The organism is Pseudomonas sp. B23(2017), from assembly GCF_002113725.1.
In the GTDB taxonomy this organism is placed as follows: domain Bacteria; phylum Pseudomonadota; class Gammaproteobacteria; order Pseudomonadales; family Pseudomonadaceae; genus Aquipseudomonas; species Aquipseudomonas putida_Z.
The window spans coordinates 57672-155169 of the sequence record NZ_NEJM01000017.1 but is presented as its reverse complement, the minus strand read 5'-3'; the positions used below and the strand labels follow the sequence as shown (position 1 = coordinate 155169).

Below are 97498 nucleotides of genomic sequence, written 5' to 3'. Positions count from 1 at the left end.
TGCCGGGTGGCTCAGGGTGCCGGTGATGGTCGTGGTATTGCCTTCCTGCACGGTATTACCGGTGAGGGTCAGCGTCACTTCATCGCCGCCATTCGGCGTACCCGGGGTGCCAGGGTTGCCTGGGGTGCCTGGTTCGTCGGTGATCTGCAGGGTGACCGGATCGCCTTTGACCAGGTTCTCAAAGACCTGTTTGCCCGTGCCTTGCTCGGTGATTCCGTTGATGGCGATGCTTGGAGCACTGCTGCCGACATAGACGTTGTCCGCCAGGACGCCCGACTGCGAGCCACTGATCTGGCCCGCAGGGATGTTGATCACCTCGCCGTTGCTCAGTGTGATGGACAGGCCACCGTGCTGACTCAGGTCGGCACCGGCCGGGCCGGTCAGGGTGATGGTGTAAGTCACCGCCTGGCCTTCCACCGCCGGATTCGGCGAGATGCTCAACTCGGCCTTCACGGTGTCGACGGTGTCGCTCACGGTGACGGTCGTGGTGCCGCTGGTGTTCAGGTTTTCGAAGTTGTGGTTGCCCGCATTCGTCACGCTGATGGTCTGGGTTTCACCGTCACGGTACACGTCATCGCTCTGTGCCACGAACGGTGCGGTGGTCGCGGTGGTGGCGTCCTTGGCAAAGGTCAGGGTCTGGCCGTTGCTCAGAGTAACGGTGAAGGTCTGGCCTGCGGGATGACTCAGGGTGCCGGTGATGGTCGTGGTATTGCCTTCCTGCACGGTATTACCGGTGAGGGTCAGCGTCACTTCATCGCCGCCATTCGGCGTGCCTGGAGTGCCAGGGTTGCCTGGGGTGCCTGGTTCGTCGGTGATCTGCAGGGTGACCGGGTCGCCTTTGATCAGGTTCTCAAAGACCTGTTTGCCCGTGCCTTGCTCGGTGATTCCGTTGATGGCGATGCTCGGAGCACTGCTGCCGACATAGACGTCGTCCGCCAGGTTAGCGGTTTGCGAAGCGCTGATCTGGCCCGCAGGGATGTTGATCACCTCGCCGTTGCTCAGCGCGATGGACAGACCACCGTGCTGACTCAGGTCGGCGCCGGCAGGACCGGTCAGGGTGATGGTGTAAGTCACCGCCTGGCCTTCCACTGCCGGGTTCGGCGAAATGCTCAGCTCGGCCTTCACGGTGTCGACGGTATCGCTCACGGTGACGGTCGTGGTCGCGCTGGTGTTCAGGTTTTCGAAGTTGTGGTTGCCCGCATTTGTCACGCTGATGGTCTGGATTTCACCGTCACGGTACACGTCATCGCTCTGTGCCACGAACGGTGCGGTGGTCGCGGTGGTGGCGTCCTTGGCAAAGGTCAGGGTCTGGCCGTTGCTCAGAGTAACGGTGAAGGTCTGGCCTGCGGGATGACTCAGGGTGCCGGTGATGGTCGTGGTATTGCCTTCCTGCACGGTATTACCGGTGAGGGTCAGCGTCACTTCATCGCCGCCATTCGGCGTGCCTGGAGTGCCAGGGTTGCCTGGGGTGCCTGGTTCGTCGGTGATCTGCAGGGTGACCGGGTCGCCTTTGACCAGGTTCTCAAAGACCTGTTTGCCGGTGCCTTGCTCGGTGATTCCGGAGATGGCGATGCTCGGAGCACTGCCGCCGACATAGACGTTGTCCGCCAGGTTAGCGGTTTGCGAAGCGCTGATCTGGCCCGCAGGGATGTTGATCACCTCGCCGTTGCTCAGCGCGATGGACAGACCACCGTGCTGACTCAGGTCGGCACCGGCAGGACCGGTCAGTGTGATGGTGTAAGTCACCGCCTGGCCTTCCACTGCCGGGTTCGGCGAAATGCTCAGCACGGCCTTCACGGTGTCGACGGTGTCGCTCACGGTGACGGTCGTGGTCGCGCTGGTGTTCAGGTTCTCGAAGTTGTGGTTGCCCGCATTCGTCACGCTGATGGTCTGGGTTTCGCCGTCACGGAATACGTCATCGCTCTGGGCCACGAACGGTGCGGTGGTCGCGGTGGTGGCGTCCTTGGCGAAAGTCAGGGTCTGGCCGTTGCTCAAGGTGACGGTAAAGGCCTGGCCTGCCGGATGGCTCAGGGTGCCGGTGATGGTCGTGGTGTGGCCTTCCTGCACGGTATTACCGGTGAGGGTCAGCGTCACTTCATCGCCGCCATTCGGTGTGCCCGGGGTGCCAGGGTTACCTGGGGTACCCGGTTCGTCGGTGATCTGCAGGGTCACCGGGTCGCCTTTGACCAGGTTCTCAAAGACCTGTTTGCCCGTGCCTTGCTCGGTGATTCCGTTGATGGCGATGCTTGGAGCACTGCTGCCGACATAGACGTTGTCCGCCAGGACGCCCGACTGCGAGCCACTGATCTGCCCGGCGGCGATGTGCACCACTTTGCCGTTGCTCAGCTCGATATCCAGGCCGCCATGCTGGGTCAGGTCGGCACCGACAGGACCAGTCAGGGTGATGGTGTAGGTCACCGCCTGGCCTTCGACGGTCGGGTTCGGCGAGATGCTCAGCTCGGCCTTCACAGTGTCGACGGTGTCGCTCACAGTGATCGTCGTCGTGGCGCTGGTGTTCAAGTTCTCGAAGTTATGGCTGCCGGCATCGATCACGCTGACGGTCTGGGTTTCGCCATCCTTGAACACATCATCGCTCTGTGCCACGAACGGCGCGGTGGTCGCGGTGGTGGCGTCCTTGGCGAAGGTCAGGGTCTGGCCGTTGCTCAGGGTGACGGTGAACGCTTGGCCCGCTGGGTGGCTCAGGGTACCGGTAATAGTGGTCTGCCCCCCTTCCTGCACAGCATTGCCCGTCAGGGTCAGCGTCACTTCATCGCCGCCATTCGGTGTGCCCGGGGTGCCAGGGTTACCTGGGGTACCCGGTTCGTCGGTGATCTGCAGGGTCACCGGGTCGCCTTTGACCAGGTTCTCAAAGACCTGTTTGCCCGTGCCTTGCTCGATGATTCCGTTGATGCCGATGCTTGGAGCACTGCTGCCGACATAGACGTTGTCCGCCAGAACACCCGACTGCGAGCCACTGATCTGCCCGGCGGCGATATGCACCACTTTGCCGTTGCTCAGCTCGATATCCAGGCCGCCATGCTGGGTCAGGTCGGCACCGGCAGGACCGGTCAGGGTGATGGTGTAGGTCACCGCCTGGCCTTCGACGGTCGGGTTCGGCGAAATGCTCAGCTCGGCCTTCACGGTGTCGACGGTGTCGCTCACAGTGACGGTCGTGGTGGCACTGGTGTTCAGGTTCTCGAAGTTGTGGTTGCCCGCATTTGTCACGCTGATGGTCTGGGTTTCACCGTCACGGAATACGTCATCGCTCTGGGCCACGAACGGTGCAGTGGTCGCGGTGGTGGCGTCCTTGGCGAAGGTCAGGGTCTGGCCGTTGCTCAGGGTGACGGTGAACGCTTGGCCTGCCGGGTGGCTCAGGGTGCCGGTGATGGTCGTGGTGTTGCCTTCCTGCACGGTATTACCGGTGAGGGTCAACGTTACTGCATCGCCGCCATTCGGCGTGCCCGGAGTGCCAGGGTTGCCTGGGGTACCCGGCTCGTCGGTGATCTGCAGGGTGACCGGATCGCCTTTGACGAGGTTCTCAAAGACCTGTTTGCCCGTGCCTTGCTCAGTGATTCCGTTGATGGCGATGCTTGGAGCACTGCTGCCGACATAGACGTTGTCCGCCAGAACACCCGACTGCGAACCACTGATCTGCCCGGCGGCGATGTGGACCACCTTACCGTTGCTCAGCGCGATATCGAGACCACCGTGCTGACTCAGGTCGGCACCGGCAGGACCGGTCAGGGTGATGGTGTAGGTCACCGCCTGGCCTTCCACCGCCGGGTTCGGCGAGATGCTCAGCTCGGCCTTCACGGTGTCGATGGTGTCGCTCACGGTGACGGTCGTGGTCGCGCTGGTGTTCAGGTTCTCAAAGTTGTGGCTACCGGTATCAATCACGCTGACAGTCAGGGTTTCGCCGTCACGGTACACATCATCGCTCTGCGCCACGAACGGATTGGTAGTCGCGGTAAGCGCGCCCTCGGCGAAGGTCAGGGTCTGGCCGTTGCTCAGGGTGACGGTGAACGCTTGGCCTGCCGGGTGGCTCAGGGTGCCGGTGATGGTCGTGGCATTGCCTTCCTGCACGGCATTGCCGGAGAGGGTCAGCGTCACTTCATCGCCACCATTCGGCGTGCCTGGAGTGCCAGGGTTGCCTGGAGTACCCGGTTCGTCGGTGATCTGCAGGGTCACCGGATCACCTTTGACCAGGTTCTCAAAGACCTGTTTGCCGGTGCCTTGCTCGGTGATCCCAGAGATAGCGATGCTCGGAGCACTGCTGCCCACATAGACGTCGTTCGCCAGGTTAGCGGTTTGCGAAGCGCTGATCTGGCCCGCAGGGATGTTGATCACCTCGCCGTTGCTCAGGGCGATGGACAGACCACCGTGTTGAGTCAAATCGGCACCGGCCGGCCCGGTCAGGGTAATGGTGTAAGTCACCGCCTGGCCTTCCACGGCCGGGTTCGGCGAAATGCTCAGCTCGGCCCTCACGGTATCGACGGTGTCGGTCACAGTGAGGGTAGAGATTGCACCGGTATTGAGGCTGCCAAAGCCATGGTCGCCCGCATTGGTGACGGTGATGTTCTGGATTTCACCGTCCTGGAACACATCATCGCTCTGGGCAGCGAACTCACCGGTCGTTGCAACTGTTTCACCGGCTTTGAACGACAAAGTCTGGCCATTGCTCAGGGTCACCGTGAAATCCCTGCCTGCCGGCTGGCTCAGGGTACCGGTGATGCTGATCAGCCCCCCTTCCTGCACATTGGTGCTGCTCAGGGTCAGCGTGGCCGCAAGCGGCTGAGGCTCGGGTGGTAATTCAGGTACTAGCACCGCTGCCTGCTGTGCCGGTGTTGCATTGCCCACGAACTCTCGCGCTTGCTCAACAGCAACGCCAAGTGGCCCGGTGGGGAAACCAATGGTGGGGGCGACCGACCCGCCCACTGCTTCAAGCATCACAAACGAATGGCCGCCCCCGATGCCACCAGGGTTCGCACCTGCCCCGGTTGGGCCTGCCGCGGTCGCTTCGAGTGCGGTTGTCGGGTCAGCACCGGCGGCGATGGCTTGTTGCAGTTCGTCAACGGATGGTGCGGCCTGCGCAGTGGCGGCGCTCAGGTCGGCCACGCTATCTGGGGCATCGGCGCTCCACTGGGTGTCGCGCCCCAGGTCGAGGATGCGCCCATCGGCCAGCTCCAGGCTCACCGCACCACCAGGGCCGGTCTGGATCTGTTCACCCGCGAACACTCGATCCCCTTCCACAAGCACACGCTGGGTGCCCTCTGGGGAAATAGCGATTACCTGGCCAACAATACTTTTGACTATGGCGATGCTCAAGGCGGCTCTCCCGGGCAACGTTTGCGATTGGCTTCCATGTTCGGCCATGCTTCGAGTGTTGTCGGCTGGCTACAAGGATGGTCTATTTTTATAAGTGTTTATTTTTTGACGCCAACTATCAGGCTTCGTGATTCAACCTTTATATAACACCGCTATTGATATCAGTTACCCAATAATAAACAACAAAACAAATAATGGCCTAATGACATTTCGATATTAAAGAAGATATTTTCTGCTTCTTCCTGCAAGCTACAGCCACCCTACTCGCAATCTGGAACATTGGTACCAGCGGCTATAGAGAAAGATTAATGCGAGCGTCACTCGTTTCCTCTATTCCGTTTGTCCTCGCTCCGACCGGGGCGGCCCGAAGCCTGCCCAAAGTGTCAGGTTTTGAAACAGCTTCATGCCTTTTCAGGTAAGCCGACAGACCTGCAACTTTTTACATCGGGTGCTTGTTCCCCAGCATCTTGCGAGCGCGCTGCATCCAGAGGAGATATTTAACATTCGCGGTCCGACAAGATATTGGCTTGCTCCGAGCACAAAATATTGTCGCGCGTAGAACTGCTCGCCGTCGTTTACGAAACCCCCTAACGATCCAGCGGGAACTGGCGCGCGTAGTTAACGTAAATGGGTCAACGACTGGTCACCCGAATAGATTATCAACCGTCTACAGATCGATTTTCCGGACGATAAGTCTATGCGGCTCTGTGAGAGAGCAATTTGTCAGGCTCTCTACATTCAGGCACGAGAGGCCCTCAAACGTGAACAAGCGGCAAGCTCATAGACCTGATCCGTTCTGCAATTGGAACGCTGATCGAGCGCTCAACCCGATTCACAGTGCTCGTCCATCTGTCTCGCGAGGGAGGCCAGGGGCTTGCTCCCGGGTGAAGGGGCAAGGCCCAAAAACAAAAAAGCCCTGAATAATCAGGGCTTTAATGAGGAATGATGGCGGAAGCGTAGAGATTCGAACTCTAGGATAGTTGCCCATCGACGGTTTTCAAGACCGTGGCACATATCCCCAATCCATGCTGGCTAAGAGGCGAAATCGATTCCAAAACAAAGACGAAACGGCGCGGCTACAGGCCGCATCCTGCAAGGGTCTCCATTTCAGTTTTGGAACCGATTTTTGTGGTTTCAGCGCTCGCTTGACCTTACTCTTGCGTTTAATGCCAAAGCGCCATGAGTCCAGCCCCCCCCGTCCTATAAGGATTCGAGATGAACGATCCGTTGAAGCACTCGAAAGCCAACATCCGCGCAGCCCAGCAAGCGATAGAGGCAATGATCAATGCCTCGTCGTTCGACAACTATGAAAATGAGTGGCGAGAATACCTCGGCCACTTGGAGAAAGCGTGGGTCAAGGTCGAACGGGCCTGTGTACCAATCCAGGCGAAATTCCAGCCATGGCAAGGCAAGTTCCAATCCCTGCGCCGAAAGGACATGCTGCTGCGTTACCTAAAAGCAGCCCGAGATGCGGACACCCACTCCATTCAGGATCTGACCAGACTAAATCCCGGCTACAGGACGATGAATTTTGCCAACCCGCGAGGTGGATATATAGAGAGACTGGAAATTGGAGCCAACGGCCAGATTGTCGAGTACCGGGGGGACCCAATGATAGTCACTGATATCCCCCCTCAACCTGTTGCCCTACCTGTCAAAAACAACGGTCAATGGTACAACCCACCAACCTCGCATCTTGGAAACCAGGTAGTGGATCAGCACCCCACAAACCTGGCCAAAATGGGGCTCCACTTCTACACAGAATTTATCGCGGACGTTGAACGGACCTTTTTCTAGGCTAAGCAATGACACCGGTACTGCAGCAGTAGCGGAAAAAATCGACCTCAGGCTGCACCCCCTGCGGCCTGCGAATCGAGCCTGTCTAATATGGTTCGGCCAGTTTCGGCCACTTTCGCCAGTAAAACCGAGATCCTTTTGAGCGGTTTTAGACACCTAGAACCACCCTCCTCCGGCGTTCTGCCGACCTACTCCAAATCCCTCTAAGACTCATCCAGCGCCCACAGCCTGGCTGCCTCGGCAAGCTCGAGCCTGTCGACTAGATCCCCGTCATCGACCACCTTTCGGCGATGCCCGGCGTAGGCCATCTCGCTGAGGACGGCTGCGCGCCCATCAAGATCAGCCACCAAGGCAACTTAGTCATTCAATTCGGCCAGACAGGCCATGACATGATTCCTTCTGCACCGTCCGCTTTCGACCCAGAGCTGCCTTTGAATGCAGCAGCAATCCTGTGGCAGCGGTGATATCACCGAGCCCCTATTCGCCGTCATTCAACCTCTGGGGTAAGCTTCGCAATAGACTTCAGTGACCAAGGGTGATAAACGGCGATGGGCTTGTTCGATCGATTGTTCGGCGGTCGCTTCACACAACCTCCACCCGATGAACCACGGATGAGCGACGCCGCGATAATGCGAGAGCTTTACCCGCTGCGTGCACAGTTGAAAGTATTTACTCAAGTTTTGTTGGCGCGCCTACCTGAAAAAGAACGCATGCGTCTCGTCAGAAGGGTATTGCGCTATTACAACCAGGGAGAGGATCCAGCCACCGCGCTCGTCAGCGGTCTTTTGAACGCAGAGAAAGGCCAGTCACTCAGTCATCTGATACTCATGGCCGTGGATGTGCGTGGCTTCGATGATTTCGAGTACCTGGCACCGAAGCTGGTTGAAGCCAGCGGTATTGACCAGGTCTATGCCTGCAAGCATGAAGGGACACAATCACTGATGCAGGTTCTAATCGATTTCGATCGATGGCTGATCGGGTTCGGAAAGCGCTTTCTGCATGTGGATACAGGCGGCGCCGATTACGTAGGTTGCATAATTGAACATGATGGCGTTGAAAACCTAATTGCGCTGGCCAAGGAGGCTGGCATCAACGCACGGCTCGATCCCTTTTGAGGCACGTTGGCAGGCTGCTTTTGAACCCTGGCAGGTGCTGAAATTAACTGACTTCGCGGGTGCACCACGTACTCTGAGGGAGCAGGTTCATCGAGGCGTCGAACCGCCGCGAAGCAGGCGCCGCGTTAGATGGCACCGCCTGTGCGGGTGTTCGCGGGTAAACCTGCTCCTACAAAGTTTCCTATCGGGGCCTACGGCAGCTTCGCGTCGAAAGCGGCCGTTCTCGACAGACCGCTTTCGACCCATTGCGGACACTGAGGCTCTACGCTGAAGTCTAGACCCCTTGTCTTCCTCTAAACGCTCAACCTAGTTATCAGCGTCCACTGTCGAGCCGAGGAATTTCTCGGCAAGTCAGCTATCTATCGTCGCACTCACTTGCCCCCAAGGTTCGCCCGAGCCCATTGCTCAGCGGTGGTTACTGGAATCGACTGCTGTTCGTTGAAGGTTCCCGATTTAGGCCATGCCACACCTCTGCCCTGTGCGAACACAGCACGGTACTTTTTGATGTGATGGGTAGGGTCTTTTCTCAGCTCATCCATCAGGAACGGAACAGTCCACACGTTAGTTTTGAACGGACGACCCAGCGCATGTTCGAGGATGTTCGCGACTTGTCCATACGACACCGTGTCGCCTGAGAGATAGACAATCTCGTTGCGGAAGCGAGGTTCGAAGAAGACGATTTCCGCCGTGAGAGCGCCGATGTCGTCTGGTGTAGTGAGCGTCACGCTGTTCTCAAGACTGCCGAGAGCGTTAACGGTGTCATTGTCGAAGTCGACGACCTCAAATACGGGCTCGAAAAGGAAGCTGGTGAACATGCCCGTCGAGATAATGACCCATTCAGTTTTGTCTTGCGCACGAAGCGCCTCGCGTACATCGAGTTGAGAATCGAAAAGATCTTGGGGGCTGCCCCGACCGATCACTTCGAAATCCACGCCAAACTGCCACGGGAAGTAGCGCTTCACCCCCGACCTTAGCGCTGCGGTTGCCAGTTTCATGGGGGTTTCTCGACCCGCGACCATGCCGGCACAGCCTATGACGGTATCGAACCGGGCGAACACTTCAGCTAACTGTTCAATTGAATCGTTCACCAGGTCCGCTGCGACCATCTGAATGCCCAGCCCGCGAAGCTCATCGATTTCGGCCTTTTTCTCCGGTATCTGGGAGTTGATGGTCGACTCTCGGAGAAGAACGCTGATTTGGGAACCGGGTGCGCGTTTTGCCACTCGCACGAGATTGCGCAAAACTGGGAAACCAAGTTCCCCGGCGCCGAGAACAAGAATGGATTGAGGGGCAAGTGGGGTTGCTTCGGTCATGATTCCTCCTGAGGCGTGATGCCTATAACATGAGCAAATGCTGGCATGATCAGGCAGTACTCGTAAGAAGGCACACGCGTGATACCTAGGAGGAATAAATGACCAATCAGGACGCTCTGAGCCAGGCAGAAGCCATCTGCCAAACGCTCCGAGAAGATGATGATGGCGTCAGGCGGGAAGTCCTCGCTCACGCAGGTAGCCGATGGTCATTGGGCATCCTGCATGCCTTGGGCGTGTACGGCACGATGCGCCACGCCGAGATAAAAAGGCAGATGACTGGGGTTACCCAGCGAATGCTCACCAAGACGCTACGCGCCATGGAGCGGGATGGATTACTGCTTCGACGGGAGTTCGGGGAAATTCCGCCGCGCGTCGAATACGAGCTGACGCCGCTGGGTATGGAGCTGTTGGTTCGGATGTCCCCCGTTTGGATGTGGGTGGTCGAAAACGCTGAGGAATTCCGCGAGGCTCGTCGCGCTTTCGACAGTCAAGATGAAAAGAAGCCCGCCTGGCAAATCCCCACCCCGGCACTTTTTGATCCAGAGTAATCGATAGCGTGCACCCTCATTAAGATAAGTAGCACTCGATCTGACCTGGCAAAAATTGAACGCATGCCTTTGGCCTACAGCCGCCCTTCGCGAAGGGCAGCTAACGGCCAGAAGCGGACTCTTGGAGCGCCCCCCGATTGGGGATTAGCCATGCTTTACCAGGTTAAGTGCCGGTAATGGCCCTCCAGGGAACTGCGCCAGGCGCCCTTCGCTTAGACCGCCCAAGTCGATACCGGCGAAGCCCAGTCGCTCGATTAACTGCGCCACTTCGGCTTTGGCCGCGGCATCCTCACCTGAGTAGAAAAGCACCCGTCGGCCACCCTCGACCGTAGGCTCGCCACTTAGCAGCGCTGGTTGCAGGTGGTTGAACGCCTTGACCAAACGCGCCCCTGGCAGCATCCGCGCCACCACTTCGCTCGAGCTCTCGCCGCCCAGATCGAAGGGGCGGAAAGTCGGCGCCTCGATGGGGTTGTTGGTATCGACCACGATGCGTCCATTCCATGGAGACAGGTTTTCTAGCGTGGCGGGAATTTTCGACCAGTTCACCGCGAGAAAGACGATGTCAGCCTGGGCGGCTTGCTCCCGGCTTACCGGTATGACTTTCGGCCCCAATTCGTCAGCCAAGCCCTGCAAGCTGTCCGGCCCACGGCTATTGGCGATGGAGACTTCGATCCCCGCCCTGCTCAGGGCGCGTGCGACGGCGCTGCCTATGGCGCCGGCGCCGATGATTCCAATCTTCATGTCATCTCTCCTCAGGCGGTGAAGCCGCCATCTACCAGCAGCTCAGCACCACTGACGAAGGCCGCATCGGGGCTGGCCAACCAGGCCACGGCAGCAGCGATATCGCGACCCTCGCCGTAACGGCCGACGGCAATGTTGGGGCGGACGAAATCGGCCACAGGGCCATCCGCCGGGTTCATGTCACTGTCGGTCGGGCCAGGATGCACGGTATTGACCGTGATGCCGCGCGGGCCGAGATCGCGCACCAGCCCGCGACTGAAACCGGCCAAGGCGCCCTTGGTCAGGGTGTAGGCGGAGGCCGTGGCAAAGGCGGCGTACTGCACCATGGAGCTGCCGATATGAATGATGCGCCCGCCACGCCCCATGTGCTTGAGCGCCTCCTGGGTGGCGACGAACACGCCGGTCACATTCACCGCGAGAATGCGCTGGAAATCCTCGAAGGCGATCTCCTCCGGGGCGCCGAGTACGCTGATGCCGGCGTTGTTGACCAGAATGTCCAGCCGACCGAAAGTGCCGACGACCTTCTGTACCGCATTGCGCACCGCCTGCGGGTCGCCCGCATCGGCGGCAATAGCCATTGCCCTGCCACCGGCGGCAACTATCTCGCTGACCAGTGCCTCGGCATTGGCCGGCGAGGCGTTGTAGGTGATGGCGACACTGGCTCCGTCGGCGGCCAGGCGTTTGGCGATGGCGGCACCGATGCTGCGCGATCCGCCGGTCACCAAGGCGACCTGGCCGTTCAGGGGAAGAGTGATGTTGTTCATGATGCAGACCTCGTGTGGATGGTTGGTGTGCTCATGAAACGCTTTTCGCTTTCCACGCAGTAGCAGGTAATGACTAGAATTACCTTCAATCAATGATTGAAGGTGTGGTTATGGAGACCTTGGCTAATTTGGAGTCCTTCGTGCGTAGCGCCGAGTGCGGTAGCTTCTCCGCAGCCGCACGTCGCCTGGGTCTGACGCCGGCGGGCATCAGCCGCAACGTGGCTCAGCTGGAAAGCAACCTCGGCGTGCGCCTTTTTCAGCGCAGCACCCGACGCCTGACTCTGACTGAAGCCGGCGAACGCTTTCTCGGCAATGTGGGCGGCGGGCTTGAAAGTATCCAGGCGGCGATTGCCGATCTCACCAGTAGCGCCGGTGCCCCAGCCGGGATGCTGCGCCTGTCGGCGGCACCTGCCTTTGGGCGCGACTATCTGCTCCCCCTGATGCCTGAGTTCCTGGCTCGCTACCCGGCAGTCACTCCTGAATGGCATTTCGACAACCGCCAGGTAGAGCTGATCACCGATGGCTTTGATGCAGCAATTGGCGGCGGCATCGAATTGACGCCCGGCGTGGTGGCGCGCGAACTGGCGCCAGCGCATCTGGTAATGGTTGCTTCGCCAGCCTACTTAGCCGGAAGGCCAGCACCACATCAGCCAGGGCAGCTCGCCGAAATCGACCACTTGGGCATGAGATCGGCTCAGAGCGGCAAGGTACGCAGCTGGATGCTGCAGAACCCCAAGGGCGAGCGAGCACCGCTGGAGTTACGACCAAGGATGCTAGTAAACGACCCTCAAGCACTGTGTCAGAGCGCCTTGCTCGGGCTGGGCGTAGCCCTGCTTGCCGTACCGGATGTGCTGGCGCATCTGCGAAGCGGTGCACTGCAGCGTGTCTTGCCGGACTGGTATGTCGATGCCGGCCCCATCTCGCTCTACTTTGCCAGCCAGAAGCTGTTACCGGCCAAGACAAGGGCGTTCATCGATCACCTGATTGAGCAGTCCCGTGATCAGAAGTGGGGAAGACGGTTCGATGCGAGGCTTTTGGCGAGTAACTAATGTCTGCTTTTGGCCGAAAGCAGCCGCTGGCGGAGGTCCGCAATGGGTCGATAGCAGCCATTCACGACCGGCGACAAGCGTCCCCCTAGCCGCCGGGCGCATCGAGCGGCTCAAGCTGCCTCTTCATCCTCAATCAACGCCCACAGCCTAGCCGCCTCGGCAAACTCCAGCATGTCGGCCAACTGGCCCGCATCAACATCCCCGCGTCGGTGCGCAGAAATCGCGAGCTCGGCAAGCACCCCGGCTCGGCCATCCGGATCGGCTATCAGGGCGGGCTGATCATTGAGTTCGGCCAGCCAGGCTGGTGGCAGGCTCAACATTTGACCGTCCATAGTTGATCGATCCGCGTTGTATAGGATTGGCTCATCATCTCCCTCCTCATCCCCCAATCCGGTGTCGCCGGCACGCTGGCAGCCCGCATTGTCCCCCTCCCCCAGCGCTCGTTGATGCTATCCATCACCTGCATCAGCCGGTCACATGCCACCGACTGCTTGAGAGCGAACAAGTCCTCTGAAAACTCACCTGGTTGCCGCAGGTCCATCAGCAGCACCTCAGCCTTGCTGTAGCGGAACCCGGGCCTAAAGATCCGCGCGACCGCATCCGTGGCCAGTCGAGTCATCAGCAACGTGTCGCAAGTTGGGTATGGCAGTTCCACCAAAGCGCCCTGGGCGTGGTGCGCCTCGTCCGGATTGAACATGCCGGTACGGATGCTGATCCGCATACGCTTGCAAACTGACCCTTGGGCCCGCAGTTTCTCCGCAGCGCGGCCAACGTAAGTGGCCACGGCCTGTTTGATAGGAGCCAACTCAGTCAGTCGCTTTCCGAACATCCGACTGCAGCAGATCTCCTGCTTCGGAGGTTCGGCCTCGTCCAGTTCAAGGCATGGCGTGCCAGCGAGCTCTCGGGCCGTCTTTTCAACCACAACGCTGAACTTCTGGCGGAGTGTCCAGGCGTCAGCTTTGGCAAGGTCCATAGCTGTGCGGATGCCCATCGCCTCGAGGTGAGCGGTCATACGCCGGCCGATGCCCCATACTTCCTTCACCTCGGTATTGCGCAACACCCAATCGCGCTTGAACGGATCGGTGATGTCGACGACGCCACCTGTCTGCGCCAGCAGGCGCTTGGCGGTGTGATTGGCCAGTTTCGCAAGCGTCTTGGTTCCGGCGATCCCGACCCCCACAGGAATCCCCGTGCACTGGAAGATCCTCGAGCGCAGCGTTCGCCCGAACTGGGTCAGATTTTCCTGAATGCCGGAAAGGTCAGCGAAACACTCGTCGATGCTGTAGACCTCTGTTGCCGGCACCATTGACTCGATCAGCGTCATGACCCGCTCGCTCATATCGCCGTACAGCGCATAATTGCTACTGAAGGCCACGATGCCGTGTCGGCGCAGCTTGTCCTTTGCCTGGAAGAAAGGCTCGCCCATCTTCACAAAAGGCTTGGCGTCGTACGACCTGGCGATCACGCACCCGTCGTTGTTGCTCAACACGACGATCGGGGTCTTGGCCAGGTCGGGCCGAAACACCCGCTCGCAGCTCGCGTAGAACGAGTTGCAGTCGATCAGGGCAAACACCTGGTCACTGTGCATGGTCACGAACGCTGTAACGCACAACGCCCCATACCACGAGCTCGTCGCCTTCCATGATGTACCGCGGCGGATACGCCGGGTTCTCGGACTTCAGGATGACCACGCCGTCACGGCGGTGCAGCCGCTTGCATACCGGCTCACTGTTGACTGCGGCAATGACCACATCGCCGTGTTCAGCCTCTCGACCGCGATCGACGATGACGAAATCCCCGGAATAGATGCCTGCCCCTTGCATGCTGTCGCCTTCGACTCTCACTAGATACACATGGGGCGCGCGGAGGTCGAATAACTCATCAAGGGAAATATGGCCTTCCAAATGGTCCGCAGCAGGCGACGGGAACCCGGCCGGCACGCGAAACGAATACAGCGGAAGCGGTTCGGTACCGCCAGTTGGCGTACCCAAGAAAGTGATGGTCATGGTGGAAGGTCCGAGACAAACTGTATGCATATACAGTAAATCCGGCATCGGCTGCCCGGTCAATCCTGGACGGTGAAAATTCTGACGGGCGAGAGGGGGAAATATGTGCGGACGGTACTCAATCTATGAGTCGATGGATCACTACCTGCGCCAGCTATCGCTGGACCTTGTGGTAATCAATGGCTACGACCACGAACCTATCAGTCGTTTCAATGTGGCGCCCTCGACCCGCGTCGAGATCATCCGCAGAGTAGACGAGGGGCTGAGTGTGGATAGGGTTAAGTGGGGATGGTCGCCTTTCTGGGCGAAGGGGAAACGCCCTGACCCGATCAATGCTCGGGCCGAGACGGTGGTGATGGGAAAGTTCTTCAAGGCTCTGTGGCCGAACGGGAGAGCTTTGGCACCGGCAAATGGCTGGTTCGAATGGGTTCCAGATCCTGCAGACCCGAAGCGAAAGCAGCCGTACTACATCACGAGCGCCGATGGCGGACCGCTATTTTTTGCCGCGCTCGCCGAAGTACATCAGGGACTGGAGCCAGATGAGCGGGATGGATTTGTCGTCATCACAGCCGCTGCTGATCAAGGCCTGGTCGACATCCACGACAGAAAGCCCCTGGTGCTCTCGCCTGAAACCGCAAGAGAATGGCTGGATCCAGCCACATCAGGCGAACGCTTGGAGGCCATCGTCGAGTTTGGATGCCGGCCGGCACGGGACTTCCGATGGTTTCCAGTTGGCAAGGCAGTGGGGAATGTGCGCAACCAGGGCGCCGAGCTGATCGAACCAATTAGTGAACCGGACCAGCAGGGCCGCCTAACGCTTTGAGCTGGTAGTCGGTGACAGCCTGGCTCTGAGACTCGGCAATCATTCGCAGACGCTCCACCTCTTCCGCTGGGGCACCCGAGGCCTTCGCTTCATGATGACGCCTCCATGCCGCTACAGCGTCGGTGTACATGGGATGGTCCGGATAAAGGAACGGTGGTTTAGTCTCCATCTCAACTCCATTCTGAGGCCGTCATCATTGGATGGTAGCCGGTGCCCGTCCTGCTTGGATTAACTGGTAATCGAGAACCGCTTCGTAGAGCGAATCCGCCAATAGCCGTAGCCGCTCAACCTCATCCGCAGGCCGCCCCGCATCTACAGCCGCCTGGTGGGCCCGAATAGCCTCAAGCGCTTCCCGCAGCAGCGGCTCGCCTGCCTCCGTCATCCCAATGAAAGTACGCTTCGCCACAGGCCATGCTCCGCCCCAATAGACGGCTCATTATAGACAGGCGAATGGGGGACGCGGCTCCGCACGACCGGTGCCAGCAGGATAAGAGCAGTCGCCTGCGAGAAAGTTAAACGCATATATTTTTCGAAATATTCGCCTCTAACGAATAGATCTTTCGAAAGAACCCCGCTACGTGGCCATTTACGAAAGCACTTTTCGCTGAAATCGCGCCATGATTATGCCCTCCCTGCGGCCCTACCCGGGCCTTGGCTTCCCGAGGTGTAACTCACTTCCTGCATCACCCTTTCCCAAAAGGAACCCACCCCATGAACCAGGTGATTTACGACCTGTACGAGGCACAATCGAGCCTCGAATTCATCCTTGAACAAGTGATCTACGGAACGGTGGTTATCATCGTTCGCGAGGGCATCGAGATCGCACGAGTCACCGCTATGGAAGGTTTGCGTCACCACGCCACTACGCTGATGGAGACGCCGTATGAACTGTGATATCCACGCTCCCTACCCACGCCACAGCGCACTTGATGATGCATACGGCCTGTTCACTGGCATCGCCTTGGCAGCGACCGGAATTGCCATCCTAGGCAAAAGCGGGCTGATCACCGGCGGTATTGCTGGAATGGCTTTGCTCGCGTCCTTTGTGACCCCATACCCCCCGTCGGCTCTGGTACCGGCCATCAACGTCCCATTCCTATTGTTTGCCCTGTTCACCATGGGGCGGAACTTCACCCTGAAAAGCATTCTGGTAAGCTTCGCCTTGGGCTTGGGCGTCAAGCTTGTTACTCCGGCCCTTAACAATGCCGGCATTGACCCTGCCGTCGGCTGGGCGCTCGGCGGCACGCTGCTGGGAATGGGCATCCTCTGCTTGGCCAGGCACAACGCATCCATGGGCGGCACCGGCTCGATGGTCCTCTGGTTTCAGAAGAAATTCGGAATCAACGCCGGGGTCTGCCAGATCATTTGTGACGCGGTTCTGTTTATGGTCGCCGCTTTCTACCTGTCAGCCGACAAGATGGCCTGGTCAGCGGTGGGCACCGTCGCAATGAACCTGGTTCTAATCCGCTGGCACAAGCCGGGACGGTACCGGGGTTGAACCGGTTCCTCTATCGGGACGGACCCGAGACCCTACCTAAACAAGCCCGGTGATTCTGCCGGGCCTTGTAGTATCTAAGCTCCCACCTAGTCATACGCTGCTTCGCAGGCCAGGCCTGCTATTCGACCTCGCTCAAGCGCTGCTGCGCAGGATCAGCGACAAACGCTGGCCGACGCCTCAAGCTCTTTTTCATACCCGATGCGCTGTCGCCGCTCGGCAAGGAGCACCCTCACCTTCACCTCGAGGCTGTCGGTCTTGCGCAATCCCGCAGTAGCCCAGGTCGGCACTGCTACCTCGGGCGCTCGACACGGCACCTGCACCGGTACCTCGACGCGCACGTATTGGATCTGCGGCGGCGGCTTTGTCGCGCACCCTGCCAGCAGCATGCCGGCCATCAGGAATAATTTCCGGAATATTTTGTAATCGATCTTGTCGTTCAAAGACCCAGCTCCTTGTCAATGATCGAGGTGGCTGCAGCGCACTGGTCGCCGCCGGATCGCTCCTGCTGCAGACGGTTTGCCGCAGCGTAGTCGACTTCCGCGCTGGCCTTCGCCTTGCCAACCGCCTGCTCAGCCCCGGCCTGACGAGCCTTCGCCGCCAGAGTCAAGTCGCCCAAGGCCTTGCCCTGCTCCGCCGCCAGCCCGCTGAGGTTGTCCCGCGCCGCCTTGCAGTTGGTGACCTGGTCGTGCTCGGCGTCGAGCAGCGGGCGGAAGTGCCGTGTGGAAGCCCAGGTCCCCACCAGCACGCCGATCGAGATCAGCAGACATGCGCCAGCGACTTGGTGCACCAACGACTTCATGCCAGCGCCCGCCGGACACCCTCATCGATCACCTGATCCTTATATGGGTTACCGCCGTTCTCGTGGACGATGATGCCGACCACGGCTTCGCGCAGCACCTGCGGCTTGGAGATGTCGATGGAGTCGCGTACGCCCACGCCCAAGCGCTTGGCGATTGCCTGGGCATAGGCCTGGGTGTTGTTCTCGCTGGAGGGTGCCCAGCGGCTGATGAATTCCAGCGGGGTATCGATGCCGGGCCGGCCGACGCCAGGCATGCCGTCCTTGCCCCGATAGTTCAGCAGCAGCTTGCCCAGAGCTCGGATGCCATTCTCCGCTTGGTCGAACCTGGCGAAGCGCGGCTTGGCTACGCCCACCTCCACTCCGAGTTGCCCCTGCCAGGCGTTCCGGGGATTGAAATCGATGTTACCGGGATTGTTGTTGCGCACACCGCGGGGAGTAGTCATTCAGTGACCTCCTGTACTGGTTGACCTGCAGCTTCTTCCACGGACACGGTCACCTGCGCCCAGTAGCGCTTGAGCACTTTGGCAGTACGGACGATTGCAGCTGGCTGCTCCTCCAGTAGTTTGCGGGCCGCGGCATCCGCTTCCTGTTCCGTGGCGTATTCGTTCTGGTGGATGGGATCGAAGCTGTTACTGGTGTTGATGACGATGAACGGCATGGGTTTTCTCCAGGCAAAAAAATACCGCCGGGCGGCGGTTGGGTTTGGGTGTGGTCGAATCAGGCCGGCAGTTGAGGCCAGTCAATGGTTTCCGGGAAGCCGGGCTGTTCAGGCAAACGGTTGAGCGCAATGCGATAGCGCTTCCAGACCTTCAGCGCGTCGGTCTCCCCGAGAGTGGCCTCTTCCAGGTCTACCGCATCCTGCAACGGAGCGATCGCCAGATCCGCGGCTGCTCGGCGCTGGGCAATTTCCGCCGTGGCGGTCGCACGCAGTTGCTCGGACGCTGCCAGGGCCTTCGCCTCGGCAGTCACCACCTGGCTCCAGTCGATCGCAGCAAATCCCAGCGCCGGCGCTGGCTGTTCGGCGGCAGGAATCGGCAGTGCGACCAGGCCATCAGCCGGCGACACGATGTCACGCGGAAAACAAGCCTCCTGGCTGGCATCGATCGGAATGGGCAGCAGCAGCACTACCACCAACTGGCCCTCCACGCGCTCGACGGGTGCAACCACCCAAGGGCAACCGGTGGCCTCGGCCGGCAATGTGGCGCCTTCCATTAGCGCGGAAAAGTCCAAGGTCAGACCGTTGATTGTCAGGCTGTCGCCTTGCTTGTAGACGGTCAGCGATTGCCCCGTGAAGAACACGGGCGAGAGCTTAATTTTCATCAGTACCACCTTCCGGTTGCGGTCCAGCCGATATAGCAAGTTTGCCCAGGCGTCCAGGCACCCTCGATCAGCATCCCTGCGTTGCTGGTCGCGCAGCCGCTGAGCCGGTTGATCTGAAAGTTGTTGTTGGAATTTGGATACGCCAAGGTGAGCTGGGTCGAAATTTTCGGGTTCGCGGTACTGACAAACCCGGTGAATGCGGCTGGGAACGTGATGGTGACGCCGGTAGGCGTGAGCGACGCTCCATTGTGGGCCATGCCGTACATGCCCCAGCAAATCTGCGTGCCGTCTGCGAAGCGAATGAACTCACCATTGGAATTACTGCCCCGCTGCATCACCGCCCCCGTCGGCACACCTGAGGCTTGCCCCACCGAACCGACAATGTTGGCTCTGTTGAATGCAGTTGCGATGAAGGTGTAGAGCTCATCGAAGTTTGCGATCGCCTTCACCCAGGCGCTCCGACGGTCATCCCCGCCAGCACCGCTGGGTGCGGTGCCGAGGTTGATAGTTTGCTTGGCCATATCATTCCTTGCTAAAGAGTAGGTCGTGCTGCGAACAACGTTCGCCCGTTTGGATCAACTGGGTTGATTGCGCCGTAGTTCTCGGTATAGGCCTGTAACATATCGCGTCGGCCGTTCAAGAAGCCCGCAATAGTGGCTAGCCATGGACTTGTAGTTCCTGCAGGAACGTACGTTGGCGAAAGTAATGCATTAGCCAGAAAGTAGTCACCCACATTGTTAGTCCAGGGCATCTGACAACTAGCCGCATAATATCCGGCACCAACAATTGGGCTTCCCGCCACTATGAAAGAGGTGGTTGTCGGCTGGCTGTTTAAGCGAACGATGTTGTTTGTGGATGTGAATATGTCCACCCCCGATGCATCACTCACTGTGGCGCCATACGCTCCGACAGACACCGGACTGGCTGAATAGCTGCCCACAAACCAGTCCACCTGCATGGCTTCAAGCCATACAGGCCCGAAGTCAGGATGCATGTACTTGGCGACACGCCAGCCTGTCCAGTTCCCTGGCGATCCTTGCACATAGAAGTCTCTAAGCATCAGGTGCCCCGGGCCGTTTACGAAAACAAGTGGACGTTCATATGTCGTTATCGGCGTCGGAAAATCATATCCATTGAGGAACGGTTGATCCCTGTTCGCCCACGATGGAAAAGTAAACGAGCCCTGATACATCACATTCAAGACCCGGTTGACCGAGTCAATTTGTGATTGGATGTTATTGTTTACCGACCGCACGCCATACTGCCCGACAGCAGTAAACGGAGCACCACCACTCGACAAGACTAGAACCTGCCACGTCTCGTTGAACCCTCGTCGGATTGTGAGCAGCCCAGGCGAGTACCAGGCCTGTGGAGACCAGTTAGTCGTCGGGCTCGATGCCGGCGCCAACCGGTCCACCACCACAAAAGAGTCACTTTTGATTTCTGGTATCGAAAAGTTCTGCTCAAAGCTACCGTCACAAGTTACCTGTAACATCTTTAGGGAGCGGATTGGCGTGCTTGCGGTGTCAAGAGTCACCCTTGAGGACGCATCCTTCGTCCTCAGCCCATAAAGAGTAGCCATCAGGTCAGCCTCCCCACTGCAACACGCTCGACGCCGTTCACGTCGTATACATACAACCCTCCATTGTTCAGCAGCGTAGAGCCCTGGGCATCTTGGCCCCGCAGCGTGAATGTGCCCGCAGCGAAGTTGATCTCAAGCAGCGGTAGGCCCTGGGCGTTCAGCGCAGCAGATCGAATGGTCATACCGGCCACAATTTGCTGGATGAACGCGGTATTGATCACCGCCTGGTTGATGAAGACCTGTCCGCCTTCGACCACGAACGGAAGGATCGTCTGGCCATTCAGGCTGTCGATGATCGCCAGCCGCTGGGCCATCAGCAGGATCTCGCCCTCCTCCCCATTGCTGCCGATCGCGATGCCCGAGACGACCTTGCGGCCGCCCTGGTTTGTCTCGACCTTCAGCGTGGTTTGAGCCGACACCCTGCCGTTGATGTCAGCCATGACCTCGCTGACCTGCTGGACCGACGCATTGGTCTGGCCCATCTGCGCTTGGACCGTTTCAACCTGCCGCCCCATAGCGATACCGTCCTCGATCCGGGCCGATTGCTCAGTCCAGACACCCACCAGGCCACCCGCGGCGCCAGCCAGGCCGGAGCTGTCCCCTTCCATTTCCGGATTCACCTGGACGTACAGCCCGTCCAGGCGGCTGGCCTGCGCAGTGATTGCCGTGCCCTGCTGCTTCACAACCGTGTCCATCTGGCTGATCGCAGTAGCCTGAGCGGTGGCCGCCCGGGCGCTAGGCCCAGCGACAAACGGTGACGGGGTGTTGCTCTCTCCGACCCGCTTTTCGACCATGATCGAGTCCACCACCATCGAGGCGCTTGGCGCTGCATGCCGGTTCGGGTAGATCAGTAGACCGACCTTGCCGCTTTCCGTGATGGTGATTGGGAACGTGATGCGCGTACGCTCGGTGGTATACGGCTGGGTCGCCGATCGAGAGGTCACTCCGTTGTACAGGTTGACCATCATTGAGCCGGCCGTGCCGCCTTTCACATACATCGACACAAGGTAAACACCAGGTTCAACCCGGATGTTGAAGGCCGCCGGATTGTTGGTCGGAGCTAGCACGATGTACGAAAACAGGCTGTCGGTGTCTGCCTCCAGGGAGTAGCCGAACCCGGAGTCAGCCTCGGGCACCGCCACCCCAGTCTTGGTCAACAACGCGCCCCCAGTGACAGGCAACGCGGCCGAAGTCAGCCAGCTGTAGGCACTGTCGAGCAGATTGGCGCCGTTCCCCCCAATTCCTCCCACACTGCTTTGCAGTTGCGTCAGAGCCTGGCCCTGGCTGGTCAGCGTGTTGCCTTGCTGGTTGACACTCGCGCCGAGGGTGCTGATGGCATCCGCGTTCGCTGTATCGGCAGCGGTGACGCGGCGCGCGACGATGTTGCACCACAGCGATCGACCTGTGCCGTCCGCCGGTTCAGTACGGGTTAAAAACCGCGCCGATACGGCTCCCGCCGGCGCAGTAATGCGCCCGGCGTGAGACTTGAATCCTGTCGCCGCAGCCACTACCGAGAATGCGTTGAAATAGCCCAGGTTGGTCCCGGCCTTGTCAAAGAACTGCATCTGCAGCCGGGCAGTTTGGCCAGCGGTCATGTAGCCCGGCCAGATATCTGCCGACAGGTCGAACTGCTCGCCGCCAGCAGTCACTACGTTTGCTGCCGCCCCGCAGAAGCTGTTCGTATAGAACGACACGCCTTTTCCGGCGGAGGGATGCGCCGAGACGTTGGTTATCCGGGCATCACCGGTCCAAGGGTCAGTCAGGCCATCCTCGAAACTGCCACGCAGGATCAGGTTGTCAGGTTGCTGGCCGATGGACGCCTTGATTTGAGTAATCGAGGTGCCTTGAGAGGTCAGCGTATTGCCTTGGTTGGTGACTGCAGTTTGCAACGTCTGCAGCGCAGAGGCATCAGCCTTGGCCGCCATTTGAGCAAGTGCGCTGGCCGCAGCAGCCGCTGCATCGGCGGCCACCTTGTCGGTAACCGCCACCCAGGCGGCCCCGGTCCAGCGCTTCGGCGTGTTTGCCGCCCCCGTGGTATCGATCCACAGATTCTGCGCCAGGCGCTTGTCCGTTGCCGGTTCGGTGCTGCTGTAGATCACCTCCCCTTTGCCGCCGGCCTTGTCAGATGCCGCCTGGGCAGCCTGCTGCGCAGCCGTCACGTTGCCGTTGGTGGTTTGCAGGCTGCTGCTTACGCCCATGATGGCCGAAGCGTTCGCCTCATCACCGCTGATGCGGGCGGTGCGCTCATCCACAACCGAGGCCACGGACGCCGACGGCGCGACCTGACCCACGGCGATCCAGTCGATCTCGAACACATCATCCGCCACCGAGCTGAGCCACAGGTAAAACCTGGTGATCGTGCTGTCCGACCAGTCGGACCCGCCAGCAGTCAGCTGCGACATGTCCCACTCCAACACCATGCTCTGGCCGACCGCTAGGCCCGGGTCCGGAATGACTTTCCGGTACGACGTGCTCGAGGCGTGGTTTGCTGTCACGTAAGTGATCTGCCCGTTCCAGCCGGTACCGGCTCGGCGAGTGATCCTGCAGCGAACGCGGTCATGATCGCGCCCGTTGATCGACACAACCGGGCTGTTGAGGTAGGCGCTGATGTCAGTGTTGGTGACGATCAGACGCCCATTCTCCACTGCCAGGCTGCAGCGGATGCCCGACCAGCCTTCTACGGTCGAAGCGAAGCTGTAGTTCAGGGCAGTATCGAACCCTCCAGACTCGGCCCGAATCGTTGCAATCTGCGAAGCCAGGGCCGCGTCCGCGTTGGTTCGCGCCGTGGTCTCATTGCTGATTGCCGACGAGTTGGCCGCGCTGCTGGTCGCCACAGTGTCGATCCGTTGCCCCAGAGCCGTGTCCGCATTAGTGCGTGCGGTGATCTCCGACTGAATGGCTGCAGCATTATCGCCTGTCGAGGCAGTGACAGTGTCAATGCGCTGGCCCAAGGCGGCATCGGCCGATTGGCGAGTCTGCGCCTCGCTGGTGATGGCGGTGCCGCGCGCCTGGGCCTCGGACAACAAGCCCAGGGCGCGGGCCGCAGCTTCATCGCTGATTGCCTGGGTCCGTGCCTGAGTTTCAACCGCGATCGCCTGGGCGCGCGCAACTGCCTCAGCAGCAACCCGCTGAGCGACCGAGCCTTCCAGTGTTGGCGGACCGGAGATCAGTTCGATCTCTTCCCGCAGCGCGGGCGCCAACTGACCACCCTCGATCTTGTCCTTCAACGCATCGAGCATGTTCTCGACATCAGTCGATGTAGAGGCAACCACTTTCAGGAAGGCGCTCACCCCGTAGGCATTCTTCGAACGAACGAAATAGGCATAGTTGGTGGCAAACGCCAGACCGGTGTGGGTCAGGGACAAGCCTTGGCCCAGGTATTCACCCTCGGTTGCCTGTGGGTTGGTCGAGAAGAAGTACTCGTAGGTGCCGCCATTCAATCCATGCAGTGTGTTGCCCGGGATCAGCGTGATGGTGTCGATAGTCGCCTGCACTACGCACGATTCTGGGATTGGCGGGCCGTCGATGCTCACGGTGATACTGGCTTCGCCAGAGCGGGTCAGCGGACCGAGAGCGGCCACACTCATGGTGTAACTACCAGACGGCAGGCCCGACAGTGGCAGCTTGAGCGCCGTAGCCGGTACCTGCTGGGCCTGCACGGCGGCCGCGCCTTGGCGAATCGTGATGGCGTAGCCCGTGACCACGCCGTAGGGCGCCGCCCACGACAGGGTACCCTGTACCGATTCGGCATTGTCCTCGGTCGACCAGGCGAGTCCAGTAGGACTACCCAGACCGCCGGCCGGCAGTTTGATGAAGCCGATCGGATTGTACGGCTGGCCCACAGCGTCGTCGAAGATTGCCGGTTCGTTCTGAGCAACCGAGACGTTGCAGCCACTGTCGGCGCTCATCGACCAGTCGGTGACGATGAACTCGCCCACGATATTCAGGGATGGCAGGTTGACCTTCACCGAGCGGCCAGGGCGGCAGTTGTAGCCCATGAAGTTCATGGGGATCGACAAGTTTCCGCCTGCACGCCGGCGGCGCAGTTCGATGTTGGCCAGGCGCTGGGCCTGGTAGGGGTTGCTCACGTAGGAGAACGACAGTGTTTCTGCCGCCTCACCGCCGTCGGCCACCACCCACTCACTCACCGATACCTCCGGATAGTCCGTCTCGGCCCAGGCCTGCGCCGGGTCCACGAAAGTACCACGCACGGTATTGATCGCCGAGTCGTTGGTCGGCTCGGTGCTGCCGGTGACGGTGCCGATCACCATGTCCTCAGTGATCTCGAAGTCATACGGGCCGTAGTAGGCCCCGACCTGCAGCATCCAGCGGCCGCCGACACGGATCAGCTTGCCACCGCACGCCGCCTCCAGCTTCTGCATCACCTGGGTGCGCGACTCATCGGCGCCGATGACACAGCCTGAGCGGTATCGGGCCGAGGTACTGCCATCTGCGTTGGCCAGCATCTCATCGCACACGCTGGCACTGTTGGCGAAACTCGCGAACACGATCTCATCATCCGGCACGCCGCACCGGTTGCGCAGGAACCAGAGGATGTGAAGTGCGGTGTTTTCGCTGTAACCGGAGGTCCCGATCCGAGGATCGTAGATATCCCGGCGCCCGCGAAGTACGAAGCGCACATCCGGAATGCCAGAGGGATACTTCTCGGCGCTGTACTTGAACGACAGCCGGACGAAAGACAGGCCTCGGCCAATCTGGGTGTCGCGCCAGTCCGGGCTGTTGGCTTTCAGGAAGGCATTCACCTGGGTCGGGTTGGTGACCAGCTCATAACTCGCGTGCTCCCCATAGGATTGAACGCGCTCCTCGCCGAGGAAGATGTCCTCCAGCCCGTCAATCTCTCCTTCCGACAGCACATACACCATGTGTAGCCATTCGCCGTCGGTCTGGTCGCCAGCCTGTTCCTGCCCCCAGGCTAGAACGCCGCCAGTGCTCACCCGGCCCAGTACGTACCGGGCAGCCGCCTTGGACGAGCGTAGGGTCTGGCTGGACGGTTCACTGGTGCGCAGCGAGCCGGTATCGAGCTTGTCCTGCTGCGAAGCGACGTAGAACGCCATCGCTGCGCCCGCCAGCGCGCCCCAAGGCCCTCCCTGGATAAAGCCGATGGCCGCGCCGACCGCGATCTGGGCCACCTTCTTGACTGCTGAACTCATTCAACTCTCCACACCGTCAACGGTTCACACTCGATACGCCCGACCCCATCGGGGGACACCGACCAGAACTCATCCGCCCAGAACACCGCCACGCCTCGCCCGTTGGGGCCGTCGTACAAGGCGATGTCGCCCCGCTGGATCAAGCCAGGCTGGATGCGGGCAAAGCAGGCATCCCAGGCGCCCTCCAGGGAGCCGTGCATTTTCTTCAGCAAGCGCTTGGCGCCAGCCTCGGATGAGTACCGGCCGCGGTAGGCTTCGGCAGGATCGACACCACACACCGCCAGGGCGCAGTCGGCTGCAAACAGGCAGCAGTCAAATTCGCCCCATGAAAAAGGCCGCTCGGTGGCGGCCTTGATCGTGTTGGCAAGCTGTGTCGTCCAATCGCGCTTTCGCATGGCTAGGTCTCGTAGGTGAACTTCGGTGCGTCCTTGGAGGCGCCCCAGTAGATGGGCCAGTCGGCGATTTGGGCGATGGCGAAGAAGAAGCGGTCGTCCTGCCGGCGCGCCCTGTGGTTCTCGTCGGTCCAGCGCTCGGTACCGGTCCGATTCCACTCGGCCATGCGGTCGATGAGGGGAACCGTGATGCTGTTGCCCTCCTCGCCGTTGCCCGCATAGGAGAACTTGGCGGCGTCCATGCGTCCGCTGAACAAGATATCGGCGGCATAGCTGCCGTCCTGGTCGAACACCACGAACATCAGCTTGCCGTTGCGCCCCCGGCACCCCTTCAGCGAGGTTTCAGTGATGATCTGGGCGTCCAGGCCGTTGAGCGTCAGGTCCACCGACATGGGCGAACCCGAGTTGCTGCTCTCCTGCGACTGGCCGACCTCCCCGAAGCTGCCGACGCCCTGATAGGTGATGCCACCGATCACCAGGTCGCCGGTACCGGTATGCGCGAAGACCATCCCATCGGGGAAATCCAGCTGGCAGGCGTATACCGCCATGAAGTTGCCCTTGGCGATGATGTCGACGACTGTCTGGCTGAACGGAAAAACACCGGTGGCCATCAGAATGCCTCTCGAAATTGCAGAGTCGAGTTCGAAACCACCGGCTGGGTGGTCCATTCGTTGGTGTCATCCATGCGGCGCATCTCGCAGTAGGGATTCTTGTACTCCACCGCACTGCCGACCGGGATCAGCTTGCGGATGCGCTTGTTCACCGCAATCACGGCTTTGCCAGCGGCGTCGGACGAGGCGTGCTCCACCACCTCGAACATCTCCCCGCTGATGGTGATGAGATCGCCGCGGCTGAATACCGGCCGGCTGGCCAGCATGCCTTGCAGCTGCATGACGCTGGCCTGGGCATTGGCGACTGCCACCGTCGGCGTGCCGATGTCGTCCACCCGCCCTCGGGTGAGGTACGGGATGTTTACCGTGCCGAACATCCCGTGCAGGCGACCCAGCAGCGAGGTCAGTTCGCGTTCGTCCTCCTCATACAGAACGCCGAAATTCATGGTGCATTTCCAGTAGGAGCCAGGCTGAGCCACGATCTGCTGCGAATTTGACAGCGAAGAACTGAAGCCCCGGTTGTTGTAGACGACACCCCAGGTGACCTCAGTGGGCTCCAGGTCTTCGGGCCATTCCTCCGCCATTGGTTCACTCCAAAAAGAAAGCCCGCCGAAGCAGGCCGAGCATAGTTACCGCCGCTGCAGCATCTGCCGCCCGGCACCGTTGGTCTTGAAGTCTCGCAGCATGAGCTCGTAGCCATCCCGCGCCCCCTGCTCGGCGGCACGCCGAACATCGGCCAAGGTGGCAGCGTTGGCTTGCCCTGACACCTGGATATGCTGGGTGATGCCGCCAAACGTGATCGAGGATTCTCCGCCGCCTCCTCCGGCGCCAGAAGCCATGACGCCAAGGGAGCCATCCGGCCCCCGGTGAAGCGGTAGAATTGCTTCGGGACCGGCCTCGGCGAAGACCCCCGCGCCTTTGGCAAAGGCGAACATCTGAGGGCTGTCGTACACCCCGCCGGAATAGGCCGACAAGCTTGGCGAATCGTAGACCCCGCCCTTTGCGTTCGCGACGAACGAGCCTTCGCTGAATCCGGTCATGGTGCCCTGCCCCAGCGCCGCCCCACCGCCGCCCAGGAAGCCGAACGCCGAACTGAGGAAACCAGCGGCCGCCTGGCGCACCTGGATGCGAATCAGGTCCTCAATGATCGCGTCCGCGAAGTCCTTGAACGACGCCTTGCCCGTCTTGATGAACTGGCCGATGCCGTCTTCGAGGTTGCTGAACGCATTGGTGAACAGCTCCTGCGTCTGGCCGGCTACATCGGCGGCGCTGTCGAGATAATTTTCCAGGGCTGCTGACGCGCCATTACTCCAGTCGGCCTGGGCCGCGTCGATCTTGACGAAGGTGTCCTCTTGGACCTGCACCAGCTTGGCGCCGTACTCTTGCCTCAAGGCAATCTGCTTCTCAAGCTCCTGACGCTGTTTTTCAGTGCTGGCTGTAGCCAACTCGTCTCGCAGCGCCAGGATCTTGTTGTTGTTCTCTTGCTCAAGCGCCAGCCGAGACTGAGCACGACTTGCCCGCTTGTCTCCCATTCCAACCGCAGCAGCGGCAGCGTCGCCCTGCTGCTGGGCGATCGCCAACTGACGCTCAAGATCGGCCTGGTACTTCATCGCCCGCGACAGGCCGGTCGAGGCCTGCACCGCACTATTGAATTGCTCGGCGAGCGCACCAACAGCTTTGCCGTACTCTTCGGTGGTGATTTTCTTCTGCGCCAGCAGTAGATCAAGGTTGTTGGTCTGCTTCTGAAACTCATCGGACGCAGCGCCTACGGGGTCGTAAGCCTTTTTCAACTGCTGATAAGCGGTCTCTGCTTCCTTCAGTTGCTGATTCAGCTTCGTCTGCGCAGAGGTGGCGTCTTTCGTTTCCTGCTTGGCGCCCTGATTGGCCTTCTTCTGTGCCTCGATCGCGCTGGCCGCCGAAAGGATCGCCTGTCGGTCAGTCTCGGTGAGATCGGCGTTTTCGGCGATGTAGCGGTTGGCGATCTTCATCGCGTCGCCATTGTCCTGCAGGCCGGCCAACTGCTTCTGCAGCGTTTCCAGGTAGGTCTGACCGGCCGAACTCATACCGACCTTGGCGGCATTGTTTGCCTGCGTCGACGCTGTATTCTGGTCCGTCACTCCGGTAAGGACGCGCAGCGTCTCGGCGATCAACCCCGAGCGCTGATCCGCATCACTGACCACTCCAGCCTGGGTAATCCACCCTTGGACGGTTCCGGTCGGAACATGAAGGCGCTCCCCTACCTCCTTGAGGATGGGCGCCAAATCCGAACCTGAAGCACGAGCCTCGTTTAGCCGATCAATAACCGACTGGAATTCGCGCAGTTGCTGGCCATATTGTCCACCCGAGTCACGGGCGGGTGCCGTCACAGTGGCGCTACGAATCGATTGGGTAAGTTCGCCGTATGCATCTCTGACCTTGTCCGTTGCGCTGATTTGTTCCTGCTGCCACTTGATCAGCGACGCCTCACGCTGATCCTTGTTCAGCTTGGCAAACTCTTCGCGCAACTGTGAAACAGGCTTATGCAGTTCGTCCAAGCTAACGCTAGCGTGATCGGCGTTGTGCCTCAGCAACAAAAGACTGGCCGCCGCAGTGCCGGCGAGCAACGCCAAACCCATGGGCCCGCCGAGCGCGGCCAGAAGTCCACCTGTGGTAGTCGCCCGCGCCAGGTTCGCCTGGGCGATCGTCAGCGCCTCAGTTGAGGCGGTGAGTGCGGCCTGCTTCGGAATGAGTTGGTTTTGAACCAGTGCCAGCCGCTGCAGTCCCGTCGCCGCAGCCACGGACGCCTGAGCCTCTTGTAGTTGAGCCTGCGCGAAAACCCTCTGAGCATCTGCTGCCACGATTGCAGCATTGGCGGCATGGAGTGTTGCACTACGCTGGGCAAGCAACGCTCCAACCGCTGTGTATGCTTTCGCGGCATAGGTGGTCAGGGCCGCAGCACCAGCTCCAGCCATCGCCACGGCCACTAGGTCAACGTTATCGGCCAACACCACAAGGAACTTGGATAATCCCGCGACAGCGCCGGTCTGTTCTTCCAGTTTCCCTAGGAATGTTCCTGTGGCATTGCCGATATTGTTCAAGGCATCTTGAACACTGGTGGACATGTCCGCTGCTGCTTTTCGGTTCACTTCAACCGTGCGCAGAAGACCAGTGTTGATGTCTTCCAGAGACAGCTTGCCCTCGTTGCCGAGCTTGCGAACCTCGTCCGCGCCCTTGCCCGTCGCGGAGGCTATCGCGTCAACAATAGTGGGCATGGCTGTCTGAATTGACTGCCAGCCGTCAACCTCGACTTTGCCTGTCTGCAATGCCTTGGAGTATGCATCCAGTGCGGAACCAGCCTTGTCAGCCGCCGCGGCATTGGTCACCAGCAGGAAACTGAAGCTGTCCGTGATGTCCAGTGTTTGCTTGGTGTTAAATCCCAGGCTGCGCATTACATCGGCAGTGCGGATGTACAGCTCCTGGGCCTCGGCCAATGGGCGATAAGTTTCCTGAGCAGTTTGCATCAGGTGCTCTTGCACCATCTGATACTCACCGGCGCTTCCGGCTGCCGCCTTCATCCGGTCGGACATCTGACCGTAGGCATCAACCTGCTTGATGATGCCTCCAATAAGCCCCGCGCCGGCTACCGCGGCAAACGCACCGCGCATGAGTGCTCCGGCGCCCTGAGCAGCTGCACCAGCTCGATCAAAAGCAGAATCAACTGAGGCCAGATTACGATCAATCGCCTGACTGGTCTTGGATACCAACTGATCCGCATTGGCTAGCTCGCGTCGTAACTGCGCGGTGGTTGCCTCGATCTGGACCAGCATCCCCTGGACTTGTTGGTCAGCCATTTGAATCCCCAAAAACAAAAAACCCGCCGAGGCGGGTTTATGATCATCGTTCATCCTGGTTAACAGGCAGGAACCGACTACTTTGCATACTTGTACGGTGGCGGAGCAGTCAACATCGGTGATGGCTTGTCCCACATATCGCGATAACCACGCACCTGATACGAATATCCAGGCTTCAGGTCCAACAGAAGGCCTGCTTGTCCGCCACCTGCACACATGGCGTTGTTCTTGATACTCAACTGTGTAGGCCCCGGCGCATGGTAAAGCTTAACGCTTCGCCCCTGGCTGGTTTCCGCAGCAAGCATCCCGTCGAGGTAGATTGACATCCCGGCACCAAAACAACTTATCGCACCGGCATCTTGAGTAAATACGATCCTCGCGTCTTCAGCGCCCCGTTGCTGCCCGAATGCATGGACGTCTGACAGCGGCACTTGTTTCGCATGATCTGGGTGCACCGGCGTGGTTTCACAGCCGGCGATCATAAGTGCCAATACTCCTATGCAAACAGCTTTCCGCATGCGTACCCCTCCCTGAAATAAGAGGGCAATCTACCATTGCGATCGATCTGCAAAAAGGTTGTGAACATCGTATGCCGCGGGGATCGCTTCAACTTTTACGACCTGTCAAAGCCCGCCGCAGTTTGTCAGCGACACTCGATGCACTTGGGTTCTCCTTCGCCCGCTGATTCTTCCCGGTACCGAAAGGGTTAGTCATCTGCGCCCACTCGATCCTGGCATCCATGGCCATGAACAGCTCAGGGAGCGGCGTAGACCAGGCCACATCCGGCGCCCAGCCCAGCCAGCCGGTGGCGATCCCATACAGCCGGTCGACGTAGCTGCCGTGTTCGACAGCGCTTACGCCGTCCCGGCTTGGTCGTTTCCCGGGTCACCGCCTCGCGGATTGTAGAGAGCGCCAAGGTACCTGGTGACTGGCGGTGTCAGCCCAGCCACGCCTTCCTGCCAGACCTTCTCGGGCAGCGCTTCGGCAGCCTTCCCTTCCAGGCCAGCACCGGCGGCAATGATGAAGGCCACCGCATCCACGCCTACTGCATGCAGGGCTCCAGATGCGCCGCGCAGACCGCCGAAACGGCTCTCGATCGCCCTCACCGCCTTGAGGGTGGGTCGAAGTGTGAACTCCTCATCACCCACATTCACGGTCACAGTGCCGTGCAAGGTATTGTTCATGGATCAGGTCCTATGTTGCCGGGGCCTAAGCCCCGGGTGTTATGGGGTGACCGGTGCTGGCAGCAGCTCGAGGATTTCCGAGTTGATGCCGATGGTGACATTGCGGCGGACCACGTTGTCAGCAGCACCAGGTGCCACGGTGTTGTTCATTACCTTCCCACGGAAGTAGAACGTGGTCGGACTGATCACCGGCGAGGCATCCGGGTCACCGTCGTTGAGGGTGATTTTGATGTTGTAGTCACCCTTGCTGCGGTCCTTGTGAGCGGTCTTCACCGCGTTCTGCCCAGCATCGCCGTTATCAAGACCCACGGTCAGGGTCAGGTCACCGGCGTCAGCGGTGCCCTTGTACTTGCGCACGCGACCGTCTTTCAGCGAGGTGAAGTTCACGCTACTGAAGGTGTCACCGAACTCGCCCAGGTCCTCGATCTCGCCAACTTCGACGTAGGTGTCGGCCTTGTACTCGGTTTCGGTGTCTGCGCCGGTCTTGCCGCCGATGAAGAAGCGGCAGCCGGCGGCTGTGTTGAGGTTGTCGTCGGCCATGAGTGTTCCTCCAAAGGCACATTGGGTAAAAGCCGCGCCGCGGCCGGTGGGTGATTCAGTGGGTGGTGATCACGCGGACGGTAATCGAGCCCTGGTAAGTAATACCGTCGGCATCGCGCTGGGCGTCAGCCTGCTCGACCCGAACGGAAACGGCACGCCCCACCTCCAGCGGTAGGCGGCGCTCGTCCAGGGCGGCGATGACCTCGCCGTTGATGCGCTTCACCTCAGCCTGACCTAAGGCATCAGACCAGACCGACAGGTACAGCAGGCGCGTTTCGCGCTTTCGGCCGGAGATGGGGCTGCTGTTGACCGAGACCTCCCGGTCGATCGACACGTAGGGCATGTCCGCATTCAACGGCGCACCGTCGTAGATCGGGCAGCTGACCTCGGCCTGAAGTCTGGCGAAGATGGCCTCCTGCAGGGCCAGCGATGGATCAGCCATTGCCTATCCCCTGGCTCGCCTTGCGCAGCGTGCGCCGGACAGCTTCGTGAAGGTCGGCCATCACGTATTCGCGGTTGACGTCCAGCGACGGCCGCAGCCAAGGATGAGCCGGCCTGGCGGGTATGTCCGGATACTTGCCGAAGAAGTGCTGCCCATCCGACTTGTTCTTGGTGTCGCGCTGACGGAGCGCATTGCGGCGCCCTTTCAGCTTCGACTTGTCGCGGTTGTTGGTGTGCACACCGCCCACCGCGTTGCGGTCGGCTCGCTGGTACATGCTGCCGGAATAGCCCTTCGTGCCGTACTCGAGGAACCGCAGGTAGAAGAATCGCCGGTTGTCCCGCTTGCCCCTGATACCGACCTGGGCATCCAGGCCGCTGGGGGCGACGTAGACCCGCAGGGCCGCCGACGCAGCGCCAGTGTCCTTCGGGATCAGCTGCTGCTGGGTGGCCAGCACGCGTGCCGCCGCCTTGGCCATGGCCGGCTGCAGTTCGTTGTCCATCGTCTTGTGTATGTTGCGCAGCGTCCGGCGCAGCCGGATATCGCCGCGGATACTGGACCGGCGCGCCATGACCTACTCCTTGGCCTGAGCGGCTTTCGCTGGCTTTTCGGCCTTCTCGATGATTTCGACGGCATAGCCGCGCGCAATCAGGCCCTTGCCATATTCATCCTCAACTTCGAAGATTTCGCCCTTCTCGCGCTCGCCAGAAGCGCCGGTCAGCGGTCCCAGTGCTTGAATTTTCATAGCTTCACCTCATGGATTCGGTACCGATGAGCAAAGGAGCCTCATCAGGGAATTCTCGTTGTCCGGTAAAACTGCCTCGACCTGGTAGGTGACCCCACGTCGCGTTAGGCGCGTTCCGGCGACAATGTCTGGGCGCGGTCTGCCGATGATCTCGGCCGTGACGACAGCATTCAGCTTTTCAGCTACGGCTGTTATCCGACCAGTAGGGGTCCGCACCTCGCCCCACATGTCAGGTCGAGCAGCAGGAAGCCAGGTCACTACAGCCCCCCCGGACTTATTCCTCTCTTCATGTCGGAAGGTCACTTTGAATAGGTGACGCAGCGGCCCGGCTCTCATACGCCCCACCCAATACGGTGTGGAGTCAGGAGAGCCAACGATCCCTTTGGAAGCTCGGTGGCAATGGTCCCGATCACAACGTCCTCACGGTTTGCGTAAAGGTGCCCAAGGATCAGCAAGCAGGCCGCGTTGATTTGCTTGTTGCTGACCATGGGGAATTCGCCGGCATCCCCAGCGGCGACAGCCTCATCCAGAGCTTGTTGATCGGCGTAAAAGCGACGATTCAGATAGTCCATCGCCTGCCCTTCGGCTGCCTCGATAAGGAGCTCCAGGTACTCGTCAGCATCGTCCGGGTCTCGAAGGTGATGACGGGCGATGGCCAAGCTGATGACCGGCATACTGTCACTCCTTCAGCGGCTCGAACGATGCCAGCTTCCGCTGCACCAGCTCTTCGGCATGCCGACGAGGTACCGAATAAGCCTGACCGCCACGACGGCGGAGCTCACCTTCATCCATGTAGGAGCGCAGCGGATAGACCTGAACAGTGACAGGGTTGCGAATGGTCGCAGGATCGACCTTGCCCACTGACTGGCCGGAATAATTACCGCCATCGCTTGCTGCTGGGACAACTTGATCGGCAGCTTCAGAGTTGTCGGTGCCTGGAACTGGCGCGCTGGGTTCAGGCGCTGGGATGATGGCAGACTCACCAACCTCTAGGCCTGAGCCTTCCTGCCCCGTCACCGGCTCCTGGCTCTCTACCTGAACCAGGCCTGGATCAATCGCCGGAGCACCGCCCCCGTCGTCGGTCAGCAGTGCCGGGGTTTCAGTTGGGGTGGACAAGCTGCCAACTTCAGGCTGAAGACCATTGCCCTCAGCGGACGAAGCGGCGTCATTCACCTCAGCAGTAGATGCTGGTGTTTGCTGTTTACGTGCCATAGAAGTACTCCAGTCAGGCGTCATTCCTGACGCCCCAAGGCAAATGAATCAGGGAGTGATCAGCGGACCGGTGACGAATGCCTCATCGCGGTAGATGGCAAAGGCAAGGCGTTCTTCAGCACGGATCGTTGCCATATTCTTCTCGAAGTCATCACTGTTCTCGGTCGAGATCAGCACTTCGATTTCCATGCGGTCGAAAATTTGGGCGCCAAGCTTGAACGCACCGACGAGGAAGTCGTTCTGTGTCATGGCCTGGGTAGAAACCACAGGGCGATTCCAGAGCTTCGCGTTGGTGCCTTCCTGAGGCTGCCCGATGATGTAACGGCCCTCCCCATCCTTGGTCAGTTCAATGGCAGCCCAGTCAATCGGATTGAGCACGATGCCGTCGGATGGAAACTCGGCCAGTTCGGCCTGCAGCAGCGCCAGGCGCAGGCGGTCAATGCGCTGCTCGCCCACTACAGCTACGCCAGCCGGGGCGGCGTACAGTTGAGCGACAGTCATGAGGCCCTGCAGGTTCACACCGGTGCCGTTGCCGTAAAGCAACTGAGCCTCTTCAGCCATGTTGAGGCCGTAGCGTGCACGACCGTCGATGTAGCTCTGCAGGGCCTTGGCATCGTCCAGCATCTGACGACTGGCTTTGAACAAATGGGCGATGGTCCGCACGTTCGCAGTGGTCAGGCCGAAGGTCAGATCGGAGTACGGCTTGGCAGTGGTCTCCGCCACGGTGCGGGCGTTGTTGGTGAAGCCGGTCTCACGCACGTACTCGATGGAGTTCGATTCGGTGGTGCCCGGTGCAACCAGGTCGCGTACGGTCAGTCGGCGTTGAGGCGGGGCAATGATCCCCGGCAAGCGCTGAGTCTGCACCAGGTCACCGCCGGTTGCGGTGGTGATCGCCGCGCGCGGCACGGAGACACGACGAGAGCCGCGGAAGGACGAGTTCATGTCCTTGATTTCTTCGCTTTCGATTACGAGAGCGCCTACCGATTTCTGCGGCTCTTCCTGATGATTGCGATCCCGGCTTGCATTCACAAGCTTTTGCTCGGCCTCCCCCAGGCGGGCCTGCAGCTCGCCCTGCTTGGTCAGCAGTTCATCGACCTTAGCGCGGGTTTCGGTATTCATTTCACCGGAAGCCTTGATTTGCTTCTCGGTCGCCTCGGCCTGGCTTTTGATCTGATCGCCAATGCCCTTCAGGCTGGCATTGAGTTCCTTGACTTGGGCTTCAAAGTCCATGGTCACTTTCCTTTCAGAGAATTGAGGAGATTGGTTGCCGCGCTCAGAGAGGCGGAGAGGTCTGGCGCGACAGCGCGGGGCTTGTCGGGCGGGGCAGCGTTATGCGTACCCCCGCCGGCAGCGCGAGACATGCCGGACTTGAAATTGGCGAACAGTTCGCGGCGCTCAGAACGAGGCATTCCAGCCTTCGCCAATGCGACGTCCATGGCCTTGAGCGCATTGCTCTGCGTCGACTCGTCAGTCTCGCGCTCGGTGATCTCGGTTGACGACAGGACGCCGGTGGCCAGGCCCAGCTCCACAGCACGCTTGCCACGGATGAAGGTCTCGTCATCCATCAGTTCGGCAATGTCATCGGCACCTTGGCCACTGGTTTCGGCATAGAGGTCGGCCATCGCGGCATCGAACTCCTGCATGTCATCAGCCACATCGCGCAGGTAATGACGGTTGCCCGCGAGGAAGGTCCAGCAGTTGTGGATCATCAGGAAGGCGCTGCTGGCCACCTGCCGGTCGCTTCCGGCCAGGTAGATGATCGACGCGGCGCTGGCAGCCATGCCAAGCACCTTGGTGGTGACCTTATGGCTGTGTTCTTTCAGACGGTTGTAGATGGCGATGCCTTCGAACATGTCACCGCCAGGCGAGTTGATGTATACGGTTACATCCCGCTCGCCAATGGCCCGCAGAGCGGCATCGATTCGTTTAAGCGTGACACCCTCGCCATACCAGTCTTCGCCGATCACGCCGTACACCGTGATAGTGTCCGAGGTGTTCTCTACGGCCGCCTGAATCGCGGGATTCCATTTGTCGAGCGCGCGCGGGCTCATCTCGCTGCGCAGGCCGCGAGACTGGATCTTGTGCTTCATGGATTGCTCCCGTGATTTACTCTTCTGGCTGTTGGAGCCAGTTCATCAATGCGGCCCGTGCGGCCTGGCTATCGTTTTGCTTACCCAGCTGGTCCAGCGGCACCAGGTTCGATTGCACGGTCAGTACATCGCCACCCGGCATGCTCGGAAGGTTCTCTTTCCGCCGCCCCTCGTTTCGGGTCAGGTAGCCGTTCTGCCCCATCGTGCTGAGATAGGCAGCCCGACCAGCGCTGTCCGCTCGCAGGAACGCTTCAAGTGAGTACTCGGCGTAGAACTTGATCCGATCAACCGCCGTCATGCACCACTTGTTCACGCATTGCTCGATCGGCGCCGTGAAGGACATGATGCAGTACGTGAGAAACGCGATCTGCTGTTGCTCCAGGCCGGTCCCCCAGTTACTGCCCTTGTCGGTCTTCATCACCATCCAGGGCGGAACGCCGAACCATCGACAAATTTCCTCGATGCTGTGCCCTCTCGACTCCAGCAACTGTGCGTCGGCCGGGTTGATGCCGATCATCTCCGGCTTGACGCCCTGCTCGAGCACCGGGCTCTTGCCGGCATTCAAGGCTCCGGAGATCGTCTTCACATACTCACGAAACTCGACGCGCTGAGCCGGGTTCAGCGTCTTGTCCACCGAAAACGCGACCGTGGGCATCATGCCGTTGCGGAAAGTGCTGTTGGCCGCTTCATCGGCGGACATCGCCGAACCGAAAACATCTGCGCCGTACCGAATGGCCGAAAGGCCTACCCGGCCGTCCAGGGTAAACGCCGGGATGTGCAACATGTTCTGCCGAACAATCTCCCGGCGCGCCCCCTTTCTCGGCCTGAAGAAGTACCTCAGCCGGCCATCATTATCGAACTCAAGGTCGACCCGGGACGGCATCAAGAAGTCCAGCGCAATAACGCGGCCTGCAGATCGATGGATCTCGCAGTAGGCATTACCCCACAGCAGCATCGAGGCAACGACTGCCTGCCAGAAATGGAAGGCAGCCATGTCCTCGTTGGGGCTGGTGTGCACCACGTCGTACAGCGGAAAGTCCCGGGCGCTCTCTCGGCTGCCATCGGGCATCCGCCGGTAAATGCTCAGGGGCAAGCCAGCCACCGAGGTAGAGATGATACGGACGCATGCCCACACCGTGGAAAGGCGCATCGCTTTGTCAACGCTGACCGACTTTCCGCTACTGGACTGAGCCCCGAGAAAAGCGCCCCAGAAGCCGCCATCCGATAGCTTGATGCTCTTGCCCAACCATTCGCTCATGCTTGCGGAGGGCTTGGCGGCCGCAGCCCCCAATGCCTGGGATAGGGTTTTAATCACTGGTCAGTCCTCGGCGAAGGAAACCGGCGATACAGAAGAAACTCAGCGCGCCCGCGAGCAAAGCCCAACCAGTGCCGGCCAGCACCCAGACGCCAGCACATGCCAGACAAAAGGCAACCAATGCGCAGGCGATGAAAATGTGAAGTGCGTTCATGCGATCAATGGGTCCCGAATGCCAGCCATGAAGTTATCCATTCCTCCGCGCCCCTCAGGATTGAGGCTAATCAGAGAAACGGCGTTGAATGTAGCCATCAGCGGGTCGATCTTCGCTGTGCCTGATGCTTGCTTAGTGATCAAGAAGGCGTTGGCTGACGGCACCCCTTTGGCGTTTCCGCATGACCAAGCCATGAGCGGCTGGCCGCAATGCAAAAGCGTGCCCTCAGCGAGCTTGCGCTCGGTCGTCTTGATCGCACCGGTGAGTTTCCAGCCCTGGGAGATGCCAACGATCTTGTCTTCTTCAACACCAGCGTCGGCAAGGGCGTCTAGAACTGAGCCGATCCCTGCCGGGTCGAGCCCGACCTTGTCTAGCAGACCCGACTCGTTGATCCGGGCGACGATTGCGGCGAACTGCTCCACATCCTCACCAATGCGCTTGACGATGGTCAGGTCGCCCACTGCCTCAAGGTCCTTTAACCGAGGGGCTTCAGACTTGCGGCGCTCAAGGACCGAGGGGTGGGCCCAGGCGTGAGCCCAGTGGAACCACCTGCGGGTGCTCGCTTCCCGGCCGATCACGGCAAGGCCAAGCAAGTCGTCGAGCCCTCCTCCGTCGCCACCAACATCGATGACTTCACATCGCTCCAGGATTTCATCCAAGTTGAGCCAAGTGGCCGCCTGCGGCTCCCAGAATTCGGCACCGACCCATGCGTCAGACATGAGGGCCAGGCCGATCTCAATATTGAGGTGCTTGGCCAGGAAGCCTCGCAGCTCGGCCTCTCCGTCGATCTCCGCCTGCATGAACAATCGTTCAAGCGTCGAGCGGTCGACCGAGAACCCCATGTTGGGATTCACCAGGTGAAAGTTTTCCGGCTTGCGAGCATCGCCGCTGTCGATCATCTCCTTAGAGAATTCGTAGATAACCGGCAGGAATCGATTGTCGTTAATCCGGCCATCACGCACGCCGCGCGCATAGTTCAGCTTCGACCGGAACACTCCAGCCGGAGGCTCGTTCGATTGCGTGGTCAGCCAGATGACGAAGCCTTCAGGCCTGGACAGCAGACCGCCAGTGGCCTCTCGAATCATGTCAGCGGCTTTCGGGTTTTTGCCGAACAGCCAGGCCTCATCGATCAGCACGCCAACGGCCTTCTTGCCACCCACCACGTCACTGTCGGCGGCGACCACCTTCAGCGTGGCGCCAGTCTCACGGTGAGTGATCAACCGAAGATGGGGCTGCACATGCAGCAGGTCCTTCAGCTCGTCGTCGTTATTGACCATGTCCTTGGCCGGCACAAAGGCGTTGTCGGCAATTTCTTTAGTCGGAGCGAGGATGATGAACTCGGCTGACATGCGCCAATTGCGGACCAGGGCAGTCAGCATGATCGCGGCGGCGATAGTCGACTTGCTGTTCTTCTTCGGAATGCAAAGCATAAACTCCCGAATGAGGCGCTCACCGGTCTCGCTGTTGTAACTGCCGAACACAGCCCCTGCGAAAGCCAGTACCCATGGGGCACATGCGCTTTCAATGGTTGGGCTGCCTGGGGCATCGACAATGCGAAGCCCCTTGAAAACCTCAAGACTTTCTTCTGCTTCCTGGGGGAAAAGCGGTTCAGGGATGATTGATTCGCTGGCAGCCAGGCGCCGCCACCAGTCTGGGCAGGCCGTAGTCCAAAGCATGCGTCACCCCTTGACGACAGAGAGCGGCGGCTTGCTTTGGGAGTACTTGCCCTTGCTGGCCTCTTTCGCGGCCTCCGCCTTCTGCTCTTTCTTGCCCGCCTCGGCCTTCTTCCCATGGATATACGGCACGGCAGTCTGTGCAGCGTTGCGCCGGTCGAAGACTTTCGCCCGGGGTTCGTTCATCAGCGCGAGCAGCCAGACCAATGGATCATTGGTTGAAGGCAGGCAGCTAAGGAACTCGCCGTCGGCCTCATTCATCTCCACGGGGTCTTCATTGGTTTCATTGGCCTTCGCTTTGCTGCGCCGCTTTTTCGGCTCAGGGTTAACACTGAGCTCTGCTCTACGGGCCAGAATTGCGGATGCGATCTTCGGATCATTGGCCCAGCGGGAACCAGCTGCCGCAGCCGTCGAGGGCTTGCTGCCTGCGGCTTCCGCCGCTTCTTTGTTGGACGCGCCCCGGGCCTTAGCGTCAACAAACTGTCGTTGTTTGTCTGTTAACACCATTAACGAAAACCTTTAGGGGGGAGAAAAATGTCTACGTGGGGTCGGTGGCGGTCTAGCTAGACGAGAATCCCTAACTTTTGACCCCCCTACCCTTTTCGCGGCACGTTACTGGCGTGCCTCTATGGCGCCGCGCTGGGTATCGGCGATCCATTGACGTGTCAACCACCCAGCCCCGCCGCCTCCTCGGCCTGCTTGACGGAGTCGTGGCAAGGCTTGCAGAGACTCTGCCAGTTGGTCTGATCCCAGAAGAGGACCATGTCTCCACGGTGAGCAACAATGTGGTCGACAACCCTGGCCGCAGTAGTGCGGCCGTTCCGTTCGCAGTAGACGCACAACGGGTTGTCGCGCAGGTACCGCTCTCGGGCTTGCTGCCACTTGTAGCCATAGCCGCGCTGGGAGCTGGTCATGCCGCTTCGCCAACTGCCAGGGCTCACCGCCTTGACCCGAGAGCCTGCGCTCTCCTTTATACGAGAGCCGAGCGTCTTGAGCCTGGCCATCAGTCTTTCGACTCGGTGATCAGGCGCACGAGGTCATCAGCCCGCTGCTTAACCTCCAGTACCTGACCGTCGAACGTGCGAACGATGGCGCAGATGCCGTGCCACTGACTGCTGGTGCAGGCTTCGTCCACACGTGCGATGGCGGCGGGAGCGAGGTAGCGCTTGAGGCCGTTGCTGTCGGTCAATGTGATCATCTACTTACCCCTGAGCCTTGCGAGATAGGAACAGGTCGGAGTAGCCGCGAAGCTTCTCCACACCCATGAAACCGACCATGCCGCCTGCGAAGGTGGCCATGCCCTGAGGCAGACCCATCCATTCGAGCAGCGGCACCAAGGCCAGGGTGATGAGGCCGCACAAGGCGCCCTCCAAGAACATCTGTCGTCGAGTGCCGCCGCCATACACCACTCGGAGGACGGCGATCGCGACTGACAAGCCAGCGGCATACAGCTGAGGCTGATGGGCCAGCACCCAGGTGAGCACAGCGGCCCACAGGCCAGGATCCTTCTCGGGCATGTTTGGCATCTCGATTCCTCCCTTTTGGGGAGCGGAGTAGGTTCGGCCCCAACAGCACTCCCAGCTCGGGGCGATGGGTGTGGTGGAGCCGAAAACGAAAAAGCCCCAGCGGGTGCTGAGGCTTGGTATTGGTGCGGAGGGCCGGAGCTTCCCGGCTTGTTGGTCTGGCTCGCTGGGTCACGTACCCCAGACTCTCATCGCGTAGCCGATCAGGGAGCGCACGGCTTTGATCGACGCCACTACCGACTTAGCCCAGCTGCCTGGGCGGGTCATCCGCAAAAGCGAAAAACCCCGACACAATGGCCGGGGTTCGTCTGTGTCGCGTTGCTTGCAAGCTGGACACGCTGCTATGAAAACAGGTGTTTATCCGCGCGGAAAGCTTTTTATGCAGCTTCGCGTAATTGCTCCAGGGCGCAATCGATCCAGGCCACTCCAGTGTTGATCAGCTCGCGCGCCTTGGCTTCACCCATCTTGTGCTCACGGGCGATCCGCAGCGCCGGCCATTTAGCGCCGAAGTACAGCCAGACGAAACCGCCCATCTGCGGGTTGCGCTTGTTCAGCCTGGCTACGGCGCCGTCCACCGCAAGCGCTAGGTCGTCCGTGATCACGTATTGCTTAAGCCCTCCTTCCGCTGGTGCGTGCTCCTTCATAAGCGCATACAGCGGGCATACGTACTGAGGCACGCCCATGCCATCCATGCGCCACCAGCCCCATTGCTCAAGCATGTACGCAGTGTCACCAAGGGCCTTGTCTACGTAGGTTCGCTTTTTCATGTCCTTCCCCCTCAATCCCCGGTGTAGTTGGTGCCGCCGGCGCCGCGCCGGTTGCTTCCCTGATATGTAGCCTCAGGCCCGGATGCCTGAGGGTTCTTCAACTGTTCGATCTGCCGGAGCGCTGCCCGAAGCCTCATGCTGAGCTGGGTCACCAGTTCATCCAGGGCCAGGGCCTCGCCGGTTGCAGCCACTACCCAGCCTGAGGCGTTGCAGTTGTCGCATGGCAGTTCGTAAAACAAACCCTTGGTGACCGCTCTCCCACGGCACAAAGGGCATACATCCAGATCAATTACGGCCTTCTTGAAAGCCGGGCCGTGGCTTTTGCTCATTGGCGAGAACGCCCCTTCTTGGCTCGAAGCCAAGGCTTGGTCGCACGGCTTCCAGCCACAATCGGCTTGTCGAACTGCTCGAGGCCAAACAAGCCTCCTTCCCGCGGCGCAACGGTCACTTCCTCGCCCAGATCCACGCCGAACCACTCATCAATGATCACCTGCCCAATGGCTCGACCGCCCAGGCCGTAGAGGAAGGCGACGGCTCCGCGCTCGGAAATATTCATTTCGAATCCTCACTAATTACAAATTCGGCAAGGTCGCTGGACGCCTTGTGTTCCGCTGGCTGGGCCGAATTCTGTGAAATTTCGGATAAGGCCTTGGTAAGGCCGTGAATGGCACCGAAGCCGATGCCGTCTAACCAGGCGTGCCACTTCTGCAAGGCTGCCCGGCGCTGCTGCATGGCTTGGGTGTGGATGTAGGTGCTGGCGATCTTCCCCAGCGTGTGGTTCAGCAGCATCTCGCCTATGTGGCCGTCGATACCCAGGTCGGTCCAAGTGGTACGGGATACCTTGCGCAGGTCGTGACTGGTCCACTCGCCCTGCCCAAGCCGGGTGAACACCATGCTGGCCTGGGTCTCGCTCAGTGGCAGCCCACGGCGATTCGGGAACAGGTAAACGCCCTCATAGCCACGGGCCTGTTGGATCGTCCGGTACCGGGTCAGCAACGCCGCTACCTGGGTGGTCAGCGGGAGGCGGTGCTCGGTGCGGGTCTTCGTGTTCGCCGCCGGAATGAACCACTCGGCAGCGGCCAGAGAAACCTCGCTCCAACGCGCCATGCGGGTCTCACCGATCCGGGTGCCGTGGGCCAGCATCATGAGGGCCAGCATGGCGTCGCCGGGTTCCTGCTCGAAGGCCTGGGCCAGCTGCTGCATAAGTTCGGGCAATTGCACACCCCGCAGCCGCGCCGCCTTGGGCAGGATCCGGGCCTTGGTGAAGTCGTTGAAACGCATCCCGGCCATGGGGTTGCGGTCGATCAGCCCCAGCTGCAGGGCCTGGCGGAACGCGGTCAGCAGCAGCGCGAACATCTGCCGCAGGTAGGACAGCGATATCTCGGCTTGGCACGGCCACATCAGGTGCTTGTCCAGCGTCTCGGCATTCACGCCGGCCACGGCCAGGTCATCCAGGCGCGGCTTCAGGTGCTGGGCAATGGCGGATCGGGCGCCGGCCTTGCGCTTCGCCGACAGGGAGCGGTCGCGGGCCATGCGGTCCCCGTACCAGTCCAGCAGCTGGCCCACGGTGCCCATGCCCGACACCACCGGAGCGGTGGCCGGGTCGCGCAGCAGGCGCTGACGCAGCGCGGGTAACTCGGCAATCACCGCCGCCACGGTCAGGTCAGGCCAGCGGGCGACCGGTACCCACTTCTTGCCACGCACCAGGTGCCAGGTGCCGCGCTCGCGGTTGCTCCAGAAGCGCAGGTACAGGCCGGGGTGACGCGGGTCGCGCAGGTCACGCACTGACTTGTCAGCGGCCTGCCGACGCACCTCGGCTTCGCTCAGTTTCACTTCACGGGTCGCGCTCATGCGGCCACCGTGGCAGGCTGCAGCAGGTAGGCGCGGATGGCCTCGACCGCGTCGATGTTGCCCCGACACACGATGGCCAGATAGCCCTGGGCAGCGAGCGCCTGCAGGTACGCATCCTGGCTGGGCGACACCGGAGCATCGAACGGCGGCTTAGCCTTGAACTCGATGTACAGGCCGAAATACCCACCCCGCGCCATCGGAAGCACCAGGTCGGGAACGCCGGCCTTCACGCCCTGCCCCTTCAGCTTGGCGGCCACGGCCTTGACCCGGTGCCCGCCGTTTGGCACGTGGTAGATCAGCTTGTAGGCCTGCGGGTAGCGCAGCTGCAGCTCCTGCATCAGCGCGGCTTGCTCCTGCCCTTCGCGGTCGACGGGCTTGGCGCGGGCCGGCTTGGCCTTGAACGGGCGAAAGGCGGGAGCATTCATGCAATAAGCACCCCTTCGTTCAGCAGCAGCGCCTGGGTGCGCATGACGCCCTCGGCGTGGTACTGGCGGGCGGTATCGCGGTCCACTGCCTGGCTGCGCCCATCGCAGGCGTCGTGGCAAGCGCTGCAGCACCACGCGCCCTGCAGGTCGTGCGGCTTCTTGCCGACGCCGCAGGTGCCGGCCAGCCGATAGTGTGCAAGGACGGTGGTCTCGGGGTTGCCGTTGCACACGCCCGGAATGCGCACCTGGCACTCCCGGCCGCGCGCGGCCTTGGTCAGCTTGGTTTGCCGCATGGTCAGAACTCCTCCTTGCCACGGTGCGATTCCCACTCAAAAGGCACCACCACCCCACCGCCCTCACGGAGGCGGTCATAGCACCGCTCGCCCATGGCGTGGCGAAGCTGGGCTGGCTCCAGGTTGGAAATCACTACCGTGGGGCGCATCTGCTCATAGCGCCCGTTGATGATCGAAAACAGGGTGGTCAGCTCGAACTCGCTCGGCTGCTCCTTGCTTACCCCGACCTCGTCCAGCACCAGCAGCGAAGGTTCGATCAGGCTGGACAGGATGTCGGCCTCGGACTGTTCGCTGTGGCGGTCGTACGTGGCGCGGATGGACTGCAGGACAGCACACACCGTCCGGTACACGGCCGTTGCTGAGGTGTTGCGCATCAGCTCGTTGGCCATCCCGGCGCCCAGGTGCGTCTTGCCGGTACCGACCTTGCCCAGCAGCATCAGGCTGCGGCCGGTGCGCTCAATTTCCGAGAAAGCCGCCACGTAGCGAGTGCAATAGGCCAGGGCCTTGCGCTGCCCTTCGTGCTCGACGCGGTAGTTGGCCAGGGTGCGGTCGGCAAAGCGTTTGGGGATCAGCGCCGAACCCAGCTTGCGGGTCATGGCCTCACGCTTCAGGCGGGTGTCCTCCGCCAGCTGCTTGGCTTCGCGCTCGGCAACGGCCGCTTTCTCGCACACAGGGCATCGCCCGACGATTTCGCGGCCCATCAGCATGGTTACACGCTGCTCGAAGTCGCCGTGATGCTCGCAGTGCGCGGGCTGGACGCGGAAGCCCGCGGCGTTTCGGACCTCGGACATGGTGATCACCGACTCAGATCGCATAGGTGCCGTCCTCCCGCGCGGCCAGACCGGCGGTGTAGTTGCGTTCGTTGAAGCCGTGGTGACGGCTATGGGGTTTGGCATGAGTCGGTAGCTGGGCACCGATACGCTTGGCGATCCAATCCACCTCGAAGCCCTGCCAGCCGTTCTCGACAGCGACCGCCAGGGCCTGAGCTGGCTGCACGCCGTAGGCCTTGCACTGCTCGAGCTTGGAATTCAGGGTTGACCAGACGCGAGCAGTCAGAGGGGCGCGCTTGGCCTTTCGGACCGCCAGGTAGTCAGCGATCAGCGATTCGCTCAGTCCGTGGGGGTTGTCAGCCAGCATCGCGGCCTTTCCGAACGGAGCCTTGCGCTCAGCCTTGGCCTGGACCTCGGTCGATTCGCTGGGGGGGCATGTAATCTCTTCCGAAGGAAGAGTTACATAGGGGGTTTCTTTCTTAGAATAAAGAAGGGACTCGGCGGTTTTGGTCTGTTTCGACTCGTCGCCGATTCGGACCACTTCAGCCGAGTCGGCTGTTTTGGTCTGTTTCGGCTCAATGACGTAGGCCCAGTCTTTCGGGTCATTCACGCCGATGTCACCCCGCGCACCGCCCTCGCGGAACAGAACCCGACGACGCAGCAGGCTCGAAATTGCCTTGGATACGGAGTCAGGGTGGGCGTGAATGGCTTTCGCGATGTCGGTCGCCGGGATGCGTTGAGCGCCCGCGCCGTAGTTGATGGTGGCCTTCACCACGTACAGCACAATCTTCATCTCCCGGGCCGGGAGATCGATAGCCAGCAGGCCATCCATGAGCTGGTTGTCCATCCGGGTAAACCCCCTGGACTTGTCAAGTGGGACGATGTTTGCCATGCTTCAACTCGTGTCAAGTTGTAGAGAAAGCCGCCCTGCCAGGCGGTTTTTTTTCGTCTGCGATTCCAATACTGGATGGATCCGCAGGTGTTTCAGTCATCTACCGGCGCAATGCCAGATAGGCGAGAATTTCTACAAGGTCATGCAACGGCGTCCGTCTTTCCTGCCTTCAGCGCCCCTTTGGTCAAGCGCTCGATTTGGTACTGGCGCAGCTCAGGAACGTCACCCCATTGGCGAACGGCCTCATAGGTCACCCCTAGCGCCTTCGCCAGGGCGGAAATCGACCCGAAATATTTGATTGCCTGGCTTTTGGTCATGGCGACCTCCTCTGCTCGTTCAGACATTCAAGCATGCTTGCATATTCAAAACAAGCATGCTTGACAAGCAACCTTGTAGATTGCGCGAATGAAAACTACTGATCGAATCACCAAGCTCGTCCTGACTCGTCGCCCCGAACTGGGCGTTCGCAATGTCAAACGCGACATCGCAAACACCTGCAGCATCAGCTATGAGGCTGTCCGCCAGTGGTTCGCCGGTGATACGGAAAACATCAAGAACGAAAACCTCGTCGCGCTAGCCGAGGGCTACGACACAACTGTGGATTGGCTCCTGTCGGGGAAGGGCGAGCCGCCACGCAAAGGGGCCGCAAAGCAAGAACAACCAAAGGACGTCAGCGCGCCAAGCTCCGCAGCAGATGCAGTCCGAAAAATGCTCGAAAAGCACGGAAAGGGGCTGACCGCTGAAGCCAGGCAGAGAATCGTGAGCGCGGTGGAGGAGGATCCTCAAGGTGAGAAGGAAAGCGGCTTCTTGATCGCCGCAAACCCTGTTTCCAGAGGCGATATCTCAATCCCCCAGTACGACATCAGGGCAGCTATGGGGCACGGGCAGGTTCCAGCTGAATACACCGAGATCATCCGGAACGTCGTGATCAGTGAAGACTTGCTGCGTGACAAAGGGGTGAATTACACCGCACCACAGTCCCTGGCCATCATCACCGGGTGGGGTCAAAGCATGGAAGGCACAATCAACGACAAAGATCCCGTGATCGTCGATCGCGGGGTAAATGACTACGCCGGAGAGGGAGTGTATGTGCTCACTTGGCATGGAGACCTTTTGATCAAGCGTCTTCAAAGGAAGGACGAAGATCACGTTTGGCTCATCTCGGACAACCCGAGAAATAAGGACCAAGCAGCAAGAATCGACGATGTGACAATCCATGCCAAAGTTCTTCTGGTATGGAACGCCCGAAAAGTTTGAATGGATCTTCAAGGAGCGACCGGATGGTGGAGCTGCCAGATGTTGTAGCATCAAAATTTGTGACACATGGGGAGCTCCATGAGCTTAACTCCTCACTGGAGCAGGTGATTGTAAAGCTGGTAAGCTCAGCACTTGACCTAGCAGCCATCGCTATGGCGTCGACAGACCCCGAGACAGAACAGCGCGGACACACCTCTTTTGAGGAGCTGAAGAAAGCAATTGAGAGCCTCAAAGAGTATTCAGAGGCCAAAGCACGGATACTTGAAAATGTCGGGAAACGAAGCCATGACTGATAATGTCCACTACCTTGAAGAGCGCTTTCGCAGCATCGAGAGGGAACAGCTTAAGCATGGCGGCGGCAACGACGGAGGGTCCGGTTTGGAAAAGAGAGTCGAAAAGCTCGAAAACACGATGACTGACGTGCAAGCTAGGCTTGTGCGCATTGAGTCCAAGCTCGATTTCATTGCCACGAAAGCCGATCAGGCTGAACTGGCTGGCAGCATCCATAAAGCTATGAACGAACAGACTTGGAAATTCATTGGCGCAGCCACAGGGCTTGCCGGCCTGTTTGCAGCCATATCATTTGGTTTAGCCAGAGCGCTTGCCTGAAAAAAGCCCGCTTCGGCGGGCTTTTTCATGCCAGTCAGAAAGGCGCCTCCTCCACCTCCCTCTCAACCAGGCTCACATCCTGCTGTCTGTCGATCACCCGATCGTCGTCTGTCGGCGCATCCCACTGAAGAAGCACCGATCCATCATCGCAAAAGCTCATATCTAGCCCATCGGATTCGGCTAGCAACTCCATGATCGCATTCCAATCCTGATCCCTGTCCGTGTCCATACGGTGGACCAGCACCTTCCTGCCGTGCTGCGCGAGTGGCGAGTGAATCATCGCTGAAACCCTCAAGCCCAGCCGCTCAAGGCTCGTTAGCTCTTCCATACGAACTGCTCTTTCTGGTGCTGACATCCGAAAGCTCCTAAATGCTGGATATTCATACAGTATGAGAAAATTACACAAGCGTGCTTGCATTTAAAAAACAAGCATGCTTTTATAAATACAAGTTCGCTTGCAATTGCATCGAGCTGGCAGCTACGGCAGCCACCGCTCTTTACACAACTCGACACCCGTCACCCTCAGCGGCACATGAGGGCAGCAACTGCATCATGCAGTGAGCTGGGTTCAGGTAACCAAGTGGCGCGCATGCCAATGCGGGGAAGCGCGTAGCCCAGAGAGCGATGGGCGCCTGGATCACGAAGATTTCACTGGCTGGCCTTGGCGACAGGGCCAGACGGGAAATCAACCCGAGGGCATCACCGTGAACAAAGAAGAAATCTACGACAGCCGAATCAGCCCGCTGATGCTTCAGATCATCGAGATATGCAAGGCAGAAGGCATCGCGATGATCGCCAGTTTCGATATAGGCCACGACGGAGTAGGGCCAAACGGCGAAGACTGCACAGGCCTTCTCTGCTCAAGCCTGACGCCAGACGGCGAAGGAAATCCCAACCCGTCATTCCAGCAGGCCTTCAGCTTAATCAAGCGTGGTCGGTACGCATCTCCTGCACTGCACATCGCCACCGAGCACGCCGACGGCACACGGACACTGGCAGCAATCATCTGATTTCTCGACAGCCGGAAAGACGGCCCGATCTACCTGGTTCCCCATCACCAGGCTGCATCGGTCGTGGCGTTCGCCCTCTCCTGGTCCGGGAGGTGTAGGCAGCGAGCGTCACGACCAATGCAGCCCAACGGAAGCGAACTCAAATGGCAAAGTCGTTTAAACAAATGATCAAGGATGGCGAGGTGCGGCGCGCCGATGCCATGAAGGTTCAACTCGAGGACCTGCACGAAGAACCTGGCTTTAACCTGCGCACGGAGGGCGATGCACTCGAAGCGAGCATTAACGCTCTCGCAGAATTCATAGCGGCGGGCGGTCAGATCCCACCGCTGGAAGTTCGTCCGCGGGCCGAAGGTGGTGTTTGGCTTGTCGATGGTCACCGCCGGCGCCGAGCGCTTTTGAAGCTTGACGCCAAAGGCAGGCTTCCTCGGACACCGAACAAAGACCGTCCTGAGGTGCATGAAGCTTGGGTGCCCGTGATCGCTTTCGAAGGCAGCGATGCTGATCGGGTAGCACGCATCATCACCAGCCAGGAAAACGAAAAGCTTTCCCCTCTTGAGCTGGCTGAAGGCTACAAGCGGCTCCGCGCTTTCGGCTGGTCGGTGGAGCAGATCGCAACGAAGGTTGGAAAGACGCGGCAGCATGTCGAACAGGTTCTCACCGTAGGCAATGCAAACACGGATGTGCAGAACCTGGTAGCCGCCGGCCACGTTTCGGCGACTACAGCAGCTCAGGTTGTTCGAGAACACGGCGACGGCGCCGGAAAGGTTTTGGGAGCCGAGCTCGAAAAAGCCCAGGCAAGCGGCAAGAAGCGAGTAACAGCCGGCTCTATGAAGGGCCCTTCGATCCCGAAGCCTCGGCTAGAAGCCGTGCATGTTGCATCACGCAATCTAATTGCATCGCTGGAATCGATCGACGAGGACAGCCGATCACTCACCATCCCCACGGCGCTCGTCCTGCAACTGCGCGAAGCCCTGGACGGCGCTAAACCGAGGTAGCACCTCATGGATACGATCACTTGCGGCTCATGGATTGGCCAGCTCGGCAAGGCGCTGGCTCCCCGCGAGCTTGAGGCACTGTTGTGGGTGGCCCAAGGCCTCACCACCAAAGAAATCGCCCGCCAGATGGCGGTCAGCCCAGGCACCGTGGCCAATCGCATCGAAGCCGCGTTGTTCAAGCTGGAAGCCGGCCGCCGCATCGAGGCGGTCACCAAGGCCATGCGCCAGCAGATTATCAGCCCGCTTTGCATCGCCCTCGCCGGTCTCATCGCCATGCACGCAGTCATCGCCGACAGCGACCCCATGCGCCGCGATCGCCGCGCACCGGAGCGCCGCACCGCCCAAGTTCGAATCGTTCGCAAGGCCGAGGCCTTGGAACTCCACGCCTGACCACCCGAGGATCACCCATGCAGACAGCAATGCACCCTGCTTTCGAGCAGAAGCTTGCCGTGCTCGCGGCCCTGCTCGAGCGCAGCAAGTCAGTCAGGGCCGAGGCCCATGCCAAGGTCAGCCAAACAGCGCCGCGTTACCAGGCATGCGGCAAGGGCTCAACGTGGGATGTGGTGGAGATCGCCACCGGCGCCAAGCAGGGATTCGCCTTCAGCTACCGCACTGCAATGCGGTTTGTGGATGCGATGGAGGCAGGCGCAGCGAGCAAGCAAGGCGGTATGCAATGAGCAAGCGCAAGCCACACAACATGCGCGCCAGGCTGGAGCGGACTTGCCGGGCTCTGGTATCGGCCAACCACGCCGCCGTGGTGAACATCGACCCCAGCGGCCAGCAGGTACTGCTCCACTGGAAGAAACTCAAGCAGATCCGCCTGCGCCAGGTGGCTGATGCGGTATGCGACATCCCGCACCGCTGGACGATCTACTTGAGCGTGCTGTGCCGGACGGAGTTCGGCGAGCGATACCACAAGTCGGTTGAGGTCGCACCGCAGGGCAACTACCGGGCCGAGCACCTGACCGATGTTATCGAGGCTACCTATACCGACCTGCGGGCAACGGCCAACCCTAATCACCTGGTGGCGGCCGGCTGGATCGCCATACCCACAGACACAACGCTCGTCGAAGCAGAAGCCGCCAAGATCTTTGCCGCTGTCGGCGCCTGGAATCAGCAGAAAGCAGCATGAAACGCACCACCGCACGCGTCCGGCACGGCCGGCGTCAGCAGCACATCAATTTGTCACCCAGCGGCTTGGGAGGTGTTGGCCATGGCCGAGAAGAAGAGCGGGTCCGCGAAGCACTCAGCGGACTACCGAGACCGCCAGAAGAAAGCAGCCGCGAAGCTGGGCATCGAGAAGGTGTTCTTCAACATGCCGGTAGGGATCAAGGCCGCCATGGCTGCCGAGATCGAACGCCATGGCTACGACCAGGTGCAGGAGCTCTGGCAGGACCTGGCCTTGTCGTGGATCGCTCAGGATCCTGAGGAGCGGGCGCGTCGCTTAGGACGACCTGACGCGCCAGCTTATTACATCTCGCCAAAACTAGCGCGTCAGTTCGAAGAAGAGAGCTTGCGCGATCTGCGCCGCGATCCCGGCGACGAAATCATTAGGCCCATGGTTCAGCTTTAAGTACTCGACGGAGGATAGCGTAGAAGAGCTTAATGCTAGCCAAGTCGTCTTGGGAGTTGAGCAGCGTTTCGCCTTCCTTCGAAAGAACATCGCCGTTCACATCTATATAGAACCGATCAAGTTCAATCGCCTTCCCGTTCACCGGATCTTTTAGCGTAAGCAATACAGCAGCAAGACCATGTTCGCCCCGGAATACAGGAGATAAATGCAAAGCGAACTGCTTCCCTAGCACCTCGCCAGAAGCCTTGTTTGCCGCTAGTTCTTCATTCAATACGACATTTTTTGACAGTTTCACATCGATGAGTCGATGCCAATGATCGAAACGATCAAAGAAATACTCTTTGGCTCGACGGAATCCCGTATCGGCCTTTCTGAGTTCCTTTTCGAAGTTGTCTTCCTTGTAGTCAAAATCCGACAGTTCCACTTAGCGTGACTCCATTCGTTAACGGCAGGTTGCCGCAACCCCTAATACCCCATTCACAATCAAATTGCCACCATGCCGCCACCCGGCCAAGGAGGATCACCCATGCCCATTCGCCACGCAGTGATGCACTTCATCAACAAGAAGCCGGACGGCAGCCCGGCATCCCTACACATGGCCAGCGCCAGCCTGCCGGAAAGCGGCGCCATCGAGAACCTGGTGAACGATGTGAACGACGGCTACAACGCCAAGACCGGCAAGGCCTGGGGGGTCTTCCACAGCGAGTCCGGCGCCTACCCTCTCAGCGGGTGGCTGGCCAAGGTCGTCAGCGGGGACATGCAGTTCATCGACTTCACCCGCACGGCGGTTGAGCACCTAACGCGACTCATGGAGGAATCTAACCTGGCGGTTGGTGGTCACGTACTGTTCGCGCTGTACCAGCAGGGCCTGACCGAATACCTGACCATCGCCATCCTGCGTCAGGCCGAGACGATTTCGGTTGCCAATGACCTCTCCGTATCGGTTTCGCGCCACCTCGATACCAGCGCCCTGCACTTTGCCGCTCGGAACAACCTGACCGAGTGGAAGAACAATCCAGCGTCGCGGCAGTACATTTCGTTCATCAAGAGCAAGAGCGGCAAGCGGCTTTCGCACTATTTCCAAGACTTCATCGGCTGCCAGGAAGGGATCGACAGCCCAGGCGAAACGCGCACCCTGCTCAAGGCCTTCACCGACTTCGTGAGCGCTGAAGACTTTCCGAGCGACACCGCCAGCGAGAAAAGCCAGAACCTGGTGGCCTACGCCCAGGCGCAGGGCAAGATCGGCGAGCCGATTAGCCTGGACGAGCTTTCCGAAGTGCTGGATGAGGATAGGCCGAAGACCTTCGCCGACTTCATCAGGGCTGGCGACTACGGGATCTCCGAGAGCTTCGCCGTCGACAAGAGAACCCTGAACCAGTATCGCCGCTACAGCGGCCGCGCCGAAGGCATGTCGATAAGCTTTAAAGCTCAATTGTTGGGCAACAAGATCGAATTCGACCAAGAGGCTAGCACGCTGATGATCAAAGGAGTGCCGACTCAGCTGGTCGATCAGCTGAGGCGAGCAGGAATGGCATGACTCTCCCCCAGCCACCTGCCCTGTCAGCTTTCTTTAAGCACCTGATTTGCTGATACTGTTGCCAAACTTATCCAGAGCGCAGCGGTGGGCGTGTCCATCCAAAAGTCCAGAATCTTGTCCGACTCAGCTTCGAGCATCCCGCCTTCCAAACCGCGTAAAGCGTCTCTCAACGTAGACACGGGTTCTAGCAGCTGTACCGATGGAAGATCCAGCAGATTGATGTTGTCTAATGAATGACGAAGCCCTGAAATCAGATTCAAACTGGATTTGAGATTTATACGCTCTCTGCTCTGGATCGTAACAGCTCGCTTCGACCTCTCCGCTAGAGATCTGACATGGCATTCTACAAGCTGGCTGCGGGCCTTTTCGTCCTGTAATTGGGCTCTCCTTTGAGAGGATGCTACCCAAACCGCTATCAGGATGGCTGCGATAGATCCAATAGCTTGAACCCAAGAGGCAAGCTCAGAGCTACCAATATTAACGACTGGTAGAAGACTCCCCCCCAGCACCCACACTGTAGGTGCGACCAGCAAGCAAACCCACATAGTCCTAATCGCGAATGGAGCGCTCTCTCGCAGTGCATCCTTAATCTTCAATCGTATTCCCTCCGAATCAACTTCAGGGAATTCAATCGCATCCCACCCCAAATTGCCACCATGCCGCATCCGGCCATGGAGGGCCGCACATGCATGGAGAAAGCCATGAACGTCGAGACATCGACCGTCACCAAGCTACTGATCACCGGAGCCGAAGGCCTAGACCCGATCAGCGTCTACCTCGAAGACTTCGAGCCCTGCAAGGGCAAGATCACCGTCAGCTGCTACGACAAGACCTGGCATGCCTACTGGGGCGGCATGTGGGATGGCCTGACCATCGGCCAGTTCTTCTGCAAGCTGCACGACGCCTACATCATCGGCTACTTCGACCGGGCGCTGAGCTCTCGCCAGTTCAGTGCTGAAGCGCTGGCCGACAAAGCGCGGAAGGTGATCGTGCAAATGCGGCGTGACCGGGACCTGGACGCAGAAGATGCCCGAAGCCTGCTCGACGAGGCCGAGGATCTTCGACACACCAGCTCGCTCGATGAGTGCGGCGGTGCCCACCGCGAGTTTATGCACCGCGTGTTCGGTGACGACTGGTGGAACCTGCCAACCGACGCCATGGAGCGCAATCCTGACTGGGACTACTTTTGCCGGATAATCGCGACAGTGCAGCAGGCCCTGGCCAAGCAATTCCCGATCACCACCTTACCCGCGCTGCCCGCCAGCGCCTTCCCCTATTCAACGGCAGGGTCGGCGCCCAGGCCTTTCCGGTAGCGCGCAATCGCAATGATCTGCCGCAGGCAGATGACCATGTCCTTCTTGAGGTGGTCATCCGGCAGACCGATCTTTTTCAGCATTGCCTGGGCTTCTTCCTCGATCGAGGCAAGGGCCTCGGTATCGCTTTTCAGTGTCATGGCGACCTCCACCGGGTCGTGTAACCCATGAAGTGATAGTGCACCAGAACCACGAGCGCCACGCGGCGCCTTCCCCTATTCAACAATAGCGCCTCCCCGGCGAGGTCGACGTAGTGAGGTCAAAGCAGGATCACGATTGCCTGTAAAGCAGCGGTAACTGACGCAGCGCCGGCAGCCCAAGCGTTGAAGCGCCCCTGTCTTGCAGCAGTAAGAATAAAGTCCGTTTTGCCGTCACTGATCGTCCCGATAGGAGATCCATCGTCGTTATATCGATCTTTGTATGGAACCCGAGCATTCGCCGAGAACACCCAAAGCACGGCAGAAGCGATTCCGGTAACGGCTGAGACACCTACCAGCAAGGTTTTTAAATCCATACCCCCTCCTTCAATTTGCGCCGGAATATACCGGGCGGGCCATTACCATGACCACAGCAATCGACCTGTTCGCCGGTCTCGGCGGATGGAGCACCGGCGCGCGCGCCGCAGGCGTCCAGGTACTCTGGGCGGCAAACCACTGGCCGGTAGCCGTTGAATGGCACAGCGCTAACCACCCCGAAACCCAGCACGTTTGCCAGGACCTGCATCAGGCTCGCTGGGAGCAGGTGCCTGCGCACGACATCCTGCTTGCCTCACCCTGCTGCCAGGGCCACGCGAAGGCCCGCGGCAAGAAATCGGGCAACCCGGAACACGATGCGTCGCGCTCGACAGCCTGGGCGCCTGTATCGGCTCTAGAGTTCCACCGGCCGCAGGCGGCAGTGATCGAAAACGTGCCGGAGTTCACCGACTGGGTGCTGTATCCGGCCTGGCTGCAGGCAGTGCAGGCGCTGGGGTATCAGGCCGCGCCGCACATCGTCGACTGCGCCGACCTCGGCGTGCCGCAGCACCGGGTGCGCCTGTTCATGGTCCTGACGCGCAGCAAGGCCCCGCTGATGCTGCAGCTGCCGCAGGAGCGGCATGTGCCGGCCGCCAGCTTCCTCGACTTCAACGCCGGGCGCTGGTCGCCGATCGAGAAGCCAGGCCGGGCCCAGGCCACGCTGGACCGGGTCCGCAACGGCCGACAACGCTTCGGCGACCGCTTCATCATGCCCTACTACGGCAAAGGCTCCGGCACCACCGGGCGCGACATCAACCGGCCAATCGGCACCATCACCACCTTGGACCGCTGGGCCTTGGTTGACGGCGACCACATGCGGATGCTCAGCGCCAGCGAGGCCTTGGCCGCCATGTCATTCCCGGCCGAAACCCTTCGCCCAGACAGTCACCGGCTGACCATGCACATGGCCGGCAATGCGGTACCGCCGCTGGCTGGGCAGCGAGTGATCGAGGCATTACTTAGAGCAGCTTAACCCCCTTTGCTTACTCGTCTCAATATAGGCGTTAGTTTAGGCTGATACCGACTCCACAATTATGGAGACTACACAACGTAAATTCAGACCAGTTGCTGCCGTCAGTGGATACTGAAAGTGTATCTTCATTGCCTTTCAGAAAATAACCTTCAAACTGCATATCAACCCGCTCAATAACTAGCGCATGGGGCGGACATACCTTTAGCTGCAACGCAATGTCACCTAGACCACGACGAATTGTCACTCGCGCGCCCTCGACCTCTACGTCCCAATTTTCATCGCCAGCATACCAAACGTTGTCAACAATCTTCAGGGTGGTCGCTCCGGTGACATCAGATAACAGGCCAGACAAAAGTACCGGACCGCCCTCCTCCACAGGGGGGCGGAAGGAAAGGACGTCTACACCATGGATTTGAATCAACACGCCGCAATTAAAGAAACTTACGCCTGCAAATTTTACATCAATAGGATCTGGCCCAAAGTCAAATAATTCAGAAGCAAATCCTTGCTGCTTGCACTTCGGATTTTTGTTTGCTCTAGCGACAGTAGCCGCTGACAGTGTCCCGCGAGCCCGCTTCTGGTTGCACTGCATACATAACAGTGTCATCCCTTTAGGATTGTGCTCTCTGGCATCTTTGAAGTCCGGATCAAAATGCTCGTAGTCATAATAAGCCAATCCACATATAACGCATCCAAATCCACATCTACTCCGAATTTCGCGGCGGACATCCTGCGGGACATAGCGCCCGAGGCCGTACTGATTTCGCTCTCCCATCCCAGCCCCCAAACTGCCCAAATAAAACCCGAAATATAGACCGCGAGGTATCCCCATGCCCACAGAAAACCGATCCAGCAACACAGAGATTGTCAGCATGCCGGTACCCGATCACTTCAACGCCGGCCGCTGTTTAAAGCCAGTGATATTTTCCCATACATGCCAATCAAGGCCATCCAATCGGAATGTTGACATAAGCAGGACACCCCAGGCCAGAGCCAATACCAGACCCACATAAATTGGAATTCGACTCGAAGAAAATCGGCGCAGAATCATATAGTTTGTGAGTGGTGCCCATGGTCTACCACACCAAACACTTTCCTTGATATCAGCCTTGTTCGAGTTATCTTGAAACAAGTGAACCAATACTTTGCGACCCACTAGTTTCTCGTCAATCTCTGAAGGCATTTTGATATCAAGCTTATCGTTCAAATATCGATAGACGCGGTGCTTTTTCAAAAGCTCCACCATGAAGCCTTCCGACTTTTTGCAGTTGATCTCCCAGTGTTCCTGCCAGTACTTAGCACCAGCAGCCATGCCAGCTTGGAAAAGAGACACCAACAACCCAACAAGACAGATTACAAAACTAACTATGGGCAACTGCCCTGCAGACTGGCAAACTCCTGCAAAAAGCACTCCCTGAAAAATCATGAAAAAGTTATTTCTTTGTACAAGCTGGGAGATTTCAAAGTTTCTCAGCTCAATAGAAAGACTATAAATTGCCTTCCATGCTGCGAGATCATCGATCACTGTCCGGCAAGACTGCTCAGCCATCCGCTTGAAGAACTCGGGGTTTTTTGAATACTTCTTCTTCATTGCGGCGATCGATTTATCAGTTTCATCCGACACTGGATTTCTCCCCCATAGAAATCCGCCGATAGTGCCATATTGGCATCACAAATTCATCAACCGTTGAATTTTCGGTCGGCTGCACAACTCTGTAATCAAAGGAGTACAGCCGTACTCCTGCCTATAGCGCTCTCCCCTCTATTCACTGCCGCGATATGGCGGCCAAGGCGAAGCTATGTCTCAAGCAAAGGAACGCCCGATCCTGTTCAGCGGGCCGATGGTCCGCGCCATCCTGGAAAGTGCAAAGACGGTCACCCGCCGGGTGATGAAGGTTCAGCCCGTCCTGAGGGATGGTTTATGGCAGGTTTACGGTGCCGGCTGGGGCGAGGGAATGACCAGCATCCCGGCTGTGCAAGGACACAGTCTCTCAGCCAACTGCCCTTACGGCCAACCAGGCGAACGTCTCTGGGTGCGCGAAACTTTCAGCCGCTCTAATCCAGGCGGCGACGAAGGTGTGTACTTCTACAGGGCAGATGGGCGGTTCCCAGCAGCCATGGGCGGCGGGCGCTTCTACGGCGATGAGCGTTGGAAGCCGAGCATCCACATGCCACGTGCCGCTTCCCGCATTCTGTTGGAGATCACCAGCGTTCGGGTAGAGCTCTTACAGGCCATCACGGAGGCTCAGGCCGTGGCTGAGGGCTGCCAGGCACTGGAAGGCTGCAAATGGCATACCTTCAAAGAGGCTGCCGCCGGCGTCCCAATGCACGACCATACCGCTCGGGATGCCTTCGAGGCGCTGTGGGAGAGCATCAACGGCGAAGAGTCTTGGTCATCCAACCCATGGGTCTGGGTCGTCGAGTTCAAGCGGGTGACACCATGACCCGCCTCGCCCTCTGCCTCCTGCTGCTGGCCACCGGCGCCAGCGCAACCGAGAACGTCATCGACGTGCAGCACGACAGCCAGCGCGGCGTGACCTGCTACCTGCTGAATGGGGTGGGCATCAGCTGCATCCCCGACAGCCAGCTGCAGGCCGGCAACGAGCGCCAGCTCTCCCCGCACGAAACACAACCCGAACCTACACCCGCACTGGCGCCTGGGCGCTGGATTGATGAGAGGTATCAGCTGTGAAAATTGGAAGAATTCTTATCGGACTGCAATGGTGCTACGGCGCGAAAGACCAAGCTGTGATCTTGAGCTGGGGGCTGAAGTGCGGCTACTGGCGGTGGGCGATCTGGTGGCGTAAGCCAAAGAAAGCGCTGTGCCTTCCGGCCTTCGGGCCATCCATGGCGGCAGGTACCAAGTACTTCGTCGGCCACGGCCACTTTGGTGCTTGGGCGCGGCTTCCACTGATCGGCTCGTTGTCCATCTCAACCCAACCGCCCTACCCGGCGCAGGTACAGCCATGACCGACCTGATCGAAGTGAGGGTATCCAACCTGGCCGGCGCTCCGCTGGACTGGGCTGTGGCAATGGCCGAAGGGTTCACCATCGATCCGGAATGCCGAACAACCGTGTGGCACCCAGGCGGCTTGCCTTGCAGCATAAGCATCCGTGGCGCTGCAGATGGCTTCGGTTGGCGCCCATCCACCAACTGGGGACAGGGTGGCCTGCTGATCGACAAGCACAGCGGCACCACTCAGCACATTCCCGGGCTGCCTGCCGATCTGTGTTACGCCGGTGGCCCTGCCGGCGCAGGAGTCTGGTGCTACGGCCCCACGGCCCTGATCGCGTTCTGCCGGGGCCTCGTTAACCACAAGCTCGGCGATACCGTTCAGGTGCCGAAGGAGCTGATGCCGTGATCCCGCATACAGGCTGGCTAAGGCGGCAACTGGAATCCGCGCTCATTCTGCTGGCCGCCTGGATCATCGGCGGTCGCAATGTCACCAGGTCCGGTGTCGTTTCGCGGCGAGACAACAACGACATGTACGCGATGGCCGAAAAGCTCGAAGACATCGCTGACCGCATCGCCGACGGCTACCCGAAGCCATAACCCTCCCCCAACTACTCAAGCCCGCCGACATGCGCGGGCGAGGATGACCTGTGCTCAAACAAATTGGAAAGTTCATCACCGAGCCGCTTCGCAAAGGCGACAAGCACCGACCACTGCGGTGGCGGATGGGTATGCGCCTGAACCACATTCACCTGGCTTTTCACCATGACCGCCCGCGCGCCTGGAATGCAATCGTGATCGCCGGCCGCTGGCTGATCTGCAAGCACTTCGGCCATAGGTGGTCATCGTTCTCGCCGGTCAAGTACGGCGACTTCGGCGACTCGCGCATGTGCAAGGTCTGCCGGATCAGCCACGGACGGCATCGCGGCGTTGACAGCTACCACGAGACGCACCGGCCAGGCGGCTGGACGCCAATTGCCAAACCCTGACCACGAATCTGCCGCCACCGGCGGAGTGGAGACCATCCCATGGAAACCGAGATCCTTTCGGACGAAGAGCTGGCCGACCTGACCGGCTACAAGGCCAGGGGCTGGCAGCGCCGCTGGCTCAACGAGCGCGGCTGGCACTTCGTAGAAAGCCGCGGCGGTCGGCCCCTGGTGGGCCGCCAATATGCCCGCATGAAATTGGGCGTAACCCTTGAGGTGGTGCCGCTGGCACCGCCGCCCCCGCCACCCGTACCAGCTTGGACGCCAGATTTTTCAAAGGTGAGGTGATATGCGCCCCCGCAGCACAGAGAACAGGGATTTGCCGCCGGGCGTGTACCGGCGCAAGCGCACCAGCAAGAGCAAGAAAAACCCGAACAAGGCGTGGATCAGCTACTACTATCGCGACAAGGACGGTAAGGAAATTCCCCTGGGCACGGACCTCAGCCTGGCCAGGATGAAATGGGCAGAACTGGAAGCTCGAGAAAAGCCGCGTGACTTGCTGCTAATGGGAGCGATCTTTGATCGCTACGAGCGAGACATCATCCCCAAGAAAGGCGAGCGCACGCAGAAGGACAATCTGGCGGAGCTTCGACAGCTACGACCGTTCTTCGACAAGGCCCCCATCGAAGCCATTACACCTGCCCTTGTCGCCCAGTACCGTGATGCACGCTCGGCGCCGGTACGCGCAAACAGGGAAATCGCCCTGCTCTCCCACGTGTACAACATGGCGCGGGAATGGGGGCTCACCACCAAAGAGAATCCCTGCCAGGGCGTTCGCAAGAACAAAGAGGTGCCGCGGGACTTCTATGCGAATGATGCGATCTGGAGCGCTGTTTACGCGAAAGCGGTCGGTGAGTTGAAGGACGCCATGGACTTGGCGTATTTGACGGGCCAGCGTCCGGCGGACGTGCTGGTGATGAGAAGGGATGACATCGAGGATAAGGCCCTCGGCGTTAAGCAGAAAAAGACCCACAAGAAGCTGAGGATCATGCTTGAGGTGGATGGAGTCGAAAGCGGCCTGGGCGCATTGATCCGGAAGATATTGGAGCGGAACGCGCCGCATGGTTCGCCGTATCTCTTGCTGACCGAGTCAGGAAAACGCGTCACGGCCGCCATGCTTCGCCATCGCTGGGACGATGCCCGGGAGGAAGCAGTGAAAGCAGCGGTAGCCGCCGGCGACCAAGTGCTGGCTGGCCGTATTAGCCAATTCCAGTTCCGTGACATCCGCCCGAAAGCAGCATCCGAGATCGTCGATGTCGAGCACGCCAGCCTGCTGCTGGGCCACACCAAGGGCGACATTACCGAGCGGGTATATCGCCGAGTTGGGGCCCTGGCGAAACCGACCAAGTAAGAAAGTATCGGAAGCGCTTCCGAAATAAACCATTCCCAAGGGTGTTCCCATGGGTAGTTTTTCTATGCCCTAAAAACGCAAAAAGCCCTGAATAATCAGGGCTTTGAATGTGGCGGAAGCGTAGAGATTCGAACTCTAGGATAGTTGCCCATCGACGGTTTTCAAGACCGTTGCCTTAAACCACTCGGCCACGCTTCCAGTTCGTTTTGCGGCCGCCATAATACCGTAATGAAACAAGCTGTCAAACTCTCTGTGTCGCGGGTTGCGGGAGCTCTGATAGACTCCTAGCATCTGAACGTCTGAAAACCACAGGTTTACCAAGGAGTGTCGCCATGCGCGAACAGGATTACGCCGTACACCACGGCCAGCAGGTCGAGCAGCAGGAGATCAGCAAGGTCCTGCGCAACACTTATAGTCTGCTGGCGCTCACCCTCGCCTTCAGCGGTGTCATGGCCTTCGTGGCCCAGCAGATGCGCGTCGGCTACCCGAACGTGTTCGTGGTGCTGATCGGCTTCTACGGGCTGTTCTTCCTTACCAACAAGCTGCGTGATTCGGCCTGGGGCCTGGTGTCCACCTTCGCCCTCACCGGCTTCATGGGCTTTATCCTCGGCCCTATCCTCAACCGCTACCTGGGCATGGCCGGTGGCGCCGAGGTGGTCAGCTCGGCATTTGCCATGACTGCCCTGGTGTTCGGCGGCCTGTCGGCTTATGTGCTGATTACCCGCAAGGACATGAGCTTCCTCAGCGGCTTCATCACTGCGGGCTTCTTTGTCCTGCTGGGTGCTGTCGTGGCCAGCTTCTTCTTCCAGATCAGCGGCCTGCAACTGGCGATCAGCGCTGGCTTCGTGCTGTTCTCGTCGGTCTGCATCCTGTTCCAGACCAGCGCGATCATTCACGGTGGCGAGCGTAACTACATCATGGCGACCATCAGCCTGTATGTGTCGATCTACAACCTGTTTGTCAGCCTGCTGCAGCTGTTTGGCATCATGGGTCGGGATGACTGATTGATTGCTGCAAGAGAAAGCCCGCTTCGGCGGGCTTTTTTGTGGGAGCGGGTTCACCCGCGAACACCGGCGCAGCCGGTGCCAGGCACCGCGTTGGTTTCTTCGCGGGTGAACCCGCTCCCACAGGGTCCGCGCAGGTTTCAGGCTTGAACAAACAGCACCAATAATTGACCATAAAGTCAGATAATCAGGCAAATGGTCGTCGATCATGCCGCCATCGTGCTTTTCTCTACCCCAATTCGCCATCACCCCGTAGAATGCGCTCCTTTTTTCTTCCGGGGCAGCTTTTCGCAATGAGCTCACACGAACACAGCCCAGGCGCGGCGGCGCCTGCCAATGAACTGGTGCTTGGTCTTGAGGACAAGCCACGGCTGTTGATCGGCCTGCTGGCAGCACTGCAGCACCTGCTGGCGATCATCGTGCCGATCGTCACCCCTGGCCTGCTGATTTGCCAGGCGCTGGGGGTTTCCGCACGTGATACCAACCTGATCGTCTCCATGTCGCTGGTCATCTCGGGTATCGCCACCTTCGTCCAGTGCAAGCGCTTCGGGCCGTTCGGTGCCGGGCTGCTGATCGTCCAGGGCACCAGCTTCAACTTCGTCGGCCCGCTGATTGCCGGCGGGGCGCTGATGGTCAAGCAAGGTACGCCGGTGGAAGGCGTGATGGCGGCCATCTTTGGCGTGGTAATCGCCGGCTCGTTCGTCGAGATGGGCGTGTCGCGCATCCTGCCCTTCGTCAAACGCCTGATTACCCCGCTGGTCACCGGCATCGTGGTGCTGATGATCGGCCTGACCCTGATCAAGGTCGGCCTGATCAGCATGGGTGGTGGCTTCGGCGCCATGGCCAATGGCACCTTCGCCAATGGCGAGAACCTGCTGCTGTCGGGCGTGGTGCTGGCGATCATCGTCATCCTCAACCGCATTCCGGTAGTGTGGATGCGCAGCTGCGCCATCGTTATCGCCCTGGCGGTCGGCTATGCGCTGGCCGGTTACCTGGGCCGCCTGGATTTCACCGGCATGCACGAAGCCGCGCTGTTCCAAGTGCCGACGCCGCTGCACTTCGGCCTGGGCTTCTCCTGGGCACTGTTCATCCCGATGCTGGTGATCTACCTGGTAACTTCGCTGGAAGCCATCGGTGACGTCACCGCCACCAGCAAGGTGTCGCGCCAGCCGGTCGAAGGGCCGGTGTGGATGCAGCGGATCAAGGGCGGTGTACTGGTGAACGGGGCCAACTCGCTGCTGGCCGGCTTGTTCAACACCTTCCCGAGCTCGATCTTTGCCCAGAACAATGGCGTGATTCAGCTGACCGGGATCGCCAGCCGCCATATCGGTATGTGGATTGCCGTGATGCTGGTGCTGCTGGGGCTGTTCCCGAGCGTTGCCGGGGTGATCCAGGCGGTGCCGGAACCGGTGCTGGGTGGTGCGGCCATGGTCATGTTCGGGGCGGTTGCGGCTTCGGGGATCAATATCCTGGCCAGCACTCGCCTGGACCGTCGCGCCCTGCTGATCATCGCTGTATCCCTGGCCCTGGGCCTGGGTGTGGCGCAGGTGCCGGAGTTCCTGGCGCACATGCCGGCGGCGATTCGCAATGTGCTGGAGTCGGGCGTGGCTACCGGGGGTATCTGTGCCCTGGTGTTGAACTGGTTCTTGCCGGAGAGCAAGGAACAGGCTTGAGCCTGGAGTCCTTCTGTCAGGGCCATGGGGCTGCTTTGCAGCCCATCGCGACGCAAGGCCGCTCCTACACGAGGCCGCGTAGACCTGAAGATTGGTGCAAGACAGAAAGCCCGCCCCGCCATGCACAAGCGGGCGCGGGCTTTTTTGCTTTATCATGGCACCATTCCTTTTGCATGAGTTATCCATGAAATTCGCTATCGCGGTGTTCTCCCCGGCCCATGCGCCCTCCTCGCGGCGCGCCCTGCGCTACGCCGAGGCGGTGCTGGCCGGCGGGCATGAAATTGCCCGGCTGTTCTTCTACCAGGACGGGGTTCACAGTGCCTCGGCCAACGTGGTCGCCCCCCAGGACGAGCTGGATGTTGCCAGCCAATGGCGCGAGTTCATTGCAGCCCACCAGCTGGACGCAGTGGTGTGCATCGCCGCCGCCCTGCGCCGTGGCGTGCTCGACGAGGCCGAGGCCAACCGCTACCAGCGCCCGGCCGTGAACCTGCCCAAGCCTTGGGAGCTGTCGGGGCTTGGCCAGCTGCATGAGGCGGCGCAAGTTGCCGATCGCCTTGTCTGCTTCGGAGGCGACTGAAATGGCCAAATCCTTGTTGATCATCAGCCGCCAGGCGCCGTGGAACGGCCCATCGGCCCGTGAAGCACTGGACATCGCCCTGGCTGGCGGCGCGTTCGATCTGCCGCTGGGCATGCTGTTCCTCGATGACGGCGTGTTCCAGCTCGCTGCGGACCAGCAGCCCACCGCCGTGCAACAGAAGAACCTGGCCGCCAACTTGCAGGCGCTGCCAATGTTCGGCGTCGAGGAACTGTTCGCCTGCAGCCACAGCCTCACTCGCCGCGGCCTGGCAGCCGACACTCTGACGCTGCCGGTGCAAGTGCTGGACGACGCGGCCCTGACCGCACTGATCGCCCGTTTCGACCAAGTGGTAACGCTCTGATGACGACCCTGCATGTAATTGCCCACTCCCCGTTTGGCGACGAGCGCCTGGCCAGCTGCCTGCGCCTGCTCGGCACCGACGACGCCCTGCTGCTGTGCGGCGATGCTGTATATGCCCTGCGCAGCGGCAGCGAACCGCACCAACAGCTGCAAGCCGCCGGCCTGGCCCAGCGCCTGTTCGCCCTGGAAGAAGACGTGCAGGCCCGCGCGGTCGGCAACGAGCTGGCCAAGGCCGTGGACTACGCCGGGTTCGTCGAACTGTCGCTGCATTACGACAAGGTCAACAGCTGGCTATGAATACCCTCAACGTTGGCGATCAGGCGATCGCCCTGGACAAGGACGGCTTCCTGGTCGACCTGCAAGACTGGTCGCATGCCGCCGCCGAGGCTTTGGCCGCGCGCGAGGGCATCCCGTTGACGGCGGACCACTGGGAAATCCTCGAACTGCTGCGCCAGTTCTACCAGGAATTCCAGCTGTCCCCGGCCACGCGCCCGCTGATCAAGTACACGGCCCTCAAACTGGGCCCGGACAAGGGCAACAGCCCGCACCTCAACCGCCTGTTCAACGGCACTCCCGCCAAACTGGCCGCCAAGCTGGCGGGCCTGCCCAAGCCGACCAACTGCATATGACAGAACCTCGCCCGCTTACCCTGGAAACCCCCGCCGAACACCCGTTCGCCGAGTTCGTGCGCATTCTTGGCAAAGGCAAGCGCGGCGCGCGTGGCCTGACCCGTGAAGAAGCCCGCACTGCCATGACCCTGCTGCTGGAAGGCAAGGTCGAAGATGCCCAGCTCGGTGCCTTTCTCATGCTGCTGCGGCACAAGGAAGAAAGCGCCGAAGAACTGGCCGGCTTCACCGAGGCCCTGCGCGCCCACTTGCAGGCGCCGCGCATCGCCGTTGACCTGGACTGGCCCACCTACGCTGGCAAGAAGCGCCACCTGCCCTGGTACCTGCTGGCTGCCAAATGCCTGGCCAACAATGGCGTGCGCATCCTGATGCACGGTGGCGGTGCGCATACCGCCGGGCGCATGTACACCGAGCAACTGCTGTCCCTGCTGGAAATTCCACTGTGCCGTGACTGGGCTGCGGTCAGCCGGGCCCTGGACCAGCAGCGCCTGGCCTTCTTCCCGCTGCAGGACTGGGCGCCGCAGTTGCAGCGCATGATCGATCTGCGCAACACCCTGGGCCTGCGTTCGCCCATCCACTCGCTGGCTCGGGTGCTCAACCCGCTGGCTGCGCGTTGTGGCCTGCAGAGCATCTTCCACCCCGGTTACCAGGCGGTGCACCGCGAGGCCAGCCGCCTGCTGGGCGACCATGCCGTGGTAATCAAGGGTGATGGCGGCGAGATCGAGGTCAACCCCGATGTCATCAGCCATCTGTACGGCACCACCGCCGGCGAAGCCTGGGACGAGGAATGGCCAGCGCTGAGCGAACGCCGCCACGTGAAGCCGCCAAGCCTGCAGCCCGAGCAATTGCTGGCGGTCTGGCGCGGCGAGGCCGAGGACAGCTACGGTGAAATGGCTGTGGTCGCGACCATCGCCCTGGCCCTGCGCGGCCTGGGCCAGGACCGGGAGCAGGCTTTCGCCACGGCACGTGGTTACTGGGGCGCACGCAACCAATCGAATAACTAGATAGTAAGAGTGCAGTCTTTGCGCTAGTTATTCGAACGTTTTCCCCTAGACTGGGCTCCAACGACAAACAACTTTGTTCCGAGGAGCTCACCATGGGCCTTTTGATCGACGGCCGCTGGCATGACCAGTGGTATGAAAACGGCAAGGACGGCACGTTCAAACGCGAAAACGCCCAACGCCGCAATCAGCTGCCCGCTCCCGAAGCTGGCCGTTACCACCTGTACGTCTCGCTGGCCTGCCCATGGGCACACCGCACCCTGATCTTCCGTGCCCTCAAGGGCCTGGAGCCGTTGATCGACGTGTCGGTGGTCAGCTGGCTGATGCAGGACCATGGCTGGTCTTTCGACCAGCAGCAAGGTTCCAGCGGCGACCACCTCGACGCGCTGCAGTACCTGCACCAGCGCTACACCCAGGATGACCCGCACTACACTGGCCGCGTGACTGTACCGGTGCTGTGGGACAAGAAAGAGAAACGCATCGTCAACAACGAGTCGTCGGAGATCATCCGCATCTTCAACAGCGCGTTCAACGAACTGACCGGCAATACACTGGACCTGTACCCAGAGCCGCTGCGCCCGACCATCGAGGCGCTGAACGAACGCATCTACCCGGCGGTGAACAACGGCGTGTATCGCGCAGGCTTTGCCACTACGCAGGAAGCCTACGAGGCTGCGTTTGACGAAGTGTTCAACGAACTGGACTACCTGGAAGACTTGCTGAGCCGCAACCGCTACCTGGCCGGGGAATACCTGACCGAGGCCGATGTGCGCCTGTTCACCACCCTGGTGCGCTTCGATGCGGTGTACCACGGGCACTTCAAGTGCAACCTGCGCCGCCTGAGCGATTATCACAACCTGTCGAACTGGCTGCGTGAACTGTACCAGTGGCCGGGGGTGGCGGGCACAGTGGACATGGAGCATATCCAGAAGCACTACTACATGAGCCACAAGACCATCAACCCGAACGGGATCGTGCCCAAGGGGCCGCTGCAAGACTTCAACCTGCCCCATGATCGGGAGCGGTTGGCAGGCAAGGGGATTTGGCAGGCTTGAGATTGCAGGGGCTGCTCTGCAGCCCCATTGCGACACAAGGCCGCTCCTACAGGGGGTCGCTGTTTCCTGTAGGAGCGGCCTTGTGTCGCGATGGGCCGCAAAGCGGCCCCAACGATTTCAACTGATCTGCGAACCTTCGAACCAGGCCAGCTTGTCACGCAACTGCACCACTTCCCCGACAATCACCAGGGTCGGCGCATGCACTTCATGCTGGGCCACCAGGTCCGGCAAGTCCGCCAAGGTGCCGGTGAACACCCGCTGATTACGCGTAGTCCCCTGCTGCACCAGCGCCGCCGGGGTACTGGCCGCGCGGCCATGGCGAATCAGCTCGGCGCAGATGGTCGGCAAGCCCACCAAGCCCATGTAGAACACCAGGGTCTGCGCCGGCGCCACCAGGTCATGCCAAGGCAGGTTGCTGGTGCCATCCTTCAGGTGCCCGGTCACGAAACGTACTGACTGGGCATAGTCGCGGTGAGTCAGCGGAATCCCACCATAGGCGGAACACCCACTGGCCGCGGTAATGCCCGGCACCACCTGGAACGGGATGCCATGCTCGGCCAGTTCTTCGATCTCTTCGCCGCCCCGGCCGAAGATGAACGGGTCGCCGCCCTTCAGGCGCAGCACACGCTTGCCCTGCCGGGCCAGGTCGACCAGCAGGCGGTTGATCTGGTCCTGAGGCACGGCATGGTCGGCGCGACGCTTGCCCACGTAGATACGCTCGGCATCGCGGCGGCACATCTCGATGATCGCCGGTGCCACCAGGCGGTCGTACAGCACCACATCGGCCTGCTGCATCAGGCGCAAGGCACGGAAGGTCAGCAAGTCCGGATCGCCCGGGCCCGCCCCCACCAGGTACACCTCACCGCCCTGCTGCACCGGTGCACCGTCGACCATCGCCTGCAACAGGCGCTCGGCCTCGGCGCCCTGCCCGGCCAGCTGGCGCTCGGCAATCTGCCCCTGAAACACGGTTTCCCAGAAGCCACGGCGCTGGTTGACGTCCGGGTACAAGGCCTTGACCTTGTCGCGGAAGCGTGCGGCCAGGCCGGCCAGTTCGCCGTACGCGGACGGGATCCAGGCCTCCAGCTTGGCGCGAATCAACCGCGCCAGCACCGGGGCATCACCGCCACTGGACACCGCAACCACCAACGGCGAACGGTCGACGATCGCCGGGAAGATCACCGTGCACAGGGCCGGCGCATCCACCACGTTGACCGGCAGGCTGAGGGCCTGCGCATCCGCCGACACCTGGGCATTGAGCCCGGGGTCGTCGGTGGCCGCGATCACCAGCCGGCAACCGACCAGGTCGGCTGCCTGATAGCCGCGCACCAGCACCTCGCCGCCACCTTCCCGGGCCAGCGCGGCCAACTGGCCGTCGACATCCGGTGCCACCACGCGCAGCGCGGCGCCGGCATCGGCCAGCAGGCGCGCCTTGCGCAAGGCGATCTCACCGCCGCCAACGACCAGCACGCGGCCGCCCTGCAGCTTGTGGAACAGCGGCAGGTAATCCATTTAGCGGATAACCTCGACGCCGCCCATGTAAGGCTTCAGCACTTCCGGCACACGGATCGAACCGTCGGCCTGCTGGTAGTTTTCCAGCACGGCAACCAGGGTACGGCCTACGGCCAGGCCGGAGCCGTTGAGGGTGTGCACCAGCTCTGGCTTGCCGGTTTCCGGGTTGCGCCAGCGGGCCTGCATGCGGCGCGCCTGGAAGTCACCGCAGTTGGAGCACGAGCTGATTTCGCGGTACTTGTCCTGGCTTGGTACCCACACTTCCAGGTCGTAGGTCTTCACCGCACCAAAGCCCATGTCGCCGGTGCACAGGGCCAGCACGCGGTACGGCAGCTCCAGCAGCTGCAGCACGCGCTCGGCGTTGGCAGTCAGGCCTTCCAGGGCTTCCATCGACTTGGACGGCTCGACCACCTGCACCATCTCGACCTTGTCGAACTGGTGCTGGCGGATCATGCCGCGGGTGTCACGGCCGGAAGCACCGGCTTCGCTGCGGAAGCACGGGGTGTGGGCAACCAGTTTCAGTGGCAGCTGCTTGGCGTCGAGGATTTCACCGGCCACCAGGTTGGTCAGCGACACTTCGGCGGTCGGGATCAGGTAGAAGTCGGCCTCGCCTTCGCGGCTGATCTTGAACAGGTCCTCCTCGAACTTCGGCAGCTGACCGGTGCCCTGCAGGGCCGGGGCCTGGACCAGGTACGGGGTGTAGTGCTCCTCGTAGCCGTGCTCGCCGGTGTGCAGGTTGATCATGAACTGCGCCAGGGCGCGGTGCAGGCGGGCGATCGGGCCGCGCAGCACGGCAAAACGTGCGCCAGACAGCTTGGCGGCGGCTTCGAAGTCCAGGCCACCGCTGACTTCGCCAAGGGCGACGTGGTCCTTGATTTCGAAGTCGAAAGCCTTCGGCGTGCCCCAACGGCGCACTTCGACGTTGTCGTCTTCGCTGGCACCGACCGGTACGCTGGCGTCCGGCAGGTTGGGGATGGTCAGCAGGATGCCATCCAGTTCAGCCTGGATGCCGTCCAGCTCGGTCTTGCCGGCAGCCAGTTCGTTGGCCATGCGCTCGACGTCGGCCATCAGCGGCGCAATGTCTTCGCCCTTGGCCTTGGCCTGGCCGATGGACTTGGAACGGGCGTTACGCTCGGCCTGCAGCTGCTCGGTGCGGGTCTGCACAGCCTTGCGGCGCTCTTCCAGTGATTCGATGCGCGCGACATCCAGGCTGAAGCCACGGGAGGCCAGGCGATCCGCCACTTCCTGAAGTTGGCCGCGTAACAGTTTGGAATCGAGCATATCGTTCTCTCGTTATGTGTAGGTGTTGGTTCAGAATCGGGTCAGGGACAGGCCGGCCCAGGTCGCGAGCAGCCCGCCCACCACGCTGATACCGGTATAGCCCAGAGCCAGCGGCACTTGCCCGCTTTCCAGCAGGCGTACGGTATCCAGCGAAAAGGAGGAAAAAGTCGTCAGGCCACCGAGGAAGCCGACGATCAGCCCGGCGCGCAGCTCGACCGGCACGATCGGCTTGTGCAGGAACAGGCCATAGAGCAGGCCGATCAGCAGGCAGCCAATCAGGTTGACCGCCAGCGTACCGAGATAGAAGTGCCGTGGCCAGTGGGCAGCCACCCAGTTGGTGGTAGCGAAGCGCAACAAGGTACCGGCAATACCGCCAGCGCTGACGGCGGCAATCAGTGCAATCACGGTTTTCTCCGCTGGCGGGGGCTGTTGCGGTCAAGGTCGGCCAAGTGGCGCAGCTTCTCGCCAATCTTCAGTTCCAGGCCACGAGGCACCGGCTGGTAGTACTGGCGCGGCTCGAGCTCCTCGGGGAAGTAGTCTTCGCCGGCAGCATAGGCGTCGGGTTCATCGTGGGCATAGCGGTACTCGTCGCCATAGCCCAGTTGCTTCATCAGCTTGGTCGGGGCGTTGCGCAGGTGCAGCGGCACTTCCAGCGAACCGTGCTCGGCGGCCTCGCGCAGGGCGGTCTTGAAGCCCATGTACACCGCGTTGCTCTTCGGTGCGCAGGCGAGGTAGGTGATGGCCTGGGCCACCGCCAGTTCGCCCTCGGGGCTGCCCAGACGCTCTTGCACATCCCAGGCCGCCAGGCACAGGCTGAGCGCGCGCGGGTCGGCGTTGCCGATGTCCTCGCTGGCCATGCGCACCACGCGGCGGGCGATGTACAGCGGGTCGCAGCCGCCGTCGAGCATGCGCGCGAACCAGTACAGGGCACCATCGGGGTTGGAGCCGCGCACCGACTTGTGCAGTGCGGAAATCTGGTCGTAGAACGCCTCGCCACCCTTGTCGAAGCGGCGGCGGCTGTCGCCGAGCAGGCTCTGCAGCATCTCGACGTCGATCTCGCTGCCGTCTTCAGCCAGGTCCGAGGCGTTTTCCAGGAAGTTGAGCATGCGCCGGCCATCACCATCGGCGGCGGCCATCAGCATCTTGAAGGCGTCGTCACCAACCCGCAGGTTGCGCTTGCCCAGGCCGCGTTCTTCAGTCAGCGCGCGGTTGACCAGCTTGCGCAGCGCCGCCTCGTCCAGGCTCTTGAGCACATACACCCGCGCCCGCGACAGCAATGCGTTGTTCAGCTCGAACGACGGGTTTTCGGTGGTGGCGCCAATGAACAGCAGGGTGCCGTCTTCCACATAGGGCAGGAAGGCATCCTGCTGCGACTTGTTGAAGCGGTGCACTTCGTCGACGAACAGGATGGTACGGCGGCCGTACTGGCCAGCCTGCTGCTTGGCCACTTCGACCGCCTGGCGAATCTCCTTCACCCCGGCCAGTACCGCCGACACCGTTTCGAAGTGCGCGTCGCAGAACTGCGCCAGCAGCCGCGCGAGGGTGGTCTTGCCCACCCCTGGCGGCCCCCAGAAGATCATCGAGTGCAGCGCACCCTGCTCCAGCGCCTCGCGCAGCGGTTTGCCGCGCGCCAGCAGGTGCTCCTGGCCGACGTACTCGTCCAGGTTGGACGGGCGCAGGCGAGCGGCCAGGGGCTGGGCGACGGGTTCGCTTCGAAACAGGTCCATGGCGAGCTCTGGTTACTCCTTGATGACGTCCGCGCCTTTGGGGATGTCGAACTTGAACTTGCTGTCCGGCACCGCCTGGTTGGCTTTCACGCCATTGAACAGGATGTTGGTGCGCTGGCCGACGCTGTCGATCAGCTGCATGTCGTTGATCAGGCCCTTGCGGAACGACACACGCAGCGAGTCGAACAGGGTGTCCTTGGTCTTCGGCTTGAGGGTGAAGTCCATCACTTCGCCCTGCTCCTTCGAGCTGATGTCGAAGCTCTGGCTGATCTTCGACACGTCACCGGACAGCAGCAGCGCCGGGGTCTGGTTCAGGCGCTGGTCAAGCTTCTTGATGGTGGCCTGCTCCAGGTCCGGGTCCCACAGGGTGACGTTCTCGCCGTCGGATACCACCACCTGCTCCTGCGGCGCATCGGTGTGCCAGTAGAACAGGCCCGGGCGTTTGACGGTCATCTTGCCGGAGGTTTCCTGCAGGCTGGTGCCGCCGGCGTCCAGGGTCAGCTGGGAAAAGTTGGCCTCGATGGTCTGCGACTTTTCCAGCAATTGGGTCAGGCGTTGTACGTCTTGCTCACCGGCAAAAGCCGATACGGTGGCCGACACAGAAGCCGCGGCCAGGGCAGAAACCAACAGCATGCGAATCGCGCGCATGGGAGTCCTCATCGAGCATTGAAAAGGCCGGGCGCCACCGTTGGCGCCCGGCAAGGTGTTCGTCAGTCGCGCGGGCCGCCCGGGGCTATCACTTCCCGCGAGCCGTTGCTGTTCATGGGGGTGACCACGCCGGCCATTTCCATGGCTTCGATCATGCGGGCGGCGCGGTTGTAGCCGATCTTCAGTTTGCGCTGCACGGCCGAGATGGACGCGCGGCGGCTTTCCAGCACGAACTGCACGGCCTCATCATACAGGGCGTCGCTTTCCGAATCTTCGCCATCGCCACCACCGCCGCCGCCTTCGAAGCCGCTGCCGGCCTCCTCGACGCCGTTGAGGATGTCGTCGTTGTAGTCCGGGGCGCCGCGCAGCTTCCACGCTTCCACCACGCGGTGCACCTCGTCGTCGGAGACGAACGCGCCGTGCACACGAATCGGCAGGCTGGTGCCCGGCGGCATGTACAGCATGTCACCGTGGCCCAGCAGCTGTTCGGCACCACCCTGGTCGATGATGGTCCGCGAGTCGATCTTGCTCGACACCTGGAACGCCATGCGGGTCGGGATGTTGGCCTTGATCAGGCCGGTAATCACGTCCACCGACGGGCGCTGGGTAGCGAGGATCAGGTGGATACCGGCCGCACGTGCCTTCTGGGCGATACGGGCGATCAGCTCTTCGACCTTCTTGCCGACGATCATCATCATGTCGGCGAATTCGTCGACCACCACCACGATGGTCGGCAGGGTTTTCAGCGCAGGCGGCTCATCGTCCATGCTCTCGCGGCGGTACAGCGGGTCATGGATGATTTCGCCGGCTTCCTGGGCGTCCTTGATCTTGCGGTTGAAGCCGGCCAGGTTACGCACGCCCATGGCCGCCATCAGCTTGTAGCGCCGCTCCATCTCGGCCACGCTCCAGCGTAGGGCGTTGGCGGCGTCCTTCATGTCGGTGACCACCGGGCACAGCAGGTGCGGGATGCCCTCGTAGATCGACAGTTCGAGCATTTTCGGGTCGATCATGATCAGCCGCGCGTCTTCCGGGCTGGATTTGAACAGGATCGACAGGATCATCGCGTTCACACCCACCGACTTACCGGAACCGGTAGTACCGGCCACCAGCAGGTGCGGCATCTTGGCCAGGTCGGTGATCACCGGCTTGCCGCCGATGTCGTGGCCCAGGGCCAGGGTGACCGGCGACTTCTGCTCGTCGTACTGCGGTGTGGCCAGCACTTCGGAGAAACGCACCATCTGCCGGTTCTCGTTGGGGATCTCGATACCCACGGTGGTCTTGCCGGGGATGACCTCGACCACACGCACACTGGTCACTGCCAGCGAACGCGCCAAGTCCTTGGCCAGGTTGGCGATACGGCTGACCTTCACGCCGGCGGCCGGCTGAATTTCGTAACGGGTAATCACCGGGCCAGGGTGGATCGAGTCCACCGCCACTTCCACGCCGAATTCCTTGAGTTTGATTTCCAGCAGCTGGCCGACACCGGCCAGAGATTCCGGCGAGTACTCGATCTTCTTCTGTTCGGCCGGGTCGAGGATGGAGATCGACGGCAAGGTGCCTTCCACCGCGCTGTCGACGAACAGCGGCGCCTGCTTCTCCTTCATCACCCGCTTGCTCGGCTCCGGCGCCCTGGCGGGTGTCGGCGGCACGATCATAGGGGCCGCGGCAGTTTGTTCGCGGGAGATTACCGGCTCACGTGGTGCCAGCGACTCGCGTGGCACCACAGGCTCGCGCGACAGGGTTGGCTCACGTGGCTCGACCGGCTGGGCAGGTGCTTCTTCACGCTTGAAGATGCGCTCGCGCAGCGCCGGCTTGGCCGGTTCGCGCTTGTCGGCGGCCATTGGCGCGGCCTTGACCACCGGTTCATCCTCGCGCAGCTGCGCCTCCAGGCGCTTGCGTTCGTTGCGTGCTTCCCACCAACGGTTGGCGGCGCCCTGCACCAGCTCGAACAGGTCGAGGGTGATCTTGCCGGTCAGGTCCATCACCTTGAACCACGACAGGTCGGTGAACACGGTCAGGCCGAACAGGAACAGGGCAATGAACATCAGCGTGCTGCCCTGCACGTTCAGCAGGTTGCGCGCCAGGTCGCCCAGGCTCTCGCCCAGTGCGCCACCGGCGGAGAACGGCATGCTCGCAGGCGGGTGGAAATGGATATGCGCCAGCGCCGCACCAGACAGCACCAGGAACACCAGGCCGATCAGCCGCCAGGAGAACAGCCAGCCGCTCCAGTCCCAGGGCTGGTGGCGTTCGCGGAAGATCTGCCAGGTCTTTATCGCCAGCAGCAGCGGGAAGATGTAGGCGAAGTACCCCAGCACCATGAACAGGATGTCGGCGAAGTAGGCACCAGCACGCCCGGCGGCGTTCTGCACCTGGTCGACGTTGCTGGTGTGGCTGAAGCCCGGGTCCGACGTATCGTAGGTCAGCAGCGCCATCCACAGGTACAGGCACAGGGCGCCGACAGCGATCAACGCACCTTCCTTGAGGCGATAATGCAGCTGCTGCCGCCACAGGGGGACGGGCAAGGGAGCTGGAGTTGCGGTGGATTTCTTCAAAACGCGTCTATTCCTGCGCGTGCTGCGCGTCCAATAGTGATCGGCCGACGGTGCGGCCAATGAACCACTACTTTTAACATTACTGCCCGCCAGCCGCCATGGCGGCACGCCAGATGGGGGTATGGCCGGGGGCGACTTTCATATAACTGCAATTTGAGCATGCATTTTCTTTTGTGACAAAGGCTTATGCTGTGTTTTTGCACAGGTGTGACAGCAAATGTAGCGGATGGTGCCTGCTGTCTCATGAATGTGTAGGAAATTGCCTATTTTCATCGCCTGTGCCCGCCTCTTCGCGGGCTTGCCCGCTCCCACAGTTACCCCCGCAGGCTTCAGAGCCTGCACATGGCCTGTGGGAGCGGGCGCGCCCGCGAAGAAGCCAAAGAGATTGACCCTGCTTTTCGCCCGCGCCATGCTGCCCTCTCCCCTCCCCCACCGCACGATAGACCATGCTCACCTGGCTGACCCGCGACTCGCTGACCTTCCCGCCCCTGGAAAAGGCCCTGCACGACCCCAACGGCCTGCTCGCTGCCGGCGGCGACCTGAGCCCCGAGCGCCTGGTGCAGGCCTATCGCCATGGCTGCTTCCCGTGGTACCAGGACGGCCAGCCGATCCTCTGGTGGTCACCCGACCCGCGCACGGTGCTGCTCCCGGACCAGCTGCACGTGTCGCGCTCGCTGGCCAAGCTGATGCGCCAGGGTCGTTATCAGGTCAGCTTCGACACCGACTTCCCGGCGGTGATCGCCGCCTGCGCCGCGCCACGCGACTACGCCGACGGTACCTGGATCACCGACACCATGCGCGCCGCCTACTGCGAGCTGCACCGGCGCGGCATCGCCCATTCGGTGGAGGTGCGCCAGGATGGCGAGCTGGTCGGCGGCCTGTACGGCCTGGCCATGGGCCAGCTGTTCTTCGGCGAATCGATGTTCAGCCGCGCCGACAATGCCTCCAAGGTCGGCTTCGTGACCCTGGTCAACCACCTGCGCCAGGCCGGCTTCGTCCTCATCGACTGCCAGATGCCGACCAACCACCTGCACAGCCTGGGCGCCCACGCCATCAGCCGCGCCGAGTTCGCCGGCTACCTGGCACGCCACCTCGACCAGCCCAACAGCGCCACATGGCTTCCCTAGGCGAGTTCTCATAGCTGGCTTACACTTAAAGCAAAGTCTCACCGAGGGGGTTGATCATGACAGAGTTGGCGCGGTTGAAGTTCTATGCCACTCAGCCCCACTCCTGCAGCTACCTGCCCGACGAACAGGCAACCACACTGTTCCTCGACCCCAGCCAGCCGATGGACGTGCACGTGTACGCCGATTTGTCGGAAATGGGCTTCCGCCGCAGTGGCGACCACCTGTACCGCCCGCATTGCCAGAACTGCAATGCCTGCGTGCCGGCACGCATCCCGGCGGCGCGCTTCATCCCCAACCGCCAGCAACGGCGCATCCTCAAGCGCAACGCCGACCTGACCGTGACCGCCGCGCGCCCGGCGTTCAAGGAAGAGTACTTCGAGCTGTACCGGCGCTATATCGAAACGCGCCACGCCGACGGTGACATGTACCCGCCCAGCCGCGACCAGTTCTCCACCTTCCTGGTGCGAGACCTGCCGTTCTGCTGGTTCTACGAGTTCCGCCTGAAAGGCCGCTTGATGGCGGTAGCGGTGTGCGACCTGCTGCCCAACGGCCTGTCAGCGGTGTACACCTTCTACGAGCCGGACGAAGAACGCCGCAGCCTGGGCCGCTTCGCCATCCTCTGGCAGATCACCGAAGCCCTGCGCCAGGACCTGGAGGCGGTTTACCTGGGTTACTGGATCAAGAACTGCAAGAAAATGAACTACAAGACGCAGTATCGGCCTATCGAACTGTTGATAAATCAGCGCTGGGTCACCCTCAACTGAAAGGCATTGGCTTGACACACAGTTTTCGGGCATAATCCACGCCACTTTTTTGCCCGGTGCGGTTATGCGTCGGGCCAACACTGGATCCGAGGGCTCTACTGCATGTCGAAAGAAGACAGCTTCGAAATGGAAGGTACTGTCGTCGACACCCTGCCCAACACCATGTTCCGCGTGGAGTTGGAAAACGGGCACGTCGTAACCGCGCACATCTCCGGAAAGATGCGCAAGAACTACATCCGTATTCTCACTGGCGACAAGGTCCGCGTCGAACTGACGCCCTACGACCTGAGCAAGGGCCGCATCACCTACCGTGCGCGCTAAGCTCAAGCCATGAAAAAGCCCGGCCATGTGCCGGGCTTTTTTGCGCCTTCAGGATTGCAGGGGCTGCTTTGCAGCCCTTCGCGGGCACGCCCGCTCCCACAGGTAATAACTATCCCCCTGTGGGAGCGGGCGTGCCCGCGAAGGGCCGCAAAGCGGCCCCATCTATCAAGCAACCTCAGCCGTGGTCTCGAAGTCGAACACCAGTTCGCCATCGCGCAGGTCGACGTGCACCACGCCACCATGCTCGGCCAGTTCGCCAAACAGGATCTCTTCGGCCAGCGGCCGCTTGATCTTGTCCTGAATCAGCCGCGCCATCGGCCGCGCCCCCATCTGCACGTCGTAGCCCGAGGCCGCCAGCCAGCCGCGTGCATCATCGCTGACTTCCAGCAACACTCGTTTGTCTTCCAGCTGCGCCTGCAGTTCGATAAGGAACTTGTCGACGATGCTCTTGATCGTCTCGTGGCTCAGGCGACCAAACTGGATGATGGTGTCCAGGCGGTTGCGGAACTCCGGCGTGAAGCTCTTGCGGATGACTTCCATGGCATCGGACGCATGGTCCTGATGAGTAAAGCCGATCGAGGCCCGCGCGGCGGTTTCTGCGCCAGCGTTGGTGGTCATGATCAGGATCACGTTGCGGAAGTCGGCCTTGCGCCCGTTGTTGTCGGTCAGGGTGCCGTGGTCCATCACCTGCAGCAGCAGGTTGAAGACTTCCGGGTGAGCCTTCTCGATTTCGTCGAGCAGCAATACGCAGTGCGGTTGCTTGGTGATCGCCTCGGTCAGCAAACCACCCTGGTCGAAGCCAACATAGCCAGGAGGCGCACCGATCAGGCGCGACACGGTGTGGCGCTCCATGTACTCGGACATGTCGAAGCGCACCAGTTCCACGCCCAGCGCCTTGGCCAGCTGCCGTGCTGCTTCGGTCTTGCCGACGCCGGTCGGGCCGGCGAACAGGAACGAACCGACAGGCTTGTCCGGCGACTTGAGGCCGGCGCGGGACAGCTTGATGGCGGTGGCCAGCGAATCGATCGCCTGGTCCTGACCAAATACGGTCAGCTTCAGGTCACGCTCGAGGTTGCGCAGCAGTTCCTTGTCGGAACTGGTGACGTGCTTCGGCGGAATCCGCGCGATCTTGGCGACGATGTCTTCGACCTGCGGCACGTCGATGCGCTTGACGCGGTTGGCCTCCGGCTGCAGGCGCTGGTAGGCACCGGCTTCGTCGATCACGTCGATGGCCTTGTCCGGCATGTGCCGGTCATTGATGTAGCGCGAGGCCAGTTCAGCAGCGGCGCGCAAGGCTTCGTCGCTGTACTCGATGTTGTGGTGGCTTTCGAAGCGCCCTTTCAGGCCACGCAGGATGCCCACGGTGTCTTCGACCGACGGCTCGCTGACATCGACCTTCTGGAAGCGCCGCGCCAGGGCACGGTCCTTCTCGAAGATGCCGCGGAATTCCTGGAAGGTGGTCGAACCGATGCAACGGATCTCACCGGACGACAGCAGTGGTTTGAGCAGGTTGGACGCATCCATCACCCCGCCCGACGCCGCACCGGCACCAATGATGGTGTGGATTTCGTCGATGAACAGGATCGCCTGCGGGCGCTTGCGCAGCTCGCCTAGCAGCGCCTTGAAGCGCTTCTCGAAATCGCCACGGTATTTGGTACCCGCCAGCAGTGCGCCGAGGTCGAGGGAATACACCACGCTCTGCGCCAGCAAATCGGGCACCTGGCCATCGACGATGCGCTTGGCCAAGCCTTCGGCGATGGCGGTCTTGCCCACGCCTGCCTCACCCACCAGCAACGGGTTGTTCTTGCGCCGACGGGCAAGGATTTGCGCCACGCGTTCAACTTCCTGCTCGCGGCCTACCAGCGGGTCGATACGGCCGGCACGGGCCAGTTCGTTCAGGTTGCTGGCATAGGCATCCAGCGGGTTGCTCGAAGAGGCGGTATCGCCGCCCTCTTCATCCTGCATTTCCTGGTCGTTTTCGGAATGCGGACCATGGCCCGGCACCTTGGAGATGCCATGGGCGATGTAGTTGACCACGTCGATGCGGGCCACGCTCTGCTGCTTGAGCAGGAACACGGCCTGGCTTTCCTGTTCGCTGAAGATCGCCACCAGCACGTTGGCGCCAGTGACTTCACGCTTGCCGGAGCTTTGCACGTGGAACACGGCACGCTGCAGTACACGCTGGAAGCCCAGGGTCGGCTGGGTTTCGCGATCTTCATCGTTGACCGGGATCAGGGGTGTGGTGGAATCGATGAACTCTTGCAGGTCGTGCTTGAGTTTGTCGAGATTGGCGCCACAGGCGCGCAGAACGGTCGCGGCAGCCTCATTGTCAAGGAGTGCCAGCAGCAGATGTTCGACGGTCATGAACTCATGACGCTTCGAACGAGCCTCCTTGAAGGCAAGATTGAGGGTGACTTCGAGCTCGCGGTTTAACATAGCTTCACCTCATACCCAAGTGGTCGGCGATTAACCGTCCTTCTCGATTTCACAGAGTAGCGGATGCTGGCTTTCCCTGGCGTATTGGTTGACCTGCATAGCCTTTGTTTCGGCGATGTCACGGGTAAACAATCCGCACACTGCCCGCCCTTCGGTATGGACGGTCAGCATGATCTTGGTCGCCAGCTCGCGGTTCAGATTGAAGAACGTCTCGAGCACTTCGACGACGAAATCCATCGGCGTGTAGTCATCGTTGAACAAAACCACCTTGTACATCGGTGGCGCCTGCAGGATCGGCTTGGCTTCCTGAACTGCAAGACCCGAGCCGTCGTCCTCATTCGATTGCGGGCGATCCTGATTGAATGTTAGTCGAATCTCACTAGGTGCATGCATGGAAAGAATTTCATCATGAGCGACAGGTTAAGGTTGTGGGTTGACTGCGAAGGGCACGGCCAGCGCAGGCGCCGGGCGACCTTGACTATCGGCAAAACGGTGTTACAACCAATAGGAACCCACCGTGGTCGATAAAGATCCGCGCAGTCAACCAGATTTTTCGCATGGTTCGTATGCGGATGAAGTGGATGATACTCCAGTGATGGAGTCCTTTGCAGAGGGACATAGGGATGGCAAGCGGTAAAGTCAAGTGGTTCAACAATGCCAAGGGCTACGGATTCATCAATGAAGAGGGCAAGACTGACGACTTGTTCGCTCATTATTCAGCCATCCAGATGGACGGGTACAAGACGCTCAAGGCCGGCCAGGCCGTGAGCTTCGACATCGTCCAGGGCCCCAAAGGCCTGCACGCGGTGAATATCAGCAGCGCCACTGCCGCCGCGGCCGCCAGGGCTCCGCAAACCAGCAGCACTGCCGACGCCTGAACTGCCGCGCCGCCTGCCGGTACACGAAAAAACCGGCCGCCTCCTGACTGGAAGCGGCCGGTTTTCCGTTGCCTTACATATGCTTGATCATTTCATCGCCAAAGCCTGAACTGCTCACCAGCCTGGCGCCGTCCATCAGGCGTTCGAAGTCATAGGTCACGGTCTTGGCAGCAATCGCGCCATTGGTACCCTTGATGATCAGGTCCGCCGCCTCGGTCCAGCCCATGTGCCGCAGCATCATCTCCGCCGACAGGATCACCGAACCCGGGTTGACCTTGTCCTGCCCGGCATACTTGGGCGCGGTGCCGTGGGTGGCCTCGAACATGGCCACGGTGTCGGACAGGTTGGCACCCGGCGCAATGCCGATACCGCCCACTTCCGCCGCCAGGGCATCGGACAGGTAGTCACCGTTGAGGTTGAGGGTGGCGATCACGTCGTACTCGGCCGGGCGCAGCAGGATCTGCTGCAGCATGGCGTCGGCGATGGCGTCCTTGACGATGACCTCGCGGCCGCTCTTGGGGTTCTTGAACTTCATCCATGGGCCACCATCGAGCAGCTCGGCCCCGAACTCGTCGCGCGCCACTTCATAGCCCCAGTCCTTGAAGGCACCCTCGGTGAACTTCATGATGTTGCCCTTGTGCACCAGGGTCAGCGACTCGCGGTCGTTGTCCACCACGTACTGCAGCGCCTTGCGCACCAGGCGCTTGGTGCCTTCCTTCGACACCGGCTTGACGCCAATGCCGCAGTCCTGGTCGAAGCGGATCTTGGTAACGCCCATTTCCTCCTTGAGGAACTTGATCACCTTGTTCGCCTCGGGCGAGCCGGCCTTCCACTCGATGCCGGCATAGATGTCCTCGGAGTTCTCGCGGAAGATCACCATGTCCACATCGCCGGGTTTTTTCACCGGGCTGGGCACGCCCTGGAACCACAGCACCGGGCGCAGGCACACGTACAGGTCCAGTTGCTGGCGCAAGGCCACGTTGAGCGACCGGATGCCGCCGCCCACCGGGGTGGTCAGCGGCCCCTTGATCGACACCACGTAATCACGCACGGCATCGAGGGTTTCCTGGGGCAGCCAGGTGTCCTGGTCGTACACCTGGGTGGCTTTTTCGCCGGCGTATACCTCCATCCAGGCGATCTTGCGCTTGCCGCCGTAGGCCTTCTGCACGGCGGCGTCGACCACCTTGATCATTACCGGCGAGACATCGACGCCAATCCCGTCGCCCTCGATATAAGGAATGATCGGGTTGTCAGGAACGTTGAGCGAATGGTCTGCATTGACGGTGATCTTCGCGCCGTCGGTCGGAACCTTGATTTTCTGGTATCCCATGCTTGCACTACTCCGCTGTCGGGTGTGATTGGACATCATGCGATCCACTGAGCCTAAACCACATCTGCCGACCTGCAAGGCATGCGACAACCCGCCACATTGCCGCTTAGTCTTTGGTCTTATAAATGGGCCGATATCACTTGGCCTTGCTGATTAGCCCGAATGGTTTGGTATACTCCGCCGCGACCGAAGGGTCATCGGGGCGATCCCTTGGAAAAATGCGGACCGCCCTTGGCCATGAATGGACACAAAGCCTGGCCACGAAGCCTGGACTGTTACCGCAGCCCAGCACTTGACGCTCGACTGATGCATCCACCATCACCGCTCGCAGCCTCTCGACTTTCCGCTCATGGCGTTGCCAGGGCGATGCGCCTACCCTGCGCACCACGAGACTCGAGCACGCTCAGCACACAGAGAGTTAACCCGCATGCCCACCCGTTCCAAGATCATCTATACCTTCACCGACGAAGCCCCCGCCCTCGCCACTTACTCGCTGCTGCCGATCATCGAAGCCTTCACCGCTTCGGCTGACATCGCCGTCGAAACCCGCGACATCTCCCTGGCTGGCCGCATCCTCGCCGCCTTCCCGGAGCAACTGGGCGCAGAGAAGCAAGTAGGCGATCACCTGGCGGAACTGGGCCAGCTGGCTACCACCCCTGAAGCCAACATCATCAAGCTGCCGAACATCAGCGCCTCGGTACCGCAGCTGAAAGCCGCGATCAAGGAACTGCAGGGCAAGGGCTTCAACATCCCTGACTACGCCGACGAGCCGGCCACCGCGGAAGAGAAAGAATCCCGCGCCCGCTACGACCGCATCAAAGGTTCCGCCGTGAACCCGGTCCTGCGCGAAGGCAACTCCGACCGCCGCGCGCCGCTGTCGGTCAAGAACTACGCCCGCAAGCACCCGCACAAGATGGGCGCCTGGGCTGCCGACTCCAAGTCGCACGTTGCCCACATGACCCAGGGCGACTTCTACGGCAGCGAGAAAGCCGCACTGATCGAAGCTGACGACAGCCTGCGCATCGAGCTGGTCGGCAAAGACGGCAACACCACCGTACTGAAAGAAAAGACTGCGGTAAAAGCTGCCGAAGTCATCGACTGTGCCACCATGAGCCGCAAGGCCCTGAAAGCCTTCATCGCCGAGCAGATCGCCGATGCCAAGGCTTCCGGCGTGCTGCTGTCGGTACACCTGAAAGCCACCATGATGAAGGTCTCCGACCCGATCATGTTCGGCGTCATCGTCGAAGAGTTCTACAACGACGTGCTGGCCAAGCACGCCGCCGCCCTGGCTGAAGTAGGCTTCAACGCCAACAACGGCATCGGCGACCTGTACGCCCGCATCAAGGACCTGCCAGCCGAGAAGCAGGCCGAGATCGAAGCCGACATCCAGGCCCTGTACGCCCAGCGTCCGGCCCTGGCCATGGTCAACTCCGACAAAGGCATCACCAACCTGCACGTGCCGAGCGACGTCATCGTCGACGCCTCGATGCCGGCCATGATCCGTGACTCGGGCAAGATGTGGAACGCCGCCGGCGAACTGCAGGATACCAAGGCGATCATCCCGGACCGCTGCTACGCCGGCATCTACCAGGCCACCATCGAAGACTGCAAGGCCAACGGCGCCTTCGACCCGACCACCATGGGCAGCGTACCGAACGTCGGCCTGATGGCACAGAAGGCCGAAGAATACGGCTCCCACGACAAGACCTTCCAGATCAAGGCCGACGGCGTCGTGCGCGTGGTCGACAGCAAAGGCCAGGTCGTTCTCGAGCAGAACGTCGAAGCCGGCGACATCTTCCGCATGTGCCAGGTCAAGGACGCGCCGATCCAGGACTGGGTCAAGCTGGCCGTCAACCGTGCCCGCCTGAGCAACACCCCTGCAGTGTTCTGGCTGGACCCGGCCCGCGCCCACGACGGCGTGATGATCGAGAAGGTGCAGAAGTACCTGAAGGATCACGACACCTCCGGCCTGGACATCCGTATCCTGGCACCGGTCGACGCCATCAAGTTCTCCCTGGCCCGCATCCGCGAAGGCAAGGACACCATCTCGGTGACCGGCAACGTGCTGCGCGACTACCTGACCGACCTGTTCCCGATCATGGAACTGGGCACCAGCGCCAAGATGCTGTCGATCGTGCCGCTGATGAGCGGTGGCGGCCTGTTCGAAACCGGCGCCGGCGGTTCGGCACCGAAGCACGTGCAGCAGCTGGTGGAAGAGAACTTCCTGCGTTGGGACTCGCTGGGTGAATTCCTGGCCCTGGCCGCTTCCCTGGAGCACCTGGGCAACACCTACGACAACCCGCGCGCCAAAGTGCTGGCCAACACCCTGGACCAGGCCACCGGCAAGTTCCTCGACACCAACAAGTCGCCTTCGCGCAAAGTCGGTGGTATCGACAACCGCGGCAGCCACTTCTACCTGACCCTGTACTGGGCCCAGGCCCTGGCTGCGCAGAACGACGACGCTGCCCTGCAGGCACGCTTCGCACCACTGGCCAAGACCCTGACCGAGAACGAGGAGACCATCGTCGCCGAGCTCAACGCCGTCCAGGGCAAGCCGGCCGACATCGGCGGCTACTACGCCCCGGATGCCGAGCTGACCGCCAAGGTGATGCGCCCAAGCCAGACCCTGAACAGCGCCATTGCCGCCCTGTAAGGTTCGCTTGAAGTAACAGCACAAACCCCGGCCACGCACCGGGGTTTGTGCTTTCTGGGATGGGGCTGCTTTGCAGCCCTTCGCGGGCACGCCCGCTCCCACAGGAAAAGTGTTTCCAGTCAAGCTGGCGCATCACTTGTGGGAGCGGGCGTGCCCGCGAAGGGCCGCAAAGCGGCCCCCTCAATCGACAAGGACACAGCAATGACCTGGCAACCCCACATCACCGTCGCCACCATCGTCGAACACGAAGGCAAGTTCCTCTTCGTCGAAGAATTCAAAGCCAACCAGCACGTCTTCAACCAGCCCGCCGGCCACCTCGAACCCAACGAGACCCTGCCCCAGGCCGCCCTGCGCGAAACCCTCGAAGAAACCGCCTGGGAAGTCGAGCTCACCGGCGTGGTCGGCATCTACCTGTACACCGCCCCAAGCAACGGCGTGACCTACCAGCGCATCTGCTTCGCCGCCCGCCCCGTGCGCCATCACGCCGACCTGGCGCTGGACAGCGACATCGTCCGCGCCGTGTGGCTGACCCGCGACGAACTGCTGGCCGACCCCGCCCGCTGGCGCAGCGAGCTGGTGCCACGCTGCCTCGACGACTACCTGAAAGGCCCCTTGCACAGCCTCGACCTGCTGCGCGACTGACGCGCCGCCGCAGGTTTGATAGAATCGGCGTTTTTCCCCCCTTGATACACACCGGTAACCATGACCAGCCCAGCACTCAAAGACCCCGCCAAGACCCGCGTTATCGTCGGCATGTCCGGCGGCGTGGACTCTTCCGTCTCCGCCCTTCTGCTCATGGAGCAGGGCTACCAGGTGGAAGGGCTGTTCATGAAGAACTGGGAAGAAGACGACGGCACCGAATACTGCACCGCCCGTGAAGACCTGGCCGACGCCCAGGCCGTGTGCGACCGCATCGGTATCAAGCTGCACACCGCCAACTTCGCCGCCGAATACTGGGACAACGTGTTCGAGCACTTCCTCGAAGAGTACAAGGCCGGCCGCACGCCCAACCCGGACATCCTCTGCAACCGCGAAATCAAGTTCAAGGCGTTCCTCGACTACGCCCTGTCGCTGGGTGCCGACCTGATCGCCACCGGCCACTACGTGCGCCGCCGCGACACCGGCGAGCTCACCGAACTGCTCAAGGGCCTGGACCCGAACAAGGACCAGAGCTACTTCCTGCACGCCGTCGGCGGCAAGGAAATCGCCCGCACCCTGTTCCCGGTTGGCGAGCTGGAAAAGCCCGAAGTACGCGCCATTGCCGAAAAGCACGGCCTGGCCACCGCCAAGAAGAAGGACTCCACCGGCATCTGCTTCATCGGCGAGCGCCGCTTCAGCGACTTCCTCAAGCAATACCTGCCGGCCCAGCCGGGCAACATCGAGACCACCGACGGTGAAGTGATCGGCCGCCACCACGGCCTGATGTACCACACCATCGGCCAGCGCCAGGGCCTGGGCATTGGCGGCCTGAAGGACGCCGGTGACGAGCCGTGGTACGTGCTGCACAAGGACCTGACCCGCAACGTGCTGGTGGTCGGCCAGGGCAATGAACACCCGTGGTTGTTCTCCCGCGCCCTGCTCGCTTCGGAGATCTTCTGGGTCAACCCGGTCGACCTCAGCAGCCCGCGCCAGCTCACCGCCAAAGTGCGCTACCGCCAGAGCGACCAGCAGTGCACGCTGGAACTGACCGAAAGCGGTTACCGCGCAGTGTTCGACGAACCGCAACGTGCCGTTACCCCGGGCCAGTCGGTGGTGTTCTACGACGGCGAAGTGTGCCTGGGCGGCGGCGTGATCGAAGCCGCCGAGCCGTGGAGCCCGCGCGCATGAGCAACCTGCAGGAGCAGCTGATTGCGTTGGGCGGTGTGTTCCAGGCCGCCGTACTGGTCGACCGCATCGCCCGCACCGGCCAGGCCAGCGAGGCCAACATCGGCTGCATGCTCGGCAGCCTGCTGGTCCGCGACCCCAAGGACACCCTGGAGGTGTTCGGCGGTGACGACCTGAACCTGCGCGACGGCTATCGCGCGCTGGTCGGCGCGCTGGAGCGCGACCCCAGCAGCCTGCAGCGCGAGCCGCTGCGCTACGCCCTGTCGATGCTGGGCCTGGAGCGCCAGTTGAACAAGCGCGGCGACCTGCTCGACACCATTGGCAACCGCCTGCCGCAAATCCAGTCCCAGGCCGAGCATTTCGGCCTGGTTCATGAAAACGTCATCGCTTCCAGTGGAGCCTTGTACCAGGACACCCTGAGCACCTTGCGCCAGCGCATCCAGGTACATGGCGACATGCGCTTCCTGCAGCAGGCCAGCAACGCCTCGAAGATCCGCGCCCTGCTGCTGGCCGGCATCCGCGCCGCACGCCTGTGGCGCCAACTGGGCGGGCACCGCTGGCAGCTGGTATTCAGCCGGCGCAAGCTGTTGAACGAACTGTACGACATGATGCGCAGCCCCTCCTGACAGGGGCTGACAGTTCCGGTCTCATCGCCGGCAAGCCAGCTCCCACAGGATATGCACTGTGCTCAAGACCGGTGCAGTACCTGTGGGAGCTGGCTTGCCGGCGATAGGGCCAGAACAGGCAATGCACAATGCACAGCTGATTTATGGCCCGACCTTTGGTCAGCCACCCGACCTGAGCGCATTTTTCATGTATGATATGCGCCCTTCCAAAAGCCTGACTGTCCGAGAACACCCCATGCAGCTTTCTTCGCTCACTGCGGTTTCCCCTGTAGACGGCCGTTATGCCGGCAAAACCCAGGCCTTGCGCCCCATTTTCAGCGAATTCGGCCTGATCCGTTTCCGCGCCCTGGTCGAAGTGCGCTGGCTGCAGCGCCTGGCCGCCCACCCGCAGATCGGCGAAGTGCCGGCGTTCTCCGCCGAAGCCAACGCCCTGCTGGACAGCCTGGCCACCGACTTCAAGCTCGAGCACGCCGAACGCGTCAAGGAAATCGAGCGCACCACCAACCACGACGTCAAGGCGATCGAATACCTCCTCAAGGAGCAGGCCGCCAAGCTGCCTGAGCTGGCCAAGGTCAGCGAGTTCATCCACTTCGCCTGCACCAGCGAGGACATCAACAACCTGTCCCACGCCCTGATGCTGCGCGCCGGCCGTGACGAAGTGCTGCTGCCGCTGATGCGCCAGATCGCCGACGCCATCCGCGCCCTGGCCCACGCCCACGCCGACGTGCCGATGCTGTCGCGCACCCACGGCCAGCCGGCTTCGCCGACCACCCTGGGCAAGGAACTGGCCAACGTCGTGTACCGCCTGGAGCGCCAGATCGCTCAGGTTGCCGCCGTACCGCTGCTGGGCAAGATCAACGGTGCCGTGGGCAACTACAACGCCCACCTGTCGGCCTACTCGCAGATCGACTGGGAGCAGAACGCCCGCGCCTTCATCGAAGATGAGCTGGGCCTGCAGTTCAACCCGTACACCACCCAGATCGAGCCGCACGACTACATCGCCGAGCTGTTCGACGCCATCGCCCGCTTCAACACCATCCTGATCGACTTCGATCGCGATGTGTGGGGCTACATTTCGCTGGGCTACTTCAAGCAGAAGACCGTTGCCGGCGAAATCGGCTCGTCGACCATGCCGCACAAGGTCAACCCGATCGACTTCGAAAACTCCGAAGGCAACCTGGGTATCGCCAACGCGCTGTTCCAGCACCTGGCCAGCAAGCTGCCGATCTCGCGCTGGCAGCGTGACCTGACCGACTCCACCGTGCTGCGCAACCTGGGCGTGGGCTTTGCCCACAGCGTCATCGCCTACGAAGCCAGCCTGAAAGGCATCGGCAAGCTGGAAGTCAACGAAGCCCGCATCGCCGCCGACCTGGACGCCTGCTGGGAAGTGCTGGCCGAGCCGATCCAGACCGTGATGCGCCGCTTCAACATCGAAAACCCCTACGAGAAGCTCAAAGAGCTGACCCGTGGCAAGGGCATCACCCCGGAAGCGCTGCTGACCTTCATCGACGGCCTGGACATGCCAGCCGAAGCCAAGGCCGAGCTCAAGCAGCTGACCCCTGCTACCTACATCGGCAACGCGGCAGCACAGGCCAAACGCATCTAAGCTGACCGTCGCGTTCAACGCCCGGCCTGGCCGGGCGTTTTTATTCCCGAACGAAAATTACATTTTTTCAATAGGTTGAACATGAATCCTGATACTCCACTGCAGCTGCTGGGCGGCATCTCGGCCCGCGAATTCATGCGCGACTACTGGCAGAAGAAGCCGCTGCTGGTGCGCCAGGCCTTCCCGGACTTCATCAGCCCGATCGACCCCGACGAGCTGGCCGGCCTGGCCCTGGAAGAGGAAGTAGAGTCGCGTATCGTGCTCGAGCACGGCGCGCACCCGTGGGAGCTGCGCCGCGGCCCGTTCACCGAAGATACCTTTGCCGAGCTGCCGGAAAAGGACTGGACCCTGCTGGTGCAGGCCGTGGACCAGTTCGTCCCGGAAGTAGCCGAACTGCTGGAAAACTTCCGCTTCCTGCCCAGCTGGCGCATCGATGACGTGATGATCAGCTTCGCCGCCCCCGGTGGCAGCGTCGGCCCGCACTTCGACAACTACGACGTGTTCCTGCTGCAGGGCCACGGCCAGCGCAACTGGAAAATCGGCCAGATGTGCAGCAGCGACAGCTCGCTGCTGGAGCACGCCGACCTGCGCATCCTCGCCGACTTCGAGCAGAGCGATGAGTGGACCCTGGAGCCGGGCGACATGCTTTACCTGCCACCACGCCTGGCCCACTACGGCGTGGCCGTGGACGACTGCCTGACCTACTCGGTAGGCTTCCGCGCGCCAAGCGCCGCCGAAGTGCTGACCCACTTCACCGATTTCCTCGGCCAGTTCCTGCCCGACGAAGAACGCTACAGCGACGCCGATGCCCAGCCGGTCAGTGACCCGCACCAGATCCAGCACGACGCCCTCGACCGCCTCAAGGCGCTGCTCGACAAGCACATGGGCGACAAGGACCTGCTGCTGACCTGGTTCGGCCAGTTCATGACCGAGCCACGCTACCCCGAGCAGATCGTCGGTGAAGAGCTGTCCGAGGAAGAGCTGATCGATGCCCTGGAACAAGGCGCCATCCTGATCCGCAACCCGAGCGCGCGCCTGGCCTGGTCGGAGTTCGAAGAAGACCTGCTGCTGTTCGCCAGCGGCCGCAGCTGCCCGCTGCCGGGCAAACTGCGCGAGCTGCTGAAGCTGGTTTGCGCAGCCGACGCCCTGCACATCGACAACCTGGGCGAATGGCTGCAGGATGAAGATGGCCTTATGCTGGTACAGCAGCTGGTCAAACAAGGAAGCCTGGGATTCGCCAATGAATAAGATTCGTGTGCGCCTCGCCGACTGGCACAAGGACAACGCCGACATCCGCCGCATCCGCGAAGCGGTGTTCATTGCCGAACAGCACGTACCGCCGGAGCTGGAGTGGGACTCGGACGACCCGACCGCTGCGCACTTCCTGGCCCTGGAAGGCGACTACCCGATCGGCACCGCGCGCCTGCTGCCTGACGGCACCATTGGCCGGGTCTCGGTGCTGAAGGACTGGCGCGGGCTGAAGGTGGGTGACGCGCTGATGAACGCGGTGATTGTCGAAGCACAGAACCGCGACCTGAAGCAGCAGATGCTCAGCGCCCAGGTGCACGCCACGCCGTTCTACGAGCGGCTGGGCTTTCGCGTAGTCAGCGAAGAGTTCCTCGAAGCCGGCATCCCGCACGTGGACATGGTGCGCGACTCGCGCGCCTGAACCACGACCTTCCCACAGGCCCCACAAATTCTGAAAATCGTGGGGGCCTGTGGGAGCGGGTTCACCCGCGAAGAGGCCGGCACAGCCAAGACATCCCCTCTGACAAAAAAACCTGTACATCCATCCAGATAAAACTTGCCTCCGCGCCCTCGCTTGCGCATCCTATCGCCCATCACCCCCGATGAAGCGTCCCCGGCCATGCGCCTGTTCCTCTGCGAAAAACCCTCCCAGGCAAAAGACATCGCCAAAGTGCTCGGCGCCAACCGCAAGGGCGATGGCTGCTGGCAAGGCACCGACGTCTGCGTGACCTGGTGCATCGGCCACCTGCTGGAAACCGCCCCGCCCGACAGCTACGACGAACGCTTCAAGCGCTGGAACCTGGCCGACCTGCCGATCATCCCGGAAAAGTGGAAGATGCTGGTCAAGCCCAAGACCGCCAGCCAGTTCAAGGCAGTCAAGCGCCTGCTCGGCGAAGCGCGCGAACTGGTAATCGCCACCGACGCCGACCGCGAAGGCGAAATGATCGCCCGCGAACTGGTCGAGCATTGCCGCTACCGCGGCCCGGTGCAGCGCCTGTGGCTGTCGGCACTGGACGACGCGTCCATCCGCAAGGCCCTGGCGCGCCTGCTGCCGGGCCACGAAACCTTCAACCTGTACCACTCGGCGCTGGGCCGTTCGCGCGCAGACTGGCTGATCGGCATGAACATGAGCCGGCTGTTCACCCTGCTGGGCCGCCAGTCGGGCTATCAGGGCGTGCTGCCGGTGGGCCGGGTGCAAACGCCCACCTTGCGCCTGGTGGTCGACCGCGACCGCAGCATCGCCGACTTCGTGCCGGTACCGTTCTGGGCCATCGACGTGCAGCTCGAACACGCAGGCTTTGGCTTCAACGCCCAATGGCGCGCCCCCGAGGACGCCTGCGACGACCAGGGCCGCTGCCTGAACCAGGCCCTGGCGCAGCAGGCTGCCGCCGACATCGGCAATGCGGGTACTGCCCGGGCCGTGAAGGTGACCACCGAGCGCGTGCGTGAAGCGGCACCCCTGCCCTTCGACCTTGGCACCCTGCAGGAGCTGTGCTCGAAAAAGTTTGGCCTCGGCGCCCAGGAAACCCTCGACATCGCCCAGGCCCTGTACGAAACCCACAAGCTGATCACCTACCCGCGCAGCGACTGCGGCTACCTGCCGCAAAGCCAGCACGCCGAAGCGCCAGCCATCCTCGCCGCCCTGCAACGGGCCGATGCCAGCCTGGCGCCGCTGCAGCCCTACCTGGAGCCGCAACGCCGTTCACGGGCGTGGAACGATGCCAAGGTCAGCGCCCACCACGGCATCATCCCCACTGCCGCCGCCAGCGACCCGTCGCGCCTGCCGGCCAAGCACAAGGCGGTGTACACCCTGATCCGCGCCCGCTACCTGGCGCAGTTCCTGCCCAACCACGAGTACGACCGTACCCAGGCCGACTTCGACTGCGCCGGCCATGCCCTGCGTGCCGTAGGCAAGCAGATCGTCGAACCAGGCTGGCGCCGTGCGCTGCCCGAGGCGCTGACCCCGTCCAAGGGCCGCGAGGCACCACCGGCCCAGGTGCTGCCGGCGCTGCGCGAAGGCCAGGACTGCACAGTGCAGGGCCTGCAACTGAAAGACCTGTGGACCCAGCCGCCCAAGCCGTTTACCGAAGGCGACCTGATCAAGGCAATGAAGAACGTGGCCAAGCTGGTGGACGACCCGCGGTTGAAGCAGAAGCTCAAGGAAACCACCGGTATCGGCACCGAAGCCACCCGCGCCAGCATCATCCAGGGCCTGCTTGACCGCGGCTACCTGGTGAAGAACGGCAAGGCGCTGTCCGCCACCCCTGCGGCCTTCAGCCTGATCGACGCCGTGCCACGCGCCATTGCCGACCCAGGTACCACAGCTATCTGGGAGCAGGCGCTGGACATGGTGCAGAGTGGCGAAATGACGCTGGAAGAGTTCGTCGCCCGGCAGTCGGCATGGATGGGCAAACTGGTCGAACGGTGCAGCGGCATGCGCATGACCATCAGCGGGCCGGCAGCCGGGGCTGCGCCGCCGTGGAAGAAGAAGCGTCGGGGTGGCGGGAAGGGCAAAGCGGCCGCAGGCAAGCCAAGACAGCCTCGAAAAAAGGCGACAACCTGAAGATTTTGCACTTTCAGGTCAGGCCCCTTCGCGGGTGAACCCGCTCCCACATTTACAGCGCCGACCTCGAGACCGGTGATGGCTCTGTGGGAGCGGGTTTACCCGCGAAAGGGCCAGGACAGGCAACACAATAACCCGAGTTAAACCACAAACCCGGCCAATGCATTGGCGACATGAAATTTACCTGCTAAATTTTCATGAAAATAAACACAATAATTTTCATGAGACCCCTGCATGTTCAAACAATCCGCCCACCACGTCGCCAGCTACTACGCCCAGACCTACCCCGCCAGCATTCCCCTGCACCCTACCCTGCAAGGCAGCCACGACACCGAAGTCCTGATCATTGGCGCCGGCTTCAGCGGCCTGCACACCGCCTTGCGCCTGACCCAGGCCGGCAAGCGCGTAACGCTGCTGGAAGCCAGCCGCGTGGCCTGGGCCGCGTCCGGCCGCAACGGCGGCCAGGCACTGCTCGGGTGGTCATGCGACATGCCGCCGCTGGAAAAGGCCCTGGGCGTCGAACGCACCCGACGCCTGTGGGGCAGCATGTGCTGGGCCGCCGATGAAATGCGCGAACTGCCCGAGCGCCATGGCTTCGACATCGACTACCGGCAGGGCAGCCTGTGGACCGCCGTGCTGCCGCGCCGGGTGAAGATGCTGGAAGAAGCCCTGCACGAGGCCGAACACAAATGGGGCTACGACGCCCTGCGCCTGATCGGCCGCGACGAGCTGCCGCAATGGATCGACAGCCCGCGCTACCAGGCCGCGCTATACGATGCCAAAGGCGCCCACCTCAACCCGCTGAAGCTGGCTCAGGGCCTGGCCAGCACCATCGAGGCGGCTGGCGGGCGGATCTACGAACAGAGCCAGGTGCTCGACTACCAGAAAGTCGGCGACGGCTATGTGGCCCGTACCGACCGCGGCGAAGTACGCTGCCAGGTGCTGGTGCTGGCCTGCAACGCCTACATCGACCGCCTCGACCGCACCCTGTCGCGCCGCCTGTTGCCGGTTGGCTCCTATCAGGTAGCCACCGCACCGCTGGATGCCGACTTCGCCCAATCGCTACTGCCGCGCAACAGTTGCGTGATCGACAACCAGTTCGTGCCCGACTATTTCCGCCTCACCCCGGACCATCGCCTGCTGTTCGGCGGCGGCTGCACCTACCTGGGCGGTATTCCCAAAGATGTCGCCAGCGCCACCCGCCCCTACCTGGAGCGGGTGTTCCCGCAGCTGGCCGGGGTGGCCATCGACTATGCCTGGGGCGGCCATATCGACTGCAGCATCCAGCGCACCCCGGATGTCGGTCGCGAGGGCCAGCGCTACTGGCTGCAGGGTTTCTCTGGCCATGGCGTGCTACCAACACTGGCGGCGGCGCGGGCGGTCAGCGATGCCATTCTTGGCGACGACGACCTGCTGACGCTGTACCAAGGCATCGACAACGGCCGCTTCCCCGGCGGAGACCTGCTGGCAGCACCGCTGGAAGCTGCGGCCAAGGCCTGGTACCGGATGCGCGACCGCGTCTGATCGGTTGACGCCCCTTCCTTGTGGGAGCGGCCTTGTGTCGCGAAAGGGCCGCAAAGCGGCCCCAAGAAATTCAGTACTGACACACAAATTGCTGGGGCTGCTTTGCAGCCCTTTCGCGACACAAGGCCGCTCCCACAAAAGGCTGCGTAGGTCTGAAGCTCCGGTGCAAAATCACAAATTCCAGTACGAGGCAAAATACCTCCTATTCTCAATAGCTCCCTTCGCTTCCTGCACACAGGAGACCCGACCATGAGCTATGTAACCACGAAGGACGGCGTACAGATCTTCTACAAGGACTGGGGCCCGCGTGACGCGCCGGTCATCCACTTCCACCACGGCTGGCCGCTCAGCGCCGACGACTGGGATGCCCAGCTGTTGTACTTCCTCGCCCATGGTTACCGCGTGGTCGCCCACGACCGTCGCGGCCATGGCCGCTCCAGCCAGGTATGGGACGGCCACGACATGGACCACTACGCCGACGATGTGGCGGCGGTCGTCGCTCACCTGGGCATCCAGGGCGCCGTGCATGTCGGCCACTCGACCGGTGGCGGTGAAGTGGTGCGCTACATGGCCCGGCACCCAGAAGACAAGGTGGCCAAGGCCGTGCTGATCGCCGCCGTACCGCCACTGATGGTGCAGACGCCCGCTAATCCTGGTGGCCTGCCCAAATCGGTGTTCGACGGCTTCCAGGCCCAGGTTGCCAGCAACCGTGCGCAGTTCTACCGGGATGTGCCGGCCGGGCCGTTCTACGGCTACAACCGCCCCGGTGCAGAAGCCAGCGAAGGCATCATCGGCAACTGGTGGCGCCAAGGCATGATTGGCAGTGCCAAGGCCCATTACGATGGCATCGTGGCGTTTTCCCAGACCGACTTCACCGAAGACCTGAAGGGCATCACCCAGCCGGTGCTGGTGATGCACGGCGACGATGACCAGATCGTGCCGTATGAAAATTCCGGGGTGCTGTCGGCGAAGCTGCTGCCCAACGGCACACTCAAGACCTACAAAGGCTACCCGCATGGCATGCCGACCACCCATGCCGATGTGATCAATGCGGATTTGCTGGCGTTTATCCGTAGCTGATGTGATGGCCTGTACCGCCCCTTTCGCAGGCGCGCCCGCTCCCACAGATACTGCACAGGTCTTGAAATGTGCAGGTAACCTGTGGGAGCGGGCATGCCCGCGAAAGGGCCGGCACTGGCAACACACCTCCCCCAGGATTACCATGTCACCCTTCTAGTGCGGCCCTTTGCCGCCCCCTGCCTCCCTGCCTGCCAAAACCCCATGCCCTTCGAACTCACCGTAGAACCCCTCACCCTGCTGATCCTGGCCCTGGTCGCCTTCGTCGCCGGTTTCATCGATGCCATCGCCGGCGGTGGCGGCTTGCTCACCACCCCGGCGCTACTCACCGCCGGCATGCCGCCGCACCTGGTACTGGGCACCAACAAGCTCAGCTCTACCTTCGGCTCGGCCACCGCCGGCTTCACCTACTACAGGCGCAAGCTGTTCCACCCGGCGCAATGGCGCCCGGCATTGTTCGCCACCTTGGTCGGTGCTTTGCTCGGTGCAGTGATCGCCCACTACATGCCGGCCGAATGGCTGAACAAGATGTTGCCGGTGATCGTCTTCGCCTGTGGCGTCTACCTGCTGTTCGGCGGCACGCCCAAGGCGCCGCTGGATGCCGATGCGCCGATCAGGAAAAAGTGGCAAGTGCCGCAAGGCTTCACCCTGGGCTTCTATGACGGCGTGGCCGGCCCGGGTACCGGGGCGTTCTGGACGGTCAGCACCCTGCTGCTCTACCCCATCGACCTGGTCCGTGCCAGCGGCGTGGCGCGCAGCATGAACTTCGTCAGCAACATCGCAGCGCTGACGGTGTTCATCATTTCCGGGCAGGTGGACTACATCGTCGGCCTGTGCATGGGCCTGTCGGTGATGGTTGGCGCCTTCTTCGGCGCACGCACGGCGATCAGTGGCGGCAGCAAGTTCATCCGCCCGGTGTTCATAACCGTGGTGCTGGCATTGACCGTGCGCCTAGCGTGGCAGCACTGGTTCGGCCAAGCCTAGGCGGCGCGCAACGTACAGATCGATCAGGTACCGGGCAATCGACCGGCCGGCCGGCAGCGGCGGCAGGTCGTGGACGCTGAACCACTTGGCATCCTCGATCTCGTCCGGCTGCATGACGATATCGCCGCCGGCATACTCGGCATGGAAGCCCAGCATCATCGAATGCGGGAACGGCCAGCACTGGCTGCCGACGTACTGGATGTTCCTGACTTCCACCGCCACCTCTTCACGCACTTCACGCACCAGGCAGTCCTCGGCCGACTCGCCCGGCTCGGCAAAGCCTGCCAGTGTGCTGTACACCCCGGTGACGAAGCGTGGCGAACGCGCCAGCAGGATTTCGTCGCCACGGGTCACCAGCACGATCATGCTCGGCGAAATGCGCGGGTAGCTGCGCAGGTCGCAAGGCTGGCAGTACATTGCCCGCTCCCAGCGGATCTGCGTCATTGCCTGGCCGCAGCTGCCGCAGAAACGGTGCTCGCGGGCCCAGGTGCCGATCTGCGCGGCATAGCCCAGCACTTTGTAGGTGTCGAAGTCACCCTCGAGCATGAACGCGCGCAGGCCGCGCCAGGCGCAGCCAGGCAAGTCGGTGGCGCTGCGCAGTTCCAGCAGGAACACCGGCTGGCCGTCGAAGTGGCCGATGCCGTGCTCGCACAGCACGTCGAGGTCCTGGCGCTTGAGCCAGTCGCGAGGGAACAGCGCGCCGTTGTCGTCCACCAGGAACCCTTCCGGGCTGCGGGCCACGGCCAGCCCCCCGGTGATCTGCGGGTCGAGTACTGCGGTAGTCCAGCGTGCTGACATGTCGGGGGTTCCCTTACTGCGCGTCCCCCGGCCTGATCAGTCGGCGAACGTCGGTTTCTGTTTGCTCATGTGCGCCGCCACCGCCACGCGCAGGTCTTCG

114 protein-coding genes, 1 tRNA gene and 1 pseudogene (1 of these 116 running past the window's edge) are annotated in these 97498 nt (G+C 61.3%); 50 read left to right on the top strand and 66 right to left on the bottom strand.

Features of this window, described 5'->3' with window-relative positions:
- Positions 1 to 5373: retention module-containing protein (locus CAG46_RS23785; RefSeq protein ID WP_143493571.1), on the bottom strand; the 5373-nt coding region annotated here is incomplete at its 3' end.
- Between the two features lie 434 nt (positions 5374 to 5807).
- Between CAG46_RS23785 and CAG46_RS29200 the strand changes: the two are divergent.
- The 3 genes and pseudogenes from CAG46_RS29200 to CAG46_RS23765 form a co-directional block, all read left to right on the top strand.
- Positions 5808 to 6207 (top strand): annotated as a pseudogene (locus tag CAG46_RS29200) (hypothetical protein); the annotation flags it as partial.
- A 333-nt stretch (positions 6208 to 6540) separates the two neighbouring features.
- Positions 6541 to 7122, top strand: a complete 582-nt coding sequence (locus CAG46_RS23775; RefSeq protein ID WP_085615049.1) for a hypothetical protein — start codon at positions 6541 to 6543, stop codon at positions 7120 to 7122.
- Between the two features lie 611 nt (positions 7123 to 7733).
- Entirely contained in the window at positions 7734 to 8237 is a 504-nt protein-coding gene (locus tag CAG46_RS23765; protein WP_371917548.1) for a hypothetical protein, read from the top strand.
- 371 nt (positions 8238 to 8608) lie between these two features.
- Here CAG46_RS23765 and CAG46_RS23760 read toward each other — a convergent pair whose 3' ends face one another.
- On the bottom strand, positions 8609 to 9550 hold the full coding sequence (locus CAG46_RS23760; RefSeq protein ID WP_085615045.1) for an aromatic alcohol reductase: 942 nt from the start codon (positions 9548 to 9550) through the stop codon (positions 8609 to 8611).
- 98 nt (positions 9551 to 9648) lie between these two features.
- On the opposite strand from CAG46_RS23760, the gene CAG46_RS23755 reads away from it, so the two are divergent.
- Entirely contained in the window at positions 9649 to 10098 is a 450-nt protein-coding gene (locus CAG46_RS23755; protein WP_085615042.1) for a helix-turn-helix domain-containing protein, read from the top strand.
- A 144-nt stretch (positions 10099 to 10242) separates the two neighbouring features.
- Here the strand turns inward: CAG46_RS23755 and CAG46_RS23750 are convergent, their stop codons facing one another.
- Positions 10243 to 10839 carry an NADPH-dependent F420 reductase gene (locus CAG46_RS23750; RefSeq protein ID WP_085615040.1) on the bottom strand — a complete coding sequence of 199 codons (597 nt, stop codon included), beginning with the start codon at positions 10837 to 10839 and terminating at the stop codon, positions 10243 to 10245.
- 11 nt (positions 10840 to 10850) lie between these two features.
- A complete protein-coding gene (locus CAG46_RS23745; protein ID WP_085615037.1) occupies positions 10851 to 11603 on the bottom strand; it encodes a 3-oxoacyl-ACP reductase family protein in 753 nt (250 codons plus the stop codon).
- Positions 11604 to 11713: 110 nt separating this feature from the next.
- On the opposite strand from CAG46_RS23745, the gene CAG46_RS23740 reads away from it, so the two are divergent.
- A complete protein-coding gene (locus tag CAG46_RS23740) occupies positions 11714 to 12652 on the top strand; it encodes a LysR family transcriptional regulator (RefSeq protein ID WP_085615035.1) in 939 nt (312 codons plus the stop codon).
- Between the two features lie 110 nt (positions 12653 to 12762).
- Here CAG46_RS23740 and CAG46_RS23735 read toward each other — a convergent pair whose 3' ends face one another.
- From CAG46_RS23735 to CAG46_RS23725, 3 genes are read right to left on the bottom strand one after another with little or no spacing between them, the layout of a single operon-like run.
- On the bottom strand, positions 12763 to 12972 hold the full coding sequence (locus tag CAG46_RS23735; RefSeq protein WP_085615033.1) for a hypothetical protein: 210 nt from the start codon (positions 12970 to 12972) through the stop codon (positions 12763 to 12765).
- On the bottom strand, positions 12966 to 14240 hold the full coding sequence (locus CAG46_RS23730; RefSeq protein WP_085615031.1) for a Y-family DNA polymerase: 1275 nt from the start codon (positions 14238 to 14240) through the stop codon (positions 12966 to 12968). The genes CAG46_RS23735 and CAG46_RS23730 overlap by 7 nt, the downstream gene beginning before the upstream one ends.
- Positions 14230 to 14658, bottom strand: coding sequence for a LexA family transcriptional regulator (locus tag CAG46_RS23725; RefSeq protein ID WP_085615383.1), 429 nt, complete (start codon positions 14656 to 14658; stop codon positions 14230 to 14232). Before CAG46_RS23725 ends, CAG46_RS23730 begins: the two co-directional genes overlap by 11 nt.
- A gap of 103 nt (positions 14659 to 14761) precedes the next feature.
- Here CAG46_RS23725 and CAG46_RS23720 point away from each other — a divergent pair, with 103 nt between their 5' ends.
- Complete coding sequence (locus tag CAG46_RS23720; RefSeq protein ID WP_085615029.1) at positions 14762 to 15481, top strand: SOS response-associated peptidase family protein; 720 nt, start codon at positions 14762 to 14764, stop codon at positions 15479 to 15481.
- On the opposite strand, the gene CAG46_RS29195 is transcribed toward CAG46_RS23720, so the two are convergent.
- Complete coding sequence (locus tag CAG46_RS29195; protein WP_085615027.1) at positions 15444 to 15650, bottom strand: hypothetical protein; 207 nt, start codon at positions 15648 to 15650, stop codon at positions 15444 to 15446. The genes CAG46_RS23720 and CAG46_RS29195 overlap by 38 nt on opposite strands.
- Before the next feature lie 24 nt (positions 15651 to 15674).
- The gene (locus CAG46_RS29190) at positions 15675 to 15863 is read right to left on the bottom strand and encodes a hypothetical protein (protein ID WP_085615381.1); all 189 of its coding nucleotides are present in this window, start codon (positions 15861 to 15863) and stop codon (positions 15675 to 15677) included.
- Between the two features lie 329 nt (positions 15864 to 16192).
- On the opposite strand from CAG46_RS29190, the gene CAG46_RS23705 reads away from it, so the two are divergent.
- Positions 16193 to 16375, top strand: a complete 183-nt coding sequence (locus tag CAG46_RS23705) for a prevent-host-death family protein (protein WP_085615025.1) — start codon at positions 16193 to 16195, stop codon at positions 16373 to 16375.
- Entirely contained in the window at positions 16365 to 16979 is a 615-nt protein-coding gene (locus tag CAG46_RS23700) for a YitT family protein (RefSeq protein WP_085615023.1), read from the top strand. Before CAG46_RS23705 ends, CAG46_RS23700 begins: the two co-directional genes overlap by 11 nt.
- Before the next feature lie 152 nt (positions 16980 to 17131).
- Here the strand turns inward: CAG46_RS23700 and CAG46_RS23695 are convergent, their stop codons facing one another.
- From CAG46_RS23695 to CAG46_RS23505, 39 genes are all read right to left on the bottom strand, one after another.
- Positions 17132 to 17374, bottom strand: coding sequence for a hypothetical protein (locus CAG46_RS23695; RefSeq protein WP_143493401.1), 243 nt, complete (start codon positions 17372 to 17374; stop codon positions 17132 to 17134).
- A 41-nt stretch (positions 17375 to 17415) separates the two neighbouring features.
- On the bottom strand, positions 17416 to 17778 hold the full coding sequence (locus tag CAG46_RS23690) for a hypothetical protein (protein ID WP_085615019.1): 363 nt from the start codon (positions 17776 to 17778) through the stop codon (positions 17416 to 17418).
- Entirely contained in the window at positions 17775 to 18221 is a 447-nt protein-coding gene (locus CAG46_RS23685) for a structural protein P5 (RefSeq protein WP_085615017.1), read from the bottom strand. Before CAG46_RS23685 ends, CAG46_RS23690 begins: the two co-directional genes overlap by 4 nt.
- On the bottom strand, positions 18218 to 18436 hold the full coding sequence (locus CAG46_RS23680) for a hypothetical protein (RefSeq protein ID WP_085615015.1): 219 nt from the start codon (positions 18434 to 18436) through the stop codon (positions 18218 to 18220). Before CAG46_RS23680 ends, CAG46_RS23685 begins: the two co-directional genes overlap by 4 nt.
- A gap of 59 nt (positions 18437 to 18495) precedes the next feature.
- Positions 18496 to 19098, bottom strand: coding sequence for a tail fiber assembly protein (locus tag CAG46_RS23675; protein ID WP_256575133.1), 603 nt, complete (start codon positions 19096 to 19098; stop codon positions 18496 to 18498).
- Positions 19098 to 19619: a hypothetical protein gene (locus tag CAG46_RS29185; RefSeq protein WP_085615013.1), complete on the bottom strand. Its 522-nt coding sequence runs from the start codon at positions 19617 to 19619 to the stop codon at positions 19098 to 19100. The genes CAG46_RS23675 and CAG46_RS29185 overlap by 1 nt, the downstream gene beginning before the upstream one ends.
- A gap of 11 nt (positions 19620 to 19630) precedes the next feature.
- Positions 19631 to 20680, bottom strand: a complete 1050-nt coding sequence (locus CAG46_RS23665; protein ID WP_085615011.1) for a hypothetical protein — start codon at positions 20678 to 20680, stop codon at positions 19631 to 19633.
- The gene (locus CAG46_RS29180) at positions 20680 to 25851 is read right to left on the bottom strand and encodes a DUF1983 domain-containing protein (RefSeq protein WP_256575132.1); all 5172 of its coding nucleotides are present in this window, start codon (positions 25849 to 25851) and stop codon (positions 20680 to 20682) included. Before CAG46_RS29180 ends, CAG46_RS23665 begins: the two co-directional genes overlap by 1 nt.
- A complete protein-coding gene (locus tag CAG46_RS23650; protein ID WP_085615009.1) occupies positions 25848 to 26246 on the bottom strand; it encodes a hypothetical protein in 399 nt (132 codons plus the stop codon). Before CAG46_RS23650 ends, CAG46_RS29180 begins: the two co-directional genes overlap by 4 nt.
- 2 nt (positions 26247 to 26248) lie before the next feature.
- The gene (locus CAG46_RS23645) at positions 26249 to 26854 is read right to left on the bottom strand and encodes a hypothetical protein (RefSeq protein ID WP_015271414.1); all 606 of its coding nucleotides are present in this window, start codon (positions 26852 to 26854) and stop codon (positions 26249 to 26251) included.
- Positions 26854 to 27438, bottom strand: coding sequence for a hypothetical protein (locus tag CAG46_RS23640; protein ID WP_085615007.1), 585 nt, complete (start codon positions 27436 to 27438; stop codon positions 26854 to 26856). The genes CAG46_RS23645 and CAG46_RS23640 overlap by 1 nt, the downstream gene beginning before the upstream one ends.
- Before the next feature lie 45 nt (positions 27439 to 27483).
- Positions 27484 to 30738 (bottom strand): phage tail tape measure protein, encoded by a 3255-nt coding sequence (locus tag CAG46_RS23635; RefSeq protein WP_256575131.1) that lies wholly within the window; start codon positions 30736 to 30738, stop codon positions 27484 to 27486.
- A gap of 23 nt (positions 30739 to 30761) precedes the next feature.
- Positions 30762 to 31166 carry a hypothetical protein gene (locus CAG46_RS23630; RefSeq protein ID WP_069942543.1) on the bottom strand — a complete coding sequence of 135 codons (405 nt, stop codon included), beginning with the start codon at positions 31164 to 31166 and terminating at the stop codon, positions 30762 to 30764.
- 372 nt (positions 31167 to 31538) lie between these two features.
- Positions 31539 to 31868, bottom strand: coding sequence for a hypothetical protein (locus CAG46_RS23620; RefSeq protein WP_085615003.1), 330 nt, complete (start codon positions 31866 to 31868; stop codon positions 31539 to 31541).
- Positions 31869 to 31907: 39 nt separating this feature from the next.
- Positions 31908 to 32408 carry a hypothetical protein gene (locus CAG46_RS23615; RefSeq protein ID WP_085615001.1) on the bottom strand — a complete coding sequence of 167 codons (501 nt, stop codon included), beginning with the start codon at positions 32406 to 32408 and terminating at the stop codon, positions 31908 to 31910.
- A gap of 55 nt (positions 32409 to 32463) precedes the next feature.
- Positions 32464 to 32850, bottom strand: a complete 387-nt coding sequence (locus CAG46_RS23610; protein ID WP_085614999.1) for a DUF3168 domain-containing protein — start codon at positions 32848 to 32850, stop codon at positions 32464 to 32466.
- Positions 32843 to 33418, bottom strand: coding sequence for an HK97-gp10 family putative phage morphogenesis protein (locus tag CAG46_RS23605; protein ID WP_085614997.1), 576 nt, complete (start codon positions 33416 to 33418; stop codon positions 32843 to 32845). The genes CAG46_RS23610 and CAG46_RS23605 overlap by 8 nt, the downstream gene beginning before the upstream one ends.
- Before the next feature lie 3 nt (positions 33419 to 33421).
- The gene (locus CAG46_RS28975) at positions 33422 to 33592 is read right to left on the bottom strand and encodes a hypothetical protein (RefSeq protein ID WP_178080724.1); all 171 of its coding nucleotides are present in this window, start codon (positions 33590 to 33592) and stop codon (positions 33422 to 33424) included.
- Between the two features lie 9 nt (positions 33593 to 33601).
- Positions 33602 to 33928: a head-tail adaptor protein gene (locus tag CAG46_RS23600; RefSeq protein ID WP_085614995.1), complete on the bottom strand. Its 327-nt coding sequence runs from the start codon at positions 33926 to 33928 to the stop codon at positions 33602 to 33604.
- Positions 33925 to 34266, bottom strand: coding sequence for a head-tail connector protein (locus tag CAG46_RS23595; RefSeq protein ID WP_085614993.1), 342 nt, complete (start codon positions 34264 to 34266; stop codon positions 33925 to 33927). Before CAG46_RS23595 ends, CAG46_RS23600 begins: the two co-directional genes overlap by 4 nt.
- Positions 34267 to 34270: 4 nt before the next feature.
- The gene (locus tag CAG46_RS28790) at positions 34271 to 34804 is read right to left on the bottom strand and encodes a hypothetical protein (RefSeq protein ID WP_158090791.1); all 534 of its coding nucleotides are present in this window, start codon (positions 34802 to 34804) and stop codon (positions 34271 to 34273) included.
- A 48-nt stretch (positions 34805 to 34852) separates the two neighbouring features.
- Positions 34853 to 36034, bottom strand: coding sequence for a phage major capsid protein (locus CAG46_RS23585; protein ID WP_085614989.1), 1182 nt, complete (start codon positions 36032 to 36034; stop codon positions 34853 to 34855).
- Between the two features lie 2 nt (positions 36035 to 36036).
- Entirely contained in the window at positions 36037 to 36894 is an 858-nt protein-coding gene (locus tag CAG46_RS23580) for a head maturation protease, ClpP-related (RefSeq protein WP_085614987.1), read from the bottom strand.
- A 16-nt stretch (positions 36895 to 36910) separates the two neighbouring features.
- On the bottom strand, positions 36911 to 38209 hold the full coding sequence (locus CAG46_RS23575) for a phage portal protein (RefSeq protein WP_085614985.1): 1299 nt from the start codon (positions 38207 to 38209) through the stop codon (positions 36911 to 36913).
- Positions 38202 to 38363: a hypothetical protein gene (locus CAG46_RS28970; protein WP_178080723.1), complete on the bottom strand. Its 162-nt coding sequence runs from the start codon at positions 38361 to 38363 to the stop codon at positions 38202 to 38204. The genes CAG46_RS23575 and CAG46_RS28970 overlap by 8 nt, the downstream gene beginning before the upstream one ends.
- Entirely contained in the window at positions 38360 to 40039 is a 1680-nt protein-coding gene (locus CAG46_RS23570; protein WP_085614983.1) for a terminase large subunit, read from the bottom strand. The genes CAG46_RS28970 and CAG46_RS23570 overlap by 4 nt, the downstream gene beginning before the upstream one ends.
- A 3-nt stretch (positions 40040 to 40042) precedes the next feature.
- Positions 40043 to 40543, bottom strand: a complete 501-nt coding sequence (locus tag CAG46_RS23565) for a terminase small subunit (protein WP_085614981.1) — start codon at positions 40541 to 40543, stop codon at positions 40043 to 40045.
- A 158-nt stretch (positions 40544 to 40701) separates the two neighbouring features.
- Entirely contained in the window at positions 40702 to 41040 is a 339-nt protein-coding gene (locus CAG46_RS23560) for an HNH endonuclease (RefSeq protein ID WP_085614979.1), read from the bottom strand.
- Positions 41040 to 41234, bottom strand: coding sequence for a hypothetical protein (locus CAG46_RS23555; protein WP_085614977.1), 195 nt, complete (start codon positions 41232 to 41234; stop codon positions 41040 to 41042). The genes CAG46_RS23560 and CAG46_RS23555 overlap by 1 nt, the downstream gene beginning before the upstream one ends.
- Positions 41235 to 41238: 4 nt before the next feature.
- A complete protein-coding gene (locus tag CAG46_RS23550) occupies positions 41239 to 41562 on the bottom strand; it encodes a phage holin, lambda family (protein ID WP_010952643.1) in 324 nt (107 codons plus the stop codon).
- 374 nt (positions 41563 to 41936) lie between these two features.
- A complete protein-coding gene (locus CAG46_RS23545; RefSeq protein WP_019471606.1) occupies positions 41937 to 42326 on the bottom strand; it encodes an antiterminator Q family protein in 390 nt (129 codons plus the stop codon).
- Between the two features lie 11 nt (positions 42327 to 42337).
- Positions 42338 to 42655: a hypothetical protein gene (locus CAG46_RS23540; RefSeq protein WP_085614975.1), complete on the bottom strand. Its 318-nt coding sequence runs from the start codon at positions 42653 to 42655 to the stop codon at positions 42338 to 42340.
- Positions 42652 to 42882: a hypothetical protein gene (locus CAG46_RS23535; protein WP_085614973.1), complete on the bottom strand. Its 231-nt coding sequence runs from the start codon at positions 42880 to 42882 to the stop codon at positions 42652 to 42654. The genes CAG46_RS23540 and CAG46_RS23535 overlap by 4 nt, the downstream gene beginning before the upstream one ends.
- Positions 42879 to 44177, bottom strand: a complete 1299-nt coding sequence (locus tag CAG46_RS23530) for a site-specific integrase (RefSeq protein ID WP_085614971.1) — start codon at positions 44175 to 44177, stop codon at positions 42879 to 42881. The genes CAG46_RS23535 and CAG46_RS23530 overlap by 4 nt, the downstream gene beginning before the upstream one ends.
- Entirely contained in the window at positions 44174 to 44602 is a 429-nt protein-coding gene (locus CAG46_RS23525) for a VRR-NUC domain-containing protein (protein WP_085614969.1), read from the bottom strand. Before CAG46_RS23525 ends, CAG46_RS23530 begins: the two co-directional genes overlap by 4 nt.
- Positions 44599 to 44895 (bottom strand): DUF1364 domain-containing protein, encoded by a 297-nt coding sequence (locus tag CAG46_RS23520; protein WP_085614967.1) that lies wholly within the window; start codon positions 44893 to 44895, stop codon positions 44599 to 44601. Before CAG46_RS23520 ends, CAG46_RS23525 begins: the two co-directional genes overlap by 4 nt.
- A gap of 2 nt (positions 44896 to 44897) precedes the next feature.
- A complete protein-coding gene (locus CAG46_RS23515; RefSeq protein ID WP_085614965.1) occupies positions 44898 to 45710 on the bottom strand; it encodes an ATP-binding protein in 813 nt (270 codons plus the stop codon).
- Positions 45700 to 46557, bottom strand: a complete 858-nt coding sequence (locus CAG46_RS23510) for a replication protein (protein ID WP_085614963.1) — start codon at positions 46555 to 46557, stop codon at positions 45700 to 45702. Before CAG46_RS23510 ends, CAG46_RS23515 begins: the two co-directional genes overlap by 11 nt.
- Before the next feature lie 140 nt (positions 46558 to 46697).
- A complete protein-coding gene (locus CAG46_RS23505; RefSeq protein ID WP_085614961.1) occupies positions 46698 to 46874 on the bottom strand; it encodes a Cro/CI family transcriptional regulator in 177 nt (58 codons plus the stop codon).
- Positions 46875 to 46962: 88 nt separating this feature from the next.
- Here CAG46_RS23505 and CAG46_RS23500 point away from each other — a divergent pair, with 88 nt between their 5' ends.
- Genes CAG46_RS23500 through CAG46_RS23490 form a run of 3 tightly spaced genes read left to right on the top strand, consistent with a single transcriptional unit; the run spans position 46963 to position 48423 of the window.
- Positions 46963 to 47814 (top strand): XRE family transcriptional regulator, encoded by an 852-nt coding sequence (locus CAG46_RS23500; protein WP_085614959.1) that lies wholly within the window; start codon positions 46963 to 46965, stop codon positions 47812 to 47814.
- A 23-nt stretch (positions 47815 to 47837) separates the two neighbouring features.
- Positions 47838 to 48107: a hypothetical protein gene (locus CAG46_RS23495; protein WP_085614957.1), complete on the top strand. Its 270-nt coding sequence runs from the start codon at positions 47838 to 47840 to the stop codon at positions 48105 to 48107.
- Positions 48100 to 48423 carry a hypothetical protein gene (locus CAG46_RS23490; protein ID WP_085614955.1) on the top strand — a complete coding sequence of 108 codons (324 nt, stop codon included), beginning with the start codon at positions 48100 to 48102 and terminating at the stop codon, positions 48421 to 48423. The genes CAG46_RS23495 and CAG46_RS23490 overlap by 8 nt, the downstream gene beginning before the upstream one ends.
- Positions 48424 to 48457: 34 nt before the next feature.
- Here the strand turns inward: CAG46_RS23490 and CAG46_RS23485 are convergent, their stop codons facing one another.
- Positions 48458 to 48751, bottom strand: a complete 294-nt coding sequence (locus CAG46_RS23485; RefSeq protein ID WP_085614953.1) for a DUF1654 domain-containing protein — start codon at positions 48749 to 48751, stop codon at positions 48458 to 48460.
- A gap of 376 nt (positions 48752 to 49127) precedes the next feature.
- Here CAG46_RS23485 and CAG46_RS23480 point away from each other — a divergent pair, with 376 nt between their 5' ends.
- The 6 genes from CAG46_RS23480 to CAG46_RS23455 all read left to right on the top strand — a co-directional run bounded on the left by CAG46_RS23480 (position 49128) and on the right by CAG46_RS23455 (position 52001).
- Complete coding sequence (locus CAG46_RS23480; RefSeq protein WP_085615372.1) at positions 49128 to 49433, top strand: hypothetical protein; 306 nt, start codon at positions 49128 to 49130, stop codon at positions 49431 to 49433.
- 143 nt (positions 49434 to 49576) lie between these two features.
- Complete coding sequence (locus CAG46_RS23475) at positions 49577 to 50428, top strand: ParB N-terminal domain-containing protein (RefSeq protein WP_085614951.1); 852 nt, start codon at positions 49577 to 49579, stop codon at positions 50426 to 50428.
- Positions 50429 to 50434: 6 nt separating this feature from the next.
- The gene (locus CAG46_RS23470) at positions 50435 to 50818 is read left to right on the top strand and encodes a response regulator transcription factor (protein WP_085614949.1); all 384 of its coding nucleotides are present in this window, start codon (positions 50435 to 50437) and stop codon (positions 50816 to 50818) included.
- Positions 50819 to 50835: 17 nt separating this feature from the next.
- Positions 50836 to 51105, top strand: a complete 270-nt coding sequence (locus CAG46_RS23465) for a hypothetical protein (RefSeq protein WP_085614947.1) — start codon at positions 50836 to 50838, stop codon at positions 51103 to 51105.
- Entirely contained in the window at positions 51102 to 51560 is a 459-nt protein-coding gene (locus CAG46_RS23460; protein ID WP_085614945.1) for a hypothetical protein, read from the top strand. The genes CAG46_RS23465 and CAG46_RS23460 overlap by 4 nt, the downstream gene beginning before the upstream one ends.
- 81 nt (positions 51561 to 51641) lie before the next feature.
- Positions 51642 to 52001, top strand: coding sequence for a hypothetical protein (locus tag CAG46_RS23455; RefSeq protein ID WP_085614943.1), 360 nt, complete (start codon positions 51642 to 51644; stop codon positions 51999 to 52001).
- Here the strand turns inward: CAG46_RS23455 and CAG46_RS23450 are convergent.
- Positions 51979 to 52425 carry a hypothetical protein gene (locus CAG46_RS23450; protein ID WP_085614941.1) on the bottom strand — a complete coding sequence of 149 codons (447 nt, stop codon included), beginning with the start codon at positions 52423 to 52425 and terminating at the stop codon, positions 51979 to 51981. The genes CAG46_RS23455 and CAG46_RS23450 overlap by 23 nt on opposite strands.
- 102 nt (positions 52426 to 52527) lie before the next feature.
- Here CAG46_RS23450 and yejK point away from each other — a divergent pair, with 102 nt between their 5' ends.
- Both yejK and CAG46_RS23440 read left to right on the top strand, forming a co-directional pair.
- Positions 52528 to 53538, top strand: coding sequence for a nucleoid-associated protein YejK (yejK, locus tag CAG46_RS23445; protein WP_085614939.1), 1011 nt, complete (start codon positions 52528 to 52530; stop codon positions 53536 to 53538).
- Between the two features lie 701 nt (positions 53539 to 54239).
- Entirely contained in the window at positions 54240 to 54851 is a 612-nt protein-coding gene (locus CAG46_RS23440) for a hypothetical protein (protein ID WP_256575129.1), read from the top strand.
- Here the strand turns inward: CAG46_RS23440 and CAG46_RS23435 are convergent.
- A complete protein-coding gene (locus CAG46_RS23435) occupies positions 54812 to 54991 on the bottom strand; it encodes a hypothetical protein (protein WP_085614937.1) in 180 nt (59 codons plus the stop codon). The genes CAG46_RS23440 and CAG46_RS23435 overlap by 40 nt on opposite strands.
- A 119-nt stretch (positions 54992 to 55110) precedes the next feature.
- Positions 55111 to 55365: a hypothetical protein gene (locus CAG46_RS23430; RefSeq protein ID WP_085614935.1), complete on the bottom strand. Its 255-nt coding sequence runs from the start codon at positions 55363 to 55365 to the stop codon at positions 55111 to 55113.
- A gap of 47 nt (positions 55366 to 55412) precedes the next feature.
- Here CAG46_RS23430 and CAG46_RS23425 point away from each other — a divergent pair, with 47 nt between their 5' ends.
- On the top strand, positions 55413 to 56336 hold the full coding sequence (locus CAG46_RS23425; RefSeq protein WP_085614933.1) for a DNA cytosine methyltransferase: 924 nt from the start codon (positions 55413 to 55415) through the stop codon (positions 56334 to 56336).
- Positions 56337 to 56367: 31 nt separating this feature from the next.
- On the opposite strand, the gene CAG46_RS23420 is transcribed toward CAG46_RS23425, so the two are convergent.
- Both CAG46_RS23420 and CAG46_RS23415 read right to left on the bottom strand, forming a co-directional pair.
- Complete coding sequence (locus CAG46_RS23420; RefSeq protein ID WP_256575128.1) at positions 56368 to 57210, bottom strand: hypothetical protein; 843 nt, start codon at positions 57208 to 57210, stop codon at positions 56368 to 56370.
- Between the two features lie 12 nt (positions 57211 to 57222).
- Entirely contained in the window at positions 57223 to 57960 is a 738-nt protein-coding gene (locus tag CAG46_RS23415) for a hypothetical protein (protein ID WP_143493371.1), read from the bottom strand.
- Positions 57961 to 58135: 175 nt separating this feature from the next.
- Here CAG46_RS23415 and CAG46_RS23410 point away from each other — a divergent pair, with 175 nt between their 5' ends.
- From CAG46_RS23410 to CAG46_RS23375, 7 genes are all read left to right on the top strand, one after another.
- A complete protein-coding gene (locus tag CAG46_RS23410) occupies positions 58136 to 58780 on the top strand; it encodes a hypothetical protein (RefSeq protein WP_085614929.1) in 645 nt (214 codons plus the stop codon).
- A complete protein-coding gene (locus CAG46_RS23405; protein ID WP_024086938.1) occupies positions 58777 to 59028 on the top strand; it encodes a hypothetical protein in 252 nt (83 codons plus the stop codon). Before CAG46_RS23410 ends, CAG46_RS23405 begins: the two co-directional genes overlap by 4 nt.
- Positions 59029 to 59302: 274 nt before the next feature.
- Positions 59303 to 59698, top strand: coding sequence for a phage protein NinX family protein (locus CAG46_RS23395; RefSeq protein WP_085614925.1), 396 nt, complete (start codon positions 59303 to 59305; stop codon positions 59696 to 59698).
- A complete protein-coding gene (locus tag CAG46_RS23390; RefSeq protein ID WP_085614923.1) occupies positions 59695 to 59889 on the top strand; it encodes a hypothetical protein in 195 nt (64 codons plus the stop codon). The genes CAG46_RS23395 and CAG46_RS23390 overlap by 4 nt, the downstream gene beginning before the upstream one ends.
- 50 nt (positions 59890 to 59939) lie before the next feature.
- Complete coding sequence (locus CAG46_RS23385) at positions 59940 to 60278, top strand: hypothetical protein (RefSeq protein ID WP_085614921.1); 339 nt, start codon at positions 59940 to 59942, stop codon at positions 60276 to 60278.
- A 39-nt stretch (positions 60279 to 60317) separates the two neighbouring features.
- Positions 60318 to 60563, top strand: a complete 246-nt coding sequence (locus tag CAG46_RS23380; protein WP_085614919.1) for a DUF4224 domain-containing protein — start codon at positions 60318 to 60320, stop codon at positions 60561 to 60563.
- A 1-nt stretch (position 60564) separates the two neighbouring features.
- Positions 60565 to 61626, top strand: coding sequence for a tyrosine-type recombinase/integrase (locus tag CAG46_RS23375; protein WP_085614916.1), 1062 nt, complete (start codon positions 60565 to 60567; stop codon positions 61624 to 61626).
- A gap of 110 nt (positions 61627 to 61736) precedes the next feature.
- On the opposite strand, the gene CAG46_RS23370 is transcribed toward CAG46_RS23375, so the two are convergent.
- Positions 61737 to 61824, bottom strand: a tRNA-Ser gene (locus tag CAG46_RS23370).
- A gap of 134 nt (positions 61825 to 61958) precedes the next feature.
- Here CAG46_RS23370 and CAG46_RS23365 point away from each other — a divergent pair.
- The 8 genes from CAG46_RS23365 to CAG46_RS23325 all read left to right on the top strand — a co-directional run bounded on the left by CAG46_RS23365 (position 61959) and on the right by CAG46_RS23325 (position 67922).
- Entirely contained in the window at positions 61959 to 62630 is a 672-nt protein-coding gene (locus tag CAG46_RS23365) for a Bax inhibitor-1/YccA family protein (protein ID WP_003251184.1), read from the top strand.
- A gap of 293 nt (positions 62631 to 62923) precedes the next feature.
- Positions 62924 to 64303, top strand: a complete 1380-nt coding sequence (locus CAG46_RS23355; RefSeq protein WP_013973275.1) for a nucleobase:cation symporter-2 family protein — start codon at positions 62924 to 62926, stop codon at positions 64301 to 64303.
- A 184-nt stretch (positions 64304 to 64487) separates the two neighbouring features.
- Positions 64488 to 64880, top strand: coding sequence for a sulfurtransferase complex subunit TusD (gene tusD, locus CAG46_RS23350; RefSeq protein ID WP_061551162.1), 393 nt, complete (start codon positions 64488 to 64490; stop codon positions 64878 to 64880).
- A gap of 1 nt (position 64881) precedes the next feature.
- Entirely contained in the window at positions 64882 to 65241 is a 360-nt protein-coding gene (gene tusC, locus CAG46_RS23345) for a sulfurtransferase complex subunit TusC (protein WP_025339764.1), read from the top strand.
- Complete coding sequence (tusB, locus tag CAG46_RS23340) at positions 65241 to 65537, top strand: sulfurtransferase complex subunit TusB (RefSeq protein ID WP_085614914.1); 297 nt, start codon at positions 65241 to 65243, stop codon at positions 65535 to 65537. Before tusC ends, tusB begins: the two co-directional genes overlap by 1 nt.
- Positions 65534 to 65869 carry a TusE/DsrC/DsvC family sulfur relay protein gene (locus CAG46_RS23335; protein WP_003258880.1) on the top strand — a complete coding sequence of 112 codons (336 nt, stop codon included), beginning with the start codon at positions 65534 to 65536 and terminating at the stop codon, positions 65867 to 65869. Before tusB ends, CAG46_RS23335 begins: the two co-directional genes overlap by 4 nt.
- A complete protein-coding gene (locus CAG46_RS23330; protein ID WP_085614912.1) occupies positions 65866 to 66870 on the top strand; it encodes a glycosyl transferase family protein in 1005 nt (334 codons plus the stop codon). The genes CAG46_RS23335 and CAG46_RS23330 overlap by 4 nt, the downstream gene beginning before the upstream one ends.
- A 92-nt stretch (positions 66871 to 66962) precedes the next feature.
- Positions 66963 to 67922 (top strand): glutathione S-transferase family protein, encoded by a 960-nt coding sequence (locus CAG46_RS23325; protein WP_075045641.1) that lies wholly within the window; start codon positions 66963 to 66965, stop codon positions 67920 to 67922.
- A gap of 117 nt (positions 67923 to 68039) precedes the next feature.
- Here CAG46_RS23325 and cysG read toward each other — a convergent pair whose 3' ends face one another.
- The 6 genes from cysG to CAG46_RS23295 form a co-directional block, all read right to left on the bottom strand.
- On the bottom strand, positions 68040 to 69431 hold the full coding sequence (gene cysG / locus CAG46_RS23320) for a siroheme synthase CysG (protein WP_085614909.1): 1392 nt from the start codon (positions 69429 to 69431) through the stop codon (positions 68040 to 68042).
- On the bottom strand, positions 69432 to 70712 hold the full coding sequence (serS, locus tag CAG46_RS23315; protein WP_025339770.1) for a serine--tRNA ligase: 1281 nt from the start codon (positions 70710 to 70712) through the stop codon (positions 69432 to 69434). It abuts the gene before it with no gap.
- 30 nt (positions 70713 to 70742) lie between these two features.
- Entirely contained in the window at positions 70743 to 71117 is a 375-nt protein-coding gene (gene crcB, locus CAG46_RS23310; protein ID WP_075045642.1) for a fluoride efflux transporter CrcB, read from the bottom strand.
- Positions 71114 to 72439, bottom strand: coding sequence for a replication-associated recombination protein A (locus tag CAG46_RS23305; RefSeq protein WP_013973284.1), 1326 nt, complete (start codon positions 72437 to 72439; stop codon positions 71114 to 71116). Before CAG46_RS23305 ends, crcB begins: the two co-directional genes overlap by 4 nt.
- 12 nt (positions 72440 to 72451) lie before the next feature.
- Positions 72452 to 73087, bottom strand: a complete 636-nt coding sequence (gene lolA / locus CAG46_RS23300) for an outer membrane lipoprotein chaperone LolA (RefSeq protein ID WP_085614907.1) — start codon at positions 73085 to 73087, stop codon at positions 72452 to 72454.
- A gap of 62 nt (positions 73088 to 73149) precedes the next feature.
- Entirely contained in the window at positions 73150 to 75699 is a 2550-nt protein-coding gene (locus CAG46_RS23295; RefSeq protein WP_371917546.1) for a DNA translocase FtsK 4TM domain-containing protein, read from the bottom strand.
- A 386-nt stretch (positions 75700 to 76085) separates the two neighbouring features.
- Here CAG46_RS23295 and aat point away from each other — a divergent pair, with 386 nt between their 5' ends.
- The 3 genes from aat (at position 76086) to infA (ending at position 77851) form a co-directional block, all read left to right on the top strand.
- On the top strand, positions 76086 to 76766 hold the full coding sequence (gene aat, locus CAG46_RS23290) for a leucyl/phenylalanyl-tRNA--protein transferase (protein ID WP_075045644.1): 681 nt from the start codon (positions 76086 to 76088) through the stop codon (positions 76764 to 76766).
- Between the two features lie 56 nt (positions 76767 to 76822).
- Positions 76823 to 77530, top strand: coding sequence for an arginyltransferase (locus tag CAG46_RS23285; protein WP_085614903.1), 708 nt, complete (start codon positions 76823 to 76825; stop codon positions 77528 to 77530).
- 102 nt (positions 77531 to 77632) lie between these two features.
- On the top strand, positions 77633 to 77851 hold the full coding sequence (gene infA, locus CAG46_RS23280) for a translation initiation factor IF-1 (RefSeq protein WP_002553999.1): 219 nt from the start codon (positions 77633 to 77635) through the stop codon (positions 77849 to 77851).
- Between the two features lie 165 nt (positions 77852 to 78016).
- Here the strand turns inward: infA and clpA are convergent, their stop codons facing one another.
- Positions 78017 to 80287, bottom strand: coding sequence for an ATP-dependent Clp protease ATP-binding subunit ClpA (clpA, locus tag CAG46_RS23275; RefSeq protein WP_025339774.1), 2271 nt, complete (start codon positions 80285 to 80287; stop codon positions 78017 to 78019).
- 30 nt (positions 80288 to 80317) lie between these two features.
- Positions 80318 to 80680, bottom strand: a complete 363-nt coding sequence (gene clpS / locus CAG46_RS23270) for an ATP-dependent Clp protease adapter ClpS (protein ID WP_013973290.1) — start codon at positions 80678 to 80680, stop codon at positions 80318 to 80320.
- 230 nt (positions 80681 to 80910) lie between these two features.
- Between clpS and cspD the strand changes: the two genes are divergently transcribed.
- The gene (gene cspD / locus CAG46_RS23265; protein WP_085614900.1) at positions 80911 to 81165 is read left to right on the top strand and encodes a cold shock domain-containing protein CspD; all 255 of its coding nucleotides are present in this window, start codon (positions 80911 to 80913) and stop codon (positions 81163 to 81165) included.
- Between the two features lie 73 nt (positions 81166 to 81238).
- Here the strand turns inward: cspD and icd are convergent, their stop codons facing one another.
- The gene (gene icd / locus CAG46_RS23260) at positions 81239 to 82495 is read right to left on the bottom strand and encodes an NADP-dependent isocitrate dehydrogenase (RefSeq protein WP_025339776.1); all 1257 of its coding nucleotides are present in this window, start codon (positions 82493 to 82495) and stop codon (positions 81239 to 81241) included.
- Between the two features lie 427 nt (positions 82496 to 82922).
- On the opposite strand from icd, the gene CAG46_RS23255 reads away from it, so the two are divergent.
- The 11 genes from CAG46_RS23255 to CAG46_RS23205 all read left to right on the top strand — a co-directional run bounded on the left by CAG46_RS23255 (position 82923) and on the right by CAG46_RS23205 (position 96600).
- Complete coding sequence (locus tag CAG46_RS23255) at positions 82923 to 85148, top strand: NADP-dependent isocitrate dehydrogenase (protein ID WP_085614898.1); 2226 nt, start codon at positions 82923 to 82925, stop codon at positions 85146 to 85148.
- A gap of 201 nt (positions 85149 to 85349) precedes the next feature.
- Entirely contained in the window at positions 85350 to 85790 is a 441-nt protein-coding gene (locus CAG46_RS23250; RefSeq protein WP_025339778.1) for an NUDIX hydrolase, read from the top strand.
- A gap of 60 nt (positions 85791 to 85850) precedes the next feature.
- Entirely contained in the window at positions 85851 to 86975 is a 1125-nt protein-coding gene (mnmA, locus tag CAG46_RS23245; protein ID WP_025339779.1) for a tRNA 2-thiouridine(34) synthase MnmA, read from the top strand.
- Positions 86972 to 87598 carry a high frequency lysogenization protein HflD gene (hflD, locus tag CAG46_RS23240; RefSeq protein ID WP_015270973.1) on the top strand — a complete coding sequence of 209 codons (627 nt, stop codon included), beginning with the start codon at positions 86972 to 86974 and terminating at the stop codon, positions 87596 to 87598. The genes mnmA and hflD overlap by 4 nt, the downstream gene beginning before the upstream one ends.
- Positions 87599 to 87833: 235 nt before the next feature.
- Positions 87834 to 89204 (top strand): adenylosuccinate lyase, encoded by a 1371-nt coding sequence (purB, locus tag CAG46_RS23235; protein ID WP_013973297.1) that lies wholly within the window; start codon positions 87834 to 87836, stop codon positions 89202 to 89204.
- 81 nt (positions 89205 to 89285) lie between these two features.
- Positions 89286 to 90452: a cupin domain-containing protein gene (locus tag CAG46_RS23230; RefSeq protein WP_013973298.1), complete on the top strand. Its 1167-nt coding sequence runs from the start codon at positions 89286 to 89288 to the stop codon at positions 90450 to 90452.
- Positions 90445 to 90873 carry a GNAT family N-acetyltransferase gene (locus CAG46_RS23225; protein WP_003258855.1) on the top strand — a complete coding sequence of 143 codons (429 nt, stop codon included), beginning with the start codon at positions 90445 to 90447 and terminating at the stop codon, positions 90871 to 90873. The genes CAG46_RS23230 and CAG46_RS23225 overlap by 8 nt, the downstream gene beginning before the upstream one ends.
- A gap of 198 nt (positions 90874 to 91071) precedes the next feature.
- Positions 91072 to 93015, top strand: coding sequence for a DNA topoisomerase III (locus CAG46_RS23220; RefSeq protein ID WP_085614896.1), 1944 nt, complete (start codon positions 91072 to 91074; stop codon positions 93013 to 93015).
- Positions 93016 to 93249: 234 nt separating this feature from the next.
- Positions 93250 to 94539 carry an FAD-binding oxidoreductase gene (locus tag CAG46_RS23215; RefSeq protein WP_085614894.1) on the top strand — a complete coding sequence of 430 codons (1290 nt, stop codon included), beginning with the start codon at positions 93250 to 93252 and terminating at the stop codon, positions 94537 to 94539.
- 249 nt (positions 94540 to 94788) lie between these two features.
- Positions 94789 to 95619: an alpha/beta fold hydrolase gene (locus CAG46_RS23210; protein WP_085614892.1), complete on the top strand. Its 831-nt coding sequence runs from the start codon at positions 94789 to 94791 to the stop codon at positions 95617 to 95619.
- Positions 95620 to 95820: 201 nt separating this feature from the next.
- The gene (locus CAG46_RS23205) at positions 95821 to 96600 is read left to right on the top strand and encodes a TSUP family transporter (protein ID WP_013973303.1); all 780 of its coding nucleotides are present in this window, start codon (positions 95821 to 95823) and stop codon (positions 96598 to 96600) included.
- Here CAG46_RS23205 and nudC read toward each other — a convergent pair.
- Together nudC and CAG46_RS23195 are read right to left on the bottom strand one after the other, a co-directional pair.
- Positions 96568 to 97398, bottom strand: a complete 831-nt coding sequence (nudC, locus tag CAG46_RS23200) for an NAD(+) diphosphatase (protein WP_085614890.1) — start codon at positions 97396 to 97398, stop codon at positions 96568 to 96570. The genes CAG46_RS23205 and nudC overlap by 33 nt on opposite strands.
- 36 nt (positions 97399 to 97434) lie before the next feature.
- Positions 97435 to 97498: the 3' portion of a crotonase/enoyl-CoA hydratase family protein gene (locus CAG46_RS23195; RefSeq protein ID WP_039613165.1), read on the bottom strand. Its footprint extends 749 nt past the window's final position; the window shows 64 of its 813 coding nt (coding positions 750-813); its start codon lies off the right edge, out of view; it ends in the stop codon at positions 97435 to 97437.

Coding starts and splice junctions, on each gene's coding strand:
- CAG46_RS23775 (WP_085615049.1), top strand. CDS start 6,541: ATGAACGATCCGTTGAAGCACTCGAAAGCCAACATCCGCGCAGCCCAG.
- CAG46_RS23765 (WP_371917548.1), top strand. CDS start 7,734: ATGAGCGACGCCGCGATAATGCGAGAGCTTTACCCGCTGCGTGCACAG.
- CAG46_RS23760 (WP_085615045.1), bottom strand. CDS start 9,550: ATGACCGAAGCAACCCCACTTGCCCCTCAATCCATTCTTGTTCTCGGC.
- CAG46_RS23755 (WP_085615042.1), top strand. CDS start 9,649: ATGACCAATCAGGACGCTCTGAGCCAGGCAGAAGCCATCTGCCAAACG.
- CAG46_RS23750 (WP_085615040.1), bottom strand. CDS start 10,839: ATGAAGATTGGAATCATCGGCGCCGGCGCCATAGGCAGCGCCGTCGCA.
- CAG46_RS23745 (WP_085615037.1), bottom strand. CDS start 11,603: ATGAACAACATCACTCTTCCCCTGAACGGCCAGGTCGCCTTGGTGACC.
- CAG46_RS23740 (WP_085615035.1), top strand. CDS start 11,714: ATGGAGACCTTGGCTAATTTGGAGTCCTTCGTGCGTAGCGCCGAGTGC.
- CAG46_RS23735 (WP_085615033.1), bottom strand. CDS start 12,972: ATGTTGAGCCTGCCACCAGCCTGGCTGGCCGAACTCAATGATCAGCCC.
- CAG46_RS23730 (WP_085615031.1), bottom strand. CDS start 14,240: ATGCACAGTGACCAGGTGTTTGCCCTGATCGACTGCAACTCGTTCTAC.
- CAG46_RS23725 (WP_085615383.1), bottom strand. CDS start 14,658: ATGACCATCACTTTCTTGGGTACGCCAACTGGCGGTACCGAACCGCTT.
- CAG46_RS23720 (WP_085615029.1), top strand. CDS start 14,762: ATGTGCGGACGGTACTCAATCTATGAGTCGATGGATCACTACCTGCGC.
- CAG46_RS29195 (WP_085615027.1), bottom strand. CDS start 15,650: ATGGAGACTAAACCACCGTTCCTTTATCCGGACCATCCCATGTACACC.
- CAG46_RS29190 (WP_085615381.1), bottom strand. CDS start 15,863: ATGACGGAGGCAGGCGAGCCGCTGCTGCGGGAAGCGCTTGAGGCTATT.
- CAG46_RS23705 (WP_085615025.1), top strand. CDS start 16,193: ATGAACCAGGTGATTTACGACCTGTACGAGGCACAATCGAGCCTCGAA.
- CAG46_RS23700 (WP_085615023.1), top strand. CDS start 16,365: ATGAACTGTGATATCCACGCTCCCTACCCACGCCACAGCGCACTTGAT.
- CAG46_RS23695 (WP_143493401.1), bottom strand. CDS start 17,374: ATGGCCGGCATGCTGCTGGCAGGGTGCGCGACAAAGCCGCCGCCGCAG.
- CAG46_RS23690 (WP_085615019.1), bottom strand. CDS start 17,778: ATGAAGTCGTTGGTGCACCAAGTCGCTGGCGCATGTCTGCTGATCTCG.
- CAG46_RS23685 (WP_085615017.1), bottom strand. CDS start 18,221: ATGACTACTCCCCGCGGTGTGCGCAACAACAATCCCGGTAACATCGAT.
- CAG46_RS23680 (WP_085615015.1), bottom strand. CDS start 18,436: ATGCCGTTCATCGTCATCAACACCAGTAACAGCTTCGATCCCATCCAC.
- CAG46_RS23675 (WP_256575133.1), bottom strand. CDS start 19,098: ATGAAAATTAAGCTCTCGCCCGTGTTCTTCACGGGGCAATCGCTGACC.
- CAG46_RS29185 (WP_085615013.1), bottom strand. CDS start 19,619: ATGGCCAAGCAAACTATCAACCTCGGCACCGCACCCAGCGGTGCTGGC.
- CAG46_RS23665 (WP_085615011.1), bottom strand. CDS start 20,680: ATGGCTACTCTTTATGGGCTGAGGACGAAGGATGCGTCCTCAAGGGTG.
- CAG46_RS29180 (WP_256575132.1), bottom strand. CDS start 25,851: ATGAGTTCAGCAGTCAAGAAGGTGGCCCAGATCGCGGTCGGCGCGGCC.
- CAG46_RS23650 (WP_085615009.1), bottom strand. CDS start 26,246: ATGCGAAAGCGCGATTGGACGACACAGCTTGCCAACACGATCAAGGCC.
- CAG46_RS23645 (WP_015271414.1), bottom strand. CDS start 26,854: ATGGCCACCGGTGTTTTTCCGTTCAGCCAGACAGTCGTCGACATCATC.
- CAG46_RS23640 (WP_085615007.1), bottom strand. CDS start 27,438: ATGGCGGAGGAATGGCCCGAAGACCTGGAGCCCACTGAGGTCACCTGG.
- CAG46_RS23635 (WP_256575131.1), bottom strand. CDS start 30,738: ATGAACGATGATCATAAACCCGCCTCGGCGGGTTTTTTGTTTTTGGGG.
- CAG46_RS23630 (WP_069942543.1), bottom strand. CDS start 31,166: ATGATCGCCGGCTGTGAAACCACGCCGGTGCACCCAGATCATGCGAAA.
- CAG46_RS23620 (WP_085615003.1), bottom strand. CDS start 31,868: ATGAACAATACCTTGCACGGCACTGTGACCGTGAATGTGGGTGATGAG.
- CAG46_RS23615 (WP_085615001.1), bottom strand. CDS start 32,408: ATGGCCGACGACAACCTCAACACAGCCGCCGGCTGCCGCTTCTTCATC.
- CAG46_RS23610 (WP_085614999.1), bottom strand. CDS start 32,850: ATGGCTGATCCATCGCTGGCCCTGCAGGAGGCCATCTTCGCCAGACTT.
- CAG46_RS23605 (WP_085614997.1), bottom strand. CDS start 33,418: ATGGCGCGCCGGTCCAGTATCCGCGGCGATATCCGGCTGCGCCGGACG.
- CAG46_RS28975 (WP_178080724.1), bottom strand. CDS start 33,592: ATGAAAATTCAAGCACTGGGACCGCTGACCGGCGCTTCTGGCGAGCGC.
- CAG46_RS23600 (WP_085614995.1), bottom strand. CDS start 33,928: ATGAGAGCCGGGCCGCTGCGTCACCTATTCAAAGTGACCTTCCGACAT.
- CAG46_RS23595 (WP_085614993.1), bottom strand. CDS start 34,266: ATGCCGGTCATCAGCTTGGCCATCGCCCGTCATCACCTTCGAGACCCG.
- CAG46_RS28790 (WP_158090791.1), bottom strand. CDS start 34,804: ATGGCACGTAAACAGCAAACACCAGCATCTACTGCTGAGGTGAATGAC.
- CAG46_RS23585 (WP_085614989.1), bottom strand. CDS start 36,034: ATGGACTTTGAAGCCCAAGTCAAGGAACTCAATGCCAGCCTGAAGGGC.
- CAG46_RS23580 (WP_085614987.1), bottom strand. CDS start 36,894: ATGAAGCACAAGATCCAGTCTCGCGGCCTGCGCAGCGAGATGAGCCCG.
- CAG46_RS28970 (WP_178080723.1), bottom strand. CDS start 38,363: ATGAACGCACTTCACATTTTCATCGCCTGCGCATTGGTTGCCTTTTGT.
- CAG46_RS23570 (WP_085614983.1), bottom strand. CDS start 40,039: ATGCTTTGGACTACGGCCTGCCCAGACTGGTGGCGGCGCCTGGCTGCC.
- CAG46_RS23565 (WP_085614981.1), bottom strand. CDS start 40,543: ATGGTGTTAACAGACAAACAACGACAGTTTGTTGACGCTAAGGCCCGG.
- CAG46_RS23560 (WP_085614979.1), bottom strand. CDS start 41,040: ATGGCCAGGCTCAAGACGCTCGGCTCTCGTATAAAGGAGAGCGCAGGC.
- CAG46_RS23555 (WP_085614977.1), bottom strand. CDS start 41,234: ATGATCACATTGACCGACAGCAACGGCCTCAAGCGCTACCTCGCTCCC.
- CAG46_RS23550 (WP_010952643.1), bottom strand. CDS start 41,562: ATGCCAAACATGCCCGAGAAGGATCCTGGCCTGTGGGCCGCTGTGCTC.
- CAG46_RS23545 (WP_019471606.1), bottom strand. CDS start 42,326: ATGAAAAAGCGAACCTACGTAGACAAGGCCCTTGGTGACACTGCGTAC.
- CAG46_RS23540 (WP_085614975.1), bottom strand. CDS start 42,655: ATGAGCAAAAGCCACGGCCCGGCTTTCAAGAAGGCCGTAATTGATCTG.
- CAG46_RS23535 (WP_085614973.1), bottom strand. CDS start 42,882: ATGAATATTTCCGAGCGCGGAGCCGTCGCCTTCCTCTACGGCCTGGGC.
- CAG46_RS23530 (WP_085614971.1), bottom strand. CDS start 44,177: ATGAGCGCGACCCGTGAAGTGAAACTGAGCGAAGCCGAGGTGCGTCGG.
- CAG46_RS23525 (WP_085614969.1), bottom strand. CDS start 44,602: ATGAATGCTCCCGCCTTTCGCCCGTTCAAGGCCAAGCCGGCCCGCGCC.
- CAG46_RS23520 (WP_085614967.1), bottom strand. CDS start 44,895: ATGCGGCAAACCAAGCTGACCAAGGCCGCGCGCGGCCGGGAGTGCCAG.
- CAG46_RS23515 (WP_085614965.1), bottom strand. CDS start 45,710: ATGCGATCTGAGTCGGTGATCACCATGTCCGAGGTCCGAAACGCCGCG.
- CAG46_RS23510 (WP_085614963.1), bottom strand. CDS start 46,557: ATGGCAAACATCGTCCCACTTGACAAGTCCAGGGGGTTTACCCGGATG.
- CAG46_RS23505 (WP_085614961.1), bottom strand. CDS start 46,874: ATGACCAAAAGCCAGGCAATCAAATATTTCGGGTCGATTTCCGCCCTG.
- CAG46_RS23500 (WP_085614959.1), top strand. CDS start 46,963: ATGAAAACTACTGATCGAATCACCAAGCTCGTCCTGACTCGTCGCCCC.
- CAG46_RS23495 (WP_085614957.1), top strand. CDS start 47,838: ATGGTGGAGCTGCCAGATGTTGTAGCATCAAAATTTGTGACACATGGG.
- CAG46_RS23490 (WP_085614955.1), top strand. CDS start 48,100: ATGACTGATAATGTCCACTACCTTGAAGAGCGCTTTCGCAGCATCGAG.
- CAG46_RS23485 (WP_085614953.1), bottom strand. CDS start 48,751: ATGGAAGAGCTAACGAGCCTTGAGCGGCTGGGCTTGAGGGTTTCAGCG.
- CAG46_RS23475 (WP_085614951.1), top strand. CDS start 49,577: ATGGCAAAGTCGTTTAAACAAATGATCAAGGATGGCGAGGTGCGGCGC.
- CAG46_RS23470 (WP_085614949.1), top strand. CDS start 50,435: ATGGATACGATCACTTGCGGCTCATGGATTGGCCAGCTCGGCAAGGCG.
- CAG46_RS23465 (WP_085614947.1), top strand. CDS start 50,836: ATGCAGACAGCAATGCACCCTGCTTTCGAGCAGAAGCTTGCCGTGCTC.
- CAG46_RS23460 (WP_085614945.1), top strand. CDS start 51,102: ATGAGCAAGCGCAAGCCACACAACATGCGCGCCAGGCTGGAGCGGACT.
- CAG46_RS23455 (WP_085614943.1), top strand. CDS start 51,642: ATGGCCGAGAAGAAGAGCGGGTCCGCGAAGCACTCAGCGGACTACCGA.
- yejK (WP_085614939.1), top strand. CDS start 52,528: ATGCCCATTCGCCACGCAGTGATGCACTTCATCAACAAGAAGCCGGAC.
- CAG46_RS23440 (WP_256575129.1), top strand. CDS start 54,240: ATGAACGTCGAGACATCGACCGTCACCAAGCTACTGATCACCGGAGCC.
- CAG46_RS23435 (WP_085614937.1), bottom strand. CDS start 54,991: ATGACACTGAAAAGCGATACCGAGGCCCTTGCCTCGATCGAGGAAGAA.
- CAG46_RS23430 (WP_085614935.1), bottom strand. CDS start 55,365: ATGGATTTAAAAACCTTGCTGGTAGGTGTCTCAGCCGTTACCGGAATC.
- CAG46_RS23425 (WP_085614933.1), top strand. CDS start 55,413: ATGACCACAGCAATCGACCTGTTCGCCGGTCTCGGCGGATGGAGCACC.
- CAG46_RS23420 (WP_256575128.1), bottom strand. CDS start 57,210: ATGCTGACAATCTCTGTGTTGCTGGATCGGTTTTCTGTGGGCATGGGG.
- CAG46_RS23410 (WP_085614929.1), top strand. CDS start 58,136: ATGTCTCAAGCAAAGGAACGCCCGATCCTGTTCAGCGGGCCGATGGTC.
- CAG46_RS23405 (WP_024086938.1), top strand. CDS start 58,777: ATGACCCGCCTCGCCCTCTGCCTCCTGCTGCTGGCCACCGGCGCCAGC.
- CAG46_RS23395 (WP_085614925.1), top strand. CDS start 59,303: ATGACCGACCTGATCGAAGTGAGGGTATCCAACCTGGCCGGCGCTCCG.
- CAG46_RS23380 (WP_085614919.1), top strand. CDS start 60,318: ATGGAAACCGAGATCCTTTCGGACGAAGAGCTGGCCGACCTGACCGGC.
- CAG46_RS23375 (WP_085614916.1), top strand. CDS start 60,565: ATGCGCCCCCGCAGCACAGAGAACAGGGATTTGCCGCCGGGCGTGTAC.
- CAG46_RS23365 (WP_003251184.1), top strand. CDS start 61,959: ATGCGCGAACAGGATTACGCCGTACACCACGGCCAGCAGGTCGAGCAG.
- CAG46_RS23355 (WP_013973275.1), top strand. CDS start 62,924: ATGAGCTCACACGAACACAGCCCAGGCGCGGCGGCGCCTGCCAATGAA.
- tusD (WP_061551162.1), top strand. CDS start 64,488: ATGAAATTCGCTATCGCGGTGTTCTCCCCGGCCCATGCGCCCTCCTCG.
- tusC (WP_025339764.1), top strand. CDS start 64,882: ATGGCCAAATCCTTGTTGATCATCAGCCGCCAGGCGCCGTGGAACGGC.
- tusB (WP_085614914.1), top strand. CDS start 65,241: ATGACGACCCTGCATGTAATTGCCCACTCCCCGTTTGGCGACGAGCGC.
- CAG46_RS23335 (WP_003258880.1), top strand. CDS start 65,534: ATGAATACCCTCAACGTTGGCGATCAGGCGATCGCCCTGGACAAGGAC.
- CAG46_RS23330 (WP_085614912.1), top strand. CDS start 65,866: ATGACAGAACCTCGCCCGCTTACCCTGGAAACCCCCGCCGAACACCCG.
- CAG46_RS23325 (WP_075045641.1), top strand. CDS start 66,963: ATGGGCCTTTTGATCGACGGCCGCTGGCATGACCAGTGGTATGAAAAC.
- cysG (WP_085614909.1), bottom strand. CDS start 69,431: ATGGATTACCTGCCGCTGTTCCACAAGCTGCAGGGCGGCCGCGTGCTG.
- serS (WP_025339770.1), bottom strand. CDS start 70,712: ATGCTCGATTCCAAACTGTTACGCGGCCAACTTCAGGAAGTGGCGGAT.
- CAG46_RS23305 (WP_013973284.1), bottom strand. CDS start 72,439: ATGGACCTGTTTCGAAGCGAACCCGTCGCCCAGCCCCTGGCCGCTCGC.
- lolA (WP_085614907.1), bottom strand. CDS start 73,087: ATGCGCGCGATTCGCATGCTGTTGGTTTCTGCCCTGGCCGCGGCTTCT.
- aat (WP_075045644.1), top strand. CDS start 76,086: ATGCTCACCTGGCTGACCCGCGACTCGCTGACCTTCCCGCCCCTGGAA.
- CAG46_RS23285 (WP_085614903.1), top strand. CDS start 76,823: ATGACAGAGTTGGCGCGGTTGAAGTTCTATGCCACTCAGCCCCACTCC.
- infA (WP_002553999.1), top strand. CDS start 77,633: ATGTCGAAAGAAGACAGCTTCGAAATGGAAGGTACTGTCGTCGACACC.
- clpA (WP_025339774.1), bottom strand. CDS start 80,287: ATGTTAAACCGCGAGCTCGAAGTCACCCTCAATCTTGCCTTCAAGGAG.
- clpS (WP_013973290.1), bottom strand. CDS start 80,680: ATGCATGCACCTAGTGAGATTCGACTAACATTCAATCAGGATCGCCCG.
- cspD (WP_085614900.1), top strand. CDS start 80,911: ATGGCAAGCGGTAAAGTCAAGTGGTTCAACAATGCCAAGGGCTACGGA.
- icd (WP_025339776.1), bottom strand. CDS start 82,495: ATGGGATACCAGAAAATCAAGGTTCCGACCGACGGCGCGAAGATCACC.
- CAG46_RS23255 (WP_085614898.1), top strand. CDS start 82,923: ATGCCCACCCGTTCCAAGATCATCTATACCTTCACCGACGAAGCCCCC.
- CAG46_RS23250 (WP_025339778.1), top strand. CDS start 85,350: ATGACCTGGCAACCCCACATCACCGTCGCCACCATCGTCGAACACGAA.
- mnmA (WP_025339779.1), top strand. CDS start 85,851: ATGACCAGCCCAGCACTCAAAGACCCCGCCAAGACCCGCGTTATCGTC.
- hflD (WP_015270973.1), top strand. CDS start 86,972: ATGAGCAACCTGCAGGAGCAGCTGATTGCGTTGGGCGGTGTGTTCCAG.
- purB (WP_013973297.1), top strand. CDS start 87,834: ATGCAGCTTTCTTCGCTCACTGCGGTTTCCCCTGTAGACGGCCGTTAT.
- CAG46_RS23230 (WP_013973298.1), top strand. CDS start 89,286: ATGAATCCTGATACTCCACTGCAGCTGCTGGGCGGCATCTCGGCCCGC.
- CAG46_RS23225 (WP_003258855.1), top strand. CDS start 90,445: ATGAATAAGATTCGTGTGCGCCTCGCCGACTGGCACAAGGACAACGCC.
- CAG46_RS23220 (WP_085614896.1), top strand. CDS start 91,072: ATGCGCCTGTTCCTCTGCGAAAAACCCTCCCAGGCAAAAGACATCGCC.
- CAG46_RS23215 (WP_085614894.1), top strand. CDS start 93,250: ATGTTCAAACAATCCGCCCACCACGTCGCCAGCTACTACGCCCAGACC.
- CAG46_RS23210 (WP_085614892.1), top strand. CDS start 94,789: ATGAGCTATGTAACCACGAAGGACGGCGTACAGATCTTCTACAAGGAC.
- CAG46_RS23205 (WP_013973303.1), top strand. CDS start 95,821: ATGCCCTTCGAACTCACCGTAGAACCCCTCACCCTGCTGATCCTGGCC.
- nudC (WP_085614890.1), bottom strand. CDS start 97,398: ATGTCAGCACGCTGGACTACCGCAGTACTCGACCCGCAGATCACCGGG.